The following is a 115343-nucleotide window of genomic DNA, read 5'->3' on the forward strand; positions in this document are numbered from 1 at the left end:
GCGGTCCTGATCGCCCTCTTCGGGGTCGCGGTCCGCGTCCGGCCCAGCCCCCCGCTCCGGCCCCGTATCGCCGTCGCCCTGGTGGCCGCGCTGGCGGCGCTGCTGCCCGCCGCGCCCGCGCTGGCGGAGACCGCCGCGTCCGCGCCCCCGCCGCCGCCCTCGGACGCCCGGCTGGCCGCCGAGCCGGCCCGGCACGACCTCACCCGGGAGCAGTTCTACTTCCTGCTGCCCGACCGGTTCGCCAACGGCGACCGGGCCAACGACCTCGGCGGGCTGGCCGGTTCGCGGCTCAGCACCGGCTACGACCCCACCGACAAGGGGTTCTACCAGGGCGGCGACCTCCGGGGGATCACCGAGCGGCTCGACTACATCAAGGGACTCGGCACCACCGCCATCTGGCTGGCGCCGGTCTTCAAGAACCAGCCGGTCCAGGGCACCGGGGCCGACGCGAGCGCCGGCTACCACGGTTACTGGATCACCGACTTCACCCAGGTCGACCCGCACTTCGGCAGCAACGCCGAGCTGACCCGGCTGATCGACAAGGCCCACGCCAAGGGGATGAAGGTCTTCTTCGACGTCATCACCAATCACACCGCCGACGTCATCGACCACCGGGACCCCGGCGGCGGGAAGACCACCGACTACCTCGCCAAGGGCGCCTTCCCCTATCTCGGCCGGGACGGCGTCCCGTTCGACGACGGCGACCACGCGCAACCCGGTTCCGGCTCACGGCCGTTCCCCCGGACCGGCCCCGGCGCCTTTCCCCGTATCCCCGTCGTACCGCCGGGCAGGGAGCACGCCAAGGTGCCCGACTGGCTCAACGACCCGGCGATGTACCACAACCGGGGCGACTCCACCTTCGCCGGGGAGTCCGCGACCCAGGGCGACTTCGCCGGACTGGACGACCTCTGGACCGAACGGCCCGAGGTGGTCGCCGGGATGGAGCGCGTCTACCAGCGGTGGGTGAAGGACTTCGCCGTCGACGGCTTCCGGATCGACACCGTCAAGCACGTCAACACCGAGTTCTGGACCCAGTGGGCCACCGCGCTCGACGCCTACGCGGCGAAGCGGGGCCGCCCCGACTTCTTCATGTTCGGCGAGGTGTACTCCGCCGACCCGGCCGTCACCGCGCCCTATGTCACCCGGGGCCGGCTCGACGCCACCCTGGACTTCCCCTTCCAGGACGCGGCCCGGTCGTACGCCTCCCGGGGCGGCCCGCCGGGGAAGCTGGCCGGGCTCTTCGCCCAGGACCACCGCTACACCACCGACAAGGCCAACGCCTATGAGTCGGTGACCTTCCTCGGCAACCACGACATGGGCCGCTTCGGCGCCTTTCTGCGCCAGGACAACCCGGGCGCGGACGAGGCCGAACTGCTGCGCCGCTACCGGCTCGCCAACGAGCTGATGTTTCTCGGCCGGGGCAATCCGGTGGTCTACTACGGCGACGAGCAGGGCTTCACCGGCGCGGGCGGCGACAAGGACGCCCGTCAGACCCTCTTCGCCTCGAAGACCGCCGACTACCTGGACGACGACCAGCTCGGCACCGACCGCACCCACGCCTCCGACGCGTACGACCCCGGCCACCCGCTCTACCGCTCGATCGCCGCCCTCTCCCGGCTGACCAGGACCCACCCCGCGCTCCGGGACGGTGTCCAGACCGAGCGGTACGCCGACCCCGGCGACGGACCGGGTGTCTACGCCTTCTCCCGTACCGGCCTCAGCGGCACCGACGCGCACCGGGAGTATCTGGTCGCGGTCAACAACGCGGCCGGGCCCCGGACCGTCCGGATCCCGGTCGCCACCCCGGACACCGGCTTCCGGGTGCTGTACGGCGCCGAGCCCCCCGCCCCGGCCGTGTCCCGTACGGGGTCCGCCGCCCCGGCCGTGTCCCGTACGGGCGTCCCGGGGGCCGGGGCCGGTCCGCGTGCCGGGGCCGTCGTCCGGGCCGGGGGCCGGGAGCTGACGGTCACCGTGCCGGCGCTCGCCTCGCTGGTCCTCCGGGCCGACCGGCCCGTGCCCGTCCCCGCCGCCGGGCCCGCCGTACGGCTCACCGCCCCGCCCGCCGGGGTGAGCGGCAGCGCCGAGGTGACGGCCCGGGTGGACGGCGACGGGCTCACCCGGGTGGTCTTCGCCGCCCAGGCGGGCGACGGCCCCTGGCGCACGCTCGGTTCGGCGGACCACGCCCCGTACCAGGTCACCCAGCACCTCCCGGCCGCACTCCCCGGCGGCACCCCGCTCCGCTACAAGGCCGTCGCGGTGGACGCGGCGGGCCGTACCGCGAGCGCCCTCGCCGCCACCACCGCAGGGCCCCCGCCGCCGAAGCCGGGGCCGCCGGGTGCGGTGGACCGGGAGTACGCCGTGGTCCACTACCGGCGCCCGGCCGGCGACTACGACGGCTGGGGGCTGCGTACCGGGACCGGGACCGGAGGCACCGGTACGGCCGGCACCACGGCGGCCTTCACCGGGCGGGACGCCTACGGGGCCTTCGCCTGGGTCCGGGTGCCGGACGGCGCCACCACCCTGACCTACACCGTGGAGCGGGGCGGCGCCCCGGGCGGCGCGGGCGCCACCGACGGCCCGGCCCGGACCGTGGACCTCGCCGCCACCGGCCGGGTCTGGATCGCCCAGGGCGACCCGGGCCAGCGGAACACCGCGCCCGAGGGCGCCTATCCGCCCCAGCCGGCCGGCACGGCGGTCATCCACTACCACCGGTCCGACGGGCGGTACGACGGCTGGGGGCTGCACACCTGGACCGGCGCCGCCACGCCCACCGACTGGGCCCGGCCGCTGGAGCCGGTCCGGGTGGACGCGTACGGAGCCGTCTTCGAGGTGCCGCTCGCGCCCGGTGCCACGTCGCTGAGTCATATCGTCCACCGGGGCGACGAGAAGGACGTCCCGGCCGACCGCTCGCTGGACTTCGGCACCCACGGCCGGGAGATCTGGCTGCTCACCGGCGAGACCGCCCCGCTCCTCCCGACCGGCCCCGCCGCCTCCGCGCCCGACCTCGGCAAGGCCGAGGCCCAGTGGATCGACGCCACCACCGTGGTCTGGAAGGCCCGGCCCGCCGGAGCCGCCAGCCGGCAGCTGATGTACGCGCCGCACGGCGGCATCTCGGCGGCCGACCCCACGGCCGGCGGCACCGCACGCTGGCTGCGGCTCCTCCCCGCCACCCTGAGCGCGGCCCAGCGGGCGGCCTACCCGCACCTCAAGGACTGGCCCGCGTACGTCATCGACCCCCGCGACCGGTCCCGTGTCCCGGAGGCCCTGCGCGGCCAGGTCGTCGCCGCCCAGCACGCCACCACCGGCGCTCTGCTCGCGGCGACCGGCGTCCAGCTCCCGGGTGTGCTGGACGACCTCTACGGCCGGAAGGCGGCCGGGGCCCGGCTCGGCCCGGTCTTCCACCACGGCCGGCCCACTCTCGCGGTCTGGGCGCCCACCGCCCGTACCGTCGCCCTCGAACTGGGCGGAAAAACCCGGGAGTCGGTCCCGATGCGGCGGGACGCGGCGACCGGGGTGTGGTCGGTCACCGGGCCGCCCGGCTGGCGCGACCGGCCCTACCGCTACGCCGTCACCGTCTGGGCACCCACCGCGGGCCGGACCGTCACCAACCGGGTCACCGACCCCTACTCCACCGCCCTCACCGCCGACTCGGCCCGCAGCCTGGTCACCGACCTGGCCGATCCGCGGCTGGCCCCGAAGGGCTGGCAGGGGCTGCGCAAACCCGCCGCCGTCCCGCTGCGGAACGCCCGCATCCAGGAGCTGCACCTGCGCGACTTCTCGGCGCACGATCCCACCTCCCGGCACCCCGGCGGCTATCTCGCCTTCACCGACACCGCCTCGGACGGAATGCGGCACCTGCGCGGGCTGGCCGCCGCCGGGACCTCCTACGTCCATCTGCTCCCCGTCTTCGACTTCGGCACCGTCCCGGAGCGCGAGTCCGGCCAGAGCGAGCCCGGTTGCGACCTCGCCTCGCTCCCGCCCGACGCGGCGGCCCAGCAGGAGTGCGTGGCCGCGACGGCCGCGAAGGACGCCTTCAACTGGGGGTACGACCCCCTGCACCACACCGTCCCGGAGGGCTCGTACGCCTCCGATCCGGACGGCACCGCCCGCACCGTCGAGTTCCGGCGGATGGTGCGGTCACTGAACGGCGCCGGGCTGCGCACGGTCATGGACGTGGTCTACAACCACACCGTGGCGAGCGGCCAGGACGAGCGGTCGGTGCTCGACCGGATCGTGCCCGGCTACTACCAGCGGCTGCTCGACGACGGCGCCGTGGCCACCTCCACCTGCTGCGCCAACACCGCGCCCGAACACACCATGATGGGCAAACTGGTGGTGGACTCGGTGGTCACCTGGGCCCGGGAGTACAAGGTGGACGGCTTCCGCTTCGACCTCATGGGCCACCACCCCAAGGCCAACATCCTCGCCGTCCGCGAGGCCCTGGACGCGCTGACCCCGGCCCGGGACGGGGTGGACGGCAAGCGGATCATCCTCTACGGCGAGGGCTGGAACTTCGGCGAGGTGGCGAACGACGCCCGCTTCGTCCAGGCCACCCAGAAGAACATGGCCGGGACCGGCGTCGCCACCTTCTCCGACCGGGCCCGGGACGCGGTGCGCGGCGGCGGCCCCTTCGACACCGACCCGCGCGTCCAGGGTTTCGCCTCCGGACTGTTCACCGACCCCAACGGCTCACCCGCCAACGGCACTCCGGCCGAGCAGCGGGCCCGGCTCCTGCACTACCAGGACCTCGTCAAGGTGGGGCTGACCGGCAACCTCGCGGACTACCCCTTCACCGACACCCTGGGCCGTGCCGTCACCGGGGCCGGGGTCGACTACAACGGCGCCCCGGCCGGATACGCCGCCGCCCCCGGTGACGCCCTCGCCTACGCCGACGCCCACGACAACGAAACCCTGTACGACGCCCTGGCGTTCAAGCTCCCGGCCGCCACCCGGCCCGCCGACCGGGCCAGGGCGCAGGTGGTGGCGCTGGCGACCGCCGTACTCTCGCAGGGCCCGGCGCTCTCCCAGGCCGGCAGCGAGCTGCTGCGCTCCAAGTCCCTGGACCGCAACTCCTACGACAGCGGCGACTGGTTCAACACCCCGCACTGGGACTGCCGGGCGGGCAACGGCTTCGGGCGCGGACTGCCGCCCGCCGCCGACAACCGGGACAAGTGGCCGTACGCCAAGCCCCTGTTGGCCGACCCGGCGCTGCGGATGGGCTGCCCGGAGATCACCGCCGCCTCGGCCGCCTACCGGGACCTGCTCACGATCCGGGCGACCGAGCCCGCGTTCGGCCTCGCCACCACCGAGCAGGTGCGGGAGGCGCTCTCCTTCCCGCTCTCCGGGCCGGAAGAGACCCCGGGCGTGATCACCATGCGCCTGGGCGACCTGGTGGTGGTCTTCAACGCCACTCCGGGTACCCGGACCCAGACCGTGCCCGCGCTCTCCGGTACGGCCTACCGGCCGCACCCGGTGCAGGCCCGGGGTGCCGACCCCGTGACCCGGACGGCGGCGTACGACCGGGGCTCCGGCACCTTCACCGTCCCGGCCCGTACGGTGGCCGTCTTCACCCGCCGCTGAGCGCCCGGGAGATCCCGCCGGGCCCCGGTGGCCCCGGTGGGCCGTGGGGACTCGCCCCGGCGGGATCTCCCGACGGGGCCCGCCATTCGGCGCCCGGTGACCGGGCGGGGTCCCGGGGGCCCCGCCGGTCGGCGCTCGGTGGGTCAGGAGGGCACCGGCTCTGGGTCCGCAGCCGCCAGCAGCGCCCCGAGCCGGCCGGCCAGGTCCCCGAGCGGACCACCGGCCGACGCACCGGCCAGCAGCCGCGCCGCCAGTGCCGCCAGCTCCTCGTCGTACGCGGCGCTCACCGCCACCATCGCCGCGAAGTCGCCCACCAGCCGGGCCTCCAGTTCGGCGCGGTCCACCCGCCGCCCGTCCAGCCAGAGCAGCGCCGTCGACTCCACGAGCGACACCCAGGAGCGCACCACCAGCTCCAGCCTGGCCGACGGCCCGGTCACCTCCAGATGCGCCAGGATCTGTTCGTACGCCGCCTGCCGCACCCCGTCCACCAGGGCCGAGGCGGTGGAGGAACCGGCCGCCGGGCCCCCGCGCAGCAGGGCCGAGAAGCCCGGGCCGTGGTCCTCCACGAAGTCGAAGACCCGTCCCATCACCCGCAGCAGCCGGGCCCCGACCGGCCCCTCCGGGGGCTCGGTGAGCCGGGCCGTCAGATCGTCGGCCGCCCGGCGCAGCGCCGCCTCGTAGAGGCTCAGCTTGCCGGGGAAGTAGTGGTAGACCAGCGGCCGGGAGATTCCCGCGGCGGCGGCGATCTCGTCGATCGCGACCTCCTCGGGCGAGCGGCGGCTGAACAACTCCAGCGCCACCCCGATCAGCTGCTGCCTGCGCTCCTCGACACCCATCCGTCGCCGCACCCCGGTCGTCATACGGACAGCGTAACCGGGGGTTTTCGAACGATGGGGTGTGCAGCTTCCGTTACGCTGCCGGACCATGACCGCCCCCGAATCCGCCCCCGGAACCAGCCCCGGTAGACCCCCCGCGCCCGCCCCGGATCCCGAGCCAGGCCCCGCGCCCGGGACCGAGTCCGGCCCGGAGCCGACAGCCGTCCCCGAGCCGGGACCCGATCCCGAGCCGATGGCCGGTCCGCGATCGGCACCCGGCCGGGAACCGGCGGCCGCTCCGGGCCCGGAGCCGATATCCGTCCGGGAGCCGGGGCCCGACCCCGCGCCCGGCTCCGCCCCCGTCCTCGCCCCCGATGCCGGGGCGCCGAGGCGGCTCACCCCGCGCCAGGCGCGGCGGCTGCGGGTCACCGCCGCCACCGTGCTGCTGGTGGCGCTGGCGGTGCTGCTGGTGCTCCGGCTCGCCGAGCGCACCTCGGTGCTGGTGGTCGGCGTCTACGGACTCGCCATGATCCTCTGCGGGGTGGTGATCGAGCTCAGCCGGAACGGCCGTACCCGGCTGGGGACCTGGCTGCTCACCGGGGGACTGCTCGCCGCGCTCGCCGCCGACTGGCTGCTGCTGCCCTGACCCGGGGACCGGCGGGACCGGCCCCGGACTCAGCGGCCCGGGATCAGTGCAGCGCCTCGGCCTCGGTGCCGTCCTCCAGGGTGCCGGTCAGCTTGGCGCGGGCCGCCGCCGCCCGGTCGGTCGCCACGGTGAGCAGCCGCATGTCCGACTCGCCCTCCACCCCGCCGGTCACGGTCAGCGACGCGACGCCCGCGCTGCCCGCCGCCACCAGGTACCAGTTCTTCCGCTCCGGCGACTGCCAGAGGACCCCGGCCAGCACCCGGGCCTCCCGCTCCCCGCAGGCGAGCGAGTCCACCGCCTTCGCCGCCACCGCGCCGGGCGCCCCCGGCTTGGCGCCCGGCGCCTGGAACTGGGCCACCACCGTGGTGCCCGCGCCGCGCCAGGTCTCCGCGCGGGTGCAGACCCAGGAGGCCCGGCCTCCCGACTCGGGCAGCTCCTGCTGGGCGAACCGCCAGGAGTTGACCGACCGTACGCCCTGGGCGCGGACGGCGGGCAGCAGACAGGCAGTCCGGGACCACTCCTTCCGCGCCGACGTGCCGGTCACGTCCGTCCGCTCGGCGGGTGGGCCCGAGGTCAGCCGGGCCGGGACGATCTCCCCGAGGTCGCTGAGCGTCCGGGTGGCCTCCTCGTCCCGCAGCTCCAGCGCGTCCCACCCCTTGCAGGTGCTCACCGCGACCGGGCTGACCAGCGCGTCGGTGACCCCCCGCGCGTCCCGGGGCAGCGGGCGCGGCCCGGCCGCCGGGTCCAGCAGATCGCGCACCGACGCCTCCCGCACCCAGGGGGCGGTCAGATAGCGGACATTGGCGTTGACGCGGCCGACCACCAGCGCCTCCGCACCGGCCATGTCCGCCCCGTCGGTCCGGGCGAAGTCCAGCGCCGCGCCCGCCGAACCGTCCTTGGGCTCGGCGTACCGCACCACCCGCAGTCCGTCGTGGAAGAGCACCACCCTGGCCCGGTCCACCACGCCCGCGAAGAGCAGCTGGGGCGGGCCCATCGGCGGCCCGGGCAGGGTGCCGGGGGTGGCCGACGCCTGCACCGAACCGCCCGGCCGCGCCCACACCGCCAGCGCCCGCCGCAACAGCTCCTGATCGCCCCGCGATTCACCGCGCGCGGGCCAGACGGTGAAGTCCGTACGCGGCGACTTCCGCCAGGCGCTCGCCGCCACCTTCCGTACGTTCGCCGGGTTGAGCGCCGCCTCCGACACCGGGTTGCGGGCGTACGGCGGGGCCGCAGCGCCGTCCGGGCCCCAGCCGCCCCCGCCCGGCAATCCGAGCAGCCCCGCGCACACCACGGCCGCCGCCAGCGCCGCCAGACCGGCCCGGGTGTGCTGTCTGCGGCGGCGCAGATCGGTGGGACGGGCCCGCAGCGAGCAGGGGTCGAACTCGGCCGACTCCAGCAGCCCGTGCGGCACCGCGACCCGGTTCGCCTCGGCCAGCGCCCGCTTGGGCTGCGCCACCCCGGCGGCGGCCAGCACCCGCAGCACCTCCGGATCGCCCTGCCGCTCCAGACCGCGCAGCACCACCACCGCCCGCGCCGCCCCGGAGAGCCCGCCGAGCCGCTGGTCGAGCGCCATCTCGTCGGTGCCGCCCGCGCGCGGGGCGAGCCGCAGCCCCCAGACCCGGGGCAGCAGCGGGGGCAGCTGCGCCCGCCGGGGCAGCCCGAGCCGGCCGCGCGGGCCGCCCGCCTCCAGTGCCTGGCGGAGCACCTGGGCGCGGAGGAAGGCGTACCCGGGGTCCCCCGCGTCCTCGGCCCGCCGGGCCCCGGGGACCCCGGCCGCGGCGTCCTTGCGGCGCGGCAGCGAGCGCTGCACCAGGGCATGGGCGGTCAGCACCCGGCGGCCGCGCTCCAGCGACGGCGGCAGCACCAGATAGGCGATGCGCACCAGCCGGGGATAGTGCTCGACCAGCGCTGCCTCGGCCCGGCCGAGGTCGACGGGGGAGGGTGCGACGAGATCCTGGGTGCTCACTTTGAGCAGAACGAGCGAATCCCGTCCCGGTTATGGGTGTGTCTCCGCATCAATGAACCAGGCCGCCGAGGCCCCCCAGGCCGCTGAAGACCGCCGTGCCCCGGGCGCCGGAGCCCCCGTGGGCGGCGGTCATGAACAGCCCCGCGTCGGCCGCCGGGGGGAGGCCGGGCGGCCGGACGGAGGCGACCGGGCGCCAGCTCGTACCGCCGTCGGTGGAGCAGGAACCGGTGACCTCCGGCCCGCTCCGGGCCAGCCGCAGCAGCACCGGGACGCGCACCCCGGCCAGCCGGAGCTGGGTGTCCGGCGCCCCGTCGCCGTCCGCGTCGTACGCCAGCACCACCCCGTTGGCCGGGGTCACCGCCAGGGTGAGGAAGCCGGGGGCGCCGGGCTCGGCGAGCCGGGCGCGCACCACCAGACCGGCCCGCGCCCAGGGCCCGGTGGTGTCCTGCTCGTCCACCCGGACGGTGAGCACCGCGCCGTCCGGCAGGCCGCCCGGCCGGAACAGGGCCCCGAACTCGGCGGTGGACCTCCACAGGTCCTGGCCGCCGCCGCCGATCCCGTACCGCGCGTCCGGACCGGTGCCGAGCTGCCCGAAGACCGCCTCATTGGTGGTGTGGACGGACCAGCCGGGCTCCAGCGGGCCGGCCAGCCACAGCCTGCCGGGGTGCACGGTGGTGACCGGGGGCTCGCCCCCGGGGCCGTACCGCGCGGAGAGTTCGTACGGCAGCGGCTCCACAGGACGGACCAGCGGCCGGTCCGGTACGGTGATCCGCCACTCGGCGGCGGCGCTCCCGGCCGCCGGGACGGGCCCCACCTCCCGGGGCGGCCGGGCGCCGGTCCCGGGGACGTCCAGTGCCAGCCGGACCGGGCCGGTGGCGCGCAGCCCGTTGAGGTTGCGGAAGACGGCGGTGACCCGGGCGGTGGCACCGGGCGCCAGGGCCCCGGGCTCACCGGTGACGGTCACCCCGCCCTGGTAGGGGGCGCGGGCGAGCACCGCGTGGACCCGCCGGGCGGTGCGGTACGGGTCCCCGGTCGGCCGGAGCGGATACGGCTCGGTGCGCCGGGTCCACGCCTCCTCGGCGGCGTACCAGTCGAACCGGCCCGCCGGCTCCGGCTCCCGGCCCGCCGGGTCCCGGTCCGACTCCCGGTCCCGGTCCCGGTCCCGGTCCAGCGCGTCGGCCAGCGCGCCCAAGTACGCGTCCCACTGCGGCAGATGGACATCCGCGATCAGCCCGGACCAGTCGCGGTTGGCGTAGTTGGCGAGGTGCCCGGCGTCGGCGGTCGGCCGGTCGGCCCAGGTGGTGATCAGCGCCCGGGCGGTGCGCTCCCGGCCCTCCCGCCGGGCGTCCGCCAGCCACGGCCCGAGCAGGAACGCCCGGTGGCAGCCGGCCATCTCGTCGCTGAGCCGCATCAGCCGCAGCCAGAGCCGGGACAGCGCCCGGAAGGCGTCGGCGTCCTTCCGTCCGTACGCCGCCCTGAGCTGCCCGATCAGCGTCCAGGAGCGGTTGGCGAGCGCCTGCCGGGCGAGGTCGGTGAGATCGTGCCGGTAGGCGTCCGAGCGGCGCAGTGGTTCCCGTACGGCGAGCAGGGCGGCGAACGCCCGGTCGAAGGCGGGCAGATCGTAGGCGGGGGAGTGGGTGGCGTAGTACGCCCCCGAGGCGGCGGTCAGGCTCGGCCGGGCGGCGAAGACCGAGTCGTGCGGCCGGCCGTCCCGGCTGGTGATCCGGTACGCGGTCTCCCGCAGCACCCCGAACGCCTCGGCAGCCGCCGGGTCCTGGCCGCCGTAGCGCAGCGCCGCGTACTCCGTGAACCAGCGCTCCCGGTCCACCGGCTCGTTTCGCCAGGCCAGTTCGGAGAACAGCTCGAAGGCGGCCGGGTCGCGCTCGGCCGCCTCGGGCATGTACGCCGTCCCGGCGAGCGCCGAGCCCGGCCGGTCGCGCCAGGCGGTGAACCGCGCGCTCCACTGGTGGGTGCGGGCGCCCAGGGTGGTGCGGCCACCGAAGTTGGGGATGCTCCCGAAGGCGTACGGGACGCCGCCCCAGTCCCGCTCCCGGTCGGTGACCGACTCCAGGTCGGAGAGGCCGTCCACCACCAGCGTCCGGTCCCGGTCGAGCGCGTCGAGCAGCTCCCGGCGCGGATTGGCCTGCCAGCCGAGCAGCACCCAGGTGGCGTCCGGCCGGGCGGCGCGCAACGCGCCCTGCACCGCCCGGGCGGCCTCCGGCACCGGTACGTCCCCTGCGGTGCCGCCCTCGTGGAGCAGGTCCATCTTGAACAGCCGGGCCGGACCGAAGAGTTCCTTCTGGTGGCGGTAGAAGGCGGCGGCCACCGCCCGGAACGCGGGGGTGCGCGGATCGAGCCAGTCGGGGCGCCGCAGCCCGGCCCAGACGCCCTGGGGCACGGTCCGGGCGCCCGGGTTCCGGGTGGTGAAGTCCTCCGGGACGGTGCCGAAGTATCCCGGCAGCACCGGCTCCATGCCCAGCTCGCGCAGCCGGTCGCAGATCCGGCGGCCCAGCTCGGTCCGGCGGCCCAGCAGTGCCGGATCCACCGGTCCGCCGTAGCCGCTCATGTTCTGGAGCAACCACCAGGGCTGGTGGGAGGGGGCGGGCAGCCAGGCGCGGGCCTCGGCGCCGGAGTAGCCGAACTCCTGGAGCAGCCGGTGGTACACCGCCTCCTGTCCGGCGGTGACCAGCACCTCGTTGCAGCCGTGCAGGGCCAGGACGTCGATCAGCCGCTCCCAGCGGGGCCAGTCGGCGTACGGGGCGGTGTAGCCGTCGTGGGTGTCGTTGAGCGCGAACCGGTGCGGCACGGTGGCCCGGCGCTCCAGCGGCCGGCCGGGCGCGGGAAGCCGGTCCGGCAGCTCCACCCGGCTGCCGGCCCAGGAGAGATGCGCCCCGGCGGCGTACTTGAGATACCAGTGGACACCGGTCAGCAGGGTGGCCGCCCCGGTGCCCGCCACCTCGACGCGGCCGGTGGTGCCGGCGACCCGGAACCGGTCGGGGCTCCCGGCGGCCTCCCCGGGCAGCGGGCGCAGCCGGAACTGCCCGGCGTGGTGCGGCAGCAGCCGCCGCAGCGCCGCCCGCGCGGCGGCGGTGGGATCGGCGCCTCCGGGGCCCGTACGCTCCGGGCCGTCCGCCCGGGCGGGAACCGCCGTACCGGCCGGCGTCGTACCGGATGCCGCCGCGGCGGGGGCCGTACCGGAGACCGGGAGGGCGGCGGCCGCACCGACCGCCCCGGCGCCGCTCAGCAGCGCGCGTCTCGACACTCGGGCCATGGCACCGTCCTCCTGAGCGTTTCTGACGGAGCGTCATTTGTGGAGGCTTCGCACGTTACTCGCCGTCCGGCCCCGGAGCGGGGACCCGGACCGGCAGGATGGCCGGATGCGTACGGAACGAACTCGTGTGGCAGTGGTGGCCGCCGTACTGGTGGCCCTGGGTCTCCCCGCCGTCGCGGCGTGCGGAACGGGCGGCGAGGAGCCCGACGGGCCCCCGAGGACCGCGACCGGCTCGCTGGAGGAACTGGCCGAGCGGGCGAAGTGCGTGCCGGACATGGGCACCCAGGCGCAGGAGCTGCGCCAGGCCAACTGCGCGACGGAGGACGGGAAGTACGTGCTGACCACCTTCGCCACCGACCGTGGCCAGCGGGAGTGGATCAACGAGGCCAATGACTACGGCGGCGCCTATCTGGTCGGCCGCAAGTGGGTGGCCGCCGGCGACCGGCCGGTGGTCGAGGCGGTACGCAACCGGCTGGGCGGCGAGCTGGAGGTGGCCGAGGGCCACCACGGCGGCGGATCCACCGGCGGCGGCGCCGCGCCCACGGGCTCCGGCCCGGACGACGGCTCCGGCCCGGACGACGGCTCCGGTTCGGACGACGGCTCCGGCTCGTCCTCCGGCTCCGGCTCGGGCGACGGGGAGCACGCCGACGGCCACGCGGGCGCGGGTCACCACGGAGGCTGAGCCCCCCGGTCGTGCCACGACGCCGGAGAGTCCCCCGCGTACCGTACGCGGGGGACTCTCGGGGTCAGGTCCCCGTCCCGGGGGCGGGGCGGGGTGGCGCGGTGCTCAGGCACACCGGCGGCCGGTGTTGACGCAGTTCACCACCTGACGCATCAGCCCGTTGCTGAACACATTGATGAAGTCCCCGTGGTCGGTGACCGGCTTGTGCAACTGCTCCGGGAACGAGTCCACGGCGAAGGTGGCTCCCGCCGGGACGTCGTAGACGATCCGCTGCACCAGCTGCGGGATGGCCCGGAAGCCGGCCGGGCAGCGGCCGTCGCGGCCGGCGAAGGCGACATGGGTGCGGTGGTTGGCGCTGTCGGTGTTCCGCCCGTCCCAGCAGCTCTGGAAGCTGAAACTGCGCACCACCTGGGAACCCTGCGGGCAGACCGGGTACTTCGCCTTCAGCTGCCGGTTCTCGAAACCGGTGCAGCTCCAGGAGGCGTTGGCGTTGGCATCGCCGTTGGTGAACGCCTTGGCGTCACCGGTGATGATCCGCAGGAACTTCGGCATGGCGGTGACCCGGGAGACCGGGCTGCCGACGAAGTTCAGAGTCACCTGGGAGGGGGTGAGGATCTCGCCCACGTTCTGGTCCCGCCCGCCGCCGTCGGCGTTGGCGTCCTGGTCGTTCCGGCCGTTCTGGAGCCGCAGCACGGGCCAGTAGTAGGTGGACCGGTCGCCCTGGTTGCGGCAGGTGGTCTCACCGCGCGCCAGGTCGTCGTCACTGGCGAAGGCGTCATTGGCCTGGTTGCCCACGTAGTCGTGCATATGGTGGGCGCCATTGCTGACCCCGGGCGCGACGATCACATTGTCCGGGTTGAACTTGCCGTTCTCGTTCCGGCCGCAACTGCTGGTGAAGGTGCCCCGGGAGGCGTTCTGGAGCTGCCTCGGCTTGCGCGCATTGGGCCGGACCGACCTGATGTCCGCGAAGTCCGAGGCGACCGGCCCGTTCCCCGCCTGCCCCGCCCCCCGGCCGCCGTTCCCGCCGTTCCCGTTCTGATTGTTGCCGTTGCCGTTGCCGTTGCCGTTGTCCCGGGTTCCGCCGCGGTTGTCGCCACCACCGTTGCCGCCGCCCGGGAAACCGTTCTGTCCGTTCCGGCCCTTGGTCTCCGCCGCCTCCGCGGTCTCGATGCCGTCGTCGTCGGCGCGCAGGGTGCAGGGGGCGAGGGACTCAAGACCCTGAGGCCGCCCGGCGTTCCGGCCGATGGCGACCGCGATGCGCTCGATGGCGGCCCGCCGCTTGTCCTTCAGCGGATCGAGGACGGCGCTCTCCGCGAACGCCCGGTCCCGCTGCACCTGCTCCCGCCGGTCCGCGAACCGCTGATACGCCTCGGTGATCTGGGTGTCCATCGCCGCCAGCTCCCGGTCCACCTCGGGGCGTGCCCCCTCGGGGACGTCGGGCAGCCCGTTGGCGACCTCCGGACAGTCGATCGTGGAGATCCGTGTCGCGGTGTTCACGGTCCGCTGCTCCTGGGGCCCGCCCCCGAACCGGCCCTCGCCCGCCGAGGCGTAGAAATTGGCGGCCAGCAGCCCGCCCCCGCCCAGTACCAGTGCGGCCGAGGCGGCGATCGCCCGGTTCGCCAGTTTCGACCGTTTACGTGTGCGTCCCATGGAGCTCCAATCCTGGGCGGGAATCCTGGGCGGGTGGGAAACCGCTCCGTTCCATACGGACGGGACGCGCGGGGCGTTCAGCGGCGCACGGGACCGGCCGGTCTCCGCACCGGACCGGCCGGAAACCGGCCCCGGGGCTCGTGCCCCGGCCCGTACCACCCGCCCCGTACCATCGGCCCCCGGCTCCTCGGGGCGCCAACCGGCAGGGAATCAGCCGCCGTTCAGCACCTCGGCCTCCTTCTCGGCCGGCAGTCCCATCGCCCGCCGCGCCGGCTCCGGCCCCGTACGGTCCGTGCCGTCCGCCGCGCGCAGCCATGCCCAGGTGTCCGCGACCGTCTCCGCCACCGGGCGGCAACGCAGCCCCGCCGCCCGCGCCTTGCCCGGATCCGAGCGGTGCATCGCCTCGTACGCCCCGTTCTCCCACCCCGGCGGACTCCAGACCGGCAGCTCGGTCCAAGGGGTGATCCCGGCGGCGAGGATCTTCTCCGGCTCGGTCCACCGCAGTTCCGCGTCGGCGCCGGTCACCCGGACGCAGGTGTCGAGCAGTTCGCCCATGGTGGTGTGGCCGGGCGGGCTCACCAGGTCGTACGCCCCCGAGAGCCCGGCCCCGGCCGCCGTCAGCAGCCAGCCGGCCAGGTCCCGCGCGTCGATGTACTGGAGCGGCAGCTCGCGCGGCCCGGGGGCGAGCACCGGTCCGCCCCGGGCGATCCGGCGCAGCCACCAGGGGAGCCGACCGATGTTCTCCCAGGGGCCCAGGATCAGCCCCGCCCGCGCCAGCAGGGTCCGGTCGGGACCGAAGGCGTCCAGCGCCGCCAGCTCGCCACCCCGCTTGGCCTCCGGGTACGGCACCCCGGTCTCGTCCGGCCCGGCCCCCGCCACCACCGGGGCGTCCTCGGCCGCGCCGGCCGGGGCGGGCCAGGTGTACACACTGCGGCTGGACACATACGCGTATCGCCCGGCCCGCTCCGCCAGCAGCCGCGCCGCGTCCCGGACGGGGCCCGGGTCGGCCGACCAGGTGTCCACGACCAGGTCCCACTCGCCGTCCGCCAGCGCGGCGAGCCCGTCCGGCGCGGTGCGGTCCCCGCGCAGTACCCGGACCCCGGCCGGCACCGGACGGCTGCCCCGATTGAAGACCGTCACCTCGCACGACCGGGCCACCGCCGCCTCGGTGACCGCCCGGCCCACGAACTCCGTACCACCCAGTATCAATAGCCTCATGGGCTCGACCCTGCCCGCTCGGGACCGGGCCGGACAGCGCTTCCGCCACCGGCTGAACGGCCGTCCGGTCCGCATGGCAGCATGAGCGGACCATGACGAATGCCCGGTCCCCGATGCGCGCGCTCCGTGCCGTGCTCTTCGCCGTGGTCTGCGTGACACTGGCCGCCGTGGGACACGCGTCGATGTCGATGTCGGCGCACGAGCTGCCGGGCGGAACGCTGCTCGCCGCCTTCGCCGGTACGGCCGGGCTCGCCTGGCTGGCGGGCGGCCGCCGCCGGGGCGCGACAAGCATCGGCGCGGGCCTGCTCGCCGTGCAGGGACTGCTGCACCTCACCTTCATGGGCGGCGCGGGCGGCCACGCCTCCATGGGCGGCGCGGGCGGCCGCCCGGGGCACGGCATGTCCCGTCCCGGCGCGGTGCCCCCCATGTCCTCCGGCACGACGCACCACGACATGGCGTCCCACTCCATGACCGCGCACGACATGACCGCGCATGACGTGGCGGCGCACGGCATGACCGCGCACGGCGGCGGGATGTCCGGCATGGCCGGCGGGCCCGGAGCGGCGCTCCACGGCTCCGGTACCTCCGGGTTTCCTGGTGCCTCCGGCATCTCCGGTGCCTCCGGTGGCGGCGACTCGGTGCTCGGCGCGGTCGCCGGGCTGCTCGGCCTCTCCACCGGCATGGTCGCCGTCCATCTGCTCGCCGCCGCCGTCTGCGCCCTCTGGCTGGCCCGGGGCGAGGCGGCCTTCTTCCGGCTCGCCCGGACCGCCGCCGTCCTGGCCTTCACCCCGCTGCGCCCGCTGTTCACCGCCGTTCCGGTGCCCGCGCCGGACCGGCCGGCCCGCCCTCGGAGCCGTACCGTCCCGCGTCTTCGCGGCGTCGTCCTCGCCCACAGCCTGTCCCGGCGCGGACCGCCCCGGGCGTCCGTACCCCGTGCCTCGACCCCCGGAGCCGTTCACGTCTGACCCGGGGGCCGCTTCCCCGCAGACGTCACACACCGACTCCTAGGACAGTCATGGCCATTGACGCCCCGGTACGCGACGGCGTACCCGACAGAACCCCGGGCGACGGCCCGCACGGCGGCGACACCCCCGCCCGCCCCACCCCCTCCGCCCGGGGTGCGCTGCGTCCGCTCCTCCTCCGCCTGCACTTCTACGCCGGCCTGCTGATATCCCCGCTGCTGCTCGTCGCGGCGGTGAGCGGACTGCTCTACGCGCTCTCCTTCCAGGCCGAGAAGATCGTCTACCGGCATGAGCTCACCGCCCCGGTCGGCGAGCGTGTGCTGCCGCTCGCCGAGCAGGTGGAGGCCGCCCGGAAGGCCCACCCCGACGCCACCGTGACCGCCGTCTGGCCCGCCGCCGAGGAGGACGCCACCACCCGGGTGCTGATGGCCGGACCCGAGGTGCCGGAGGACCGGTCGCTGGCCGTCTTCGTGGACCCGTACACCGCCGAGGTACGCGGTGCCCTGCCGAGCTACGGCAGCTCCGGCGCCCTGCCGCTGCGCACCTGGATCGACCAGCTGCACGCCAATCTGCTGCTGGGCGAGCCCGGGCGCGTCTACAGCGAGCTGGCCGCGAGCTGGCTGTGGGTCGTCGCGCTGGGCGGGGTGCTGCTCTGGCTCGGCCGCCGGCGCACCGCCCGGCGCGCGCTGGTGCTGCCCGAGAGCGGCCCGGCCTCCCGCCGCCGTACGCTCTCCTGGCACGGCTCGGTCGGCCTCTGGTCGGCGGCCGGTCTGGTGCTGCTCTCCGCGACCGGGCTGACCTGGTCCGCGTACGCGGGCGAGAACATCGGCGCGGTCAAGGACCGGCTCGGCGGCGCCACGCCCACCGTCGCCGCCACCCTGGACGGCGCGGCCCCGGCCGTCGGCGGCGGGCACGAGGGCCACGGCGCCGGACACGGTACGACCCCGCCGGCGGCTGCGCACGCGGGCGCCCCGGGCGCCGGGACCGACATCGGCATCGACCGGGCCGTCGAGGCGGCACGCGGGGTCGGCGTGGACGGGAAGATCTCGGTGACCGTGCCGGCCGAGGGCACCGGCTATGTGGTCAGGCAGACCGACACCCAGTTCCCGGTCCATCTGGACGCGGTCGCCCTCGACCCGGCCGACGGCACGGTCATGGACAGGCTCCGGTTCGCGGACCACCCGCTGCCGGCCAAGCTGACCCGGTTCGGCATCGACGCCCATATGGGGGTCTTCCTGGGCCTCGCCAACCAACTGGCCCTCGCCGCACTCGCCTTGGCGCTCATCGGACTGATCCTCTGGGGCTACCGGCTCTGGTGGCTGCGCCGTCCCACCCGGGACCGGGCGCTGGGCTTCGGCCGTCCGGTGCCGCGCGGCGCCTGGCGGAAGGTGCCGGTCACCCTGGTTCTCCCGCTGGCCGGGGCCACCGCGCTGGTCGGCTGGTTCGTGCCGCTGCTGGGACTGAGCCTGCTGGCCTTCCTGGCCGTGGACGTGCTGCTCGGGGCGCTGGCCAGGACCCGGCGCCCGGCTCGCGCCTCCTGAACCCACCTCCCGAGCGGTCCCAGGGGCCGGTCCCGGCACACCCGCCGGGCCCGGCCCCGTGGCGTACGGGGTCCGAGCCGGGTCCTTAACCGGGGCGGGGGCGGCGTGTGCCGTGCGGGGTCAAGTGCCGGAGCGGGCTCGGGCCGTGCGGGGTCAAGTGCCGGGGCGGGAGCGGCCCGTGCCGGGGTCGTACCGGGGCGGGGGCGGCGTGTGCCGTGCGGGGTGCGTGCCGGGGCGGGCACGGGCCGTGCGGGGTCAAGTGCAGGGGCGGGCGCGGGCTGTGCCGTGCGGGGTGCGTACCGGGGGCGTACCGGGGCGGGAGCGGTTGCGGCCCCATGCCGTGCGGGGTCGGCGCCGACCGGGCCGGCGGGTGGCGGCCGAGGTGGCCGGCCGCGCTCTCGCGCTGTGGCGGAAGCGGCCCGCCGCGCCCTTGTACCGCGGTTGTCGCGGTTGTCGTGACTGTCGTGGCCGGAGACGCCGCGCCGTCCCTGTGCCGCGGCCAAAGGGCCCGCTCCGCCCCTGTGTTGCGGCCGTGTGGCGAGTTGATGGCCACTGGGCCAAGGCGGTACGCCCCCGCCGCCGGCGGCCGTACCGTCGCGACACCGGCTCCGCCCGCTCCCTTTCCCCGGGCCCCCACCAGAGCCGGCGCCCCGCACCGAGACCGAGCCGGACAGCGCGAGAACGTACGAGGTCAGCATGAGCCAGCCGCCCATCGACGCCGTCACCGCCGGGCACCCGCCCGAGCCCACCGCGGCGCCCGCCGAACCCCCGGCCCCCGCCGCCTGGTCCTTCGAGACCCGGCAGATCCACGCCGGGGCCCAGCCCGACCCCACCACCGGGGCGCGGGCGGTGCCGATCTACCAGACCACGTCCTATGTCTTCGAGGACACCCAGCACGCCGCCGACCTCTTCTCCCTCGCCCGGCCCGGCAACATCTACACCCGGATCCACAACCCCACCCAGGACGTCCTGGAACAGCGGATCGCCGCCCTGGAGGGCGGGGTCGCGGCGGTGGCGCTCGCCTCCGGGCAGGCGGCCGAGACGCTGGCGCTGCTCACCCTGGCCCGGGCCGGCGACCACATCGTCTCCAGCGCCTCCCTCTACGGCGGCACCTACAACCTGTTCCGGCACACCCTGCCGAGGCTGGGCATCGAGGTGTCCTTCGTGGACGACCCGGACGACATCGGCGCCTGGGCGGCGGCCGTCCGTCCGGAGACCAAGGCGTTCTTCGCGGAGAGCCTGGGCAATCCGCGCGGCAACGTCCTGGACGTCCGGGCCGTCGCCGACGCGGCCCACGCGGCCGGGGTGCCGCTGATCGTGGACAACACCGTGCCCACCCCCTATCTGCTGCGCCCGCTGGAGCACGGTGCCGATGTCGTGGTCCACTCCGCGACCAAGTTCCTCGGCGGCCACGGCACCACCATCGGCGGTGTGGTGGTCGACGGCGGCACCTTCGACTTCGGCGCCCACCCCGAGCGGTTCCCCGACTTCACCGCGCCCGACCCCAGTTACCACGGGCTGCGCTACTGGCCCGACCTCGGGCCCGGCGCGTTCGCCGTCAAGCTCCGGGTCCAGCTGCTCCGCGACCTCGGCCCCGCGCTCTCCCCGCACTCCGCCTTCCTGCTGCTCCAGGGTGTGGAGACGCTCAGCCTGCGGGTCGAGCGGCACACCGCCAACGCCCTGGAGCTGGCCCGCTGGCTGGAGCGCCGGGACGAGGTCTCGGCCGTGCACTACCCGGGTCTGGAGTCCAGCCGCTGGCACGAGGCCGCCCGGCGCTATCTGCCGCGCGGCGCCGGGGCGGTGGTCTCCTTCGAGCTCGCGGACGGCGCGGAGGCGGGCAAGCGGTTCGTGGACGCGGTCGAGCTGTTCAGCCACCTCGCCAACATCGGAGACGTACGCAGCCTGATCATCCACCCCGCCTCCACCACCCACAGCCAGCTGGACGCCGAACAGCTGGCCGCCACCGGGGCGTCGCCCGGCTTCGTCCGGCTCTCGGTCGGGCTGGAGCACGTGGACGACCTCAAGGCCGACCTGGCGGCCGGCTTCCGCGCCGCCAAGGGCGCCGCCGACGGTGCCGCCGGGAACGCCGTAGCGAAGGGCACGGCCGACGGTGCCGCCGAGCCCACCGTCGCGAGGGGCACGGCCGACGGTGCCGCCGGGAGCGTGGCCGGGAACACCGCCGGGACGGCCGTCGCGCAGGGCGTCGCTCCCGGGCCGGACATCGAGGCCGGGGCAGCTGTGAAGGGCGTGCTCTGAGCGCGGTGACCACCGGTGCGCGCACCCTTCCGCCGGCCACCGGCGCCTGGCGGGAGGGGGACCCGCCGGGCCACCGGTCCTGGTGCGCGCTCGGCCGGCCGCTGCCGCTGGAGTCGGGCGAGTCGCTGCCGGGGGCCCGGCTGGCGTACGAGACCTGGGGGCGGCTCGCGCCCGACGCCTCCAACGCGGTGCTGGTGCTGCACGCGCTGACCGGTGACAGCCATGTCGCGGGCCCGGCCGGTCCGGGGCACCCGACACCGGGCTGGTGGGACGCGCTCGTCGGGCCCGGCCGGGCCCTGGACACCCGGCGCTGGTTCGTCGTCGCGCCCAATGTACTCGGCGGCTGCCAGGGCAGTACCGGGCCCGCCTCGCCGGGGCCCGGCGGCCGGCCCTGGGGCCCGGACTTCCCGGCGCTGACCCAGCGCGACCAGGTGGCGGCCGAACTCCGGCTCGCCGACGCCCTGGGCATCGGCCGCTGGGCCGCGGTGATCGGCGGCTCGATGGGCGGGATGCGGGCCCTGGAGTGGGCGGTGGGCCACCCGGAGCGCACCGGGGCGCTGCTGGCGCTGGCCTGTCCGGCCGCGGCCTCGGCGGAGCAGATCGCCTGGGCCTCGGTGCAGGCCGCCGCCATCCGCGCCGACGCCCGGTGGGCGGGTGGCCGTTACCATGACGCCCCGCCCGGTGGCGGCCCCCACCGGGGCCTCGGCATCGCCCGCCGGATCGCCCATGTCACGTACCGCAGCGAGCCCGAACTCGCCGCCCGGTTCGGCCGGTTGCCGCAGGCCCCCGGGGACCCGGCCGCCGGTCCGGGGGCGGGGCCGGGGCGGCGCGGCCGGTACCAGGTGGAGTCGTACCTGGACCACCACGCCGCCAAGCTGGCCGCCCGCTTCGACGCGGGCAGCTATCTGACGCTCACCGAGGCGATGAACGCCCATGACCTGGGGCGCGGCCGGGGCGGCACCCGGGCTGCGCTGCGCCGCGCGACGATGCCCGCGATCGTGGCGGGCGTCGACTCCGACCGGCTCTACCCGCTGTCCCAGCAGCGGGAGTTGGCCGCCGGGTTGCCGGGGGCCGACCGGGTGCGGGTGATCGCGTCGGCCAGTGGACACGACGGCTTCCTCATCGAGGCGGACCAGGTGGGAGCCCTCGTCCGCGAACTCCTCACCGCCGGCTGACCGGATGCCGTACGGACGGTACGCCCCCGCCGTGCCCACCGCGCCCGCCGTGCCGGTACGCCCCCGCCACCGCGCGCGCCGGAGCCGTACGGGCCTCCGGCGCGCGCGGCCCCGGCACACTCCCGGCGGGACGGGCGGCCCCGCGACAGAACAGGTCAACGGGTCAGCAGGTCAGCGGGTCGGTGGGCCAGGCAGCTCGGGCAGCTCAGGGCGTGTACTTGTAGCCGACCCGGCGCACGGTCTGAATGGTGTGGCGGTGCTCGGCGCCGAGCTTGCGCCGGAGCCGGGCCACATGGACGTCGACCGTGCGTCCGTCGCCCACGTGCCCGTAGCCCCAGACGGTGGTGACCAACTGGTCGCGGGTGTGCACCCGGTGGGGATGCGCGACCAGATGGGCCAGCAGCTCGAACTCCAGATACGTCAGATCCAGCGGCCGCCCGTCCACCAGGGCGGTCCGCCGGGCGCCGTCGATGGAGACCGGTCCCGGGGGCGGCTGCTCCTCCGCCGGGGCGGCCGCGGCCTGCTCGGCGGGGACCAGCACCAGGTAGCCGACCATCGGCGGCTGGCCCGGCAGCGCGGGCAGGGCGTTCGGCGGGGCGGGCAGCCAGGTGGTGCCGGGCGCCAGCAGCTCGGCGACGTCCAGGGCGGCGGGGGCGGCCGTCGCACCGGGCACGGCGGCGGCCGGCTGGGCCACCTCGTCCCGGCCGACGGCCCGGAGTCGGTGCCGTCCGGGCAGGGGGGCGGTGGCCGTGGTGGCGGAGAGGACAGAGGAGGATCGGGTGTTCGCCATGACAGGTCAGCTCTTTCGCGCGAAGGGACGGTAGACGTCAGCGCGACGGCCGAAGGCCCGGCGGGCGGATGCCGCGGAGGGGCTTTAGAGGGCCGGCGCGTTCATCGCGCGGCGACACGCACGGTCGAAGTCGTGGTGCTGGCGGGAAGGCCAGAACGGCTCAAGGTCATCGCGACCCGTAGCGGTGTTCCGGAGGCTGGCCATGCGCCCATTGAACCAGATGTAACGCCCCGGTTCCCAGGCGCTTTCCGCCAGATCTCCCGGACGGGCCTCCCGGCAGCCGTCCGCCCGGGCCCCGCCGAAGGCCCCCGGCCCCCGGCTTCCCCGCCCACCGGACGTCACCGGCCCCCGCCTCCCCGTGCGCCGAAGGCCCGCGGCCCCCGCCTCCCCGCACGCCGAAGACCACCGGCCGCCGGCCTCCCCGTACGCCGGAGGGCACCCGCCCCCCGTCCGGACGGAGGGCACCCGCCCCCGTCCGGACGGACGAAGGCGGGCGCCCTCCGGCGCCGTACGCACCACGCCCGGATCAGACCTGGCCGGCCTTCTCCAGCGCGGTGCAGCAGGTGTCCACGATCAGCCGGGTGACCGTGTACGGGTCCACATTGGCGTTCGGCCGGCGGTCCTCGATGTACCCCTCGCCGTCCCGCTCGACCTGCCACGGGATGCGCACCGAGGCACCCCGGTCGGAGACGCCGTACGAGTACTCGTTCCACGGCGCGGTCTCGTGCAGCCCGGTCAGCCGGTCGTCGATGCCCGCGCCGTAGTGCTTGACGTGGTCCATCGGCTTGGAGCCCTCGCCGAGCGCCTCGCAGGCGGTGATGATCGCGTCGTACCCCGTACGCATCGCCCTGGTGGAGAAGTTGGTGTGCGCGCCCGCGCCGTTCCAGTCGCCCTTCACCGGCTTGGGGTCGAGCGTCGCCGAGATGTCGAAGTCCTCGGCGGTGCGGTAGAGCAGCCAGCGGGCCACCCAGAGCTGGTCGGCCACCTCCAGCGGCGCCAGCGGGCCGACCTGGAACTCCCACTGGCCGGGCATCACTTCGGCGTTGATGCCGGAGATGCCGAGGCCGGCCTTGAGGCAGTTGTCCAGGTGCGCCTCGACGACCGCCCGGCCGAAGATCTCGTCCGAGCCCACGCCGCAGTAGTAGCCGCCCTGCGCCGCCGGGAAGCCGCCCTCGGGGAAGCCGAGCGGCCGGCTGCCCTTGAAGAACGTGTACTCCTGCTCGATGCCGAAGACCGGCTCCTGTGCGGCGAACCGTTCCGCCACCTCGGCCAGCGCGGCCCGGGTGTTGGAGGAGTGCGGCGTCATGCCGATGTCCAGGACCTCGCACAGCACCAGGATGTCCTCGCCGCCCCGGATCGGGTCCGGACAGGAGAAGACCGGCTTCAGCACGCGGTCCGAGGAGTGGCCCTCGGCCTGGTTGGTGCTGGATCCGTCGAAGCCCCACACGGGCAGCTCCGCCACGGCCCCCGGCGACCCGGTCACGATCTTCGTCTTGGAACGGAGCTTGGCGGTCGGCTCGGTGCCGTCGATCCAGATGTACTCGGCCTTGAAGGTCACGGGCTCTCATCCTCGGAGTGGTGCGCTCCCCTCCCCGGAGTCGTGCGGGCGGTGCGGGTGGCGCGGGTGATGCGCTGTCGTTGCGCGCTGTGTCCGGCAGTGTCGCGGGACACGCGCCGCAGCGTCGCAGGACGCGGTTTCCCGTCCGTTGCCCGGGTGTGAACCCCGTGTTACCCCACCGGCCCCGGGCGTCCCCCGGACGCCCCCACCCCTCTCCGGCGGCCTGATCGTACGACAGGCAGACTGGCGGGCATGAGCAAGCCACGCATCGGACTCCTCGGCACCGGCCCCTGGGCCGGCCGCACCCACGCCCCGGCCCTCGCCGCGCACCCCGGCGTCACCTTCAGCGGCGTCTGGGGCAGGCGCCCGGAGGCCGCCGCCGAGCTGGCCGCGGCCCACTCCACCCGGGCGTACGAGGACGTGGACGCGCTCTTCGCCGCCAGCGACGCGGTGGCCCTGGCCCTGCCGCCGGACGTCCAGGCCCCGCTGGCCGCCCGGGCCGCCGCGGCCGGCTGCCATCTGCTCCTCGACAAGCCGGTCGCCACCACCGTGGCCGGCGCCCGCGAGGTGGCCGGGGCGGCCGCCGGGGCGGGGGTGTCCTCCGTCGTCTTCTGCACCCTGCGGTTCGCCGCCGGCACCGCGCCCTGGGTGGCCGAACAGGCCGAGCGGGGCGGCTGGTTCCTGGCCCGGGCGCACTGGCTGGGCTCACTGTTCGCGGACGGGTCGACGAGCGCGTACGCCGCCTCGCCCTGGCGGCGCCAGAAGGGCGGCCTCTGGGACGTGGGCCCGCACCTTCTCTCGGTGCTGCTGCCGGTGCTGGGCGAGGTGACCGGGGTGGACGCGGTGGCCGGCCCCGGCGACACCACTCATCTGCTGCTCCGCCACGCGTCGGGTGCGGGCGCCACGGTCACCCTCAGCCTGAGCGCCCCGCCGGAGGCGGCCCACGCGGGCCTCGAACTCTTCGGCGAGCGGGGCCGGGCGGTCATGCCCTCCTGGGCCGACGCCGTCGCCTCCTTCGGCGCGGCCGTCGACGCCCTGCTCACCGCCGTACGCACCGGCGAGCCCCACCCCTGCGACGTCCGCTTCGGCCTGCGGCTCACCGAGATCCTGGCCACCGCCGAATCCCGCCTCGCTCCCGCCGCCCCCTGAAGCCGCCCCGCCCGGCGCCGCCCCGGCTCAGGAACGCCCCAGCGCCTCCCGTACCGCCTCGTCGGTGCGGGCGACCAGCGCCGTGCCGTCGTCGGCCGTGATGACGGGGCGCTGGATCAGCTTCGGGTGGGCGGCGAGCGCCGCGATCCAGCGCTCCCGGGCCTCCGCCGTACGCGGCCATTCCTTCAGGCCCAGCTCCTTGGCGGCGGCCTCCTGGGTGCGGGTGAGCTCCCACGGTTCGAGCCCCAGCCGGGCCAGTACGTCCCGGAGCTCGTCCGCCGTCGGTACGTCCTCCAGATAGCGCCGCACGGTGTAGTCGGCGCCCTCCTCCTCCAGCAGCCGGAGGGCGCCACGGCACTTGGAACACGCGGGATTGATCCAGATCTCCATGCCGTCACGGTACCCCCGCATACCGTCTGGCCAGGGACGATTGTCAGTGGTGGGCCGTAAAATGGAGGCAGTTGAGGGGGCCCGGGGGAGGGCTCCCGCACCATTGACCAGGAGGTCGCCGATGGCCGTCGCCGCGCTCACGACCCTGTCCCTCCAACCCTGGGAACCCGTCCGCAAGGAGCCCCTGCCGCCCGGCCGTCCGCGCGAGTGGTACGTCTCCCACAACCGCCGCCTCAAGGCCATGCGGCTGGCCATCGCCCTGCTGGACGCGGGTGTCCATCACCCCTCCCGGGCCGGTGACGAGACCATCCGCCAGGTGGCCGCCCAGATCGGGATACGCCGCCCCTCCGACACCACCTGCCGCATGGTCCGCGGCCTGATCCGCTACGGCCGCTGACCCCGTCCACCCCTGTTCCGCGCCCCCCGGTCCGTGTCCGGCCCGCCACCCGGCGGCCGGGCACGGACGGGCCCCGGGCGCGCGGCCCCTTCGCCACGTGCGCGGCCGGGCACACGAGCGGGGAGCACCCCCTGCGAGGTGCGCGGACGGTCCCGGGGCATGATCCCCGGCATGACCGCCGAGATCCTCTCCGTCCTGGCCCTGCTCGTGGTGCTGGTGTGCGCCGTGGTCCGGCCCCGGGGACTGCCCGAGGCGGTCTTCGCCGTGCCCGCCGCCACCCTGGTCGTCGTGGCCGGGGCCGTCGAACCCGGCCACGCGCTGGCGGAGGCGGAGCGGCTCGGCCCCGTCGTCGGCTTCCTGGCGGCCGTCCTGGTGCTGGCGAAACTCTGCGACGACGAGGGCCTCTTCCGGGCCTGCGGCGCCCGTACGGCCCGCTGGGCGGCGGGCCGGCCGCGCCGGCTGCTGGCGGGCGTCTTCCTGCTGGCCTCGGCCATCACCGCCGCGCTCAGCCTGGACGCGACCGTGGTCCTGCTGACCCCGGTGGTCTTCGCGACCGTCGCCCGGATGGGGGTCCGCCCGGCGCCCCACGTCTACGCCTGCGCCCACCTCTCCAACACGGCCTCCCTCCTCCTTCCGGTCTCCAATCTGACCAACCTGCTCGCCTTCACCGCCGCCGGGATCGGCTTCCTGCACTTCGCCGGCCTGATGGTGCTGCCCTGGCTGGTGGCGATCGCCGTGGAGTACGCCGTCTTCCGCCGCTTCTTCGCCGCCGACCTCGACACCCCGCCCGGCGCGGCCCCGGAGCCACCGGCCCCGGCCCCCTCCCCGGGCGAGCCCTTCCCCCTCTTCCCCCTGATCACCGTCGCCGCCACCCTGGCCGGCTTCGCCGTCGCCTCCGCGCTCGGCGTCGAACCCGCCTGGGTCGCCGCCGCCGGGGCCGCCGTCCTCGCCGTACGCGCCCTCGGCCGGGGACACACCACCCCGGTCGCCCTGGTGCGCTCCGCCGCCGTACCGTTCCTGGCCTTCGTCGTCGCGCTCGGCATCATCGTCCGGGCCGTCGTCGACCACGGCCTCGGTACGGCGCTGGCGCACGTCCTCCCCGCCGGCACCTCACTGCCCGCCCTGCTCGGCACGGCCGCCGTCGCCGCCGTCCTGGCCAACCTGATCAACAACCTGCCCGCCGTCCTGGCCCTGCTCCCGCTGGCCGCCCCCTCCGGCCCGGGCGCTCTGCTCGCCGTGCTCCTCGGCGTCAATCTCGGCCCCAACCTCACCTACACCGGCTCGCTGGCCACCCTCCTCTGGCGCCGGGTCGCCCACCGCCACGACCACACCGTCGACCTGGCCCGCTTCACCCGCCTCGGCCTCGCCACCACCCCGGCCGCCCTGCTCCTCTCCGTCCTCGCCCTCTGGTCCACCCTCACCCTCATCGGCCCCTGATCCCTTCGCACCGCCGATCCGGAGGCAGGGACCCACACCAGGCGGGAATGAAAAACCAGTCCAGACATCCACGACTGGCCCTTTGCCGCACCCCAATACCGGGTCCAGGCTCTCCCCACTCAAAGATTGGCATTCCCTAGGGGGGAGCCCACATGCCACTCAGCACCCTCACCGACCGCACGGAGCGAGAGATCCAGCGCCACCGCGAAGAACGCCTCGCGGACCCACTGCCCGTAGGCGCCTGGATCCGGGCGCTGCTCGCCACCCTCGGCCGCCGCCCGCGCGGCCGGCCGACCCGCGGCAGTCGTCACCCCGGGAGGCCCGGGTGACCGCCCCACCACCGGAACGCGGCCGGGTCGTGGTCGGCGTCAGCAGCTCGCTGGCCGGCCTCGCGGCGCTCCGGCGCGGCGCCCTGGAGGCCCGCCGGGACGGCCGGACCCTGGAGGCCGTACTGGCCTGGGAGCCCCCGGAGGGCGGGGCCCTCTACGTGAAGCGGCCCGATTCCGAGTGGGCCGCCCACTGGGCCCGGGAGGCCCGGCAACGGTTGCTCGGTGCCTTCGACGAGGCGCTCGGCGGCCTCCCCACGGACCTCCACCTCGTCTGCCGGGTGATCAGAAACGCCCCCGGCCCCGCCCTCTGCGCGGTCGCCCACCGCCCCGACGACCTGCTGGTTCTCGGGGCCGCCCCACCCGCCGGCCGCCTCCGTGCCCGCCTCCACCGCCGCCCCGTCGCCCGCTACGTCCTCGCCCACGCCGGCTGCCCCGTCCTCACCGTCCCCGGCCCCCGTCTCCTCCCCGGCGAAGCCCGCCTCCTCCGCCGCACCACCCCGCCCACCGACCCCGACCGGCACGAGACGGCGGCCTGAAGCGGCCCGAGCGGGGGCATGGCCCGCACCGGAATGCGCCGAGATGGTGATGCGGAACTTCCGGCTTGTAGTGCTGCATTCTATGCTGCATACTGTGCAGCATGACAGCTGTGACTCGGAAGAGCGTCTCGTTGGACGACCTGGTCAGGGAGACCGTGGACCGCGTGCGAGAGCCGGGTTCTCCCGAGAACCTGGCGCTCGGGCAGGTGACGGGCACCCAGGTGGACGCCGGTGCCTCGGAGGCCGAGGTGCTCCGTGTGCTCCTGAACGCCGGCCGCCTGGCTATACAGGAGAAGGTCATGGAAAACGGCTACGCCGCGCTCGCGGCATCCCACGATGAGGAAGACCGCGCTCACGAGGCGGCCATGCGCTCTCGTGGCACCCGTCGCCGGAGCCGCGTAGGGACGGGTGAATGACTGACATCGTTCCGGTCCGGGGGCGGGTCTACCGAGCGGACCTGGGCTCGGGGCTCAAGCCCTGGCTCGTCGTCTCCAACAACGCGCGCAACCGTGCTCTCCACGACGTACTCGTCGTCCGCGTCACCACGTCCCCGAAGCCGTCGCTCGCCAGCATCGTCGAGCTAGGACCGGACGACCCGCTGGTCGGACGGATCCTCTGTGACGATCTGGGGCCCCTGTACCGGGACGAGATCAAGGCTGATCTGGGTGCCCTCTCGGCGCCCACGATGATGCGGGTGGCCTCGGCCCTTCGTCACGTCCTCGCCTTGTAGGGCCCACGCGAGACGGCGGCCTGGGACAGCGCGAGCGGGGTTCGGTCCGGCATGACAGAGGCCGCCGACCGCGCCTCCCGATGCGGAAGGACACGGCCGGCGGCGGGGACGGCTCGGGCCGACGGAGATCCGCCTGGGCCCGGGGCGGTCCTAGAGGTCGAAGTGCAGCTACAGGAACGCTCTGACCTGCGTAGTCCGACCCCTAATGGCCCATGGGTGCACGTCGGGTGCACACTGCTGATGGGCTGTATGGTCTTCTGCCGCCCGTTGGATGCGCGGCAGCATCTGCCTGGGTGTCAGTGCCCCGTGCGACAGTCACCTCATGGATGAGGAGCGGTCTGCCGGCGAGGCCGGTTTGGAGAAGACCTTTCAGCAGATGAAGCGCTTCGCGCCCGACGGTGACTACTACGCGCTTACGCTCGGGGTTAACCGTCGAGGGCGACCTTTCTGGAGCGCGCAGACGCACTGGGTGGGGCAGTCGGAACGACATCCTGGCTGGGAGATTCGTGCCGCTAGCTTGATGGATCCGACAGGTATGACGCGCGCATGGACCGAGCTGGGGCAGGGCTGGGTAGCGGTGCATGACGACACCAGCTTGGCCATGTACCTGAGGATCGGTGGAAATGCACTCGTCGAGAAGGGGCTGGCCGACGTGCGCCTTCCCGAAGTTGTGGGGCCCAGCGAGTGCATGCACGACGGCGCGATAGAGGTTGGCGGGTTCGGTTTCTTCGGGACGGGCCATCTGCCCGACGAATCTGTGACTCGCCGGGCACCTACCCGAAAACTCCGGATGCAGGTACTCAAGCGGGACAGCTACCGCTGTGTTGTGTGTGGCCGCAAGGCGACTGACCACACTGATCTAGAGATCCACGTGCACCATCTCGTCCCGTGGCGTATGCACGGCCCCACGGCAGAGGAAAACTTGGTCACGCTCTGCGGCACGTGCCACAAGGGCTTGGATCCCGATTTCGAGCCGTCTCTGCGTGAACTCGCGGGGCTACCTGGTAAGTCGGAGCCTCTGGACATGGACAACTCTGAGTTCAATGCAGAGGTGGACCGCTACCGCGAGTTCGTAGCGCGCGCTATTTCGGAAGTGCCGCCGCCCACAACCGAAAGCCGGTAGGCGGCACGCACTTTCAGGCTGTCACCGGTAGCGCCGGCCGATCGCCTTGCGGGCCTTCTCGACCGCGCCCGTCACACGGTGGACGTACCGGCGAAGGGCGAACGCCTGATCTTCGTGCCCGAGGAGGCCGGCGAGGGTGTGAGTGAGGCCACCACCCCGACGGGAGTGGTGGCCTCACTGTTGCTGACGCTACGTCAGAGGATCAGCGGTGCGCACGCGGTGCGCAAGAGGGCGGAAAGCAAGCGGGAACAGCGAGTACTGCTGGGCAGCGTTTCCGCAGGTCAACGCTTGTTTCCAGGAACCCTCCCAGGTCGCCCGGACCTGATCTTTAGAGGTCGAAATACAGCTCGAACTCGTGGGGGTGGGGGCGGAGCTGGATGGGGGCGATCTCGTTGGTGCGCTTGTAGTCGATCCAGGTCTCGATCAGGTCGGGCGTGAAGACGCCGCCGGCCTGGAGGTACTCGTTGTCCGCCTCCAGGGCGTCGAGGACGGCCGGGAGGGAGGTCGGGACCTGGGCGACGTTGGCGTGCTCCTCGGGGGCCAGCTCGTAGAGGTCCTTGTCGATCGGCTCGGCCGGCTCGATCTTGTTCTTGATGCCGTCCAGGCCGGCCAGGAGCAGGGCGGAGAAGGCCAGGTACGGGTTGGAGGACGGGTCCGGGGCGCGGAACTCGACGCGCTTGGCCTTCGGGTTGGAGCCGGTGATCGGGATGCGCATCGCGGCGGAGCGGTTGCGCTGCGAGTAGACCAGGTTCACCGGGGCCTCGAAGCCGGGCACCAGGCGGTGGTAGGAGTTCACCGTCGGGTTGGTGAAGGCCAGCAGCGACGGGGCGTGCCGGAGGATGCCGCCGATGTAGTAGCGGGCGGTGTCGGAGAGGCCGGCGTACCCCTGCTCGTCGTAGAAGAGCGGGTCGCCGCCGGACCACAGCGACTGGTGGACGTGCATGCCCGAGCCGTTGTCGCCGAAGATCGGCTTCGGCATGAAGGTGGCGGTCTTGCCGTTGCGCCAGGCGACGTTCTTCACGATGTACTTGAAGAGCATCAGGTCGTCGGCGGCCGCGAGCAGGGTGTTGAACTTGTAGTTGATCTCGGCCTGGCCGGCGGTGCCGACCTCGTGGTGCTGGCGCTCGACCTCCAGGCCGGACCGCTCCAGCTCCAGGGAGATCTCGGCGCGCAGGTCCGCGAAGTGGTCGACCGGCGGGGCGGGGAAGTAGCCGCCCTTGTAGCGGACCTTGTACCCGCGGTTGTCCTCGACCGCGCCGGTGTTCCAGGCGCCCGCCTCGGAGTCGATGTGGTAGAAGCCCTCGTTGGCGGTGGTGGCGAAGCGCACCGAGTCGAAGACGTAGAACTCGGCCTCCGGGCCGAAGAACGCGGTGTCCGCGATGCCGGTGGAGGCGAGGTAGGCCTCGGCCTTCTTGGCGATGTTGCGCGGGTCGCGGCTGTACTGCTCGCCCGTGATCGGGTCGTGGATGAAGAAGTTGATGTTCAGCGTCTTGTCCCGGCGGAACGGGTCCACCCGGGCCGTCGACAGGTCGGGGCGGAGCGCCATGTCCGACTCGTGGATGGCCTGGAAGCCGCGGATCGACGAGCCGTCGAAGGCCAGCTCGTCGGCCGGGTCGAACGCCTTGGCCGGGATCGTGAAGTGCTGCATCACGCCCGGCAGGTCGCAGAACCGGACGTCGACGAACTTGACGTCCTCGTCCGCGATGAACTTCTTGACGTCATCGGCGTTCTGGAACATCCAACTCCTCCTACTCCCACCCGGGGGAGGGGCGGGGTTGCAGCTGTGTCGTGCGGCCAGTGCGGTGGCACACGCTGGAGCCGACCATAGGCACCGGCGGTTTCTCAAGCATGACCCATTTGTTTCGCCGAAGTTAACCGGACGCGGTGGCCGGAAACAGCCGGAGGGGGAGTCGGGAGCCCGGGGAGTCGTGCTGCCGTCTGCCGTCTGCCGTCTGCCGTCTGCCGTCTGCCGTCTGCCGTCTGCCGTCCGCCGTCCGCCGGTGGCCGGGGCACCCGGACGGCGGGGACGCGCGGGGAGCCCAGTACCGTGGTCGGGTGGACAACAGGGAAGCAATCGGATCGTGGCTCTCCGGGCCGCGCGCGGCCGCCGAGGAGATGGGCGCCGACTTCGGCTACCGGGGCGAACGGCTCGGTCTGCCGCAGGAGGGCCCCGGCTCCGTCGCCCCGCTCGGCCGCCGCTTCGGGGCCATCTTCATCGACTGGGCCCTCTGCCTGCTGATCGCATACGGGCTCATCGCGCGCGGTGACCAGACGGCCGCGGGCAACTGGGCGCCCGCCGTGCTGCTGGTGCTGAGTCTGCTCACCGTCGGCACCGTCGGCTCCACCCCCGGCAAGCGGCTCCTGGGACTGCGGGTGATCGGGGTGGACGGGCGCCGGCTCGGCTTCGGCCGGGTCGTGGTGCGCAGCGTGCTGCTCTGTCTGGCGATCCCCGCGCTGATCTGGGACCGGGACGGACGCGGGCTGCACGACCGGTTCTCCGGCGCCGTGCAGGTGCGGATCTGAACAGATCCAGACCGATCCGAACAAACGGATCTGGACGGATCTGAGGCGTACGGGCCCGGGGGCCGGAGATCCGGGGTTCTGGAGGTCCGGGAATCCGGGGGACCCCCGGTGGCCCCCGCCCGCGCTGCTCCTGTCCGTCCGGCTGGTCCCGTACCGCCGGTCCCGCGGGGCTGACCCTGCCGGGCGTACGGCGCGGGGCGTGACGAGTACGGCGTACGACGAAGGGCGCCCCGGTGATCGGATCACCGGGGCGCCCTCGCGTTCAGGGGCGGGTCAGCGCATCTTTCCGCCGCGCGGCATCCGCATGCCCTTGGGCATCGGGCCCTTCGGCAGCGGCATGTTGCTCATCATGTCCCCCATGGCCCGCAGCCGGTCGTTGGCGGCGGTGACCTGGGGGCCGCTGAGCACCCGGGGGTACTTCAGCATGGTCGTACGGACCTTCTTCAGCGGCACCTGGCCCTCGCCGTCGCCCACGACGATGTCGTGCACCGGCACGTCCACCACGATCCGGGCCATGCGCTTCTTCTCGGCCGCCAGCAGGGCCCTGACCCGGTTCGGGTTGCCCTCGGCGACCAGGACGACGCCGGCCTTGCCGACCGCGCGGTGCACCACGTCCTGGCTGCGGTTCATGGCCACCGCGGGGGTGGTCGTCCAGCCGCGGCCCACGTTCTGGAGCACGGCGGCCGCCGCGCCCGGCTGGCCCTCCATCTGGCCGAAGGCCGCCCGCTCGGCGCGGCGCCCGAAGACGATCGCCATCGCCAGGAAGGCCAGGACGAAGCCGAGGATGCCCAGATAGACCGGGTGCCCGATCAGAAATCCGATGCCGAGCAGCACGCCGAAGACGAGGATGCCCACGCCCGCGACGACAAGACCGACCTTCGGATCGGACCGCCGGGTCATCTTGTACGTCAGGGCGATCTGCTTGAGCCGCCCCGGGTTCGCAGCGGCGTCCCCGCTGTCTGTCTGTGCCTTCCTCGCCATGTCGTGAAGTTTACGTGGCCCGCGAGGCGCGGTCCGCCACGGCCTCCAGTACGTGCTGGGCCTCCACCCGGTCCCGGGCCCGGCGGCGGTCCTCCATGACGGAGGTCCAGGCGTTGCGCCGGGCGGTGCGCTGGCCGCCGCCCAGCAGCAGCGCCTCGACGGCGCGCAGGGCACCGGTGAAGGACGGGACGGGCTGGGCGTGTACCTGCTGCGGCGCGGCCTGCATGACGGGCTTCCTCCCCAGGAGCGGGTTCGTCGGGAGTGGGGGAGACCTGCGGGGCGGGGACGTACGCGGGGATGCGAAGGGGACGTACGGGGCGTACGAGACGTGCGGCGGGACCTGCGGGGGTGGTGCCGGGTGGCGCGGGTGCCGGGCGCGTACGGCACCGGTGGTCCGGAAGGCCGTGCGCGTTCGGTGAAACCAGCTTCACTCACTGGTGTTACCAGCGCGTGACCCACCGGTCAAACAGTGATGAAACCTTGACGCGCCGCCCGAAAACGTTGACGCGGCCCGTCCGCGCCCGCTAGCTGCGGGAACGGACGAGCCGCGTCCGGTCGGCCGCTACCGGCCAGTAATACCTTGTGAGCGGTTTCACACCGCCTGGGCGGCCGGAGCCGCCACGGCGGACTCGCGGGCCTCCATCGCCTGCTGGAAGAGCCGGCCGGCCCGGTACGACGAACGCACCAGCGGACCGGACATCACACCGGAGTAGCCGATCTCGTCGGCCTCGTCCTTCAGCTCCACGAACTCCATCGGCTTCACCCAGCGCTCCACCGGGTGGTGGCGCACCGAGGGCCGCAGGTACTGGGTGATGGTGATCAGCTCGCAGCCGGCCTCGTGCAGGTCCCGGAGCGCCTCGCTGACCTCCTCGCGGGTCTCGCCCATGCCGAGGATCAGGTTCGACTTGGTGACCAGCCCGGCCTCGCGCGCCCGGGTGATGACCTCCAGCGACCGCTCGTACCGGAAGCCGGGGCGGATCCGCTTGAAGATCCGGGGCACCGTCTCCACGTTGTGGGCCAGCACCTCGGGGCGCGAGGAGAACACCTCGGCCAGCTGCTCGGGGACGGCGTTGAAGTCCGGGATCAGCAGCTCGACCTTGGTGTGGCCGCCCTCCCGGTCCGCCGTCATGGCGTGGATCTGCCGCACGGTCTCCGCGTACAGCCAGGCGCCGCCGTCCTCCAGGTCGTCGCGGGCGACGCCGGTGATGGTGGCGTAGTTCAGGTCCATGGTGACGACCGACTCGCCCACCCGGCGCGGCTCGTCCCGGTCCAGCGCCTGCGGCTTGCCCGTGTCGATCTGGCAGAAGTCGCAGCGCCGGGTGCACTGGTCGCCGCCGATGAGGAAGGTCGCCTCCCGGTCCTCCCAGCACTCGAAGATGTTGGGACAGCCCGCCTCCTGGCAGACGGTGTGCAGGCCCTCGGTCTTCACGAGCTTCTGGAGCTGGTTGTACTCGGGGCCCATCTTCGCCCGGGTCTTGATCCACTCGGGCTTGCGCTCGATGGGGGTCTGGCTGTTCCGGACCTCCAGGCGCAGCATCTTGCGTCCGTCGGGTGCGACTGCGGACACGGCTGGCTCCTACGGCTTGGATTCCTCGGCGAACACCAGGGTACGCCCGTGAAAAATGTGGCCCTACGCCCCGGCCAACCGAGGGCCGGCGGAGAGCATTCCTCGTTCGGCCTATCGGGCGGCCTCGGCGGCCCCGGCGGGAGCGCCGCTGCCGGGCTCGGCAGCGGATCCGGCGGCCTCCGCCGGAATCCCGGCACCCGGCCCGAAGGCAGCCGCCGGAGTGCCGGCGCCCGGCCCGGGGGCTCCGGCGGCTTCGGCGACCCCGGGGCCGGGCGCCGTCGCGGACATGGCGGCCCCGGCGCCGGGAGACGCGACCGCTTCGGAACCGGTGGGCTCCACCCGCCGGGGCCGGAGGTCGGCGTTCTCCAGGACGTCCCGCAGATGGCGTTCGACGACCGGCAGCACCTCGGCGATGGTCACGTCCCGGCCCAGCTCGTTGGCGAGCGAGGTGACCCCGGCGTCCCGGATGCCGCACGGCACGATCCGGTCGAACCAGGTGTTGTCCGGGTTCACGTTCAGTGCGAAGCCGTGCATCGTGACGCCCTTGGCCACCCGGATGCCGATCGCCGCCAGCTTCCGGTCCTCGCGCCGCTGCCCGGCGTTGGAGGGGGCGTACTCGGGGCCGTTCAGCCGCGGGTCGAACTCCTCGTCCTGGAGGCGGGGGTCGAAGTCCAGCGAGAGCCCGCCCAGGGCCGGCCGCTCGGACACCGGGTCCCCCAGCACCCACACCCCGCTGCGCCCCTCGACCCGGGTGGTCTCCAGGCCGAAGTCGGCGGCGGTACGGATCAGCGCCTCCTCCAGCCGCCGGACATGGGCCACCACGTCCACCGGCCGGGGCAGCTTCAGGATCGGGTAGCCGACGAGCTGGCCCGGGCCGTGCCAGGTGATCTTGCCGCCCCGGTCCACGTCCACCACCGGGGTGCCGTCCAGCGGGCGCTCGCTCTCCAGGGTGCGGCGGCCGGCCGTGTAGACCGGCGGGTGCTCCAGGAGCAGACAGGTGTCCGGGACCTCGTCCGCGAACCGGGCCGCATGGACCTCGCGCTGCCGGTCCCAGGCCGCCCGGTAGTCGACGGCCTCCGCGCCGAAGCCCAGACGCACGAATCGCAGCTCACTCACGGCCTCACTCACGGCAATGCCTCCCTAGAACCCCGCGGGCGCCTGCCACTGTACGGCGGCGATCGCACTGGCGGTCGAGCAGGGCGGAGAGCGCCGCGCGAGAGCGAGGGGGGCGGGAGGGGGGAGGGGGGTGGAGGCGGGCGGTGCGGCGGCGTGGCAGGAAGCCCGGAGGGGTGACGCGGCGGCCGGGGAGAGGGAGCGGGAGGGGCGGCGGGACAGGGGCCGGGAGAAGGGGCGGGACGGGGCCGGGGGGAGGGTGAGGCAGCGGGTGGGGGAGGGGCGGAGGCGGGGCGTGCGGGGGCGGACGGGGGCGGTCGGCGGGCAGGCTCGCGCCTCCCGTCAGCGCCGCTCCAATCCTCACACGATCGGATGAATGTGGGGCGAAGGTGGCGGTACGGACGCCGACTCCGGCTAAGTTCGCGCCGATCCCAAGGGGCCGTTTCCCCGGCCCGGAGGGGGCCGCGCCCCGGTCCGGAAGGCAGGAGACCGCAGAGCAGATGACGGACCGACCCGCGCCGCGCAACCCCAACCGGAAGCTGGCGGCGCTCATCGCCGAGGCCGGGTTCTCCCACGCCGGGCTGGCCAGACGCGTCGACCAGCTCGGCCTGGAACACGGTCTGGACCTGCGGTACGACAAGACCTCCGTCACGCGCTGGCTGCGCGGACAGCAGCCGCGCGGCACCACCCCCGCGCTGATCGCGGAGGTCTTCACCCGGCGGCTCGGGCGGCGGCTGACCGCCCAGGACCTGGGGCTCGACGCCTGCGCCCCGGTCTACGCGGGGCTGGAGTTCGCGGCGACGCCGGAGGAGGCCGTGGACATCGTCAGCGGCCTCTGGCGCAAGGACTCCGGCAGCCATGCCGAGCTGCGCAAGATCGCCTTCACCCCGGCCGGTCTGGTGGTGCCCAGCCGCGACTGGCTGATCGGCCGCCCCGACGAGCGGGTGGCCCGGGGCGATACGCCGCCCGGCCCGCCCGGGTCCAGACCCTCCGCCGGCCCGCCCGGACCCAGGGCGCCGGGCGGCGGGCCCGAGTCCCGGGTCCCGGGCGCCCCGCCGGGGCCGCGGCTTCCGCCCGGCCTGCCCGTACCGCAGCTCCCGCCGGGCCCGTACGCGCCGCAGCTCCCGCCCGAGCCCCGGGTGCCGGTCCAGGGGCGCGGGCCGGCGACCCGGCACCGCGCCACGGAGCGGGGACCCGGCCAGCGGGTCTCCAGCGGCGACATCGCGGCCCTCCGCTCGGTCGGGGAGCTGTTCCGCTCCCTGGACCAGGCGTACGGCGGCGGCCACGCCCGGCAGGCGCTCGTCCGCTATCTGGAGCACGAGACCGAGCCCATGCTGCGCGGCAGCTACGGCGAGGCCACCGGGCGCCGGCTCTTCGCTGCCGCCGCCGACCTGACCCGGCTGGCCGGCTGGACCTCGTACGACATCGCGGCCCACGGGCTGGCCCAGCGGTACTTCGTCCAGGCGCTGCGGCTGGCCCAGGCGGCCGGCGACCGGGCGTACGGCTCCTATGTCCTGATCACCATGAGCCGCCAGGCCGTCTATCTGGGCCACGGCCGGGAGGCGGTCCAGCTGGCGCGGGTGGCCCAGCAGGGCGTCGGCTCCTCGGCGCCGCCCGTGGTGCAGGCGCTGCTGTACGCCGGGGAGGCCCGCGGCCACGCGGTGCTCGGCGAGGCCCGGGCCTGCGCCGCCGCCCTGACCCGGGCCGAGCGGGCCCTGGAGGCCGCCCGGCCGGGCGACGACGTGCCGTTCTGGGCGCGGCTCTTCGACGAGGCGCAGCTCGCGGACGAGTCCGGCCACTGCCACCGGGACCTCCAGCAGTACCGGGCCGCCGCCCAGCAGGCCGAGCGCTCGCTGCGACTGCACGCGCCCGGGAACGCCCGCAGCCGGCTCTTCTGCCGTGTCGTGCTGGCCTCCGCCCGGCTGGGGCTGGGCGAGCTGGACCAGGCGTGCGCACTGGGCGCCGAGGCCGCGCAGCAGGCGGCGGAGATGCGCTCGGCCCGTGCCGTGGAGTACGTACGGGACTTCGAGCGCCGCCTCGAACCGTACCGGGACGCGGCGGCCGTCCGTACCTACCGGGACCGGGTGGCGGTGCTGGGCTGAGGGGTCCGGCCGGGGGCCTCGCGGAGCCGGTGACGGAAGGACGACGGAAGAACGCGCGGCCACGCGTAGCCGCCGGAAAGCCGGGCATCCGGACGACCAGCCGCCCGGGAGCCGCCGGGCGGCCGGCACATCCGGGACGCGCCGAGCAGGCGCCGGGCACGAGGAGTTGCAGAGCGATGAGCGCAGACGTGTGGGGTTACCAGCCGACGGCCGGCCGGGCGGCGGGCAAGGACCTCATCGGGTACAAGGTCGAGGCCACCGACGGGTCCATCGGCAAGGTGGACAAGCACTCCGACGAGGTCGGCTCCGCCTACCTGGTCGTGGACACCGGACCGTGGATCTTCGGCAAGCACGTCCTGCTGCCCGCCGGGACGGTCGCCCGGATCGACGACACCGAGGAGCGGATCTACGTCGACCGGACGAAGGAGCAGATCAAGAACGCTCCCGAGTTCGACAAGGACCAGCACCTCGGCGACGAGGGCTACCACCAGCAGGTCGGTACGTACTACAGCGGCAACCCGCACATCTGAGACCCGGCACGCGCCGACCGCTCCGGAGCCGCCTGAGCGGCCGGGGCGGTCGGCCGTCGGGCGGAGTGGAGGCCGTGCTCCGGGCGGGCGATGCCCAGGCCCGGAGCACGGCCGTTCGTGTGCCCGGGGGCGGCGGCCCGGGGCCCCTGATCCGCTTTCCTGACCGGGGCCCTGTCCCTCCCGGCCCTCCGGGGCGCCCGGCCCCCGAGCCCTCGGGAGGACGGGTCCCGGGTGACCGGAAGTCCTGGGCCTCCGGCGTCCGTCCCCGGGCCTCCGGGGGGCCCGACCTCCGAGCCTCCGGGGAACGGGTCCCGGGCTTCCGGCGTCCGTTCCTGGGCTTCCGGGGCCCGGCCCTCCGAGCCATCGAGGCGCCCGCCCCCCGAGCCCTCCGGAGGACGGGTCCCGGGTGACCGGAAGTCCCGGGCCTCCGGCGGTCGGGCCCGGGCCCCCGGGACCTGGGTCCCGGACCTGCGGGGGCTCGGGTCTTCGGAGGCCTGGGCTTCCGGCGTCCGTCCCCGGGCCTCCGGGGGGCCCGACCTCCGAGCCTCCGGCGTCCGTCCCCGGGCCTCCGGGGGCCCGGCCCTCCGAGCCACCGGGGCGCCCGGCCCCCGAGCCACCGGGAGCCGGGTCCCGGACCTGCGGCGTCCGTTCCCGGGGTCTTCGGGAGCCCGACCTCCGAGCCGCCGGGGTCGGCCCCGGGGACCGACCTCGTCGGGAGGGGCGGGTCCCGGTCGCGGGGTTACGCGGCTGCCGTCTGGAGCTCGGCCGGGTGCTGGTCCGGCTGGATGCCGAGGTCCCGCAGCAGCGCCCGGGCCGCCCGGCGGCCGGAGCGCAGCCCGCCCTGGACGCCGCTGGTGTCCCGGTGGTCGCCGCACACGTACAGCCCCGCCAGCAGCCGCACCGGGCGCCTCGGGTCGTACGGCGGCGGCATCGCCGGAAGCGCCTCCGGGTCGTGGTGGACCGCCAGCAGCTCCCAGTCGGCGGTCGGCACCCCGTAGAGCGCGGCCAGCTGGCGCCGCACCCGGGCGTCCAGCCCGTCCGGACGGAGCGGGCCCAGCACCGTGGAGGTGATCAGCGCCCGGCCGCGCGGCGCCCGGGAGGGATCGACGCCGCTCATCACCGCCGTGTGCGCCACCGGCCCGGTCCGGTCGCCGTCCACCAGCAGCGCCGGATCGACCCCCGGGGCGGCCGGAGCGGCATGGTGCAGCACCGTCAGCGGGTGGAAGTCCGGCACCCGCAGCCCCGGCAGCAGCTCGGCGGCGACCCGGGCACCGGTGGCCACCACCACCGCCCGGCACCGGAACTCGCCGTGCCCGGCGGTGACCACCCGGTCGATGGAGGCGTCCGTCACCCGCACCCCGGTCCGTACCGTGCCCTCCGGCAGTCCGGCGGCCAGCCGCTCGGGGAGCGCGGACGCCCCGCCCGCCGGGACGCAGAGCCGGCCCCGGGCCAGGTCCCGCAGCGCCAGGTCAGCACAGCGGCTGGAGGTCGAGAGTCCGGCGTCGCCGAGCAGCGCCGACAGCAGCGGCCGCAGGAACGCCGGAGCGGTCCTGGCCGGCCGGTCGGGGCGGGCGAGCAGCCGGTCGGCCGGGGTGGCGGCGAGCCGGGAGAGCGTGGTCCCCAGCCGCGCCTGGCTCAGCGGTCCGCCCGGCCGCGCGGGGCCCAGCGGCCTGGGGGCGCTCGCGAGGGCGCGCGCCCTGATGAGTGCGCCCCGGGCGCTCCCCCCGTCTCCGGTCCGGTGCAGCCGGCCGTCGCTGTGAACCAGCACCCCGGGCCGGAACAACCGCAGCTCGGTGACGTCGATCCCGGTGTACGCGGTGTTCAGCGGCTGACCTGCCCGGTCGAGCCGGAAGCCGTCCACCCGGTCGGTGGTCAGCCGGCCGCCGACGCGCGGCGCGGCCTCCAGAACGATCACCGTCAGACCGGCGCCGACCAGCCGCTGAGCGGCCGACAGCCCGGCGACGCCGGCCCCGACGACAACGACGTCCGCGTGGTGAGCGGTACTGAGCACGGGTCCCTCCCCGAAGTGGCGGTGCGGTGCGTGGCGGGCTCATTCCCGCTGCCGGACTCCGGACCACCCGCTCCCGGTCCCGCACCGGAGCACGGGGTCGCACACCTGTCCGCAGGCCCCCGAACCGGATCGCGGACCGGGACGCGGGCGGCCTCCCGCCGGGTCCCGGGGCGGCCACCGGTGCCGCGGCGTGCCCCGGAGGACGGGTCCGTGCGCCGGAAGCCGGTTCCGTGCGCCCGGAGCGCCGGGCCCGGAGCCGTACACCTGGCCCCGGGTACCCCGTCCGGCTCAGCCGTCACCCCCGGATTCGTCCCCGGTACGCGGGCGCCGCCGGGCGGAGTTCATGGGCCGGTATGAGCGCATGAGCGGTACACGTACGAGGTGGTGGCGCGGCCGCCACGCTCACCACCTGACCGCCGCCACTGGGCTCCGACGTCTCCGCCCGCCGTCCGGGCACGACCGGAAGGCCCCTGGCCGGCCGCCCACCGGCCGGCGGTTCACCCGGCGCCCGCCCGCCGCCGCTCAGCCCGCGGTGCCGCCGCTCGGCCTCCGGCGCCGCCACGCACCGCCGCTCACCGCCTGGCCGCGCTCATCCACCGCCCCGGTGCCGCCGCCCACTGCCCCGGTGCCGCCGCTCGGTCTTCTGCCGCCCGGCGCCGTCGCTCGCGCCCCGGCCTCCCGGCGCTCCCGCTCGGCACCGGGGTGCCGCCGCTCGGCGCCGGGCGGGCACCGGACACCGCCCGGGCGCTCCGTGCCCCTTGCCGCGGCTCACCGCCCCAGCGCCGCCGCGATTGCGCTGTCGGCGGTCGGGAAGGCGAACCGGAAACCCGTCTCCAGCAGCCGGGACGGCACCACCCGCTGGCTGGCGAGCACATCCCCGGCGAACCGGCCGAGGGCCAGCCGCAGCGCCACCGCCGGGACGGGCAGCACCGCCGGGCGGTGCAGCACCCGGCCCATCGCCGCCGTCACCTCCCGGTTGGTGACCGGCTCCGGGGCGGTGAGGTTCACCGGACCGGCGAGCGCCTCGGTGTCCAGGATGTGCCGCAGCGCCGCCACCTCGTCGTGGAGCGCGATGAAGCTCCAGTACTGCCGTCCGGAGCCCAGCGGCCCGCCGAGCCCGGCCCGGAAGACGGGGAAGAGCCGCCCCCAGGCGCCGCCCTCCCGGGCCACCACCAGTCCGGTACGGGCGTACGCCACCCGCACCCCCGCCGCCCGGGCCGGTTCGGCCGCCGCCTCCCACTCCAGGCAGACCGACGGCAGGAACCCGTTCCCGGCGGGCCCCGACTCGTCCACCGCCCGGTCCCCGGTGTCGCCGTAGTAGCCGATGGCCGAGCCGCAGAGCAGCACCCGGGGCGGCTCGTCCAGCGCGGCCACCGCCGCCGCGATCGCGGCCGTGCCGCGCACCCGGCTCTCCCGGATCTCGCGCATGTACGCGTCCGTCCACCGCCGGTCGCCGACCCCGGCGCCCGCCAGGTGCACCACGGCCGCGCACCCCCGCAGCGCGGCCGGATCGACCCGGCCGCTCCCGGGGTCCCACTCGGCCTCGTCGGCCGAGCGCGGGGTCCGCCGCACCAGCCGCACCACCTCATGGCCGCCGGCCCGCAGCGAGCGGACCAGGGCCGAACCGATGAGCCCACCGGAACCGGTGACCGCGACACGGGAGGCGCTGGAAGAAGGAGTCATGGCCCCATCCTGCCCGGGTGCCCCGCGTGGCACAGTGGCGGGCATGCCCGTTTCCCCGCCCCCCGCCCGTCCGTCCGGCACACCGCCGCCCCCGGTCCGGATACGCCCGGCCCGGTTCACCGACGAGGCGCCCCTCGCGCGCCTCGACCAGGAGACCTGGTCGCCGCTGCACGCCGTCGTGCCACGTCCCCGGCCGCCGTACGACCCGTTCTTCGACGTGAACCACCGGCCGGCCGACTATCTGGTGGCCCTCGCCCCCGCGGACGGACCCGACGGCGAACCGGTCGGCTATCTGCGGCTGGTCCCGCCCACCCGGCTCGCCTGCAACGCGCACGTCCGGCAGATCCAGGGGCTGGCCGTAGCGGAGCGGGCGCGCGGCGGCGGGGTGGCCCGGGCCCTGCTGCGCGCGGCCTTCGCGGAGGCCCGGCGGCAGGGCGCCACCCGGATCACCCTGCGGGTGCTCAGCCACAACATGCCCGCCCGGCGGCTGTACGAGTCCGAGGGCTTCGCCGTCGAGGGCGTACTGCCCGGGGAGTTCCGGCTGGAGGGCCGGTACGTGGACGACGTCTTCATGGGCCGCGCCCTCACCGACGGGCCCCCGGCCCCGGGACGGCCGTAGCGCCGCCGGGACGGCTGTGACGTCCCCCGGGACGGTCGTGACGTCCCCCGGACGGTCGAATGGCCGGAGGGACGGCCGGGACCGCCCCCGGGCGCCGGAGCCGCCGGGACGGCTCCCGACGCCGGAACCGCCGGCCCGGCCCCCGAGGGACGCCCCGGGCTGAGGGGCCCTCAGGCGGCGAAGCGCTCCCAGAGCCGGGGGAACCGGTCCGCGAGAGCCGCCTCGTCCTCGAAGTCGACCGGGGTACCGGCCGGTTCGGGCGCCTGCGGCGGGATGCCCAGCTCCGGGGCGACGGCGCCGGTGAGCTGCTCGTACGCCTCGTCCGCCGCGTACCCCAGCTCCTCGCCGTCCCCGTCGATCTCCCCGTCGAAGTCGTCCAGCAGCTCCGCCAGCGCGTCCGCCCCGTGCAGCGCGCCCTCGAAGACCTCCCGCCCCTGGCCGATCAGCCAGCAGCGGAAGTAGTCGAAGGCGTCGTCGCCGGCGCCGTCCAGCAGCACCGCCGCGGCGCCCCACAGCTCCCAGGTGTAGGCCCGGTTGTAGCGGGCCTCGAAGTGCCGGGCGAAGTCCAGCACGGAGTCCGGGTCGAGCTGGAGCAGTCTCTCCACCAGCAGTTCGGCGTGGTCCTCGGGGTCGCCCTCGGCGCCTTCCCGGGTGCTGTCGATGATCTCCCAGAACTCCGTCTCGTCCATCACGCGTCCCAGCATCCCGGCTGCCGGGAAACGACGCACGCGGAGCGACCGAATCGCAACCGGACAGATGATGTCGGCGGCGAATCCGGACAGAGGATGTCGGGATTGGCTGCCAGGCTCGTGCCATGACGACGCACCAGCAGACGGGGCCGACGGGCCCGCGGAGTGGGATGACGGACGACCGGCCGGGGGCGGCGAACGGTCTCGCGGCGGAGCCGGCTGCCGGGCCGCTCGCCGGGCGGGTGGCCCTGGTCGCCGGGGCCACCCGGGGCGCGGGCCGGGCCATCGCGGTGGCGCTCGGCGCGGCCGGGGCCACCGTCTACGCGACCGGCCGCACCACACGCGACCGGGTGAGCGAGGTCGGCCGGCCGGGCGAGACCATCGAGGAGACCGCCGAACTGATCACGGCGGCCGGCGGCACCGGGGTCGCCGTCCGCACCGACCACCTGGTGCCGGACGAGGTACGGGAGCTGATCGCCCGGATCGACGCCGAGCGCGGGCGGCTGGACATCCTGGTCAACGACATCTGGGGCGGCGACCATCTGCTGGACTTCGACACCCGGATGTGGGAGATCGACCTGGACCGGGGCCTGCGGATGCTGGAGCTCGGCGTCCGCAGCCATGCCGTCACCAGCAGCTGCGCCCTGCCGCTGCTCATCCGGAACCCCGGCGGACTGGTGGTGGAGATGACCGACGGGACGGCCGAGTACAACCGGCGCTTCCGTGGCAACTTCTTCTACGACCTCGCCAAGAACGCCCCGATCCGGATGGCCTCCAACCTGGCCGAGGACCTCAGGGACCTCGGCTGCGCGGCGGTCGCGCTCACCCCCGGCTGGCTCCGCTCGGAACAGATGCTGGACCACTTCGGCGTACGGGAGGAGAACTGGCGGGACGGCTGCGCCAAGGACCCGCACTTCGCCATCTCCGAGTCGCCGGTCTACACCGGCCGGGCGGTCGCCGCGCTCGCCGCCGACCCGGACCGGCAGCGGTGGACCGGGCAGTCGCTCTCCAGTGGGCAGCTCGCCCGGGAATACGGCTTCACCGACGCGGACGGCTCCCGGCCGGACGCCTGGCGGTACCTCGCCGAGGTCGTCCACGGCGGGAAACCAACCCCGGCCGGGGAATACCGCTGACCCGGCGGAGGAGTACCGCTGACCTGGCCGGCGGACGGCGGACCCGTACCCCGGCGCCTGCTCCCCGCCGGGCTCAGCCCGGGTCCGGCGGCGGGTGCGGGGTGTCCGCCGTCTCCGGGGCCGGGTCACCGCTCACCCCGGTGCCCTCGATGTCACTGGTGCCACTGGTGCCAGTGATGTCTCCGGCTTCCTCGCTCTCCCCGGCGTACCGGGCACGCATCCGGGCGGCCGCGTCCCGGAAGCGGGCCCGGAGCGTGGCGGGGGCCAGCACCTCCGCCTCCGCGCCCAGCGCGAGCAGCTGCTCGAACGCCACCTCCTCCGACTCCACCGGCAGGGTGACCGTGACCAGACCCGCCGCGTCCGGGGGACCGGCCGCCGCCAGCGCCTCGGTGGCGGCGGCCCGGTCGGTGAGGTGCGGCAGCCGGGCGGCGCCCGCGTCCGTGAGCCGTACCACCGCCTCCGCGCGGAGCAGCGAGCGGTTGAACCGGGCGGCCCACTCGGCCCAGAACGCCGGCAGGTCGAAGTCCGGGTCCCGGCCGAACCGTTCGGCGCGCGGGGTCACCGCGGTGAACCGGTCCAGCCGGTAGACCCGGAGCGCCGCGCCGGCGGGCGCCCCGGCGACCCGGGCGCAGACGTACCAGACCCCCGCCTTCAGCACCAGGCCGTACGGCGCCAGCTCCCGCTCCACCACGGCGCCGCCCCGCCGGTAGCCGGCCCCGATCAGCCGGTCGTCCCACACCGCCTCCGCGACGGCGGGCAGCAGCGGGGGCGTCTCCGGCTCCCGGTACCAGCCGGGCGCGTCCAGATGGAAGCGCCGCGCCACCGAATCGGGCGCGTCCCGCAGGGCGGGCAGCAGCGCCGCCGAGACCTTCAGCCGGGCCGCCGAGGCCGCGTCCGCCAGCCCCAGGTCCCGCAGCGCGCCCGGCAGCCCGGAGAGGAACAGCGCCTCGGCCTCCTCCCGGTCCAGCCCGGTGAGCCGGGTCCGGTAGCCGCCGACCAGCCGGTAACCGCCCGCCCGGCCCCGGTCCGCGTACACCGGGATGCCCGCCTCGGAGAGCGCCAGCGCGTCCCGGGTGACCGTCCGCTCCGAGACCTCCAGCTCCCGGGCCAGCTCGGCGGCGGTCATGGCGGGACGGGACTGGAGCAGCAACACCATCTTGATCAGCCGGGCAGCACGCATGCCGCCATCATCCGGCAAGGCCGCCGTCGTCCGTCGGGCCCGCTGTCATCCGTCGGGCCCGCCGTCGTCCGGCAGCGGGCCCACCGGCCCCCTGGCTCCGGACGACCCCGCTGCGGTGTACCGAGGGAACGACGACGGGGCCCTTGGCCGTACAGCACGTACGACCAAGGGCCCCGCCCGGAACCGGAGTGTTACAGCCCGTACCGCTCGCGGGCTTCCTTCACCGCGGAGGCCGGGACCTCACCGCGCCGGGCGAGCTGCGCCAGCGCGGCGACGACGATCGACTCCGCGTCCACGCCGAAGTGCCGGCGGGCCGCCTCACGGGTGTCCGACAGACCGAAGCCGTCGGCGCCGAGCGAGCTGTAGTCCTGGTCCACCCACTGGGCGATCTGGTCCGGGACCTGGCGCATGTAGTCGCTGACCGCCAGCACCGGGCCGGTGGCGTCGGACAGCACCTGGCGGACGTACGGCACCCGCTCCTCGCCGCGCAGCAGCGCCGCGTCCGCGTCCAGCGCGTCCCGCCGCAGCTCGGACCAGGAGGTGGCCGACCAGACGTCGGCGGTGACGTGCCACTCCGCCGCCAGCATCTCCTGGGCCTTCAGCGCCCAGTGGATGGCGGTGCCGGAGGCCAGCAGCTGGATGCGCGGGTCGTCGGCGCCGCCCTGGCCCTCCTTGAAGCGGTAGAGGCCCTTGATGATGCCCTCGTCCACGCCCTCGGGCTTGGCCGGCTGCGGCATCGGCTCGTTGTAGACGGTCAGGTAGTAGAAGACGTCCGGGTCCTCGCCGGGCGCCGCCTCGCCGTACATCCGGCGCAGACCGTCCTTGACGATGGCCGCCACCTCGTAGGCGAAGGCCGGGTCGTAGGTGAGCGCCGCCGGGTTGGTGGCCGCGATGACGGGGGAGTGCCCGTCGGCGTGCTGGAGGCCCTCACCGGTCAGCGTGGTGCGGCCGGCGGTGGCACCCACCAGGAAGCCGCGGCCGAGCTGGTCACCGAGCTGCCACATCTGGTCGGCGGTCCGCTGCCAGCCGAACATCGAGTAGAAGATGTAGAACGGGATCATCTGCTCGCCGTGCGTCGCGTACGCGGTCGACGCGGCGATGAAGTCGGCCATCGAGCCGGCCTCGGTGATGCCCTCGTTGAGGATCTGGCCGTCCTTGGCCTCGCGGTAGTACATCAGCTGGTCGCGGTCGACCGGCTCGTACGTCTGCCCCTTCGGGGAGTAGATGCCGAGCGACGGGAAGAGCGACTCCATGCCGAAGGTGCGGGCCTCGTCCGGGACGATCGGCACCCAGCGTCGGCCGGTCTGCTTGTCCCGGATGAGGTCCTTCATCAGCCGGACGAAGGCCATCGTGGTCGCCACCGACTGGCTGCCGGAGCCCTTGTCGAAGGCGGCGAAGCTCTTGTCGGCCGGCGCGGGCAGCGGGGCCAGGGCGTGGCTGCGGCGGGCCGGGGCCGGGCCGCCGAGCGCCGCGCGGCGCTCCTGGAGGTAGCGCACCTCGGCCGAGTCGGCGCCGGGGTGGCCGTACGGCACCTGGCCGTCGGCGAAGGCGGAGTCCGGGATCGGCAGACCCAGCAGGTCCCGCATGTCCTTGAACTCGTCCACCGACAGCTTCTTCATCTGGTGGTTGGCGTTCTTGGACTCGAAGCCCTTGCCGAGGGTGAAGCCCTTCACCGTCTGGGCGAGGATCACGGTCGGCGCGCCCTGGTGGGACAGGGCCGCCTTGTACGCGGCGAAGACCTTCCGCGACTCGTGGCCGCCGCGCGACAGGTGGAAGCACTCCAGGATCTTGTCGTCGGAGAGCAGCTTGGCCAGCTCGACCAGGGCCGGCTCGGCGCCGAAGAAGTGCTCGCGGATGTACGCGGCGTCCCGGGTGGCGTACGTCTGGAACTGCGCGTCCGGCACCTCGCGCAGCCGGCGGACCAGCGCGCCCGTGGTGTCGAGCTGGAACAGCTCGTCCCAGGCGGTGCCCCAGAGCGACTTCACGACGTTCCAGCCGGCGCCCCGGAACTGGGCCTCCAGCTCCTGCACGATCTTGAAGTTGGCGCGGACCGGGCCGTCCAGGCGCTGGAGGTTGCAGTTGATGACGAAGGTCAGATTGTCCAGACCCTCGCGGGCGGCGAGCGCCAGGGCCGCCGTGGACTCCGGCTCGTCCATCTCGCCGTCGCCCAGGAAGGCCCAGACGTGCGAGTTCGAGACGTCCTTGATGCCCCGGTTGGTGAGGTACCGGTTGAACCGGGCCTGGTAGATCGCGGAGAGCGGGCCGAGGCCCATTGACACGGTCGGGAACTCCCACAGCCAGGGCAGCCGGCGCGGGTGCGGGTAGGACGGCAGGCCCTTGCCGCCGGCCTCCTGGCGGAAGTTGTCCAGGTGCTCCTCGGTCAGCCGGCCGTCGAGGAAGGCGCGGGCGTAGATACCGGGGGAGGCGTGGCCCTGGATGTAGAGCTGGTCGCCGGAGCCGTCCCCCTCCTTGCCGCGGAAGAAGTGGTTGAAGCCGGTCTCGTAGAGCCAGGCGGCGGAGGCGAAGGTCGCGATGTGGCCGCCGACCCCGTACTTGGAGCCCCGGGTGACCATGGCCGCCGCGTTCCAGCGGTTCCAGGCGGTGATCCGGGCTTCCAGCTCCTCGTCGCCGTCGAAGCCGTACGTGGCCTCGGCGGCGGTCGGGATGGTGTTGACGTAGTCGGATTCCAGCAGCTTGGGCAGCGCCAGACCGGCGCCCTCGGCCCGCTCCAGCGTGCGGCGCATCAGGTAGGCGGCGCGGTGCGGCCCGGCCGCGTCGGTGACGGCGTCGAGGGACGCCTGCCACTCGGCGGTCTCCTCGGGGTCCCGGTCCGGGAGCTGGTCGAGCTCGCTCGGCTGGATGCGGGTGGGGTCGGTCATGTGCGCCGCCTTCCGGAGTCGAAGGGGTGGGAGCCCTTGGTCTTGGCAGGACAGGGCGGCGGACCTCTGTTGAAGTCCGCCGATGACTGTACGACTCTGATCGATGATCGATCAAAGGGGGATGCCAAAAAACCTCTGTCACCGGGCAAAGTAGGCATTGAGTGCCATGGGCACAGGCACCCGGTGCCTTGTTTTCGCAGGTGGGGAGGGGGTGGGGCGGGATTCGGGCGCGCTTTTGAGCGGGGGGTGGGCGCGATGAGCGGGAGCCCGGACCCGGCGGGTGGGCAGAGCCGGATGGCCTGAGGCCGAGGGATGGCCTGAGGCCGACCGGGGGCCTGAACCGGGCCTGAGGCCGGCCGTGGCCGTGCGCGGCAGCTGGCCTGAGGCCGGCCGGTCACCCGAGTTTGGCAGATGGCCTGTGCCCGGCCCTGGGGCTGTGCCCGGCCGGGGGGTGTGCCCGGCCCTGGGGCCGTGCCTAGCCGGGGCGTGTCCCAGGCCTGCGCGGCGATGGGCCGGCGGGCCGACCCTGGCGGCCGAGGGGCCGGGGTCCGGCCGGTGGGCCGAGCCGGATGGGCCGAGGCCGGCAGCTGGCCTGTGCCTGGCCGGTGAACCGAGTCCGGCGGATGGCCTGTGCCCGGGTGGGGGCCGTGTCTGGCCGGGGCGTGTCCCAGGCCTGCGCGGCGACGGGCCGACCCTGGCGGCCGACGGGCCGGGGGCCGGCCGGTGGCCCGAGCCCGACGGATGGCCTGTGCCCGGCCGGGGCCGAGCCCGGCCCACGGGCCGCTGGCTCAGGCGCGGGGGGCGCAGCCCAGGACGTGTTCCTTCACCAGCACCCCGATCCTGGGGTCCCGCCTCCGGAAGGCCCGGACCAGGTCCTCGTGCTCCTCGGCGTACGACTTCTGCACCGTACCGAGCCAGCGGATCGACAGGGCCGTGAACACCTCGATCCCCAGCCCCTCCCAGGTGTGCAGCAGCACCGCGTTGTGCGCCGCCCGCACCAGCTCCCGGTGGAAGCCCACCGTGTGCCGCACCTGGGCCGTCCCGTCACCCCGGGCGTCCGCCTCGTACAGCGCCACCACATGCGGCTCCAGCGCCGAGCAGTCCTCCGCCAGCCGCCCGGCGGCCAGCTCCGCCGCGATCTGCTCCAGACCCGCCCGTACCGGGTAGCTCTCCTCCAGGTCCGCCGCGGTCAGATTCCGCACCCGGACCCCCTTGTTCGGCGCCGACTCGATCAACCGCAGGCTCTCCAGCTCCCGCAGCGCCTCCCGTACCGGCGTCTGGCTGACCTCCAGCTCCGTGGCGATGCGCCGCTCCACGATCCGCTCGCCCGGCTTCCAGCGACCACTGACGATCCCCTCCACGATGTGCTCGCGGATCTGGTCGCGCAGCGAAACGGACTGCATCATGCTGTTCCCTCTTTTTGGGGCTCGGTTCTCCCCCAGACTTCGTCCGGAGGGACCCCCACGGGGTCGGGTGGGCACCCACAGGGGGTGAGGCTGCTCGATTGGGTCGGGTGGGCACCCACGGGGGTGGGGCCGCTGGTCGGGTCGGGTCGGGTGAGTACGTACGGGGGACGGGGCTGCTGGTCGGGGTCGGGTGGGCACCCACAGGGGGTGAGGCTGCTCGATTGGGTCGGGTGGGCACCCACGGGGGTGGGGCCGCCGGTCGGGTCGGGTGGGTACGTACGGGGGACGGGGCTGCTGGTCGGGGTCGGGTGGGCACCCACAGGGGGTGAGGCTGCTCGATTGGGTCGGGTGGGCGCCCACGGGGGCACCCACCCGGGGTGGGCCGTCGGCCCTGGTCCGAAGCGAGTGGCCACCCACCGGGGGGCACCGGTCCAGGGTGGACCGCCGGCCCGGGATCGGGGCCACCGACCCGGGATCGGGGTCACCCACCCGGAACCACTGCCCCGGAACGGGGTCACCGGCCCGGAACCACCGGTCCGGGACCGGGGCGCCGGGGCGGCTCACCCGTTCACGGGGGCGGCGCTCTGGTTTACCACGGGGGTTCCGGCGGATCCGGTTCCGGTTCCGGTTCGGGACGGGGATCACATCGGGGGAGGACCGACGGGTTCCGGTCGGGTACCGGAAGTACAGGTTCCCCGGGGAGTGCCCCGCACGGCCATACGGCGGTGCCCCCGGCCGGAAGTCCTCCGGACGGGGGCACCGCCGTGCGCCGGCGACGGGCGCGGGGCCCGTCGGGCTCAGCGCCGCTCGGGGGCTCAGAGGCCGAGGTCCACCTCGAACTCGCCGGCCTCCAGGATCGCCTTGACGGCCGTCAGGTAGCGGGCCGCGTCGGCACCGTCCACCAGGCGGTGGTCGTAGGAGAGCGACAGGTAGGTCATATCGCGGATGGCGATGGTCTCGCCCAGGTCCGGGTGGTTCACGACCACCGGACGGCGGACGGTGGCGCCGATGCCCAGGATGGCGACCTGGTTCGGCGGCACGATGACCGTGTCGAACAGCGCACCGCGCGAGCCGGTGTTGCTGATGGTGAAGGTGGCACCGGACATGTCGTCCGGGGTGAGGCCGCCGCCCCGGGCCTTGCCCGCCAGCTCCGCGGTCTTCTTGGAGATGCCGGCGATGTTCAGGTCGCCCGCGCCCTTGATGACCGGGGTCATCAGACCCTTCTCGGCGTCCACGGCGATGCCGATGTTCTCCGAGTCGAAGTACGTGACCGTGCCCTCGTCCTCGTTGATCCGGGCGTTGATGACCGGGTGGGCCTTCAGCGCCTGGGCCGCCGCCTTCACGAAGAACGGCATCGGGGAGAGCTTGACGCCCTCGCGGGCGGCGAACGCGTCCTTGGCCCGGGCGCGCAGCTTCATCAGCCTGGTGATGTCGACCTCGACCACCGAGGTCAGCTGGGCCTGCGAGTGCAGGGCCTTCATCATGTTGTCGCCGATGACCTTGCGCATCCGGGTCATCTTGACCGTCTGGCCGCGCAGCGGGGACGCCTCCAGCGCCGGGGCCTTCGGCGCGGACGCGGCCGGAGCGGCGGCGGCCGGGGCCGGTGCGGCCTTGGCGGCCTCGGCGGCGGAGATCACGTCCTGCTTGCGGATACGGCCGCCGACGCCGGTGCCCTTGACCGAGCCCAGGTCGACGTCGTTCTCGGCCGCCAGCTTGCGGACCAGCGGGGTCACATAGGCGCCCTCGTCACCCTTGGGGGCGGCGGGAGCGGCCGGAGCGGCGGCGGGCGCCGGCTGGGCCGGGGCGGGAGCCGGAGCGGCCGGGGCGGGCTGCGCCGGAGCCGGGGCCTGGGCGGCGGGCTGCGCCGGGGCGGCCGGGGCCGGCTGGGGCGCCTCCTGCTTCGGGGCCTCCTGCTTCGGGGCCTCGGGCTGCGGGGCCTCCTGCTTGGGGGCCTCCTCCTGCTGGGGCGCCTCGGCCGGAGCGGCGGGGGCCTGGGCCGGGGCGGCACCGGGCGCGCCGATGACGGCCAGCTTGGCGCCGACCTCGGCGGTCTCGTCCTCGCCCACCACGATCTCCAGCAGCACACCGGCGGTGGGCGCGGGGATCTCGGTGTCGACCTTGTCGGTGGAGACCTCGAGCAGCGGCTCGTCGGCCTCGACCGAGTCACCGACCTCCTTGAGCCAGCGGGTGACGGTGCCCTCGGTGACCGACTCGCCCAGCGCGGGCAGCACCACGTCGGTGCCCTCGGCCGAGCCGCCGCCGGAGGCCGCCTCGGCGGTCGGGGCGGGGGCCGGGGTCTCGGTCTCGGTGGACGGGGCGGCCTGCGGGGCCTCCTGCGCCGGGGCGGACTCCTGCTGGGCGGGAGCCTCCTCCTGGGCCGGAGCCTGCTCCTGGGCGGGGGCCTCGGCCGCGCCGGAGCCGTCGTCGATGAGGGCCAGCTCGGCGCCGACCTCCACCGTCTCGTCCTCGGCGACCTTGATGGCGGACAGCACGCCGGAGGCCGGGGCGGGGATCTCGGTGTCGACCTTGTCGGTGGAGACCTCGAGCAGCGGCTCGTCGGCCTCCACGCGGTCGCCCTCGGCCTTCAGCCAGCGGGTGACGGTGCCCTCGGTGACGCTCTCACCGAGCGCGGGCAGGGTTACGGAAACCGGCATGGTTTCGGTTGCTCCTTACGAATTTCGGAAAGTGGTCGTCGCGCCCGGACTGGATCAGTCGTGGGAGTGGAGGGGCTTGCCGGCCAGCGCCAGGTGGGCCTCGCCGAGCGCCTCGTTCTGCGTCGGGTGGGCGTGGATGAGCTGCGCGACCTCGGCCGGCAGCGCCTCCCAGTTGTAGATCAGCTGCGCCTCACCGACCTGCTCGCCCATCCGGTCACCCACCATGTGGACGCCGACCACGGCACCGTCCTTCACCTGGACGAGCTTGATCTCGCCCGCGGTCTTCAGGATCTTGCTGCGGCCGTTGCCCGCCAGGTTGTACTTCAGTGCGACGACCTTGTCCGCGCCGTAGATCTCCTTGGCCTTCGCCTCGGTGATGCCGACGGAGGCGACCTCGGGGTGGCAGTACGTCACCCGGGGCACACCGTCGTAGTCGATCGGCACGGTCGCCAGACCGGCCAGCCGCTCCGCCACCAGCATGCCCTCCGCGAAGCCGACGTGCGCGAGCTGGAGGGTCGGGACGAGGTCGCCCACCGCCGAGATGGTCGGCACATTGGTGCGCATGTACTCGTCGACCAGGACATAGCCCCGGTCCGTCGCGACGCCCTGCTCCTCGTACCCGAGACCGGCGGAGACCGGGCCGCGGCCGATGGCGACCAGCAGCACCTCGGCCTCGAAGGTCTTTCCGTCCGCGAGGGTGACCTTGACGCCGTTGTCGGTGTACTCGGCGCCCTGGAAGAAGGTGCCGAGGTTGAACTTGATGCCGCGCTTGCGGAAGGCGCGCTCAAGAAGCTTCGAGCTGTTCTCGTCCTCGACCGGGACGAGGTGCTTCAGGCCCTCGATGACCGTCACATCGGTGCCGAAGGACTTCCACGCCGAGGCGAACTCGACGCCGATGACGCCGCCGCCCAGGATGATCGCGGACTCCGGGACGCGGTCCAGCGTCAGGGCGTGGTCCGAGGAGATGATCCGGTTGCCGTCGATCTCCAGGCCCGGCAGCGACTTCGGGACCGAACCGGTGGCGAGGAGGACATGGCGTCCCTCGACCCGCTGGCCGTTCACGTCCACCGAGGTGGGGGAGGAGAGCCGGCCCTCACCCTCGATGTAGGTCACCTTGCGGGAGGCGACCAGGCCCTGGAGGCCCTTGTAGAGGCCCGAGATCACGTCGTCCTTGTACTTGTGGACGGCCTTGATGTCGATGCCCTCGAAGGTGGCCTTGACACCGAACTGGTCGGCCTCGCGCGCCTGGTCCGCGATCTCGCCCGCGTGCAGCAGGGCCTTCGTCGGGATGCAGCCGTTGTGCAGGCAGGTGCCGCCGAGCTTGTTCTTCTCGATCAGTGCGACGTCCAGGCCCAGCTGCGCACCCCGCAGGGCCGCGGCGTAGCCGCCACTGCCACCGCCGAGGATCACTAGGTCGAAAACGGTGCTGGCGTCGTTCGCCACGTCACGTCCTCCATGCATGTGCGCCGGTCGCCGGTCCTCGATGACCGTCGGCGGCTGGTGTTCGGCCGCTGTCTCTTCGGCCCTGTGGTGGGGGCCCTGTCCTGCCGGGAACCCATCTTCGCACTTGTCGCGGCCGACCGGGGCACGGGGCCGTTCCCGCCCCGGCCCGTGACTTCCCCCACGTCGCCGCCCGGGCGCGCGCTTCTCACGTACGGTGCCCACCCGGCTCCCGTGGGTGGGCGCGGGACGCTGTCCCCGGACCCGGCCGCCGCTTCCCGCCCCCGGGCGCCCGACCGGCCGTCGGCCCGTCTGCCCCGGGACGGGTGGATCACGCCGAGAGGCGTGCCACCCCCGGGGCCGCCCCGGGGATGGCCGGCCGCCCCGGACGTCCACGCGGGCCGCCCCGGGGATGCCCGTCGCCTCGCCCCGCGCTCGGCCCGTCCCCACGCCTCCTGACGAGTGGCCTCGGAAGGACGGGCCCCCGCCCCCGCACCCCCCTGGCAGCCGGGCCTGGGGCGGGAGCGGGAGACCCCGCACTCCCCTGCTCGCCCGCCCCCTCCGGGCGAGCGAGCCGAAGGGGGCGCGTCGGTGTCGAAAGGAGGGGGCCCCGGACGGAGTCCGGGGGAGAGCGAGCCTCAGAGAGTCTCGGCCAGCTTCACCAGCGTCCGCACCGACGAGCCCGTGCCGCCCTTCGGGGTGTAGCCGTAGGGACCGCCCTCGTGGAAGGCGGGGCCGGCGATGTCGAGGTGGGCCCAGGTGATGCCCTCGCCGACGAACTCCTTGAGGAAGAGGCCCGCGACCAGGCCGCCGCCCATCCGCTCGCCCATGTTGGCGATGTCGGCGGTCGGGGAGTCCATGCCCTTGCGCAGGTCGGCCGGGAGCGGCATCGGCCAGGACTGCTCCCCGACCTGCTCGGCGATCTCGTGCAGCGAGGTGCGGAAGTCGTCGTCGTTGGCCATGACCGCGAAGGTGCGGTTGCCGAGCGCCAGCACCATGGCGCCGGTGAGGGTGGCCACGTCCACGATGGCGTCCGGGTTCTCCTCGGAGGCGCGGGTGAGCGCGTCGGCCAGCACCAGGCGGCCCTCGGCGTCGGTGTTCAGCACCTCGACGGTCTTGCCGCTGTACATGGTGAGCACGTCGCCGGGGCGGGTGGCCGAGCCGGACGGCATGTTCTCCGCGAGCGCCAGCCAGCCGGTGACATTGACCGGGAGCCCGATACGGGCGGCCGCGACGACGGCGGCGAAGACGGCGCCGGCGCCGGCCATGTCGCACTTCATCGTCTCGTTGTGGCCGGCCGGCTTCAGCGAGATGCCGCCCGAGTCGTAGGTGATGCCCTTGCCGACCAGGGCGAGGGTCTTCGACGCCTTCGGGTGGGTGTAGGCGATACGGACCAGCCGGGGCGGGTTGGCCGAGCCGGCGCCGACGCCCAGGATGCCGCCGTAGCCGCCCTTGGTGAGCGCCTTCTCGTCCAGCACCTGGACCTTGAGGCCGTGCTCCTTGCCGACGGCGGTGGCGGTGGCCGCGAAGGTCTCGGGGGTGAGGGCGTTGGGCGGGGTGTTGACCAGGTCGCGGCAGCGGTTGATCTCCTCGGCCAGCGCGACCGCGCGCTCGGCACCGGCCTTGTACGCCTTGTCCCGGGGCTTGGCGCCCAGCAGCGTCACCTCACCGAGCGGCGCCTTGCCGTTGCCCTTCCCGTCTCCCTTTCCGTTGCCCTCGGAGCGGAAGGCGGTGAAGGTGTACGCGCCGAGCAGGGCGCCCTCCCCGATGGCCTCGGCGTCCTCGACGGACTCCACCGGCAGGGCGAACCCGGCCTTCTTCGCGCCGGTCAGGACGCGGGCGGCCGAGCCGGCGGCGCGGCGCAGGGTCTCGGTGCCGTACGCCTCGTCCCGGTCGGGAGCGGTACCGAGGCCGACGGCGAGCACCACCGGGGTCTTCAGGCCGGAGGGGGCGGGCAGCTTGGTCACCTCACCCTCGGCACCCGAGGCGCCCAGGGTCTCCAGGACGCCGGCCAGCTTGCCGTCGAACGCCTTGTCCACGGCCTCGGCGCCCGGGGCCACGACGAGTCCCTTGCCGCCGGCCGGAGCCTTGGCGACGCCGACCACGAGGGCGTCCGCGCGGAGCGTCGCCGCCCCGCCGGTGCTGAGAGTGAGAGCAGTCACGGTGGTGATTTCTCGCTTCCGATATCGAGTAGTGAGGCGGTCGAAGGGGTGGGCCGACCGTGCCCGGCGCTCGGCGGGAAGCACTCCGCCGGACGGGGTACCGCACGGTCCGGCCCCTCGGGGCGCCGGGGACGAGCCTACGCGCGCCAGGGTTCCTCGCTCACAGGGGCGGCGTTTCACCCTTCCGTGACGCCCGCCCAGGGACGTCTGTGACGTCTGTCCGGGTCGTCCCGCTTGGCGAATGAGAGCTGCGTCACACTCCCTGCAATCGCATAAGGGAGGCGCGTACCCCTTTGCATCATCTCCACAGATCCTCCGTGCCCGAGCCGGCCGGAGGGACGCACGAGGGGGGTACTCACCCATGTCCGCTGAACTCCGCCGCGGGCGCCCGTCCGCCGGGCTCCGGCGCGGGCGCGCCGGCCGTGCGGCCGGGGCGCTGGCCGTAGCCGCGCTCATCGCCGCCACCGTCCCCGCCACCGAGGCGGCCGCCGCCGATCCCGTACCCCGTGTCGACCTGACCGTGCTGGTCGTGGACGACGGCGGGAGCTCGCTGGCGGCCGTCGCCGCCGAACTGAAGGGGTCCGGGGTGCCCTACCGGACCGTACGGCTGGACCAGCCGGGCCGGCCGGTGATCGACGCGGCCTTCCTGGCCGACACGGTCGACGGCCGGCCGCGCGCCAAGTTCCAGGGCGTCGTCCTGCCCAACGAGGCGCCCGGCGGACTCGCCGCCGCCGAGCTGACCGCGCTCGCGGCGTACGAGCAGAAGTACGCGATCCCGCAGGTCGACGCGTACACCTGGGCGCACCCCGGGGTGGGCCTCGACTACACCGATCAGGGCGGCCGCTCCGGGACCTTCGACGGGGTGGGGACCTCGGTCACCGCCGCCGGCCGGAGCGGGCCCTTCCGCTACCTGGACGGGCCGCTGACCTTCGAGGACAACGCCCCGGGCGTCTCCGAGAGCTACGGCTACGCCGGCCGCCCCCGCACCGGCTACACCAGCTATCTGGACGTCCCCGTGGACGGCGGCGGGCGGGCCAGCCTCCTCGGCGAGTACGCCCACGACGGCCGCCGGGAGCTGGTCGTCACCTTCGCGTACAACCAGAACCAGCGGCAGTTCCGGGCGCTGTCCCGGGGCATCGTGGAGTGGCTGACCCAGGGCGTCCACCTGGGTCAGAGCCGCAACTACTTCTCCGTCCACGTGGACGACGTCTTCGCGCCCGACGCCCGCTGGGACACCGAGCGCGACTGCACGCCCGGCGACATCGACTGCGCCGGGGGCGCCGGGGAGGAGACCCCGGAGATCCGGATGACCGCCGAGGACGCCCGGTACGCCGCCCAGTGGCAGCGCTCCAGCGGCTTCACCCTCGACATGGTGTACAACGCCGGCTCGGGCGAGGAGTGGAAGGCCGAGAACGGCGGCACCGACGCCCTCGCCACCCAGCTGCTCGCGGACCGGGCGCAGTACCGCTGGATCAACCACACCTACACCCACGCCTTCCTCGGCTGCGTCCAGGACGTGAGCGCGGTGCCCTGGCGGTGCGCCACCAACGCCAATGGCAGCACCCAGTACGTCAGCCGGAGCGAGATCTCCGCCCAGATCCGGGACAACCACGACTGGGCCGTCCGGAAGGGCATCGCGGTCGACCGCGCCGAGCTGGTCACCGGTGAGCACTCCGGCCTCAAGGTCCTCCCGCAGCAGCCGGCCGACAACCCGAATCTCGCCGGGGCGCTGGCCGACAACGGGGTGAAGTGGACGGCCAGTGACAATTCCCGGGAGCCCCAGCAGCGGGCGGTGGGCGCCGCGAAGACGGTCCCGCGCCACCCGATGAACGTCTACTACAACGTCGGCACCGCCGCCGAGATGACCGACGAGTACAACTGGATCTACACCTCCCGGGCCGACGGCGGCAGCGGCATCTGCGAGGACAACCCCGCCTCCACCTGCATGGCCGGCCCGCTCGACCCGGCCACCGGCTACGGCTCGTACATCGTCCCGCAGGAGGCCCGGATCGCGCTCAGTCACGTCGTGGCCAACGACCCCCGGCCGCACTACGTCCACCAGTCCAACCTGGCCGAGGAGCGGCTGCTCTACCCGGTCCTGGACAAGGTCCTCGCGGACTACCGGGGCCTGTTCGCGGACAACACCCCGCTGGTGACGCCCCGGCAGAGCGAGGCCGGTACGGAGCTGGCCCGCCGCGCCGACTGGGACAAGGCCCTCGCGGACGGCAAGGTCACCGCGTACCGCATCGGCAACACGGTGACCGTCAAGGCGCCGTCGGGCGTGACCGCGCCGGTCACCGCACCCGAGGGAACCCGCAAGCGGCTGCTGCTGGGCACCACCGCCTTCGGCACGGCCTACGCCGGCGCCCGGTCGGCCTGGACCTCGCCCGACCTGCTCCAGTCGGCGGTCACCCTCACCCTGCCGACGACCTGACGGGCCGACAGTTCGACGAGCCGACGAGCCGACGAGCCGACGGCCCGGCGGGTCCGGTGACGGGCGTCGCGGCGGTCCGACGCGCCGGACTGCCGCGACGCACCGACGATCCGCCGCACCCGCCAGTGCGGCGGATCCGACGGTCTGACCGGCCCGGCGGACCGGCCGGCCCCCTCACCCGGGGCCTGCCGGGACGTCGCGGGCGGCCCGCGCGTACCAGCTCGCACCCACCGGGCGCCCCGCCCGTATCCACCGACCGGCCCGCGCGCCCGGCCCCCCACCGGGCGGCCGTGCGCCTGGACCGAACCCACCGGGCGGCCCGCGCGCGCCGCCCGTACCCATGCGCCCCGCACCCGGCCATGGCACCGCACGTACCCACCTGGGGAGAACCACCCATGCCCAGCCCTGGCCGCCATGTCACCCTGCTCACCGAAGGCACCTATCCGCATGTCCACGGCGGCGTCAGCACCTGGTGCGACCAGCTCGTCCGGGGGATGCCCGAGGTCGAGTTCGAGGTCCTCGCGCTGACCGGCAGCGGCCGGGAGCCGGTGGTGTGGGAGCTGCCGGACAACCTCGTCCGGCACACCTCGTTCCCGCTCTGGGGGCCGCCGCCCCGCCGGGCCCGGCCGCTGTTCGGCCCGGCCCGCCGCCGGTTCACCGACGTCTACGAGCGGTTCCTGCTCGCGCTGCTCGACCCGTCCGCCGTCGGCTGCGACTTCGGCGAGGGGCTCTTCGCCCTCGCCGCGCTCGCCCGGGACGGACGGCTCTCCGCCGCCCTGCGCTCCGAGGCCGCGGTGCGCTCGCTGATGTGGATCTGGACCCAGCCGCATCTGGAGACCGCCGCCGCCCGGCCCACCGTCCATGACGCCCTCACCGCCACCGACCTGCTGGAACACGCCCTTCGCCCACTCGCCGCCCGGCTGCCCGCCACCACCGTCGCGCACGCCGTCTCCAGCGGGCTCGCCACCCTGCCCGCGCTGGTCGCCCAGCACACCGACGGCGTCCCCTTCCTCCTCACCGAGCACGGCATCTACCTCCGCGAGCGCTATCTCGGCTACCGCACCGAGGCCCAGCGCCGGCCGGTGAAGGCGCTGCTGCTCGGCTTCTACCGGGAGCTGAACACCCTGGGCTACCGGAAGGCCGGGCTGATCACCCCGTGCAACCAGTACAACCGGCGCTGGGAGGAGCGCGGCGGCGCGCCCGCCGACCGGATCCGTACCGTCTACAACGGCGTCGACCCGGGTGCCTTCCCGCTCGCCGGGCCCGAGCCCGAGGTGCCCACGCTCAGCTGGTGCGGCCGGATCGACCCCATCAAGGACCTGGAGACCCTGATCCGCGCCTACGCCCTCGCCCGCGCCGAACTCCCGGAGCTGCGGCTGCGGCTGTTCGGCCCGGTCCCGGCCGGGAACGAGGACTACCGCACCCGGCTGGAGAAGCTCGCCGCCGAACGGGGCGTCACCGACGGCGTCACCTTTGAGGGCCGGGTGGACGATGTGGCCCGCGCCTACGCGGCCGGCCATCTGGTGATGCTCTCCTCCATCAGCGAGGGCTTCCCCTTCTCGCTGATCGAGGCCATGTCCTGCGGCCGGGCCACCGTCTCCACCGATGTCGGCGGGGTGCGCGAGGCGGTCGGGGACACCGGCCTCGTCGTACCGCCCAGGGAACCCGCCGTGATGGCCGAGGCCGTGCTGTCCCTGCTCAGGGACGGTGAGCGGCGTGCCGCGCTGGGGCGCCGGGCCCGGCAGCGGGTGATCGACCGGTTCACCCTGCGCCGCTCCGTCGACGGCTTCCGCCGGATCTACCGGGAGCTGGCCGGGGCTCCCGGAGCGGCACCGGCCGAGTCGCCCGCGCCGCCCGAGCCGCACGAGTGGACCCTCCGGCTCCGGCTCACCGCCCCCTGGCCGGACGGACCCGGGGCGACGGCGACCGGTTCCGGGAAGGCCGGGCCCGGGGCGGCTCTCCCGTCCGCCCGGGAGGTGGCGTGATGAGCGGCGCCCTCTGGCTCAGGGAGCCGGCGGCGGACCGGTCCGCCACCCCGCTGCCCGCCCTGCCCCGGCCCAGGACCCGGCCGGGCTGGGCGGCCACCGACCCGGTCGACGAGCTGGCCGACCGGCTGGAAGAGGTGATAGCCACCGCCGTCCACCCCGACGAGATAGCCGCCGTGCTGGAGTCGGACGGCATGTCGGACGATCACATACGGCTCACCTACGGCCGGGAGGACTCCTTCGCGCTCGCCGAGGAGCTGTACGGGCGGGTGCCCCGCCGTTTCCCCGAGCCGGAGCCGCGCCCGGCCGGACCGCCGGGCACCGGACTGCTCGCCTGTCTGCTGCGCGGTCTGGTCTTCGCCCTGCCCGGCCTCGGCTATGTCCTGGGCGCCCCGCTGCTCGCCGCCCCGCCGGGTGCCTCGCCGGGCGCGGCCGGGGCGGCCGGTGCGGTCGCCGGAGCGGTCCCGCTGCTCGCGGGCGCGCTGGCCGGCTGGGTCTGGAACCAGGCCCTCTCGCACCGCGCCCACGCCTGGCTGAGCCTCGGTGACCGCCCCGCCGCCGCCCGCGCCCTGCGGCTCGGCGCCCCGGCCGGCGCCCTGTTCGGCGCGGCCGTGGCGGCGGGGGGAGCGGTGATGGTGCCGGGGCCCGCCGTGTGGGCCGGGGCCTGGTTCGCGGCCGGTCAGGCGGTGTATCTGGCCGCCGCCACCGTGCTGCTGGTGCTCGGCCGGGACCGGGCGCTGCTCGCCGCCCTGGCCCCGCCGGCCGCCGGGGCCGCCGTCGCCGCCGCGACCGGGCTGCCGGCCGCCGCCCGGATCGCCCTGCTGCTGGCCTCGGTGGCCGCCGCGACCGTACTGGCCGCCCGCGCGGTGCTGCCCGGCCCGGCCGGCCGGGCACCCGGTGCGGGCCGGTCCCGCCGGTCCGGGCGCCCCGGGAGCCCCGACCGGTCCGGCGGCCCCGGCCGGTCCGGCGGCCCCGGCCGGTCCGGCCGGTCGGCGCCCCGGCTCGCGGCCTCGGTGCCGTACGGGCTCTTCGGCCTGGGCACCGGCGCCCTGGTGCTCTGGGCGGCGGTCGGCGAGCCGCTCCCCGGCGGCTCCGGTACGGCCCTGGCCGCCCCCGCCGCCGTGGCGCTCACCCTCTCCATGGGCCCGGCCGAATGGCTGCTGCACCGCTTCCGGAGCGACAGCGGGGCCGGGCTGCGGGCGAGCACCAGCACCGGAGCCTTCCGCCGCGCCACCGCCGCCGCCCTGGTCCGCTGTCTCACCGGCTACCTGGGGCTGTTGCTGGGCCTGGCCGTCACCGGCTCCCTGCTCTGGCCCGGCGCCCCCGACCTCGACGGCCGCCGGCTCGGCGCCCTGCTGCTGCTCGGGACGGTGCTCTGGACCGGGCTGCTGCTCCAGTCCTTCGGGGCGGTGACCGCCGCCGCGCTGATCTGTGCGACGGCGGCCGGGGTACGGACGGCGGCGTACGCGACCGGGGCGGGCCACCCGGAGACGGTGGGACTGCTCACCACCGGGGCGGCGGCCCTGACCCTGGCCGTGCTGAGCTGTCTGCTGCTGGGCCGGGTGACCACCCACCGCCACTGAGCACCCGGCCCCGGGGCGGACCGAGCGCCCGCCCCGTCGTGCGCCCCGGCCCCGGGCCCCGGGGGCGACGGCACCGCCCGTCCGCGCCCGGGCCGACCCGTACGGAAGAATCGCGACAGCCCCCCGCCGACGACCGCCTGAGAGAACGACCGTGCACCCACCGGCGTCCCGCCATCTGCTCGTGCCCTACTACGAACACCCCGCCCTCCGTCCCGCCGAGTGGGACGCCCTGGTCGCCGCCGCGCCCCGGCTGTACGGGGTGGTGGTCAACCCCGCCAGTGGCGCGGGCGAGGCGCCCGACCCGGCGTTCGCCGAGGCGGCCCGGCGGCTGCGGGAGGCCGGGGTGCCGGTCCTCGGGTACGCCGACACCGACTACGGGCGCCGCCCGCACGCCGCCGTCGTCCGCGACCTGACCCGGCACCGGGACTGGTACGGCGCCGACGGGGCCTTCCTCGACCAGGTGCCGACCGGGCCCGAACACGCGCCGCACTACGAGCGGTTGCGGGTGGCCGCCCGGGCGGCCGGCGCCGGGACGCTGGTGCTCAACCACGGGGCGCCGCCGCATCCGGTGTACGACGCCCTGGGCGATCTGCTGGTCACCTTCGAAGGGCCCTGGTCCGTCTACCGGACCGCCCGCCCGCCGGCCGCCCGCCACCACTGCCACCTGGTGTACGACGCCCCGCCCGGCGCCCGGCCCGCCAGCCGGGTGCACTGCGCGGTGCCCGGCGGCGGCGCGCACCCCTGGGCCGCCCTGCCGCACGGTCTGGAGGCCGCCCGATGACCCGCCCCGGAGGCATCCGCCCGGCCGGCACCCGTCCCGGCCGCCGGTCCCGCCCGGCCGCCGCCCTGGTCCCGCTGCTCCTGCTTCTGCTGCTCGCCGGCTGCGCGCACGCCCCGGACGACCCGGCGCCCCACGCGGAACGCTGGCTGCCGAAGCCCGGGGTGGCCTGGCAGTGGCAGCTCAGCGGGCGGCTCGACCCGGCGGTGGATGTATCGGTGTACGACATCGACGGCTTCGACCAGTCCGCCGAGGCCGTCGCCGATCTGCACCGGCGCGGCCGCAAGGTGATCTGCTACCTCTCCACCGGCGCCTGGGAGGACTGGCGGCCGGACGCGGAGAAGTTCCCCCGGGAACTGATCGGCCGGGGCAACGGCTGGGACGGCGAGCAGTGGCTCGACATCCGCCGCACCGAGGAGCTGGAGCCCCTGATGGCCGCCCGGATCGACATGTGCCGGCAGAAGGGCTTCGACGCGGTGGAGCCCGACAACATGGACGGCTACAAGAACCGCACCGGCTTCCCGCTCACCGCCGCCGACCAGCTCCGCTACAACCGGCTGATCGCCCGGCTCGCCCATGACCGGGGCCTCTCGGTGGGCCTCAAGAACGACCTGGACCAGATCCCGGAGCTGGTGGGCGAGTACGACTTCGCCGTCAACGAGCAGTGCGCCGAGCACGACGAGTGCGCGGAGCTGACGCCCTTCGTCCGGGCCGGCAAGGCCGTCTTCCATGTCGAGTACGAGCTGGAGACGGCGGAGTTCTGCCCGGAGGCCCGGCGGCTGCGGCTCAGCTCCATGCTGAAGAAGTACGAGCTGGGCGCCTGGCGCCGCCCCTGCTGACCCGCCCATCCCCGCCGGACCCGGTCCCGGTCCGGCGGAAACGGGCGGGTGCCGCGCCCGTTCCGCGTGACCCGGCGTCCGCCGTCGTCCGCCGCCGTCAGTCCTCGGCCGTCGTCGGTCGGCGTCAGCCGTTGTCGGTCGATGCCGGTCGTCAGTTCAGCGGGGTGCGGACGGAGCCGTAGAACTGGATGGCCGGCCAGCCGCGCGAGACGGCCAGCTCGTTCAGCGCGTCCGCGATGTCCCGCTCGGTGATGGCGTGCCGGGCCGGGGTGTTGTCGGTCCTGACGGTGAAGCTCACCTGGAGGGCCGCGTCGATGTCACCGATGCTGGTCTGCCCCTCGAACGCGGTCCCGGGGGCGAATTCGACGGCCGGCCCGGCCGCCGCGCCCGCCCCTGCCGCGCTCGCCTCGGGCGTCCGCGCCTGGGTCGCCTCCGCCGCACCTCCGGACGCGAGCACCGCCCCGGCCGCCGCACTGCCCGAATATCCCAGCACGGCCCGCCTGGAAACGCTGGTCATGTTCCCCCTCCTTCACTGCGCACGGGCCTCCCCCCTGGAGACCCGCCGTGATCATACGATCACCTATCGCATCACGCCGTCGATATCCGGCCATGGTCCGGTGGGGCCCGGCCCGGCCATGAGCCGACCCGACATGGACCGGTGGTGGATGTCCCCGGACCGGGCTCACCCCCCGCCCAGCGCCGCCACCACCAGCGCCGCCGTGGCCGCCGTCTCGGCGAGGGCGCCGAAGACATCGCCGGTCACGCCGCCGAACCGCCGTACGCACCGCCGCAGCAGGGCCTCCGCCGCCGCCAGGGCCAGCAGCGCCGCCAGGGCGCCCCGCAGCCCCCCGGGCCACCCCGCCACTGTCGCGCCCGCCGCCGCGCACCCCGCCACCACCAGCGCGGCGACCACCAGTGCGGGCCGCGCCGGGACCGTACCGGCCACCACGGCGCCCAGGCCCTCGGGGCGGGCGGCCGGGACGGAGCGGCGGGCGGCCAGGGTGAGGGCCGTCCGGGCGACCGTGCCGGCGACGAGGGCCCCGGCCGCGCCGACCGCCCAGCCCGCCGCGTACAGCTCGGTCAGCGCCGCCACCTGGGCCAGCAGCACCAGCACCAGGGTGACCACGCCGAACGGGCCGATGTCCGACCGTTTCATGATCCGCAGGGCGTCCTCGGCGGGTTTTCCGCTGCCCAGGCCGTCCGCCGTGTCGGCCAGCCCGTCCAGGTGCAGACCCCGGGTGAGCACCGCGGGCACCGCCACCGAGGCCACGGCGGCGAGCGCGGGCCCCGAGCCGAGCAGCAGCGGGGCGCAGCCGGCCAGGGCCGCGCAGCCGCCGACCACCAGTCCGGCGAGCGGCGCGCAGAGCATCCCGGTCCGGGCGGTGTCCCGGTCCCAGCGGGTGACCCGGGCCGGCAGCACGGTCAGGGTGCCGAAGGCGAACCGCACCCCGTGGCGCAGCCGCCCGCCGTCGTTCGCGCCGTCGTGCTCGGCGTCGTGTGTGGCGGGGCCGGGAGCGGGGCCGGGGTCGGGGGAACCGGGGGAGTGCTCAGGGGTGGCGGGGGAAGTGCTCACCGCGCGCAGAGTAGTCGCTGACCCGGGCGCGGTACATTGCCCGGAACGGGGCATCGGCGGGCAAAACGGGAGCGGGTGGCATGGGTCACTGGTGGTACCGGAACATCGTCGAACCGGGCAAGCTCCCGCTCTTCCTCGCGCTGGCCTCCTTCGTCCTGACCTTCCTGGTCACCCGTACGGTCACCCGGCTGATCCGGGCCGGACGGGGGCCTTTCCGCGACATCAGCCCCGGCGGGCTGCACATCCACCATGTGGTGCCCGGGGTCGTGCTCACCCTGATCGGTGGTTTCGGCGCGGTGGCCGCCGGCCGGCACGGTGCCGCGCCGCTGGTCTGCGCCGTGATCCTCGGGGTGGGGGCCGGCCTGGTCCTGGACGAGTTCGCCCTCGTCCTCCATCTGGACGACGTCTACTGGACCGAACAGGGCAGGCAGAGCGTGGAGGTGGTGGTGCTCACCACCGCGCTGCTCCTGCTGGTGCTGCTCGGCTTCTCCCCGCTGGGGGTGGACGAGCTGACGCCGGACGAACGGGAGGACCGGTTCAGCTATCTGCTCACCACCGGGGTGAACTTTCTGTTCGTGCTGATCGCCCTGGTCAAGGGGAAGTTCCGGATGGCACTCCTGGGCGCCCTGATCCCGTTCGTCGCGATCGTCGGCGCCCTGCGGCTCGCCCGCCCCGGCTCCCCGTGGGCCCGCCGCCTCTACCAGCGCCGGCCCCGGGCGCGGGCCAGGGCGGGACTCCGCGCCTACCACCACGACCACCGCTGGGACCGGCTGCGGCGGCGCTTTCAGGACGTGATCGCCGGCGCCCCCGACCGTGTACCGCCGATGCTCCGCAGGGCGGCGGGGTCCTCGCCGCCCGACGGCGCCTCCGGCCGGTCCGGCGCCGGCACCTCCGGCACGGGCCGCCGCGCGGAGGGGACCCCGGCCGGCGGTACGCCGCCCGAGCGGGGCGCCACCACGGAGACCGGAACCACCGGAACCACCGGGACCGGCGCCCCCGAGGGCACTCCCCGGCGGCCGGACGACGATCCCCGCTGACCCGCCCCGGCTCCGGTCGCCGCCCCGAAGGCCCCGGCATTCCCGGAGACCCCGGCGCTCCGGCGCCGCCACCACACCCCGGTCGCGTACAGCGCCAGCACCGCCGCGATGGCGGCCAGGTGCTCCTTGCCGGCCAGGTTGTTCTTGACCAGCACCTCGATCACCATCGACACGATCACCGCGCCGCCGGTCCAGCGGGCCCCGTACCGCAGGCAGAAGTAGACCGCGAGGCCCACCACCGCCGCCGAGGGGCCGGTGTCCACGATCCTGGCGTCCCCGGCCGGCACCCCCAGGAAGCCCAGCGGCCCGCCGGTGCCCAGCGCCAGCCCGAGCCGGGCGTACAGCGTGCCGGCCACGGTCGCCGCGTACGCGACGAGCACCGCCCGGCCCCGGTTCAGGCACAGCTCCGCGATGCCGAAGACCAGCAGCACCTGGGCGAGCGCGCCCCACACCGGCAGATGCAGCGCCGGGACGAAGAGCGACAGCGGGGTACGGAGCAGCCCCAGCCACACGGGGTCCTCGGCCCGCACCGCGCCCAGGTTCTGCACCACCCGGTAGCCCCAGGACTGGTTCTGCACCAGCTGCGCCACCGCCGTCAGCGAGACCGCGGTCAGCGTCAGCGGCAGGGCCCGCCACCCCCGCGTGGCGAGCCGCTCCCGTACGGCTCCGAACAGCGCGCCCCACTCCCGGCGGGCGAAGTCCCGCGCCGCCGCCCCCCGGCGGGCGGGCGGTGTCATCGCCGTCCCCGCAGCTGCGGCGGGCGGCGCAGGACACGGGGCAGCCCGGGGACCTCCAGGAAGCCCTCGGCGCGGCCCGCGGCGACGCCGATGCGCGGCAGATGGGCGCTCTTCTCGAAGACCATGAAACGCGGCTCCCAGATCGGTCGGTACTTGGCGTTGGCGCGGTACAGCGACTCGATCTGCCACCAGCGGGAGAAGAAGCTGAGCAGGGAGCGCCACATCCGGAGCACGGGACCGGCCCCGAGCTTCGCACCACGTTCGAAGACCGACCGGAACATGGCGAAGTTGAGCGAGACCTGAGTGATCCCGATCTCTTCGGAGCGCCGCAGCAGGTCGATGACCATGAACTCCATCAGCCCGTTCTCGGCGTCCCGGTCCCGGCGCATCAGGTCCAGCGACAGTCCGCGTGGCCCCCACGGCACGAACGACAGCAGCGCGCGCGGGGTGCCGTCGGCGTCGGCGCACTCCAGCATCACGCACCGCCCGTCGGCCGGGTCGCCCAGCCGCCCGAGCGCCATCGAGAAGCCACGCTCGGTGGCGCCGTCCCGCCAGTCGTCGGCCAGCCGTACCAGTGCCGCCATCTCCTCGGCCGGGATGTCCTCGTGGCGGCGGATCCGGACCCGGTAGCCGGCCCGCAGCACCCGGTTGTACGCCTGCCGCACGGTCCGCATCGCCCGGCCGTCCAGGGTGAAGTCGGCGGTCTCCACGAGCGCCTCGTCGCCCATCTCCAGGGCGTCCATCCCGTGCCGGGCGTAGACCGTGCCCGCCTCCTCGCTCGCGCCCATCACGGCCGGGACCCAGCCGTGCTCGCGCGCCTCGGCCAGCCACGGGGCGATCGCGCCCGGCCAGGCCTCCGGGTCGCCGATCGGGTCCCCGGAGGCGAGCGACACCCCGCCCACCACCCGGTAGAGCACCGCCGCCTTGCCGCTCGGGGACCAGACCACGCTCTTCTCCCGGCGCAGCGCGAAGTAGCCCAGCGAGTCACGATCGCCGTACCGGTCCAGCAGGGCGCGCAGCCGTTCCTCGTCGTCCTCGGTGAGCGGATCGACCGCCCGGCGGGAGCGGAAGGCCGCGTACAGCACCGCGATCAGCAGCGCGGTGGACATGATGTTGATGCAGACGTCCACCCAGCCGGGCGGCCGGACCTCCGCCAGCCGGCCGCTGTCCGGCACCAGGGTGACCAGCCGGGCGGCGCCGTACCGCCAGTGGTCCAGGAACGAGGACCGGCCCTCCGGCGCCGTGTTGGTGGCGCCGACCAGCAGTCCGGCCAGCAGCGAGGCGGCCAGCAGCCCCACCGCCGCCACCGCGGTGGCCAGCCGGGGGTTGGCGCGGTCGCCCTTGGCGTAGAACTCCCGGCGCCCGGCCAGCAGCGCGGCGAAGAAGGCCGCGGTGAGCGCCAGCGACACCCAGTTCTGCGGGTGCTCGCGGATCTCCGGGAAGACCATGACCAGCGCGAAGAGCAGCAGGAACAGTCCGCAGAGCACCATATTGAGGATCCAGGCGGCGCGCTTGCGGCGGCGCATGGTCACCGCCAGGAAGAGCGTCCAGAGCCCGGAGGCGAATCCGGCGGTGAGCAGATACGGGGTGAAGAAGTCGTCGGTGTTGTGGCGCCGCAGATCCTGGCCGAGCGAGACCCAGACGGCGCTCAGGAAGTTGATGAAGGTGACCGCGCGCAGATACCAGACCGCGAACGCGGCCCCGCCCCGCGCCCACCGGCCCCCGCCGGGCTCCGGGGACCTGCCGGGCTCCGGGGACCTGCCGGGCTTGGGGGAGTCCTTCCGCTCCGCGACCGCGCCGGCCCCTCCGGGCACCGTGCTCCCCTGGTTGTTCCCGCTGGACTCAGGCAACCCGACCTCTCCCATGAACGCGATGATATGGGGCATTTCCCGCCAAGGCGGGCGCGTGAGCGAGGGCCCGCACCGGCCGCCCCGCGCACCCGCCGACCGGTCCGCCGACGGGGTCCGCCGACGGGTGGCGGCCGGCCCGCGCGAGGCCGGACCGGGCCCGTACGAGGCCGCGCCCGTACGGGACCGGGCCGTACCGGTGCCGGACCGGGCCGTACCGGTGCCGGACGGAGGGCGTCCGTCCGGCACCGGCCGGGCCGGGACGGGGACGCCTCCCGTCCCGTACCGGCCCCGCTCAGCGCGGGCCGGTGGCGCCCCCGGCGGTGGACCCGTCCACCCGGGGGCCGACCGTGGCGCCCGCGTCCGCGTCCGCGCTGTCCGCGCCCGCACCAGCGCCTCCGTCCGCCGCCGTACCGACCTCGGCGTCCGGGTCCGCGTCCGCGCCCTCCGCCGCCCCGGCCGGTCCATCGGGCCGGCCGGCGTGCCCGGGGCGCTCGGCGTGCTCGTCACGCTCGTCCCGCTCGGGCAGCTCCGCCGCGAAGGCGGCGGCGGCCCGGACGAGCGGCAGGGCGAGCAGCGCCCCGGTTCCTTCCCCTACGGAGACGCCCTGGTCGAGCAGTGGGTTGAGCACCATCCGGTCCAGCGCCTTGGCCTGGGCCGGCTCCCCGGTCAGCTGGCCCGCCAGCCACCAGTCCGGCGCCCGGAACGCGGCCCGCTGGCCCACCAGGGCACACGCCGCCGACACCACCCCGTCCAGGATCACCGGCATCCGGCGCACCGCGCTCTGGAGCAGGAAGCCGGTGATCGCCGCCAGATCCGCGCCGCCGACCGCGGCCAGCAGCTCCAGCTGGTCGCCCATGACCGAGCGGGCCCGGCGCAGCGCGTCCCGGATCGCCGCGCACTTGCGCATCCACGCCAGGTCGTCGATCCCGGCACCGCCCCGGCCGGTCACCACCGAGGCGTCCGTCCCGCAGAGCGCCGCGATCAGCGTCCCGGCCGCCGTGGTGCCGCCGACGCTCAGATCGCCCAGCACCACCAGATCGGTGCCCGAGTCGGCCTCCTCGTCCGCGATCGCCATGCCGAGCCGGACCGCCCGCTCCGCCTCCTCGGGCGTCAGCGCGTCCGCCACGTCGATCCGGCCGGAGCCGCGCCGCACCCGGTGGCGTACGACCTCCTCGGGCAGCAGCGCCGGATCGCAGTCCAGGCCCGCGTCGACCACCCGTACCGGCACGTCCAGCGTCCGCGCCAGCACCGCCACCGGACCGGTCCCGTCCAGCACCGCCCGCACCAGCTCGTGGGCGCTGCCCGCCGGCCGGCCCGAGACGTCCAGCGCGGCCACCCCGTGGTCACCGGCGAACAGCACCACCCGGGGCCGTTCCACCGGCCGCACCGGGACGGCCCCCTGCGCGGCGGCCAGCCACTCGCCCAGTTCGTCCAGGCGCCCCAGCGCGCCGGGCCGGACGGCGAGCCGTTCCCGGCGTTCCTCGGCGTCCCGCCGGACGGCGCTGTCGGGGCGCTCGATCAGATCGGAGAAGTCGTCCAGATTCAGCCTGCTCATCCGGGCACAGTACCGCCGCCGACCGGCCCGCAGGCACCCCGCCGGAATCCGCCGGCCGGCCCCCGGGGACCTCACGGGGAACCCGCCGAATGCCGCCGGACACCGCCCGTACGCCCCCGGCCCCCGGGCCCTCGCCCCCCCGGGCCGCTGCCTCCCGGGCCCTCCGTCTCCCGGGCCCTCCGCCCCCGGGGCCAAGCGCCCTTCGGGCCCACCGCCCCGGCCACGGCCCCCCCGGGCCCCCGGGGCTCGTCCTCCCGCCGGTTCAGTCCTTCAGCACCAGCGCCTGCCCCGCCACCACCAGCAGCACCTGCTCGCACTCCCCGGCGACGGCGGCGTTCAGCCGGCCCAGCTCGTCCCGGAACCGCCGGCTCCCCGCGTCGGCCGGTACGATCCCGGCGCCCACCTCGTTGGTCACCGCCACGACCGTACGGGGCGTGGCCCGGACCGCCGCCACCAGCTCGCCGACCCGCTCCCGCAGCTCCCGCTCGCCGCCCTTGGCCCAGCGCTCGTCGTCCCAGGCGGTCACCCGGTCCATGGCGTCCGTCAGCCAGAGCGACAGGCAGTCGATCAGCAGCGCCGGACCCGCGCCGCCGAGCAGTTCCACCAGCTCACAGGTCTCCTCGGTACGCCAGGAGGCCGGCCGGCGCTCCCGGTGCAGGCGGACCCGGCCCGCCCACTCGGCGTCCCCGGCGCGGGTGCCGCCGGTCGCCACGTACACCACCTCCGGGCAGGCCGCCAGCCGCCGCTCGGCCTCCAGCGACTTGCCGGACCGCGCCCCGCCGGTGACCAGGGTGCGCCGGGGCGCCGCCGGGGGTTCCCGGTACGCCCCCGCCGTCAGCGTCGTCCCGTCCGGCACCGCCCGCGCCCCGTACGCCGCCAGCCGCCGGTCCAGCTCCCGCGCCTGCGGCACGTCGTGGTCCAGGTGCGCGGCCACCACGTCGGTGCCGGGACCGACCGCCCCCACCGCCCGGAGCCGCGCCAGCCCGTCCGGGCGGTGGGTCACGTCCGCGACGACCGTGTCGTACGGGCGCGGCGGCCCGGACACCCCGGCGGGGGCGCCGCCCGGCGGCAGATAGAGCAGCCGCTCCCCGTCCGGCGAGGTCACCTCGTACCCGGTGCCGGGCGCGTCCATCGGCACCGCCCGCACCCGGTGGCCGCTGATCAGCGTCAGCTCCCGGCCGTCCGGCACCCGCCCGGCCGCCGGCAGGCCCGGTGGCAGCTCCACCGCCGGCCCGTCGTGCGGATGCGTCAGCAGCACCTGCCGTACGCCGCCCAGCGACCGCCCGGCCCGCGCGGCGGCCAGCGGGGCGCCGGGGGTGAGGTCGAGCAGCAGCGCACCGTCCACCAGTAGCGCGGTGGCGGCCCGGGCCGAGGCGCCGCGTGCGGTGGCACAGCCGGCGCAGGGGCAGTCGGGTCGGGGGAGCCCGGCGGGAGCGCCGGTGCCGAGCAGAGTCAGTTCCACCCGATGATCCTCCCGCGTCCCCGCGACCGGTGCGCGCCCGGCTACGCTGCGGGCAGCAAACCGATCATCCGGTGAACCCTGGGAGGCCCCGATGGTGTGGACGTGGCGGTTCGAGAAGTCCGACGGTACGGAGGTCCAGCCGGCGGTCCAGCCGGAGGAGTTCACGACCCAGGGGGACGCGGAGTCCTGGATCGGGGAGACCTGGCGGGAGCTGCTGGAGGGCGGCGCGGCCCAGGTCACCCTCTACGAGGACGGCGCGAAGATCTACGGCCCGATGAGCCTGGACGCCGAAGCCGCCCAGTAGCCCCGGCCACCGGTGGGCGGGGCCCGGCCCACCCGGGCCCGAGCCCCGCCCACTCCGCCGCGCCAGGTCCCGGTCCACGCGCCCGCCCTGGCTCTCCGGGCCCGGGGCCGCCCGCCCGGTCTCCGGTGCAGGTTCCCCCGAGCCGGGCCCACTCGTCCGCACCCGGGCTCGCGCCGGGCCCGAGGGCCGCCCCGGTCCACCCGGGCCCCGCCCGCTCCACGCGCCCCGGCCTTCCGGGCCTGGGACCACCCGCCCGGTCTCCGGCACAGGCTCCCCGGAGCCGGGCCCCGTCCACGCACCCGCCTTGACTCTCGGGGCCCGGGGGCCGCCCGCCCGGTCTCTCCGGCGCAGGCTCCCCGGAGCCGGGCCCACTCGTCCGGACTTCGGGCCCGGGCCCAATCGTCCGGACCCGGACCCGAAGGACACCCACGCCTCAGGAATCGCGCCCCGCAAGGCGCCCGGCCCGAAGACCGCCCCGCGCCCGCGAGGCTCCCGGTCCCCGGCAGGTCGCCGTCGCCTCCGTCCCGGACCCTTCGGAAGGCGTCTCGCCCGGGCGGCTCCGGCCGCCGGTTCCAGGACCGACGGGGGCTCCGGTACCGGCTGAGGCCCCTCGGGCACGGGTCTCGTCCGTGCGCGGGGCCGCGTCCCGCGCTACGGAGGGCGGGCGCCACCCGCCCCGGCCGCCGCCGTCGGGGGGCACCGGGCTCCGGAAGGGGCCCGGCCCCCGCACCGCCCCGGGCCCGGGCCCCGTCCTCACATCTCGCCCAGCGTCACCGTCACCGTGTGCTCCCGGTCGTCCCGGTCGTAGACCACGGCCACCCGCTCGTCGGGCTTGCGCGGGGCCAGGGCCTCCAGCAGGGAGGTGATGGTGGTGATCGGGGCGTCCCCGAGCCGCTTGATCACATCGCCGGACCGGAGCCCCGCCCGCGCCGCCGCCCCGCCGGACTCCGCCGCCACGATCGCGACGCCCTTCGGCTGGTAGTTCCGGCCCAGCACCGTGCGGCCCTCGATGTCCAGCGCCGCCCGGCCGGAGTCGGTCACCCGGCCGTGGCGCACGATCTGGCCGGCCACCGTACGGACCATGGAGGACGGGATGGCGAAGCCGATGCCCGGCGCCGCGCTGCCGAGACCCGGGTCGGCGGCCGCCAGGGTGGGGATGCCGATGACCTCGCCGGAGAGATTGACCAGCGCGCCCCCGCTGTTGCCCGGGTTGATCGCGGCCGAGGTCTGCACCATGTTCCCGAGCGTCGCGCCCCCGCCGCGCTCGGGACTCTCGCTCACGGTCCGGCCGGTGGCCGAGACGATGCCCTGGGTGACGCTGCTGGACAGCCCGAGCGGCGACCCCATGGCCAGCACGATCTGGCCCACCTCCACCTTCGAGGAGTCGCCCAGCGTCGCGGGCCGCAGCCCGGTGGCCGAGCCCTCCACCTTGATCACGGCCAGGTCCTGTTCCGGGTAGCTGGAGACCAGCCGGGCGGTGAGCGGCCGGCCGCCGGTCGCGGCGGTGACCCGGAACGTCCGCTCGCCCCCAACCACATGGGCGTTGGTCACCACATGGCCCCGGGAGTCGAACACCACCCCGGACCCCAGGCTCCGCCCCGCCTCGATCTGCACCACCGACGGCAGGACGTCCTTGATCACGGTCCGGTACGCGTTCTCCAGATCGGCCGCCGGACTCGGCGCGGCCGCCGCCCGGGTCGCGGCCGCCGCCGGGGCCCGGACCGGCGCCGCAGGCGACGAACAGCCGGCCGTCCCCGCCAGCAGGACCACCCAGGTCAGTACGGTCACGGCGGCCGGCACGACCGGCGGGACGGCGGCCCGGGTCACCCCGGCCGGCCGGAAGAGCACACGAAGGTCACCCATGCTCGGAGTATCCCGGCCACCGGCCGCACCGGCCCGTCCGGAGGGTCCGATCAGGTGCGGTCAGGTGCGATCGGCTCCGGCCGGAGCCGGCCGGCCAGGGCCCGACACTCGTCAGGGGCCAACCGGCCCCGGTCACGTCCGGCCGGGTCAGCCGGTCCCGGTCAGGGTCGCGTCCGGCCGGGTCGGGTCACGGGCTCAGCCCCGTACCCCGCAGAGATGGAGCAGCGCCGCCACCCGGCGGTACGGCTCGGTGCGCCCGGCGCGGTCCTCGGCGGCGAGCAGCCGCTCCAGGTCGACGGCGGCCGGGAGGCCCTGGTCGGGCGGGACGTTGTCGGTGAAGACCCGCACCCCGTACCAGGCGTGCAGCGGGGCGGCGATCCCGGCCAGCGTGGCCGTCAGGCTCTCCAGCCGGTCCGCCCGCACGGTCCCGCCCGGCCGGTCGGCGCGGGCACCGGTGTCGAACGCGGCCAGCGCGCCCGCCCAGTCCCCGGCGAGGCCCGGCCGCAGGGCCAGGGCGTCGGCGTTCCGTACCACCAGGGAGAGCAGGCCGCCCGGGGCCAGCATCCGGGCCAGCCCGGCGAGCAGCGGGTCCGGCTCCTCCACGTACATCAGCACCCCGTGGCAGAGCACCACGTCGAAACTGCCCGGCAGGAAGTGGACCCCGGTCTCCCGGCCGTCCCCCTCCACCAGCCGCACCCGCTCCCGGATGCCGGCCGGCTCACCGGCGAGCGCCTCCCGGGCCGCCTTGAGCAGCCCGGCGTCCGCCTCCATGCCGGTGATGGTGTGCCCGGCGCGGGCCAGCCGCAGCGCCTGCGCGCCCTGGCCCATGCCCACATCGAGTATCCGCAGCCGCTGGCCCACCGGATAGCGGCCGGCTATCTGCTCGTCGAGCTGGCGGGCGACGATCTCCTGGCGGACGGTGTCGCGCAGCCCGCCGGGCCACTCCAGCCACTCGTCGGCGGCCGGGTCCCGGGGCCCGCCGGCCCGGTCCCGGGCCGCGTCGTCCAGCGCACCCCGGAAACCCGCGGCGCCGTCCGCGTACGCGTCCGGCCCGGCGCCACCGCTCCCGGGGCCCGCCCATCCGGCGGAGTCGCCGGTCAGGGCCGCTCCCCGCGCTTGACCTTCGGCTTCGGCAGCCGCAGCCGCCGGATCTGGAGCGAACGCATCAGGCCGTACGCCACCGCGCCACGCTTGGGCGCGTCCGGGAAGCGCTCCCGCAACTGCTTCTTCAGCCGGAAGGCGACCCCGATCGAGTCGAGGACGATCAGCACGATCACCCCGAGCCAGAGCGTCAGCGCGATGTTCTGGAGCTGCGGCACCTTGATCATGGAGAGGACCAGGATCACCACGGCGAGCGGCAGGAAGAACTCCGCGACGCAGAAGCGGGAGTCGATGAAGTCGCGCACGAACCGGCGCACCGGGCCCTTGTCCCGGGCGGGCAGATAGCGCTCGTCACCGCTGGCCAGGGCCTCGCGCTGCTTGGACAGGTCCGCGCGGCGCGCCTCGCGCTGGCGGCGCATCGCCTCCTTGCGGTCCATCGGCGCCGACGAGGCGCGGCGGCGCTGGGTCTGGGCCTCACTCCGCTTCGGGGTCGGGCGGCCCTTCGGGGCCTGGGGGTCGCGGGGCTGCTTGGAGAGGTCCGCCGTCACCGATGCGGTGGGGGCCTTCTCATCCTTCGTACGGCTACGGAACACAAAGCCCAAGGGTACGGGGTCGCCCGTGGCGGCCCCAGCCCCTCCGGGAACGATCCGGCAACGGCCCGCGTCCCCCATACCAACTCCACCCCGGGGTCCTCTACTCCCTGGGCCGGACGCACGGCCGCGGCCAGTCGTTCTTGGGGAGGAGCGCATCCGTATCGGAACAGTGCGGTAATGGAGGCAGGGCCCGTACTGTGGGTCCTGTTGGAGTGCCGGAGCCGAGTCCGTCAGAAAAGGGGGCGCGCGAAGCCCATGAGCGGTGTGATGAAGCGTATGGGGATGATCTTCCGCGCGAAGGCAAACAAGGCCCTGGACCGGGCCGAGGATCCGCGCGAGACCCTCGACTACTCGTACCAGAAGCAGCTGGAACTGCTCCAGAAGGTCCGCCGGGGCGTCGCGGACGTGGCCACCTCCCGCAAGCGCCTCGAACTGCAGCTGAACCAGCTCCAGGGCCAGTCGGCCAAGCTGGAGGACCAGGGCCGCAAGGCGCTGGCGCTCGGCCGCGAGGACCTGGCCCGGGAGGCGCTCTCCCGCCGGGCCGCGCTCCAGCAGCAGGTCACCGACCTGGAGACCCAGCACCAGACGCTCCAGGGCGAGGAGGAGAAGCTGACCCTCGCCGCCCAGCGCCTCCAGGCCAAGGTCGACGCCTTCCGCACCAAGAAGGAGACGATCAAGGCCACCTACACCGCGGCCCAGGCGCAGACCCGGATCGCGGAGTCGTTCTCCGGCATCTCGGAGGAGATGAGCGACGTCGGTGTCGCCATCCAGCGCGCCGAGGACAAGACCGCCCAGCTCCAGGCGCGGGCCGGCGCCATCGACGAGCTGCTCGCCTCGGGTGCCCTGGACGACCAGTCGGGGCTGGCCAAGGACGACATCCAGGCCGAGCTGGACCGGCTCTCCGGCGGTACGGACGTCGAGCTGGAGCTCCAGCGGATGAAGGCCGAGCTGGCCGGCGGCTCCTCCCAGCAGGCCATCGAGGGCGGCGCGGCCTCGCCCCAGGCCCGCCCGCAGGACCAGTCCCAGCAGACCGGCCGCCCCCGGTTCGACAAGCAGTGACCGGTAGCCACCAGCAGTGATCGAGCAGTGACCGAGCGGTGCCGATGACCGGAAGGACGGCGTCATGATCGTACGGATCATGGGGGAGGGCCAGGTCGAGCTGACCGAGGCCCATGTCCGTGAGCTGGACGCGCTCGACGACGAGCTGCTGGCCGAGGTGGAGCGGGGGGACGGCGACGGCTTCCGCCGCACCCTGGCCGCTCTGCTCGACCGGGTCCGCGCGCTCGGCACCCCGCTGCCGGACGACTCCCTGGAGCCGTCCGGGCTGGTCCTCCCGGCCCCGGACGCCACCCTGGACGAGGTCCGGACGCTGCTCTCCGACGACGGCCTGATCCCGCCGCCCGCCTGACGGCCTTCCGCCGGCCGACGGTCCGTTCCGCCTCGGGCCTCCGTCCCGGGCCTGACGGCCTGCTCCGGCCTCCGGCCCGACGGCCTGCTCCTGCCCCGGACCCGGCCCGGTGGCCTCTCGGCAAACGGCCGCTCCCGGCCCTACCGGCGCTCCCGCCGTACGCCTCCACTCCGGACCACTCCGCGCCACTCCACATCCGCCGAGCCCCCGCCCCGCCCGGGACGGGGGCTCGGCGCTGCCGGTCGCCGGGCCTGGCGCCCCCGGGCCCGAGAGACATCCGGCCCCGGGCCCCGGCGCGTACCCGGGAGGCCTCCGCCCCCACCCGGTTCCGGCACCGGTGGGTCCGTCTGAGTCTGTCTGGGTCCTTCTGGGTCCGTCTGGGTCCGGCCACCCCGTACCGTTCTGGACGTGACCTCCCTCGGAACCGGCATGGCCCGCGGCCGGTGCTGGCTGCGCGGGCATCCGTTCGCCTTCGACGGTGCCCTGGCGGCCGTCGTGCTCGTCAGCATGGTCGCCGGCTCGTTCGCGGACCCGCACGGCGGCCCGGGCCGGGCCGCCTTCGGGGAACGGGCCCCGTCGCCGCTCGGAGTGGTGCTGATGGTGCTCGCCGCCGCGGCCCTGGTGGGCCGGCGGCGCGCCCCGCTGCCGGTGCTGGGGTTCACCGCCGCCGCCACCGTGGCCCAGCTGGTCACCGGCGACCGGCCGGTGCCCGTGACGACCGCCGCCGTGATCGCCCTCTACACCGTGGCCTCCCGCACCGACCGCCCCACCGCCTGGCGGGTCGGCCTGCTGACCATGGCCGTGCTCACCGCCGCCGCCATGCTCTTCGGCCCGGCGCCCTGGTACAGCCAGGAGAACTTCGGGGTCTTCGCCTGGTCCGGCATGGCCGCCGCCGCGGGCGACGCGGTACGCAGCCGCCGGGCCTTCGTGGACGCCATCCGGGAGCGCGCCGAACGGGCCGAGCGCACCCGTGAGGAGGAGGCGCGGCGGCGGGTGGCGGAGGAGCGGCTGCGCATCGCCCGGGACCTGCACGACGTGGTGGCCCATCACATCGCCCTGGTCAATGTGCAGGCCGGGGTGGCCGCCCATGTCATGGACCGCCGCCCCGACCAGGCCAAGGAGGCGCTGGCGCACGTCCGGCAGGCGAGCCGCTCGGCCCTGGACGAGCTGCGCGCCACGGTCGGGCTGCTCCGGCAGTCCGGTGACCCCGAGGCGCCCACCGAACCGGCGCCCGGCCTCGGGGTCCTGGACGAGTTGCTGAACACCTTCCGGCGGGCGGGCCTCCCGGTGGAGCTGGCCCGGACCGACCAGGGGCTGCGGCTGCCGGCCGCCGTGGATCTGGCGGCGTACCGGATCGTCCAGGAGGCGCTGACCAATGTCCGCAAGCACGCCGGGCCCGCCGCCCGGGCCGAGGTCAGCGTCGTACGGGCGGGCCGCACCATCGAGGTGACCGTGCTCGACGACGGCTCCCCGAAAGCCCCGCCGAGAGCCCCTGCGGCGGCCCGGGACAGCACCCCGAAGGCCCCGCCGGGAACCCCGGCGGCGGCCCGGGACGGCGGCGGGCACGGCCTGCTCGGCATGCGCGAACGGGTGGCGGCCCTCGGTGGCTCCCTCGCCACCGGCCCCCGGTACGGCGGCGGCTTCCGGGTGCAGGCGATACTTCCGGTCACCGACACGGCGGCCCCGGGGGACCCATGACAGACGCACCGCAGGCACCACCAACACCTCAGACACCTCAGACACCGGGAACACCCCAGACACCGGGAACACCCCCCATCCGGGTGCTGCTCGCCGACGACCAGGCGCTGCTGCGGAGCGCGTTCCGGGTGCTGGTCGACTCGGAGCCCGACATGGAGGTGGTGGGCGAGGCGGCGGACGGCGCCGAGGCCGTCGCCCTGACCCGCGCCACCCGCGCCGACGTGGTGCTGATGGACATCCGGATGCCGGGCACCGACGGCCTCGCCGCCACCCGGACGATCTGCGCCGACCCCGGTCTCGCCGGGGTACGGGTGGTCATGCTCACCACCTTCGAGGTGGACGAGTACGTGGTGGGCGCGCTGCGCGCCGGGGCCTCCGGTTTCCTCGGGAAGGGCGCCGAACCGGACGAACTGCTGGGCGCCATCCGGCTCGCCGCCGCCGGCGAGGCGCTGCTCTCGCCCGCCGCCACCAAGGGCCTGATCGCCCGGTTCCTGGCCCAGCCGGAGGCGGGCGCGGAGACCGGGGAGCGGTCGGCGGCGGCCGCCGCGTACGCCGAGCGGCTGGCGGCCCTGACCGGGCGGGAGCGCGAGGTGCTGGTCCTGGTCGGCGGCGGGCACTCCAACGACGAGATCGCCCGGCGACTGGCGGTCAGCCCGCTCACCGTCAAGACCCATGTGAACCGGGCCATGGCGAAGCTCGGCGCCCGCGACCGGGCGCAGCTCGTCGTCACGGCGTACGAATCCGGCCTGATCCGCCCCCGGACATGACGCCGCCCCCGGACACCCTCGGGGCAGTGCCCCCGGGGTGAAGCCCTAGGGGGGAGCCCCGTCGGGAACGACCGTGCGGGGACGGCGGAGGAGCCACGACTACTCCGTTCGCGGTATGCGGCCCACCCGGAAATGGGCCCGGGGACCGAGGGATCCGGCCTCCGCCATGGCCGAAGGTATAGGCGGGCACCAGCCGTCCGCCGACGACCGCCACCACCATCCCGTGGCCACCCCACCGCCGTACCGAGCCGGCCCGCGCCCGTCCGCCGTGCACACCATCAGAAGAGAGACCCCATGTCCTGGCTGTCCAGATTCAGCCTCGCGCAACGGGCCCTGATCGGGCTGATCTCGGTCGTCCTGATCGTCTTCGGGGCGATCGCCATCCCGCAGCTGAAGCAGCAGTTGCTGCCCTCCATCGAACTCCCCATGGTCTCGGTGCTCGCCCCCTACCAGGGCGCCTCCCCGGACGTGGTGGAGAAGCAGGTCGTCGAGCCGCTGGAGAACAGCATCAAGGCGGTCGACGGAATCAAGGGTGTCACCTCCACGGCGAGCGAGGGCAACGCCGTCATCATGGCCAGCTTCGACTACGGGGACGAGGGCACCAAGCAGCTCGTCGCCGACGTCCAGCAGGCCGTCAACCGGGCCCGCGCACAGCTGCCGCAGGACGTGGACCCGCAGGTGGTGGCCGGTTCGACCGACGACATGCCGACCGTCGTCCTCGCCGCCACCTCCGACAAGGACCAGCAGGCGCTCGCGGACGAGCTGGAGCGGACCGTGGTCCCCGCGCTCCAGGACATCGAGGGCGTCGGCCAGGTCTCGGTCGACGGCGTCCAGGACCTCCAGGTCTCGGTCACCCCCGACGACCGCAAGCTGGCGGCGGCCGGACTGACCACCATGGCGCTGGCCGACGCCCTCAAGGCGGGCGGCGCCACCATGCCGGCCGGCTCCTTCTCCGAGGCGGGCAAGAGCCGGACCGTCCAGGTCGGCGGCGGCTTCACCTCGCTCCAGCAGATCCAGGACCTCCGCGTCGCGCCCTCCGCGCCGGGCGCGGCGGGCACCCCGCCCGGCGCCGGTGAGGGAGCCGAGCCGAAGAAGGCCGTCCGGCTCGGCGATGTGGCCACCGTCAAGCAGACCGAGGCCACCCGGGCCTCGCTCACCCGCACCAACGGCAGGCCCAGCCTGGCCGTGATGGCCACCATGGACAAGGACGGCAGCGCCGTCGCCATCTCCGAGGCCGTCAAGGAGAAGCTGCCCGGCCTCCGCCGCGACCTCGGCGCGGGCGCCGAACTGACCGTCGTCTCCGACCAGGGACCTGCGGTCTCCAAGTCGATCTCCGGACTGACCACCGAGGGCGCCCTCGGTCTCGCCTTCGCGGTCGTGGTGATCCTCGTCTTCCTGGCCTCACTGCGCTCCACCCTGGTCACCGCGGTCTCCATCCCGCTCTCCGTGGTGCTGGCGCTGCTGGTGCTCTGGACCCGCGACCTGTCGCTGAACATGCTGACGCTCGGCGCGCTCACCATCGCCATCGGCCGGGTGGTGGACGACTCGATCGTGGTGCTGGAGAACATCAAGCGCCACCTCGGCTACGGCGAGGAGCGCCGGGAGGCCATCCTCACCGCCGTCCGTGAGGTGGCCGGCGCGGTCACCTCCTCCACCCTCACCACCGTCGCCGTCTTCCTGCCGATCGGCCTGGTCGGCGGCATGGTGGGCGAGCTGTTCGGTTCCTTCTCGCTGACCGTCACGGCGGCGCTGCTCGCCTCCCTGCTGGTCTCGCTGACCGTCGTCCCGGTCCTCTCGTACTGGTTCCTGCGCGCCCCCAAGGGCACCGAGGCCGACCCGGACCTGGCCCGGCGCGCGGCGGAGGAGAAGGAGAACCGCAGCCTCCTCCAGCGGGCGTACGTCCCGGTGCTCCGGTTCGCCACCCGGCGCCGGCTCACCAGCGTGGCCCTCGCCCTCGTGGTGCTGTTCGGCACCTTCGGCATGGCCCCGCTGCTGAAGACCAACTTCTTCGACCAGGGCGAGCAGGAGGTCCTGACGGTCAAGCAGAAGCTGGCGCCCGGCACCAGCCTGGAGGCGTCCGACGCCGCGGCCCGGAAGGTCGAGCAGGTCCTCGCCGCCACCGACGAGGTGAAGGACTACCAGGTCACCGTCGGCTCCTCCGGCTTCATGGCGGCCTTCGGCGGCGGCACCGGTGCCAACCAGGCGTCGTACCAGGTGACGCTGAAGGACTCGGCCTCGTACGAGAAGGCCCGCGACCACATCGACGCCGGGCTGGCCGGGCTCAAGGGCATCGGGGACACCACCATCGCGGCCGGTGACGGCTTCGGGAGCCAGGACCTGAGCGTCGTCGTCAAGGCCGCCGACGGGGCCACCCTCCGCAAGGCCGCCGACCAGGTCCGTACCGAGGTGGCCGAGCTCGACGGCGTCACCGACGTCCAGAGCGACCTGGCCCAGTCCGTGCCGAGGATCTCGGTACGCGCCAACGCCAGGGCCGCCGACGCGGGCTTCACCGACGCCACCCTCGGCATGGCGGTCACCCAGGCGGTCCGGGGCACCCCGGCCGGCACGGCGATCCTCGGCGACACCGAGCGGGACGTGGTCATCACCTCGGCCACCCCGGCCCGCACCCTGGACCAGCTCCGCGCGCTGCCGCTCGGCCCGGTGAAGCTGGGCGACGTGGCCGATGTCAGGCTGGTGCCCGGACCGGTCTCCATGACCCGGATCGACGGCTCCCGCGCCGCCACGATCACCGCCAAGCCGACCGGCGACAACACCGGCGCGGTCAGCTCGAAGCTCCAGACCCGGATCGCCGCCCTGGACCTGCCCGCCGGCGCCACCGCCTCCATCGGCGGTGTCTCGGAGGACCAGGAGGACGCCTTCGCCAAGCTGGGCCTGGCGATGCTGGCGGCCGTGGCGATCGTCTTCATGCTGCTGGTGGCCACCTTCCGGTCGCTGGTCCAGCCGCTGATCCTGCTGGTCTCCATCCCGTTCGCCGCCACCGGCGCCATCGGTCTGCTGGTCGTCACCGGCACCGCCATGGGCGTCCCGGCCCTGATCGGCATGCTGATGCTGATCGGCATCGTGGTCACCAACGCCATCGTGCTGATCGACCTGATCAACCAGTACCGGGCCCAGGGCCTGGGCGTGGTGGAGGCCGTGCTCGAAGGCGGCCGGCACCGGCTGCGCCCGATCCTGATGACCGCCCTGGCGACGATCTTCGCGCTGCTGCCGATGGCCCTGGGCATCACCGGCCAGGGCGGCTTCATCGCCCAGCCGCTGGCGGTGGTGGTGATCGGCGGTCTGATCACCTCCACGCTGCTCACCCTGCTGCTGGTGCCGACGCTGTACGCGATGGTCGAGCTTCGCAAGGAGCGCCGCCGCACCAGGCGCGCCGCCCGCCGCGAGGCCGGGCGGACCCCCGCCGAGCCCCGGGAGCCGGTGAAGGTCTGAGAAACCCCGAGGGGGCGCCCCGCTCAATGGCGGGGCGCCCCCTCGGGCGTACCGGCGGAGCCATGTACGGCAACGGCTCCACGAGGCCCTGCCACAGGGCAGGTGCGACAACAGGCCCGCAGGCCCTACGGCAGGGCGAGCATCCGCTCCAGGGCCAGCTTGGCGAAGCTCTCGGTCTCCCGGTCCACCTGGATCCGGTTGACCAGCTTGCCCTCGGCCAGCGACTCCAGCGCCCACACCAGGTGGGGCAGGTCGATCCGGTTCATGGTGGAGCAGAAGCAGACCGTCCGGTCCAGGAAGACGACCTCCTTGTCCGGGTGGGCGTTCGCCACCCGCCGGACCAGGTTCAGCTCGGTGCCGATGGCCCACTTGGAGCCGGCCGGGGCGGCCTCCAGGGTCTTGATGATGTACTCCGTGGAGCCCACGTGGTCCGCCGCCGCGACCACCTCGTGCTTGCACTCCGGGTGCACCAGCACGTTGACGCCGGGGATCCGGGCGCGTACGTCCTCCACCGACTCCAGCGAGAACCGGCCGTGCACCGAGCAGTGGCCGCGCCAGAGGATCATCTTCGCCGCCCGCAGCTGCTCGGCGGTGAGCCCGCCGTTCGGCTTGTGCGGGTTGTAGACGACGCAGTCCTCCAGCGACATGCCCATCTCTCGGACGGCGGTGTTCCGCCCCAGGTGCTGGTCCGGCAGGAAGAGCACCTTCTCGCCCTGCTCGAACGCCCAGTCCAGGGCGCGCTTGGCATTGGAGGAGGTGCAGATGGTGCCGCCGTGCTTCCCGGTGAACGCCTTGATGTCGGCGGAGGAGTTCATGTACGAGACCGGCACGGTCACGTCCGTGATGCCCGCGTCGGCCAGCACGTCCCAGCACTCCGCGACCTGCTCGGCGGTGGCCATGTCGGCCATCGAGCAGCCGGCGGCCAGGTCCGGGAGGACCACCTTCTGGTCGTCCGTGGTCAGGATGTCGGCGGACTCGGCCATGAAGTGCACACCGCAGAAGACGATGTACTCGGCCTCCGGCCGCGCCGCCGCGTCCCGGGCCAGCTTGAACGAGTCACCCGTCACGTCCGCGAACTGGATGACCTCGTCGCGCTGGTAGTGGTGACCGAGGACGAAGACCTTGTCCCCGAGCTTCTCCTTCGCCGCGCGGGCGCGCGCCACCAGGTCCGGGTCGGACGGCGAGGGCAGGTCGCCGGGGCACTCCACGCCGCGCTCGCTCCTGGGGTCGGCCTCGCGGCCGAGCAGCAGAAGGGCGAGCGGCGTCGGTTGCACATCCAGCGGTTGGGCGGTGGTCACGGCACGCACCCTTTCTTCTCAGACACCTTTTCGTCTATTTGACGCTATCTATCATAACCCGCTTCACGTCACTTTGACGATGCCCATAGCGTCGATGTGACGCGTTCGCCGGACGACCCCACGACCACCGGTCACCACCCACTCACGTACACGGGAGTGTCGGCCCAGGCCCGGCCCGCCCGGCCACCCACTCGCGGACAGGGGAGTGTCGGCCCAGGCCCGGGCCGCCCGGCCACCCCGTCACGGACGGATGAGTGACGGCCCGGGGTGGGGCCGTGCAGGGTCGCCCCCGCAGGAGACGGCGGTCATACCCGGCCCACTCATCCCGGTAACGGTTGTTCCGCCGGCTCCGAGGAGGTGAGCCCGGAGGGGCCACGCCCCCACCCCACCGGCAGCAAACAACCCGCACCGCGCAAAGAACCGCAACGCACCCCCCACGGAACCGCGACGCACCCCGGACCCGCACCGCGCACACAAGCGCAACGCCCCACCCACAGAACCGCGACCCACCCCGGACGCGCACCGCGCACACAACCGCAGCGCACCACCCACGGAAGCGCGACCCACCCCGGACGCGCACCACGCACGCAAGCGCAACGCACCGCCCACCAGGCACACCACCCACAGCGGCGCACCGCGCACAGAACCGCAACGCACCACCCACCGAGGCGCACCGGACCCCGCCGTGCCCCGCACGGCAAGGCGGGGCTGGGGCCGACTACGCCACATGTGCGAGCATGAAGAGGTAAGGCACGCGCTCGGCCCGGAATGAATCCGCGGCCCCGCCGGTTAGCACCGTCGGCAAGCAGTCTCCGTACAACCCGGGAGAGAAGCAGATGTCCGTATCGGACGAGAAGACCACTGTCAGCGACGGCATCCTTCTGTCGGACGCCGCCGCGGCCAAGGTCAAGGCCCTGCTCGACCAGGAAGGCCGTGACGACCTGGCCCTGCGCGTCGCCGTTCAGCCCGGCGGCTGCTCCGGCCTGCGGTATCAGCTCTTCTTCGACGAGCGCTCGCTCGACGGCGACGTGGTGAAGGACTTCGGCGGCGTCAAGGTCGTCACCGACCGGATGAGCGCCCCGTACCTGGGCGGCGCCTCCATCGACTTCGTCGACACCATCGAGAAGCAGGGCTTCACGATCGACAACCCGAATGCCACGGGTTCCTGCGCCTGCGGCGACTCCTTCAGCTAGACAGCCGAGTCGCGACCGCACCTCGCGAGGGCGGTGCCCCCGGACGCCGGGAGCACCGCCCTCGCGCATCCCGCCCGCCGGCGGCCGCCCGCCGGCAGCGAGCAACCAGCCACCGGCAGCCGGAAACGAGCAGGTCCCGGTCGATCCACCCCCTACAGTGATCACATGCCTTCCGCACTGATGATCGGTTACGACCCGCAGGCGATACCCGGCACGGACCCGGCCGCCTTCCAGGCCCGGCTGGACCAGGAACTGGCCCGCTTCGGCGAGCACAGGATCGACGCCGCCATGGCACTGGTCGTCCACGGCGAGGAGGCCGAACGGGCACTGGTGACCGCCCTCACCGAGCGCCCCTGGGACGTCGTGCTGGTCGGCGCGGGCATCCGCAAGACGGAACAACTGCTGCCGCTCTTCGAGCGGATCGTCAATCTCAGCCGCCGCCACGCCCCCGCCGCCGCGATCGCCTTCAACAGCGGCGTCGACGACAGCCTGGAGGCCGCCCTGCGCGCGCTGCGGACGGCCTCCTGACCCGTCACCTCCGCCCCGCCGGTACCCGCCCCGGCCGACCGGGTCAGGCCAGCGGCACCCGCTCACCGCTCGCCGCGTCCAGTACCGGACGGGCGCCCAGCGGGGCCTTCAGGGTGACGGTCGCGGTCTGCTCCTTGGCGATCATGACGCAGGCGCGCCCCGGTTCGGTCGGCTTCTCGACCACCGTCAGCCGGACCCGGGAGGCCGTCTCCTCCGCGGTCAGCGCGTACGTGGAGCACACCCCGCCCCAGAAGTGGGCCGTCAGCTTCCGGCCGTCCACCTGGTACGACTGGATCTGCCGCGCCGCCTGTCCGGGCGTCCCGACCTCCGAGGAGCCCGGGTCGCTCGGGCGCGGGGTCCGGCCCGGCGCGGGCGCCAGATGGTCGGGCGCGACCGCCGGATAGGTGATGGTGAACGGCCGCGCGGCACCCTTCGGGGCCACCTCGAACAGCCAGGACGGCACGAGCAACGGGCGCCCGTCGGTGAACGCCGCCGCGAGACCGAACCGCGCCCCGGTCACCGTCACCGTCTCCCGCGCCCCCGGGGCCTTCGGCTCGCAGGGCCTGGCCGGCGCGTCCTCGGTCACGGCCGACGAGTCCCCGGTCACCGCCGGCGCGTCCCCGGTCAGGGCCGGCGAGTCCTTGGTCAGCGGCGCCGGCGTGGCACACCCGGCGATGCCCGCCCCGCCGTCCCCCGGGTCGGCGTTCAGCAGCGCCAGCGCCTCCCTCGCCCCGATCACCGGGTACTCGGCGTCCTCCGCGGGGGCCTTCAGCCGGCCGCTGCCCCCGGTCACCGCGCCGTCCGGGCCGATCCGGAGCCCGGTCGACCAGCCGTACGTCGGCAGCCCGCCCACCACCGGGTCGGCGTTCACCACCCGCTCGGCGCCCATGACCTGGCTCGCGTCCAGTGCCGCGTCCTTCTGCCCGAGCGCCGCCAGCACCGGCGCGGCGGCCCGCTTCGCCGCCTCCTCGCCCACCGGGCCACCGGCACGTCCCGGCACCGCTCCGTCCCGGGCCCCCGGCACCCCGCCGCTGGGGCACTCCTTCCCCTTGAGGCAGTTGTCCCCGGTCGGCCCGGCGGCCGTCCCCGACAGCTGGTACGTCCAGGTGCCGGGCGCCTCCCGGCTCACCCGCAGGCTCGGTCCCGTACCGTCCTTCGCCGGGCCGACCTGCCAGTCCGCGCCCACCGACCGGGGCTCCCCGGTCAGCCCGAGCGCCCGCGCCAGCCGGGTCACGTCGGCGGCGGCCACCGTCCCGCGCGGCCGGTGGACACGGGCCGAGTCCGGGCCCTGGGGCAGCTCACCGGCCGCCCGGTACACCACCCCGCCCGGCGCCGGCTCCCCGGGCGCGATGCCCGGGCCGGGGCTCCCGGTGGAGCTTCCGGGGCTCGCCGCCTCCTCGGTGTGGCCGTCCAGCCGGAGCGGCGGCGGCGCCACCTCCCGCTCCGCGCCCGGCGCGGTCCGGCCGGACCCGTCGTCCGAGGCGGCCACCGCGAACCAGGTCCCGCCGCCCCCGGCCAGCAGGACCGCCGCCGCCACCGCGGCGACCGTGAACCGCGGCCGCCGCCCGCCCTCCCGGACGGAGGCGCCCCGGGGGACCGGCGCCCCGGACTTCTGACGACCCGCGCGCTCCTCGGGTTCAGTCGGCCCTGTCGGATCCGTGCTGCTGCTCACCGCATCGCTCCTTCTCGGCTCCTTCGCCGACCGGTAGGCGGCCGGGAACACCGATCGGACGCGCGACCCGGGCCGCCGGTTCCCCCGACCCGCCGGAACGGCCGGGTTTCAGCCTCCCGGACGAACCACGCGCCCCCGTCCACGGGAACGCGCGACCGCCACCGGAACGAAGATCCGGCCGGCACCACCCACCGCCACCGGTCCACCACAGCCCGGGACCGGCACCGCCCGCCGCCACCGGTCCACCACCGGCCCGAGGGCCGAGCCGAGAACCGGCTCCCCTCAGGCCCCGTATTCCGAGGCCGTCGAGGCGATCAGCCGGGCCGAGTCCGGCGGTACCACCACGCCATGGATACGGGAGGGCTCCACCGGAGCCGGCGCGTCCGCGGCCGGGACCACCCAGTGCGGAGCCATCCGGGCCCCCGCCCCGCGCAGCTCCGCCAGGCTCATCTCGGGCTCCCGCCGCTGGGGCCGCCGGCCGTGGACCGTCCCTTGACTCTCCCTGTAGTTCTCCATGCTCCGCACCGTATGCGCGGAGGCCCGAGCGAAATAGACCTACTATCGGGTAGTTTCGGCCCTTCAGCCGCGCCCCGCCGACCGGATAGCGTGAACCGTCAACGCCGCCTTACCCAGGAGCGCCCAGCCGTGCGAATCGCAGTCACCGGCTCCATCGCCACCGACCACCTGATGACCTTCCCCGGCCGCTTCGCCGACCAACTGGTCGCCGATCAGCTGCACACGGTCTCCCTCTCCTTCCTGGTCGACACCCTCGACGTCCGCCGGGGCGGCGTCGGCCCCAACATCTGCTTCGGCATGGGACAGCTCGGCATCCGGCCCGTCCTGGTCGGCGCGGCCGGCTCGGACTTCGACGAGTACCGGGCCTGGCTCGACCGCCACGGCGTGGACACCGACTCCGTACGGATCTCCGAAGTGCTGCACACCGCCCGCTTCGTCTGCACCACCGACGCCGACCACAACCAGATCGGCTCGTTCTACACCGGCGCCATGAGCGAGGCCCGGCAGATCGAGCTGAAGGCCGTGGCCGACCGGGTCGGCGGCCTCGACCTGGTCCTCATCGGCGCCGACGACCCCGAGGCGATGCTCCGGCACACCGAGGAGTGCAAGACCCGCTCCATCCCCTTCGCCGCCGACTTCTCCCAGCAGATCGCCCGGATGAGCGGCGACGAGATCCGCACCCTGCTGGACGGCGCCACCTACCTCTTCTCCAACGAGTACGAGAAGGGGCTCATCGAGTCCAAGACCGGCTGGTCCGACGAGGAGATCCTGGACCGGGTCGGCCACCGGGTCACCACCCTCGGCGCCCGGGGTGTCCGGATCGAGCGGGCCGGCGAGCCCGCCATCGAGGTCGGCACCCCGGACGAGGAGGCCAAGGTGGACCCGACCGGCGTCGGGGACGCCTTCCGGGCCGGCTTCCTCGCCGGCCTCTCCTGGGGCGTCGGCCTGGAGCGCGCCGCGCAGGTCGGCTGCATGCTGGCCACGCTCGTCATCGAGACCCTCGGCACCCAGGAGTACACCCTGCGCCGGGCCAACTTCATGGACCGGTTCACCAAGACCTACGGCGACGAGGCCGCCGCCGAGGTCCGCGAACACCTGATCTGACCCGCGCTCACCCGCCGGGCGCCGTTCCGGCCCGCCCCGGCCCGGTGTCAGGAGTCATGACGTCCGGCGGACCAGATACGCCGTCCCACGGTCCGCCGGACGCTCGCCCAGATACTCCTGTCCCCGCATCTCGCACCAGGCCGGCACGTCCAGCCGGGCCGCCTCGTCGTCGCTGAGCACCGTCACCGTGCCACCCACCGGTACGTCCCCGAACACCTTGGCCAGCTCGATCACCGGGATCGGACACCGCCGCCCCAGCGCGTCCACCACCACCGAATCCGCCCCTGCCGCCCCGGCTGCCTCGGCCGCCCCGGCCTCGGCGAACGGCGGCGCTCCCGCTCCTGTCGTCCCCGCTCCCGTCGTCCCCCCACTCGTCGTCCCCGCCCCCGCCGGTGCGCCGAACCGCTCCCGCACCCCGGAGACCAGCCCCGGCAGCACCGCCAGGAACCGGTCCACCTCCTCCTCCGGCGTCCCGGCCGGCAGCGACACCCGGACATTGCCCTCCGACAGCACCCCCATCGCCCGCAGCACATGACTCGGGGTCAGCGTGGAGCTGGTGCAGGAGGAACCGGACGACACCGAGAAGCCGGCCCGGTCCAGCTCGTGCAGCAGGGTCTCCCCGTCGACATAGAGACAGGAGAAGGTCACCAGATGGGGGAGGCGCCGCACCGGGTCGCCCACCACCTCGGCGTCCGCCACCAGCTCCGGCACCCGGGCCCGGACCCGGTCCACCAGCTCCCGCAGCCGCGCGCCCTCGGCCGCCGCCTCGGCCCGTACCGCCCGGAGCGAGGCGGCGGCGGCCAGTACCGCCGGGATGTTCTCGAACCCGGCCGCCCGGCCGGACTCCCGCTCGTCCGCCGGCCCCCGGACCGCGAACCGCACGCCCTTCCGTACCGCCAGCAGCCCCACCCCGGCGGGCCCGCCCCACTTGTGGGCGCTCGCCGCCAGCAGCGACCAGCCCGCCGGCACGGCGCCCCAGGGCAGTGACTGCGCCGCGTCCACCAGCAGCGGCACCCCGGCCGCCCGGCACGCCTCCGCCACCTCGGCCACCGGCTGTTCGGTGCCCACCTCGTGGTTGGCCGACTGGAGGCAGGCCAGCGCCGTGGCGCCGTCCAGCTCCGCCGCGTACGCCGCCGGATCCACCCGCCCGGTCCGGTCGACGCCGACCTCGGCCACCGTCCCGCCCTCCGCCGCGTGCGCCTCGGCGGCGTGCAGGACGGCCGAGTGCTCCACCGCCGACACCACCAGCCGCCGCCCGGCCCGCCGCCGCCCGGCCAGCGCCCCGGCAACCCCCGTGTGCACCGCCCGGGTACCCGAAGGGGTGAACGTCAGCTCGTCCGGACGGCACCCCACCGCATCCGCCGCCGTCTCCCGCGCCGCGTCCAGCAGCAGCCGCGCCCGCCGCCCCTCCCGGTACAGCCGCGCGGGATCGGCCCACCCCTCGTCCAGCGCGGCGACCAGCGCCTGCCGCGCGACAGGGTGAAGAGGAACGGAGGAGGCAGCGTCGAAGTAGACCACCCCCTCACGCTAGTCCTCCAGCACCCCCACCCCCAGGCCCACCTGACCCCGGACGAGTCACCCCCGGTCCCGCCTCCTCCGCACCACCCGGACTCCCCCTGTCCATCCACCCCGGTCCACCCCGGTGGGGGTCACCCGGACGAAGTCCGGGGGAGAAGAAGCCTCAAAAAGTTCAGTGCGGCGCGTTGGGCACCCTCCCCGCGCGACCCCAAATAGCGTCCAGTAGGGTTTGGTCCGCATAAACATCCAAACCCCTGCCCGCGCCAGGGCCGGCGACCGACCAGCGAGACGGCCGCAGCCGACCGCGCGGGCGAGACTCTCGGGAAGGCGCTACGTGAGTCCCAACGGCTCCGACCGCTCGTCGCGGCGCCCGATGCGGCGGAAGCTGCCGCAGGTGCTGACTGCGGGCCTGATCCTGGCTACCGCCTCGGGTTGCTCGTACAACTGGGAGAACTTCCCCCGCCTCGGCATGCCCACGCCGGTGACGGAAGAGGCCCCGCGGATCCTCTCCCTCTGGCAGGGCTCGTGGGCGGCCGCGCTCGCCACCGGCGTCCTGGTCTGGGGCCTGATCCTGTGGAGCGTCATCTTCCACCGGCGCAGCCGCACCAAGGTCGAGGTTCCCCCGCAGACCCGGTACAACATGCCGATCGAGGCGCTGTACACGGTCACCCCGCTCATCATCGTCTCGGTGCTGTTCTACTTCACCGCGCGGGACGAGTCGAAGCTCCTGGCCCTCTCGGACAAGCCCGCCCACACGGTCAACGTGGTCGGCTACCAGTGGAACTGGGGCTTCAACTACATCGAGGACGTCGACGGCAAGCCGAACACCTCGGAAACGAAGGCCAAGGAGTTCGACAGCATCCCGGACCGGTACAAGAAGGACTTCCCGGCCGGTGCCGAGGGTGTCTACGAGTACGGCGTCCCGGGTACCCGCAACCCGCAGAACGGCAATCCCGGTCCGACCCTGTGGCTGCCGAAGGGCGAGAAGGTCCGGTTCGTCCTGACCTCCCGTGACGTCATCCACTCCTTCTGGGTCCTGCCCTTCCTGATGAAGCAGGACGTCATCCCGGGCCACACCAATGTCTTCGAGGTGACTCCCACCCGGGAGGGCACCTTCAGGGGCAAGTGCGCCGAGCTCTGCGGCGTGGACCACGCCCGCATGCTCTTCAATGTCAAGGTGGTCTCTCCGGAGCGCTACCAGCAGCATCTGAAGGAGCTGGCGGAGAACGGGCAGACCGGCTTCATCCCGTCGGGCATCGAGCTGACCGACCCGGCCAGGAACTCGGAGACCAACCAACTGTGAGCATCCTCAACGAACCTCAGGGTGCCGCCGCGGCAGCCGACGGCTCGGGTGAGCCGTACGCCAACGAGCTGCCCGTACGGCGCAAGCAGCCCGGCAATGTCGTCGTGAAGTGGCTGACCACCACCGACCACAAGACGATCGGCACGCTCTACCTGGTCACCTCGTTCGCCTTCTTCTGCATCGGCGGTCTGCTGGCGCTCTTCATGCGCGCCGAGCTGGCCCGTCCGGGTACGCAGATCATGTCGAACGAGCAGTTCAACCAGGCGTTCACGATGCACGGCACGATCATGCTGCTGATGTTCGCGACGCCGCTGTTCGCCGGATTCGCGAACTGGATCATGCCGCTGCAGATCGGCGCGCCCGACGTGGCGTTCCCGCGGCTGAACATGTTCGCCTACTGGCTCTACCTCTTCGGCTCGCTGATCGCGGTGGCCGGCTTCATCACCCCGCAGGGTGCGGCCGACTTCGGCTGGTTCGCCTACTCCCCGCTGTCGGACGCCATCCGCTCGCCGGGTGTCGGCGCCGACATGTGGATCATGGGTCTGGCCTTCTCCGGCTTCGGCACGATCCTCGGCTCGGTCAACTTCATCACCACGATCATCTGCATGCGCGCCCCCGGCATGACGATGTTCCGGATGCCGATCTTCACCTGGAACGTGCTGCTGACCGGTGTGCTGGTCCTGCTCGCCTTCCCGGTGCTGGCGGCGGCGCTCTTTGCCCTGGAGGCGGACCGCAAGTTCGGTGCCCATGTCTTCGACGCGGCCAATGGCGGCGCGTTGCTCTGGCAACACCTCTTCTGGTTCTTCGGCCATCCAGAGGTGTACATCATCGCCTTGCCGTTCTTCGGCATCGTCTCCGAGATCATCCCGGTGTTCTCGCGCAAGCCGATGTTCGGCTACATCGGTCTGGTGGCCGCCACCATCGCCATCGCGGGTCTCTCCGTGACGGTGTGGGCGCACCACATGTATGTCACCGGCGGTGTGCTGCTGCCGTTCTTCTCCTTCATGACCTTCCTGATCGCGGTCCCGACCGGTGTGAAGTTCTTCAACTGGATCGGCACCATGTGGAAGGGGTCGCTCTCCTTCGAGACGCCCATGCTGTGGACGATCGGCTTCCTGGTCACCTTCACCTTCGGTGGTCTGACCGGCGTCATCCTGGCCTCGCCGCCGATGGACTTCCACGTCTCCGACTCGTACTTCGTGGTGGCGCACTTCCACTACGTGGTCTTCGGCACCGTGGTGTTCGCGATGTTCGCCGGCTTCCACTTCTGGTGGCCGAAGTTCACCGGCAAGATGCTGGACGAGCGGCTCGGCAAGATGACCTTCTGGACGCTGTTCTTCGGCTTCCACGGGACCTTCCTCGTCCAGCACTGGCTGGGCGCCGAGGGCATGCCCCGCCGGTACGCGGACTACCTCGCCGCGGACGGCTTCACCGCGCTGAACACCATCTCCACGATCAGCTCGTTCGTCCTGGGCCTGTCGATCCTGCCGTTCTTCTACAACATCTGGAAGACCGCCAAGTACGGCAAGAAGATCGAGGTCGACGACCCGTGGGGCTACGGCCGTTCGCTGGAGTGGGCGACCTCCTGCCCGCCGCCGCGGCACAACTTCCTCACGCTGCCGCGCATCCGGTCGGAGTCGCCCGCGTTCGACCTGCACCACCCTGAGATCGCCGCCCTGGGGCAGCTGGAGAACCACGGCCAGAAGGACACCGCGCTGTTCGGTGGCAAGGAGGTCGGCAAGTGAAGATCCAGGGAAAGATGTTCCTCTGGCTGAGCATCTTCATCCTCGCCATGGCCGTGGTCTACGGCCTCTGGTCGAAGGAGCCGGTCGGTACGACGGCGCTCTTCCTGGCCTTCGGTCTCGCGCTCATGATCGGCTACTACCTGGCCTTCACGGCCCGGCGGGTGGACGCCATGGCGCAGGACAACAAGGAAGCGGACGTCGCGGACGAGGCCGGTGAGGTCGGCTTCTTCTCGCCGCACAGCTGGCAGCCGCTCTCCCTGGCCATCGGTGGCGCCATGGCCTTCCTGGGTGTCGCCCTCGGCTGGTGGCTGCTGTACTTCTCGCTTCCGCTGCTGCTGGTCGGCCTCTTCGGCTGGGTCTTCGAGTACTACCGGGGCGAGAACCAGAACCAGTAGCTCCCGCCCTTCCGGCGCCGCGCCGGAAGCCGACCCGCGGCTCGCACGAAACGAGTGGCCCGGCAACCCCCGTACGAGGGTCGCCGGGCCACTCGTTTGGGCTCATCCCGCGTGCCGCTCCAGTCACACATTCCTACGGTGTGGTTATGAGCCAGACGCCGCGCATTCGCACCACGTTCTGCTGCACCGTTCTGGTCGTCGCCGCAGGCGCGAGCGCGACCGCGTGCGGGGGACCGGACGGTCATCCGCTGGCCATGAAGCCGTACGACGCCGCCCGGCAGGTGGCCTTCAACACCCCGGCGGACAACCGCAAGGCGGAGCTCGGCGCCCCGCTGGAGATCACCTCACGGGGCGGCGGCAGCCGGATCACGGACGTCAGCGCCGTCGACTCGGCCGGCCGCCATCTCGCCGGTGAGCTGTCCGCCGACGGCAGCCACTGGCGCTCCACCAGCCCGCTCGCCGCCTCCTCCCGGTACACCGTCCGGGTCGCCACCGAGGACGGCGACGGCCTCCCCGGCGCCCGCACAATGAGCTTCGAGACGGCCGCCGCCAAGAAGGCGCTGAAGGTCGAGTTCGGCCCGGACGGGGGCACCTACGGCGTCGGCCAGCCCCTCACGGCGACGCTCAGCGAGCCGGTCACCTCCAAGGAGGGCCGGGCCGCCGTCGAGGGCTCCCTCAAGGTCCGTTCCAAGCCCGCCGTCACGGGTGGCTGGCACTGGGTGGACGACAAGACCCTGCACTATCGCCCGAAGGAGTACTGGCCGGCGGGCGCCAAGGTGACGGCCTCCGGCAATCTGGCCGGGGTCAGGATCGCCGACGGCCTCTACGGCGGCGGCAACCCGGTGCTCAATCTCACCATCGGGGACCGGATGGAGGCCGTCACCGACGCGGCGGCCCACACCATGACGGTGAAGCGCAACGGCGAAGTGATCAACACCATTCCGGTCACCACCGGCAAGCCCGGCTTCTCCACCCGCAACGGCGTCAAGGTCGTGCTCGGCAAGGAGTACTACGTACGGATGCGCGGGACCACCGTCGGCATCGCGGAGGGCAGCTCCGACTCGTACGACCTGCCCGTCTACTACGCCACCCGGGTCACCTGGAGCGGCGAGTACGTGCACGCCGCCCCCTGGTCCTCGGGCTCGCACGGCGCCGCCAATGTCAGCCACGGCTGCACCGGCATGTCCACCAGCAACGCCGCCTGGTTCTTCGAGACCTTCAAGGTCGGCGACCTGGTGACCGTCGTCAACAGCGAGGGCGAGGACATGACCCCGTTCGGCAACGGCTTCGGCGACTGGAACCTGCCCTGGGACAAGTGGAACCAGGGCAGCGCCCTCGCCGCCGCCACCCGCGCGGCGACCGAGACCCCCCGCCTGCGGCCTGGTGCTTATTAGAGGCTCAGGCCTCCACGGAGAGCCGGGCCCGCAGCAGTTCCGCCAGGGCGTCGGGGAAGTCGACCGGGTCGACCGGGAGGGTGACGGCGGCGTCGGCGCGGCTCCAGGTGGCGAGCCAGGCGTCCTGGGGGCGGCCGATCAGCAGCAGCACGGGCGGGCACTCGAAGACCTCGTCCTTGATCTGCCGGCAGCCGCCCATGCCGCCCGCCGGCACCGCCTCGCCGTCCAGCACACAGGCGTCCACGCCGCCCTCCTCCAGCCGGGCCAGCACCGCCGGGAGGGTCGCGCACTCGGCGTACTCGACCGGCGGGAGGTCCGTCGCGGGCCTGCGCCCGGCCGCCAGCCTGACCTGCTCACGGGTGTTCGCGTCGTCGCTGTAGACCAGTACGGTGGCGCTCGACTGCATTGTTCCTCCGAGATCGTCGGCGGCATGAGGGCGGGAACCGATGCGCGGGATGCTACTCCTCCCGACCGTCCCTCAGCACCGGGTCGAACGGCCCCCGGATGGGCCGTTCGGGCAGGACGACCGGCATCAACACTCCGAACGGCACCCCCCGGAGTGAGGGCGGGATAAGCGACCGACATAATGTCGGTCGTGGCGACAGCAACGACAGTAGATACCGGGCACGCGCACCCGACGGTCAATCGGCCGAACCTCACCAGTGTCGGAACGATCATCTGGCTGAGTTCCGAGCTGATGTTCTTCGCGGCCCTCTTCGCGATGTACTTCACCCTGCGATCGGTGACCGGTCCCGAGTTCTGGGCGGAGAAGGCCAGTGCGCTGAACTTCCCCTTCTCGGCGACCAACACCACGATCCTGGTGCTCTCCTCCCTCACCTGCCAGCTCGGCGTGTTCGCCGCCGAGCGCGGGGACGTGAAGAAGCTCCGGACGTGGTTCATCATCACGTTCGTGATGGGTGCGATCTTCATCGGAGGCCAGGTCACGGAGTACACCGAGCTGGTCAAGCACGAGGGCCTCTCGCTCTCGTCCGACCCGTACGGCTCGGTGTTCTACCTGACCACCGGCTTCCACGGCCTGCACGTGACGGGCGGTCTCATCGCCTTCCTGCTGGTCCTCGGCCGGACCTACGCGGCCAAGCGATTCACGCACGAGCAGGCGACCGCCGCCATCGTCGTGTCCTACTACTGGCACTTCGTCGATGTCGTCTGGATCGGCCTCTTCGCCACGATCTACATGATCAAGTAGTCGGGTCCGGTACCCGACATCCAGCAAGCATCGACGCAGAAGATCCTGACACCGGGGTAATCCGTGAAAAAGCTCTCCGCACGACGACGCCATCCGCTGGCGGCGGTCGTCGTCCTACTCCTCGCGCTGGCGGCCACCGGGGGGCTGTACGCCGCGTTCGCGCCCGCGGACAAGGCGCAGGCCGATGAAACCGCCCAGTCCCTCGCCATCGAGGAGGGCAAGAAGCTCTACGCCGTCGGCTGCGCCAGCTGCCACGGCACCGGCGGTCAGGGCACCAGCGACGGCCCGAGCCTGGTCGGCGTCGGTTCCGCCGCCGTGGACTTCCAGGTCGGCACCGGCCGGATGCCGGCCCAGCAGCCGGGCGCCCAGGTGCCCCGGAAGAAGAACATCTACTCGCAGGCCCAGATCGACCAGCTCGCCGCGTACGTCGCTTCGCTCGGCGCCGGTCCGATCGCGCCGACCGAGAAGCAGTACAGCCCGGAAGGCGCCGACATCGCGCGTGGCGGTGACCTCTTCCGTACCAACTGCGCCCAGTGCCACAACTTCACCGGTGAGGGCGGTGCCCTGACCAAGGGCAAGTACGCCCCCAGCCTGGAGGGCGTGAGCGAGAAGCATCTCTACGAGGCCATGCAGACCGGCCCGCAGAACATGCCGTCCTTCCCCGACACGACGATGCCGGAGAAGGAGAAGAAGGACATCATCGCGTACATCAAGTCCGTGAACGGTGATGAGACGCCCACCCCCGGCGGCTTCGCGCTGGGCGGTCTCGGACCGGTCAGCGAGGGTCTGTTCGGCTGGATCTTCGGTCTGGGTGCCCTGATCGCTGTCGCCATCTGGGTCGCGGCCCACACCGCTAAGGCCAAGAAGTCATGAGTAGCCAAGAGATTTCAGAAGCAGAGAGCCTGCGCCACGAGCAGGACGCCCACGGCACCGAGGTCGCCGAGCACCCGTTCGCCGACCCCGGGCTGCCGCCCCACAAGCCGCGCAAGCAGGACATCGACGAGCGGGCCGCCCGGCGCTCCGAGCGTGCGGTCGCCCTGCTGTTCACGGTGTCGATGCTGGCCACGATCGGCTTCATCGCCTCGTTCGTGATCTTCCCGGTCGACAAGATCATCTATGTCTGGCCGCTGGGTCACGTCAGCGCGACCAACCTGTCGCTGGGCCTGACGCTCGGCATCGCCCTCTTCTGCATCGGCGCGGGCGCGGTCCACTGGGGCCGCACCCTGATGTCCGACGAGGAGATGGTCGACGAGCGCCACGCCGTCGCGGCCACCCCCGAGGTCAAGGCCAAGGTCATGGCCGACTTCGCGGACGGCGCCCGCGAGTCGGCGATCGGCCGCCGGCCGCTGATCCGCAACACCATGTTCGGCGCGCTGGCCATGGTGCCGCTCTCCGGCGTGGTGCTCCTCCGCGAGCTGGGCCCGCTGCCCGAGGACAAGCTGCGCAAGACGCTGTGGTCCAAGGGCAAGCAGCTCATCAACATGAACACCAACGAGCCGCTGCGTCCCGAGGACGTGGCCGTCGGCTCGCTGACCTTCGCCAAGCCCGAGGGCCTGGAGGAGCACGCCGAGGACTTCAACAACCAGATCGCCAAGGCCGCCCTGATGATCGTCCGCATCCAGCCGGACGACATCAAGGACAGGCGCCAGCTGGAGTGGTCGCACGACGGCATCGTGGCGTTCTCCAAGATCTGCACCCACGTGGGCTGCCCGATCTCCCTGTACGAGCAGCAGACCCACCACGTGCTGTGCCCGTGCCACCAGTCCACCTTCGACCTCTCCGACGGCGCCCGGGTCATCTTCGGTCCGGCCGGTCACCCCCTTCCGCAGCTGCGGATCGGTGTGAACGACAAGGGCTACCTGGAGGCGCTCGGCGACTTCGACGTGCCCGTCGGTCCTGCATTCTGGGAGCGCGGATGAGCACCACGACCGCAACCGAAACGAAGCGCAAGGCGCCCGCCGGCGAGCGGGTGGCCGACTGGGCGGACGGCCGGCTGGGGATCTACTCCCTGGCCAAGGCCAACATGCGCAAGATCTTCCCGGACCACTGGTCCTTCATGCTCGGTGAGATCTGCCTCTACAGCTTCCTGATCATCATCCTCACGGGTGTGTATCTGACGCTGTTCTTCCACCCGAGCATGAACGAGGTGGAGTACAGCGGCTCCTACGTGCCGATGCAGGGCATCCGCATGACGGAGGCGTACGCCTCGACGCTGGACATCAGCTTCGACGTCCGCGGTGGTCTGCTCATCCGGCAGATCCACCACTGGGCCGCGGTGATCTTCCTCGCCGGCATGTTCGTGCACATGATGCGCGTCTTCTTCACCGGCGCGTTCCGCAAGCCGCGCGAGATCAACTGGCTGTTCGGCTTCCTGCTGTTCGTCCTGGGCATGTTCACCGGTTTCACCGGCTACTCGCTCCCGGACGACCTGCTCTCCGGCACCGGTGTCCGCTTCACCCAGGGCGCCATCCTGTCCGTGCCGATCGTCGGCACGTACATCTCGATGTTCCTGTTCGGCGGGGAGTTCCCGGGCCACGACATCATCGCCCGGTTCTACTCGATCCACATCCTGCTGCTGCCGGGCATCATGCTCGGTCTCGTGGTGGCCCACCTGATCCTGGTCATCTACCACAAGCACACCCAGTTCGCGGGTCCCGGCCGCACCAACAAGAACGTGGTCGGCATGCCGCTGCTGCCGGTCTACATGGCCAAGGCCGGAGGCTTCTTCTTCCTGGTCTTCGGTGTCATCGCGGTGATCGCGGCGCTGTTCACGATCAACCCGATCTGGGCGCTCGGTCCGTACCGTCCGGACCAGGTGTCCACCGGCGCCCAGCCCGACTGGTACATGGGCTTCGCCGAGGGTCTGATCCGTGTCATGCCGGGCTGGGAGATCAACCTGTGGGGCCACACCCTGGTCCTCGGGGTGTTCATCCCGCTGGTGGTCTTCGGCCTGGTCCTCGCGGCCATCGCCCTCTACCCGTTCATCGAGTCCTGGATCACCGGCGACAAGCGCGAGCACCACATCCTGGACCGCCCGCGCAACGCGCCGACCCGGACCGCGCTGGGCGTCGCCTGGGTGACCTCGTACATGGTCATGCTGATCGGTGGTGGCAACGACATCTTCGCCACCCACTTCCATCTGTCGATCAACTCGATCACCTGGTTCGTCCGGATCTTCTACTTCCTGGGCCCGGTCCTCGCGTTCATCGTCACCAAGCGGATCTGCCTGGGGCTCCAGCGCCGCGACCGCGACAAGGTGCTGCACGGACGCGAGTCCGGCATCATCAAGCGGCTGCCGCACGGTGAGTTCGTGGAGGTCCACGAGCCGCTCAGCCAGGCCCAGCTGCACTCGCTCACCGCGCACGAGCAGTACAAGCCCGCCCACCTCGGTCCGGTGACGGACGAGAACGGCGTGAAGCGCAAGCTCACCCGGGGCGAGAAGCTCCGGGTGAAGCTGAGCAAGGGCTACTTCGCCGACGGCAACCAGATCCCCAAGGCGACCGCCGAGGAGTACAAGGAGATCTCGGAGGGCCACGGCCACCACTGATCCGCTGATCGCCTGATCCGGCCGCGCACCGCAGGCCGGAGGCCGCATCTCCGAGACCGAAGACCGGTACCGGTCCGCGGGTCGCCACGGCAGGAGCCCCGTCCATCCGATGGACGGGGCTCTTCGCCGTCCCCGGGGCTCCGTGTCCCCGGGGCTCGATAGGGTGGGTCCGAGGTGCCGGTACGGCCCCGGTACGGCCCCGGAGCGGAGCCCGCCGCGGCCCGTCACCGGTCGGCGTCCCGACCCGCGATCCGCCCGGGCGCCACCGGCCCGGCCCGTACGACCGACGACACGACAGACCACGAACACGACCAGGAGCGGCCATGAGCGCTGTGCACCCCGCTGGAGGCGACCACGCGGCGGGCCTTTCCTGGCCCGTCGTCCTCGACGAGCTGCTCGGCGGCCGGGACCTGCCCGCCGACGCCACCGCCTGGGCGATGGAGCGGATCCTGACCGGCGAGGCGACCGGCGCCCAGATCGCCGGGTTCGCGGTGGCGCTGCGGGCCAAGGGCGAGACGGTCGAGGAGATCACCGGCCTGGTCCGCACCATGTACGACCACGCCCGGGTGATCGATGTCCCCGGCCCCTCGGTGGACATCGTCGGCACCGGCGGCGACGGTGCCCGGACCGTCAACATCTCCACCATGTCCGCCGTGGTGGTGGCCGGCACCGGGGCCAAGGTGGTCAAGCACGGCAACCGGGCCGCCTCCTCCGCCTCCGGCGCCTCCGACGTGCTGGAGAAGCTGGGCGTCAATCTGGAGCTGACGCCGGCCCGGGTGGCGGAGGTGGCGGGCGAGGCGGGCATCACCTTCTGCTTCGCCGTCAAGTTCCACCCCGCGCTGCGCCATGTCGCCGCCGCCCGCCGGGAGCTGGGCATCCGCACCACCTTCAACTTCCTGGGCCCGCTCACCAACCCGGCCCGGGTGACCGCCCAGGCGACCGGAGTGGCCGACGCCCGGATGGCGCCGATCATCGCCGGGGTGCTCGCCGCCCGGGGCTCCTCGGCGCTGGTCTTCCGGGGCGACGACGGGCTGGACGAGCTGACCACCACCGCCACCTCCCGGGTCTGGGTGGTCCGGGACGGGACGGTGCGCGAGGAGCCGTTCGACCCCCGGGACGTGGGCATCGACCTGGTGCCGGTGGAGGCGCTGCGCGGGGCGGACGCCTCGTACAACGCCGAGGTGGCCCGCCGGCTGCTGGCCGGTGAGACCGGCCCGGTACGGGACGCGGTGCTGCTCAACTCGGCGGCGGCGCTGGCCGCGCTGGAGCCCTCCGGCGCCCCGCTGACGGAGCGGATCCGGGCCGGGATCGAGCGGGCGGCGGAGTCCGTCGACTCGGGCGCGGCCCGGGCGGCACTGGAGCGCTGGGTGACGGCCAGCCACCGCTGAGCCCGGCCATCGCCTGGTAAGTCCGGCCGCCGCGGAGTTCGGCCGTCGCCTGGTTCGGCCGCGGCCGGTGCGGCCACCGCCGGGTGCGGCCGTGGCCGAGCGGGGCCGGGGGAGCGATGGGCTACTCACCGGTAAGGGGCGGAGGCCGCCGCCGAGTGTGACGCAGGGCGCAGTCCGGATGACGGACCGCGCCCTTGCGTACCCCCGAACGTGTGGCAGGATGCTTGCACGGTCATGAGCGACAGCGACTACGGCCCCGGCCCGCTGTCCGGCAACCCTCCGTCCGTGGCGGGGTGCCCCGGGTGAAGACCTGGTCGTGGACAGAAAGTCCACGACAAGCGCGGACCCCTTGGCATCCCGCGATGCCGGCGGCCCGGGGTCCTGGTCCTTCGAGGGAGCAGCAGTCTCATGAGCAAACGAATGCGCTGAGGCGTCTACTTCACCCGGCTTCCGGCGAGATCCGGAAGTTCCCGGAAGCTCTGACGTCCGGCTGCCCCGGAGCTCCGGCGTCCTGAAGTCCTGACATCTCGACGTCCCGGGGCCCTGAGGTCCCGGCGTCTGGAAGTCCGGATGTCTCGACGTCCCGAAGCCCTGGCTTTCCGGCGTCCGACGTTCTGAAGCAGCGCCTTTCCTCCCCTCCGTACGGCCGCCCCGGTGTGCCGTGCGTCGAGGCGATTCCCGTGCCCCGGGCCTCCATCGGCGTGCCCGCACGGGTCCCGTACAGCCATTCCGCCCCGTTCCGCTGGGAGACACCGTCATGTCCGCACGCCCGAACGCCGCCGTCACGCCCGCCACGCCCGCCTTCACGAGCCCCGCCCCCGCCGTCGTCCCGGCCGCCGTCGCCCCCGCCGCCGATCCCGCCGCGACCGCCGCCGAGCCCGTCTGCGCCGGGCCGCTGCCGGTGCTGGGGCGGGATGTGACGGTGCCTCTGGTCACCGGCGGCGAGGTCAGCTACGCGGCGCTCGACTACGCGGCCAGCGCCCCGGCCCTCCAGCGGGTCTGGGACGACATCGCCGCCTACGCCCCCTACTACGGCAGCGTCCACCGGGGCGCGGGATACCTCTCGCAGCTCTCCACCGACCTCTTCGAGAACAGCCGGACCACGGTGGCCGAGTTCCTCGACTGCCGCCCGGACGACCAGGTGATCTTCACCCGGGCCACCACCGACTCGCTCAATCTGCTGGCCGGCGTGCTCCCCGCCGACTGCGAGGTGTTCGTCTTCGAGACCGAGCACCACGCCTCCCTGCTGCCCTGGCAGCGCCACCGGGTCACCTATCTGGACGCGCCCCGCACCCCCGCCCGGGCGGTCGAGACCCTGGAGCGCGCCCTGGCCGACCGGGAGCCCTACGGCCCCGCCCTGGTCTGCGTGACCGCCGCCTCCAATGTGACCGGTGAGCTCTGGCCGGTACGTGAACTGGCCGCCGCCGCCCATGCCCACGGCGCCCGGATCGTGGTGGACGCCGCCCAGTTCGTGCCGCATCTGCCGTTCTCGGTACGCGATCTGGACGTGGACTGGGTCGCCTTCTCGGGCCACAAGCTCTACGCGCCCTTCGGCTCCGGGGTGCTCGCGGGCCGCGCCGACTGGCTGCGGGCGGCGGAGCCGTACCTGGCGGGCGGCGGGGCCTCCCGGGCGGTGGCCCGGCGTCCCGACGGCGGGGTGGACGTGGAGTGGCACACCACCGCCGCCCGGCACGAGGCCGGCTCCCCGAACGTGATCGGTGCCTATGCCGTCGCCGCCGCCTGCAAGGCGCTCACCGAGGCCGGGTTCGACACCCTGGTCGCCCGGGAGCGGCTGCTCATCGAGAAGGTGCGGGCCGGTCTCGCGGAGGTGCCCGAGGTGACGGTGCTCTCGCTCTTCGGGGACGACGCCCCCCGGGTCGGGGTGCTCTCCTTCGTGGTGGAGGGGTGGAACAGCTCGCACTTCGCGGCGGCGCTCTCCGCCGAGTACGGGATCGGGGTCCGGGACGGCCTGTTCTGCGCCCATCCGCTGGTCCGCACGCTGCTGGGCGGCGACCCGGGGGAGGCGGGGGAGTGCGGCGCGCCCGAGGCCCGGCCGGGGGAGCGGTCGCTCAACGCCATCCGGGTCAGCTTCGGTGCCGGCACCCCGGACGAGCACGTGGAGCGGTTCGTCCGGGCGGTCGGGGAACTGGTGCGGGACGGCGCCCGGTGGAGCTACCGCACCGAGAACGGCCGCTGCGTGCCCGACCGGGGCTGAGCCGGCGGAACCGGGCCGGGACCGGGGCCCCCGGGGGAGGGGCTCCGGTCCCGCCCGGTGCCGGTGCCGGTGCCGGGCGCCGGGAGTGGCCCGCCGCCCGGGAGCTGCCCCCGCTCCCGTCCGGCGCGCGCGGTGGAGGTGCGGGCCCTACGATCCGGGGTAGCCGGGGCGGGCGGCCCCCCGGCAGGCAGGGACCCGGGCCGCCCGCCGCCGCCAGGACGGTCCGGCGCCCGGACCGCCGGCCGCCGCCGGGACCGGTGCCCGGACCGGCGTCCGCCGCCCGACGAAGGAGCCGCCATGACCGCCCCGCCCCGCCCCGCCGAGGTGCTGGTCGTCGGCGCCGGACTGGCCGGCCTCGCCTGTGCCGGGGATCTGCTCGCCGCCGGGGTGGACGTACGGCTGGTGGAGGCGTCCGACGGAGTGGGCGGCCGGATGCGTGCCGACCGCCACGAGGGCTTCACCATCGACCGCGGCTTCCAGGTGTTCAACACCTCCTATCCGCAGGTGAAGCGGCGGTTGAACCTCCGCGAGCTGCGGCTGCGGCCGTTCACCCCCGGGGTGCGGGTCCACACCGGCGGCCGGCCGCTGCGGGTGACCGACCCGACCCGGGACCCGCGCGGCGGCGCCGCGCTGCTGGCCTCCCGGGCGATCGGCCCCCGGGACTTGGCCGCCTTCGCCGCGCTCTCGGCCCGGGACGCGCTCGCTCCGGCCCGGCTGGTGAAGCGGTTCCCGGACGGGATCGGCGGCGAGGTGACCACCCGGACGGCGCTGGCCGTCGCCGGTTTCTCCGAGGAGTGGGTGGAACTGTTCTTCCGGCCGTTCCTCTCCGGGGTCTTCCTGGAGGACCGGCTGGAGACCTCCGGCCGGTTCTTCCACCTGGTCTGGCGGAGCATGCTGCGCGGCACCCTCTGTCTGCCCGCCGGTGGCATCGGGGCCGTACCCCGGCAGCTCGCGGCGGACCTGCCGGACGGGGTGCTGCGGCTGGAGACCCCGGTGGACCGGCTCACCGGTGACGGCGCGCTCCTGACCGACGGGACCGAACTCCCGGCCCGGGCCGTGGTGGTGGCGGCCGGTCCGGAGACCTCCGCCCGGCTGCTGCCGGGGCTCGCCGTTCCGGCGTACCGGACCGTCACCACCTACTACCACGCCGCCGGCCGGCCCCCGCTGGACGAGCCGGTCCTCGTCACCGACCACCGGCTGCGGTTCCTCAACAGCTGTGTGCTCAGCCGGGTGGTGCCCGGCTACGCCCCGGCCGGCCAGGCCCTGGTCGCCACCTCGGTGCTGGGCACGGACACCGCCGGCCGGGAGCCGGAGGTGCGGGCGGCGCTGGCGGAGGCGTACGGCACCGACACCGGCGGCTGGCAGGTGCTCACCGTACGGACGGTGGCCGGGGCACTGCCCGCGATGGAGCCGCCCCAGCCGCTGAGCCGCTCCACCCGGGTCGCGCCCGCCCGGTACGCCTGCGGGGACCACCGGGCGACCGGCTCGGTACAGGGCGCCCTGGCCTCCGGCGCCCGGGCCGCCCGTGAAGTGCTGCGGGACCTGAGGATGCCGGGCGCCCGGCCGGGGCACTAGCCTCCTTGAGCACCCCGGTCCGTGCCGCCCCGGGACGGACCGCACCCCGACCCCGCCATCCGCCTCCACCATCCCGCCCTCCCGTTCATCCAGCCCTCCCGTCGTACGAGAAGAGAAGCGGTACGTGTCGCTCGCCGGACCCTCCACGCCCGCCTGCCCGGCCCCGCGCGCCGGCGCCGCCCTGCTGCGCAGGATCCGCGGTGCCCTGCGCGCCACAGCGGTGTCGGTCTGGAACGACAATGTCGCCGACTGGGCCGCCGCGCTCACCTACTACGCGGTGCTCGCCCTCGTCCCGGCGCTGCTGGTCGCCGTCACGGCGATCGGGATGGCCGCCCCGGACGCCACCGGCCGGCTGATCGTGGAGCTCACCGCGTACGCCCCCGCCCAGTCCGCCGACGCGCTGCGCGGTGCCCTGCAGGGGATGACGGCGGCCGGATCCACCGCCTGGCTGCTGGTGGTGACCGGCTCGGTGAGCGCCGTCTGGTCGGCCTCCAGCTACCTCGCGGTCTTCCGCCGCGCCCTGCACGCCATGTACCGGGAGCCGGACACCCGGCCGGCGCTGCGCGCCGCCCACACCATCGTGCTCACCGCGCTGGTGCTGCTGGCGCTGCTGCTGACCGGTTCGGCGGCGATCGTCTTCTCCGGGCCGCTGGCCCACCGCACCGCCGGCGTGCTGCACCTCTCCGGGCTCGGCACCTGGAACGCGCTGCGCTGGCCGCTGATGCTGGTCGTGGTGACCGTGCTGGTGATGATCCTCTTCCGGACCGGTCCGCGCCGGGCCCGGGGCGTCCGCCGGGGGCTGCCGGGCGGGCTGCTCGCGGTGCTGCTCTGGTTCGCCGCTTCCACCGGGTTCGCGCTCTACACGGCCCATGTCGGCTCGTACAGCCGGCTCTACGGCTCCCTGGCCGGCGTGGTGGTCTTCCTGGTGTGGCTCTGGTTCACCAACCTGGCCCTGCTGGTCGGCGCCCAGTTCAATGTGGAGCTGAGCCGGAAGCGGGACGGCGCCTGACAGCCCCCGACCACCCCGGCCACTCCGCCCCCGCTCGGCACTCCGGCTGTCTCAGGCGTCGAGTCCGATGGCGAAGGCGGCTTCCAGATCGTGCTGGGAGTAGGTGCGGAAGGCGACATGGGTGTCGGTGCCCTCGACGCCCGGGATCTTGCTGATCCGGCCCGGGATGACGTCCGCCAGGTCGTCATGGCGGGCCACCCGCACCATGGCGATCAGGTCGTAGGTACCGGTCACCGAGAAGACCTCGCTGACGTTCTCCAGCGCGGCGATCGACTCCGCGATCTCGGGAATCCGGTCCACGCTGGTCTTGATGAGCACGATCGCGGTGATCACGGCTGTCCTTCTCCGTCGGGGGCCGCTGCCTGGCCCTTCACTCTAGCCTCCCGGCCGTAGCGCACCCAGGCGTAGAGGAAGCCCAGCGAGAACCCCACCAGATGGGCCAGGTACGCCACCCCCGGCCCGCTGCCCGCGTTCCCGGCCGCCAGCCACTGGAGGACGAACCAGAAGGCCAGCACCAGCCAGGCGGGGAAGCGCAGCGGCAGGAAGAACAGGAACGGGAAGAGGCTGGTCACCCGGGCCCTCGGGAAGAGGAAGAGAAACGCGCCCAGCACCCCCGAGATCGCCCCGGAGGCGCCCACCAGCGTCTGGTCCGACTCGGCGTGCGCCATCGCGTACCCGGCCAGCGCCAGACAGCCGCTGCCCAGATAGAAGAGGAGGTACTCGACATGGCCGAGCCGCTCCTCGGCCATCGCGCCGAAGACGAACAGAAACAGCATGTTGCCGAGCAGATGCAGCCAGTTCCCGCTGACGAAGAGCGCGGTCAGCGGCGAGAGCAGCGCGTCCGGCGAGCCGCTCATCAGCTCGGCGGGCACCACGCCCCAGCGCCGGAAGTAGGCGCCCTGGGCGGCCAGCAGGGTGTCACCGGTGCCGTACGAGGGATTCAGCCCGGAGACCGGACTGGCGAGGAAGACCAGGGCGCAGGCCCCGATCAGACCGTAGGTGACCGCCGGTCCGCGCCAAGGGAGCATGGGCAGATCATGACGGATCAGGACCGAGCGGGACAGGGTGCCTCGCCGCATGCCGGGGGTACCCGTGAGGCCGTAGGGTAAGGGGCCGGTCGGCCGCCACGGGCCCGGCCGGCCGGCGGCACGGCGGTTCGACGGCGCACCGCGCTCCCGTCCGGATCACGCCCGGGCCGGTCCGGAGCACACGGCCCGGCCGCGCTCCGGTCACGGCCCCGGCCCGGTCGCGGGGTCCGGTCCCGGCACCCGGCTCGGGCCCGGCGGATCCGGCCACCGGGCGTTCCGGGAGCCGGAAACCGGACACCTTACTTCCCGGACACCGGGATACTCGGAAAATCGGAAAAGAGGACGGCACGATGACGACGGTTCCCCTGCCGACCGCGAAGACCCGCTGGCGCTGCACGCTCTGCGGCAATCTGACGCGCTTCGACGTCACCCGTTCCTCGAAGGTCGTGGAGTACGTCCACCTCGACCTGGCCGGAGAGCCCAGCGTCGAGGAGCGGGACGTGGTCAGTGAGACGATCGAATCGGTCCGCTGCCGCTGGTGCAACGCGGTGGACCGGATCGAGCTGGTGGACCGGCCGGGGGCCGGGGCCCAGGACAGCACGGGTTCCTGACGGCCGGCGACGGGGGCGAGCGGGTACGGAGAAGCAGCACGCGGGGCGCGTGTACGGACGGGTGATGGGGTGACGGATCGTGGAGCGGTCAGGGAGCGGCGCGGAACCGGCCGGCGCGGCCGGTGATGCCGCCGAGGCGCTCGACCGGCCCCTGCCCGAGGGCGTACGGCGGCGGGTGGTCGCCCTGGTCTCGGACGCCTTCGGCGCCCTGACCGTCGGCGAGCTGCCCGCCCCGCTGCGGCAGTACGCGCGCTTCACCCCGAGCCGCCGCGCCCGGTTCGCGGGCAGCGCGATGGCGGCCGCGCTCGACAGCGATCCGCTCTTCCGGCAGCGGATCGGGGAGCGGCTGCGGGAGGGCCAGCCCGAGCTGGCCGCCGCCCTGGAGTCCGGGGCCCCGCCGGCCGCCGCCGACCCGGTGGACGTGGCCGCCGCGGCGTACGTGCTCCGCCCGGCCGGCTGGGCCAAGCTGGTCGCCGCCGCCGGCGAGGAGGCCCAGCGGGCGGACGCCGAGCGGGCCGACGAGGCCGGGCGCCAGGAGCTGGAGCGGCTGCGCGCGGAGCTGGCCGAGGCGCGGGAGCGGTCCCGTACGGAGACCGAGCGGCTGCGCGCCGAGCTGGAGGCGGCCCGCAAGGAGGCCGAGTCGCTCCAGCGCAAGCTGCGCGCCGCCCAGAGCGACGTCAAGCGCGGCGAGGCGGCGCTGCGCCGGACGCAGGGCGAGATCGACACCGCCCGGGCCGAGGCGGCCGCCCAGGTGTCGGCCGCGGAGAGCGAGACCCGCCGGGTGAAGGCCCGGCTGGGCGAGACCGAGGCGGCCCTGGAGGCCAGCCGCCGGGCCGCCCGCGAGGGGCGCTCGGTGGAGGACATGCGGCTGCGGCTGCTGCTGGACACCGTGCTGGAGTCGGCCCAAGGACTCCGCCGCGAACTGGCCCTGCCGCCGGTCTCGGTGCGCCCCGGCGACACGGTGGACGCCGTGGAACCCGGCCGGATGTCGCCGAAGGACATCGCCGCCCGGGCGCTCTCGGAGACCGACCCGGCCCTGCTGGACCAGCTGCTGGCGCTGCCCCAGGCGCATCTGGTGGTGGACGGCTACAACGTCACCAAGACCGGCTATCCGACCATGCCGCTGGAGAAGCAGCGGCTGCGGCTGCTCGGCGGGCTCTCCGCGCTCGCCGCCCGCTCCGGCGCCGAGGTCACCTGCGTCTTCGACGGCGCCGAACTGGCCGCCCCGGTGCTGCTGGCGCCGCCGCGCGGGGTGCGGGTGCTGTTCTCCAAACCGGGCGTCACCGCCGACGAGCTGATCCGCCAGCTGGTGCGGGCCGAACCGCCGGGCCGTCCGGTGGTGGTGGTCTCCACCGACCGCGAGGTGGCCGACGGCGTCGCCAAGTCGGGCGCCCGGCCGGTCGCCTCCGCCCTGCTGCTGAAGCGGCTCTCGCGCGCCTCCTGAACACCGGACGGCTCCGGACGCGCCGAACGCGCTTCGGCGGCGCCGTTGTCCCCGTGACCTCGGCGGCCTCCGTGTCCCCGGCATCCTCCGTGTCCCCGGTGGCTCCCTGGACCGGGTCTGCTCCATGCCCCCCGTGTTCCCTGTGACTCGGGTGCCCCCCTGGCCCCGGCGGTCTCCCGCCCCGGGAGCCACTGTGTCACCGGGCGCCCAGCTCCCCGGCACCCTCCGTGTCCCTGGCACCCTCCGCGTCCCCGGTGGTCCCAGAGGCGCGGGTGCGCCCCTGGCGCCCCGACGGCCTCCCGACCCGGTGGCCTCTCGCCCCGGGTGTCTCCATGTCACCGGGCGCCCCTGGGCTCCCCGGTGTTCCCTGAGACTCCGGTGTACCCCTGGTCCTGGCGGCCTCCCACCCCGGCAACCCCCGTGTCACCGGGCGCCCCAGGCCCCCCGGTGTCTCCCGCGTCACCGGCGTTCCGGATGACTCCGGTGCCTTTCCGGGCACTTCGGCGGTTTCCGGCTCCCGGGCTCCCGGGCTCCCTGGCCTTCGGGCTCCCGGGCGATGAGGCGTGCCTCCGGACAGCGGCGGCTGTCTCCTCGTGCGGGGGCGAGTGCCTCCGGGTGCTTCGGGTCTCGGGTCGCCCCGAGCGTGCGGCGGCCCGGGTGCGCGTCCGGACGCCCCGGGTGCCGTGTCCGCTTCCGGGTTCCTCGGTGGTTCTTGTCCGCTTCTGGGTTCGGCTGCCCGGCTCGCGGGCATTCATCGGGACGGACCGTCAGCCCCTCATGACAATGAGTAGACGACGCGTCAATAATCCCCTCGGCAGCCATCTTTTTTCTGATGAGGATTTGAACTGATCACAGTTGGGTCACTAGGGTCGGGCCACAAACCTTCGCGGAGGTGATCACCCAGCCGGGGTGGCAGCGAAGGAGCCGTCCAGTTCGGGCACTTCGCGCGATTTCGGCTCGTTTCACGGGGGAGCCGGACCCGGTGCGCGAGGCCGGGGTGCCGACCACCCGGAGCCCGGGGGGCGGTTCGAGGAAGAAGGAGCTCGTCCTTCGTGGCGTCCCACCGTCGTCCCAAGCGGCCGAGCCGCACCCGTGTGACCGTGCTCACCGCGACCGCCGCCGCAGCCGTCGCCCTGACGTCCCAGGCCGCCCAGGCCGACCCCAAGCCGACCAAGGGCGAGGTCAAGGCGAAGGTCGACAAGCTCTACCACGAGGCCGAGAAGGCCACCGAGGAGTACAACGGCGCCAAGGAGCAGCAGAGCAAGCTCCAGAAGGAGGCCGAGGCCCTCCAGGACCAGGTCGCCCGCGGTCAGGACGAGGTCAACGAGCTGCGGAACGCCATCGGTTCGGTGGCCACCGCCCAGTACCGCTCCGGCGGCATCGACCCCTCGCTCCAGCTCTTCCTCTCCTCCGACCCGGACGACTACCTCGACAAGGCGTCCGCCGCCGACCAGTTGAGCGTCAAGCAGGCCGACGCCCTGGAGACCATCCAGGCCAAGCAGCGCACCCTCGCCCAGCAGCGGGCCGAGGCCACCGCCAAGCTCGCGGACCTGGAGGACGTGCGCAAGGCGCTGGGCGAGAAGAAGCAGGCGTACCAGGGCAAGCTGGCCGAGGCGCAGAAGCTGCTCAACTCGCTGACCGCCGCCGAGCGCGCCAAGATGCAGCAGGAGGAGCAGCAGCGCGCCGAGAAGGCCGGCCGGGAGGCCGACCGGGCCAGCCGGGGCGGTGGCGGCGGCGAGAGCGGCCGGCCGGACCTCGGGAACGAGGTGCCCGCCTCGCAGCGCGGCGCCGCCGCCCTCAGCGCGGCCGCCACCCAGATCGGCAAGCCGTACGTCTCCGGCGAGGAGGGCCCCAACGCCTACGACTGCTCGGGCCTGACCCAGTGGTCGTACCGCCAGGCGGGCGTGAGCATCACCCGGACCACCTACACCCAGCAGAACGACGGGCCGAAGATCGGCCGCAGCCAGCTCAAGCCGGGCGACCTGGTCTTCTTCAACAACCTGGCGCACGTGGGCCTCTACGCGGGCAACAACACCGTGCTGCACGCCCCGCACCCGGGTGCCAGCGTCCGCTACGAGTCGATGGAGTACCTCGGCAGCTTCCAGTTCGGCGTGCGCATCTGACGCCCGCTCGGCCTCGCTCGCCGAGGCCGACTGCGCACGGGTACCCGGGTCCGCCGGAGGCAATCACCCCCCGGTGCCCGGGGGCCCGGCCGGCACCGGTCCCGGGGTACGAAGGCCAACCGCCTCCGGATCCCGGGGGGTCCTCGGCTGACGCGCCCGGACACCGCCCCCGAACGAGTGGTTCGCCGCCCCGCGTACTGACGCCCCGCCCCGCCGGTGACCTTGTGGTCTCCGGCGGGGCGGCGCTGTTCGAGCCCGCGTCGAACTCATCAGGCCATTGGCCGACCTGTAATCACCCGGCTACTGTCTGCCGCGCGACGGCCCGCCCGGCCCGTCGCCCGTCAGTCGTCCAGCAGCCGAAGGGAGCGCGGTCCGTGGCGTCCCACCGCCGGTCCACCTCACCGGGTCTCACCCGGAGCGCCAAGGCCACCGTCCTCTCCGCCGCCGCGGCGGCCACCGCCGCCGCCCTGGGGGCCGCGGGCCCGGCCGGCGCGGCACCGGGCGAGCCCGCGGGCCCCGGCCGCGCCGAGGCCACCCGGGCCCGGGTCGACGCCCTGCACGCCGAGGCCGAGCGGGCCACCGAGCTGTTCAACGCGGCGGACGAGCGCACCGACCGGCTCCGTGAACAGGTCGCCCGGATCCGGGACAGCGTGGCCCGGGGCCAGGAGCGGGCCAACCGGATGCGGGCCGCGCTCGGCGCGGTGGCCGGCGCCCAGTACCGCTCCGGCGGCATGGACCCGGCGCTGGCGCTGCTGCTCTCCGCCGACCCGGACAGCTATCTCGACCGGGCGGCCGTGCTCCAGCGGATGGGCGAGCGGCAGACCGCCGCGCTCGGCCAACTCCGTACCCTCCAGCGGAAGCTGGCCCGGGAGCGCGCCGAGGCCACCCGGGCGCTCGGCGAACTGGAGCAGGGCCGCGCCGAGGTGGCCCGGCAGAAGCGGGCCGTCGAGGCCAAGCTGTCGGCCGCCCGCGCCCTGCTCAACACGCTCACCGCCCGCGAGCGGGACGCCTACGCCCGCTCCGCCCGCTCCGACGAGCGCTCGCTGCCGCTCCCCGCCGATGCCACCGGCCGGGCGGCGGTCGCCGTGCGGGCCGCCCGCTCGGCGCTCGGCAGGCCCTATGTCTGGGGCGCCAACGGCCCCTCGGGCTTCGACTGTTCGGGACTGATGCAGTGGTCGTACGCCCAGGCCGGGGTGGGCCTGCCGCGCACCTCGCAGGCCCAGCGGAACGCCGGCCGCCAGGTCCCGCTCTCCCAGGCCCGCCCCGGCGACCTGGTCACCTACCGGGACGACGCCAGCCATGTCGGGATGTACGTGGGCGGCGGCCGGGTGGTGCACGCCCCCTACCCGGGTGCCAGCGTCCGCTACGACCCGGTCGGCATGATGCCGGTCTCCGCCGTCACCCGCCCCTGACCCCCGCCGGCCCGAAGCGCGCCGGCCGCCCCGCCCACCGCCGGGGCACCCCGCCCCGCCCCGGCGCCCCGGCCCGTACGATCGGCCGGGTGGCGGTGCGTGGGCGGGCGAGGGCGGCGGTGGCGGCGGTGCTGGGCCTCGCGCTGCTCTCCGGCGGCTGTACGGCGCCGGCCGCCTCCACCACCACGGCCGGCATCCGCGCCGCGCTGGACCGCCGGGCCGCCGTCGTCCGGGCCGGGCTCCCGCCCGAACTGCCGCTGGGCCCGCTGGCGTACCGCCCGCTCTCGGTGGACCGGCGCGGCGACCGGGCCACCGTGCGCGCCGAGCTGAGCTACCGGTTCACCGGTTACGACCCCGGCGCGGTGACCGCCGCCCGCACCCTGGAGCTGGCCGAACGGGACGGCCGCTGGCAGGTGGTGACCGACCGGCCCGCCGGGGGCGCCCCGCGCCAGCTCTGGGAGCAGGGCCGGATCGACGTGGTGCGCGGCGCCCGGAGCCTGGTGCTGGGCGTCGCCGGGGACCGCCCCCGGCTGCGCGGACTGGCGGCGGTGGCGGACAGGGCGGTGCCCGCCGTCTCGGCCGTCTGGCCCCGCCCCTGGGCCCGGCGGCTGGTGGTGCTGGCCCCGGCGACACTGCCGGACATGGCGGCGCTGCTGGGCGCCGAGGCGGCCGGGTACCGGGGCATCGCCGCCGTCACCACCGGAGAGACCGGCGGCCGGCCGGACGCCCCGGCTGACCGGGTGGTGGTCAACCCGGAGGCGTACGCGGTGCTGAGCGACACCGGCCGGGCGGTGGTGATCACCCATGAGGCGGTCCATGTGGCGACCCGCGCCGACACCTCGGCGGCCACCCCGCTCTGGCTCTCCGAGGGCCTCGCCGACTGGATGGCCTACCGGGACGCGGACGGCGCCGCCGGGCAGACCGGCCGGGAGCTGCGCGAGGCGGTACGGGCCGGCCGGCTCCCCGACGCCCTCCCGGACGACCGGGACTTCGCCTTCGACGCCGACCCGGAGGCGCTGGCCCGCGCCTACGAGGGCGGACGGCAGGCGTGCGAACTGATCGCGGAGGGCTGGGGCGAGAGCGACCTGGTCGCCTTCTACCGGGCGGTGGGCCGGCACGGCCGCCGGGCCGGCGCCGTCGAGGCCGCGCTGCGCGAGGTGCTGGGCGTCACCCCGGCGGAGTTCACCGCCCGGTGGCGGGCTCATCTGCGGGAGCGGCTGGGGTGAGG

85 protein-coding genes, 6 pseudogenes and 1 riboswitch (1 of these 92 running past the window's edge) are annotated in these 115343 nt (G+C 74.3%); of the genes and pseudogenes, 52 read left to right on the top strand and 39 right to left on the bottom strand.

Annotated elements, in window-relative coordinates; genetic code table 11:
• Positions 1-78 precede the first annotated feature (78 nt).
• Positions 79-5580 (top strand): pullulanase-type alpha-1,6-glucosidase, encoded by a 5502-nt coding sequence (gene pulA, locus NX801_RS11460; RefSeq protein WP_258787606.1) that lies wholly within the window; start codon positions 79-81, stop codon positions 5578-5580.
• 143 nt (positions 5581-5723) lie between these two features.
• Here the strand turns inward: pulA and NX801_RS11465 are convergent, their stop codons facing one another.
• Complete coding sequence (locus NX801_RS11465) at positions 5724-6440, bottom strand: TetR/AcrR family transcriptional regulator (RefSeq protein ID WP_258787315.1); 717 nt, start codon at positions 6438-6440, stop codon at positions 5724-5726.
• Between the two features lie 64 nt (positions 6441-6504).
• Here NX801_RS11465 and NX801_RS11470 point away from each other — a divergent pair, with 64 nt between their 5' ends.
• Entirely contained in the window at positions 6505-7041 is a 537-nt protein-coding gene (locus NX801_RS11470) for a hypothetical protein (protein WP_428986122.1), read from the top strand.
• Positions 7042-7084: 43 nt separating this feature from the next.
• Here the strand turns inward: NX801_RS11470 and NX801_RS11475 are convergent, their stop codons facing one another.
• Positions 7085-9007, bottom strand: coding sequence for a hypothetical protein (locus tag NX801_RS11475; RefSeq protein WP_258787317.1), 1923 nt, complete (start codon positions 9005-9007; stop codon positions 7085-7087).
• 49 nt (positions 9008-9056) lie between these two features.
• Positions 9057-12278: an alpha-N-acetylglucosaminidase gene (locus tag NX801_RS11480; RefSeq protein WP_258787318.1), complete on the bottom strand. Its 3222-nt coding sequence runs from the start codon at positions 12276-12278 to the stop codon at positions 9057-9059.
• A 106-nt stretch (positions 12279-12384) separates the two neighbouring features.
• Between NX801_RS11480 and NX801_RS11485 the strand changes: the two genes are divergently transcribed.
• Positions 12385-12960 carry a hypothetical protein gene (locus tag NX801_RS11485; RefSeq protein ID WP_258787319.1) on the top strand — a complete coding sequence of 192 codons (576 nt, stop codon included), beginning with the start codon at positions 12385-12387 and terminating at the stop codon, positions 12958-12960.
• A gap of 105 nt (positions 12961-13065) precedes the next feature.
• On the opposite strand, the gene NX801_RS11490 is transcribed toward NX801_RS11485, so the two are convergent.
• Both NX801_RS11490 and NX801_RS11495 read right to left on the bottom strand, forming a co-directional pair.
• The gene (locus NX801_RS11490) at positions 13066-14610 is read right to left on the bottom strand and encodes a DUF1996 domain-containing protein (RefSeq protein WP_258787320.1); all 1545 of its coding nucleotides are present in this window, start codon (positions 14608-14610) and stop codon (positions 13066-13068) included.
• Between the two features lie 210 nt (positions 14611-14820).
• Positions 14821-15828, bottom strand: a complete 1008-nt coding sequence (locus NX801_RS11495) for an NAD-dependent epimerase/dehydratase family protein (protein ID WP_258787323.1) — start codon at positions 15826-15828, stop codon at positions 14821-14823.
• Positions 15829-15920: 92 nt separating this feature from the next.
• Between NX801_RS11495 and NX801_RS11500 the strand changes: the two genes are divergently transcribed.
• From NX801_RS11500 to metX, 4 genes and pseudogenes are all read left to right on the top strand, one after another.
• Positions 15921-16793 carry a hypothetical protein gene (locus tag NX801_RS11500; protein ID WP_258787325.1) on the top strand — a complete coding sequence of 291 codons (873 nt, stop codon included), beginning with the start codon at positions 15921-15923 and terminating at the stop codon, positions 16791-16793.
• Positions 16794-16843: 50 nt separating this feature from the next.
• Entirely contained in the window at positions 16844-18331 is a 1488-nt protein-coding gene (locus NX801_RS11505; protein WP_258787326.1) for a PepSY-associated TM helix domain-containing protein, read from the top strand.
• Positions 18332-19027: 696 nt separating this feature from the next.
• Positions 19028-20398, top strand: a pseudogene (locus NX801_RS11510) (bifunctional o-acetylhomoserine/o-acetylserine sulfhydrylase); the annotation flags it as partial.
• 194 nt (positions 20399-20592) lie between these two features.
• Entirely contained in the window at positions 20593-21762 is a 1170-nt protein-coding gene (gene metX, locus NX801_RS11515) for a homoserine O-acetyltransferase MetX (protein WP_258787328.1), read from the top strand.
• A gap of 205 nt (positions 21763-21967) precedes the next feature.
• Here metX and NX801_RS11520 read toward each other — a convergent pair whose 3' ends face one another.
• Both NX801_RS11520 and glnII read right to left on the bottom strand, forming a co-directional pair.
• Positions 21968-22552, bottom strand: a complete 585-nt coding sequence (locus tag NX801_RS11520; RefSeq protein WP_258787329.1) for a winged helix-turn-helix domain-containing protein — start codon at positions 22550-22552, stop codon at positions 21968-21970.
• A gap of 526 nt (positions 22553-23078) precedes the next feature.
• On the bottom strand, positions 23079-24110 hold the full coding sequence (gene glnII / locus NX801_RS11525) for a glutamine synthetase (protein ID WP_258787336.1): 1032 nt from the start codon (positions 24108-24110) through the stop codon (positions 23079-23081).
• Between the two features lie 252 nt (positions 24111-24362).
• Between glnII and NX801_RS11530 the strand changes: the two genes are divergently transcribed.
• Positions 24363-25259 carry a Gfo/Idh/MocA family protein gene (locus NX801_RS11530; RefSeq protein ID WP_258787338.1) on the top strand — a complete coding sequence of 299 codons (897 nt, stop codon included), beginning with the start codon at positions 24363-24365 and terminating at the stop codon, positions 25257-25259.
• 27 nt (positions 25260-25286) lie between these two features.
• On the opposite strand, the gene NX801_RS11535 is transcribed toward NX801_RS11530, so the two are convergent.
• Positions 25287-25649, bottom strand: coding sequence for an arsenate reductase family protein (locus NX801_RS11535; RefSeq protein WP_258787339.1), 363 nt, complete (start codon positions 25647-25649; stop codon positions 25287-25289).
• A gap of 121 nt (positions 25650-25770) precedes the next feature.
• On the opposite strand from NX801_RS11535, the gene NX801_RS11540 reads away from it, so the two are divergent.
• The 7 genes from NX801_RS11540 to NX801_RS11570 all read left to right on the top strand — a co-directional run bounded on the left by NX801_RS11540 (position 25771) and on the right by NX801_RS11570 (position 30201).
• Positions 25771-26046: a hypothetical protein gene (locus NX801_RS11540; RefSeq protein ID WP_258787341.1), complete on the top strand. Its 276-nt coding sequence runs from the start codon at positions 25771-25773 to the stop codon at positions 26044-26046.
• A 171-nt stretch (positions 26047-26217) separates the two neighbouring features.
• Positions 26218-27483, top strand: a complete 1266-nt coding sequence (locus tag NX801_RS11545; protein ID WP_258787344.1) for an SLC13 family permease — start codon at positions 26218-26220, stop codon at positions 27481-27483.
• Between the two features lie 152 nt (positions 27484-27635).
• Positions 27636-27812: a hypothetical protein gene (locus NX801_RS11550; protein ID WP_258787347.1), complete on the top strand. Its 177-nt coding sequence runs from the start codon at positions 27636-27638 to the stop codon at positions 27810-27812.
• Positions 27809-28348, top strand: a complete 540-nt coding sequence (locus NX801_RS11555; RefSeq protein ID WP_258787348.1) for a universal stress protein — start codon at positions 27809-27811, stop codon at positions 28346-28348. The genes NX801_RS11550 and NX801_RS11555 overlap by 4 nt, the downstream gene beginning before the upstream one ends.
• A gap of 131 nt (positions 28349-28479) precedes the next feature.
• Complete coding sequence (locus NX801_RS11560) at positions 28480-28764, top strand: hypothetical protein (protein ID WP_258787350.1); 285 nt, start codon at positions 28480-28482, stop codon at positions 28762-28764.
• Complete coding sequence (locus NX801_RS11565; protein WP_258787352.1) at positions 28761-29078, top strand: type II toxin-antitoxin system PemK/MazF family toxin; 318 nt, start codon at positions 28761-28763, stop codon at positions 29076-29078. Before NX801_RS11560 ends, NX801_RS11565 begins: the two co-directional genes overlap by 4 nt.
• Positions 29079-29400: 322 nt before the next feature.
• Entirely contained in the window at positions 29401-30201 is an 801-nt protein-coding gene (locus NX801_RS11570; RefSeq protein ID WP_258787359.1) for an HNH endonuclease, read from the top strand.
• A 328-nt stretch (positions 30202-30529) separates the two neighbouring features.
• Here NX801_RS11570 and glnA read toward each other — a convergent pair whose 3' ends face one another.
• A complete protein-coding gene (glnA, locus tag NX801_RS11575) occupies positions 30530-31939 on the bottom strand; it encodes a type I glutamate--ammonia ligase (RefSeq protein WP_258787360.1) in 1410 nt (469 codons plus the stop codon).
• Positions 31940-32256: 317 nt separating this feature from the next.
• On the opposite strand from glnA, the gene NX801_RS11580 reads away from it, so the two are divergent.
• Complete coding sequence (locus NX801_RS11580) at positions 32257-32724, top strand: RDD family protein (RefSeq protein ID WP_258787361.1); 468 nt, start codon at positions 32257-32259, stop codon at positions 32722-32724.
• Between the two features lie 273 nt (positions 32725-32997).
• On the opposite strand, the gene NX801_RS11585 is transcribed toward NX801_RS11580, so the two are convergent.
• The 4 genes and pseudogenes from NX801_RS11585 to lipB form a co-directional block, all read right to left on the bottom strand.
• Positions 32998-33705, bottom strand: coding sequence for a DUF4191 domain-containing protein (locus tag NX801_RS11585; RefSeq protein WP_258787363.1), 708 nt, complete (start codon positions 33703-33705; stop codon positions 32998-33000).
• Between the two features lie 10 nt (positions 33706-33715).
• The gene (locus tag NX801_RS11590; RefSeq protein ID WP_258787365.1) at positions 33716-33931 is read right to left on the bottom strand and encodes an SCO2195 family GlnR-regulated protein; all 216 of its coding nucleotides are present in this window, start codon (positions 33929-33931) and stop codon (positions 33716-33718) included.
• Positions 33932-34297: 366 nt separating this feature from the next.
• The gene (gene lipA, locus NX801_RS11595) at positions 34298-35272 is read right to left on the bottom strand and encodes a lipoyl synthase (protein WP_258787367.1); all 975 of its coding nucleotides are present in this window, start codon (positions 35270-35272) and stop codon (positions 34298-34300) included.
• A gap of 309 nt (positions 35273-35581) precedes the next feature.
• A pseudogene (lipB, locus tag NX801_RS11600) lies at positions 35582-36388 on the bottom strand (lipoyl(octanoyl) transferase LipB); the annotation flags it as partial.
• 497 nt (positions 36389-36885) lie between these two features.
• Here lipB and NX801_RS11605 point away from each other — a divergent pair.
• On the top strand, positions 36886-38487 hold the full coding sequence (locus tag NX801_RS11605) for an NsdA family TPR-like regulatory protein (protein ID WP_258787369.1): 1602 nt from the start codon (positions 36886-36888) through the stop codon (positions 38485-38487).
• A gap of 176 nt (positions 38488-38663) precedes the next feature.
• Entirely contained in the window at positions 38664-39017 is a 354-nt protein-coding gene (locus tag NX801_RS11610; RefSeq protein WP_258787371.1) for a PRC-barrel domain-containing protein, read from the top strand.
• A gap of 739 nt (positions 39018-39756) precedes the next feature.
• Here the strand turns inward: NX801_RS11610 and NX801_RS11615 are convergent.
• Positions 39757-41043, bottom strand: a pseudogene (locus NX801_RS11615) (NAD(P)/FAD-dependent oxidoreductase); the annotation flags it as partial.
• A 753-nt stretch (positions 41044-41796) separates the two neighbouring features.
• Positions 41797-42711 (bottom strand): TIGR01777 family oxidoreductase, encoded by a 915-nt coding sequence (locus NX801_RS11620; RefSeq protein ID WP_258787379.1) that lies wholly within the window; start codon positions 42709-42711, stop codon positions 41797-41799.
• A 43-nt stretch (positions 42712-42754) separates the two neighbouring features.
• On the opposite strand from NX801_RS11620, the gene NX801_RS11625 reads away from it, so the two are divergent.
• A complete protein-coding gene (locus NX801_RS11625) occupies positions 42755-43330 on the top strand; it encodes a GNAT family N-acetyltransferase (RefSeq protein ID WP_258787380.1) in 576 nt (191 codons plus the stop codon).
• A gap of 170 nt (positions 43331-43500) precedes the next feature.
• Here the strand turns inward: NX801_RS11625 and NX801_RS11630 are convergent, their stop codons facing one another.
• On the bottom strand, positions 43501-44019 hold the full coding sequence (locus NX801_RS11630) for a DUF4240 domain-containing protein (protein ID WP_258787609.1): 519 nt from the start codon (positions 44017-44019) through the stop codon (positions 43501-43503).
• A 170-nt stretch (positions 44020-44189) separates the two neighbouring features.
• On the opposite strand from NX801_RS11630, the gene NX801_RS11635 reads away from it, so the two are divergent.
• A complete protein-coding gene (locus NX801_RS11635; protein WP_258787382.1) occupies positions 44190-45152 on the top strand; it encodes an SDR family oxidoreductase in 963 nt (320 codons plus the stop codon).
• Between the two features lie 73 nt (positions 45153-45225).
• On the opposite strand, the gene NX801_RS11640 is transcribed toward NX801_RS11635, so the two are convergent.
• The 6 genes from NX801_RS11640 to NX801_RS11665 form a co-directional block, all read right to left on the bottom strand.
• Positions 45226-46332: a helix-turn-helix transcriptional regulator gene (locus NX801_RS11640; RefSeq protein ID WP_258787383.1), complete on the bottom strand. Its 1107-nt coding sequence runs from the start codon at positions 46330-46332 to the stop codon at positions 45226-45228.
• A 191-nt stretch (positions 46333-46523) separates the two neighbouring features.
• On the bottom strand, positions 46524-49211 hold the full coding sequence (gene aceE, locus NX801_RS11645; protein ID WP_258787384.1) for a pyruvate dehydrogenase (acetyl-transferring), homodimeric type: 2688 nt from the start codon (positions 49209-49211) through the stop codon (positions 46524-46526).
• A gap of 788 nt (positions 49212-49999) precedes the next feature.
• Positions 50000-50617, bottom strand: coding sequence for a GntR family transcriptional regulator (locus tag NX801_RS11650; protein ID WP_258787385.1), 618 nt, complete (start codon positions 50615-50617; stop codon positions 50000-50002).
• Positions 50618-51432: 815 nt separating this feature from the next.
• The gene (gene sucB, locus NX801_RS11655; protein ID WP_258787386.1) at positions 51433-53271 is read right to left on the bottom strand and encodes a 2-oxoglutarate dehydrogenase, E2 component, dihydrolipoamide succinyltransferase; all 1839 of its coding nucleotides are present in this window, start codon (positions 53269-53271) and stop codon (positions 51433-51435) included.
• 54 nt (positions 53272-53325) lie between these two features.
• Positions 53326-54714 (bottom strand): dihydrolipoyl dehydrogenase, encoded by a 1389-nt coding sequence (gene lpdA / locus NX801_RS11660; RefSeq protein WP_258787387.1) that lies wholly within the window; start codon positions 54712-54714, stop codon positions 53326-53328.
• Positions 54715-55349: 635 nt separating this feature from the next.
• Complete coding sequence (locus tag NX801_RS11665; protein ID WP_258787388.1) at positions 55350-56873, bottom strand: leucyl aminopeptidase; 1524 nt, start codon at positions 56871-56873, stop codon at positions 55350-55352.
• 361 nt (positions 56874-57234) lie between these two features.
• Here NX801_RS11665 and NX801_RS11670 point away from each other — a divergent pair, with 361 nt between their 5' ends.
• The 5 genes from NX801_RS11670 (at position 57235) to NX801_RS11690 (ending at position 64492) form a co-directional block, all read left to right on the top strand.
• Entirely contained in the window at positions 57235-59307 is a 2073-nt protein-coding gene (locus NX801_RS11670; RefSeq protein WP_258787389.1) for a hypothetical protein, read from the top strand.
• 395 nt (positions 59308-59702) lie between these two features.
• On the top strand, positions 59703-61292 hold the full coding sequence (gene pelF / locus NX801_RS11675; RefSeq protein ID WP_258787390.1) for a GT4 family glycosyltransferase PelF: 1590 nt from the start codon (positions 59703-59705) through the stop codon (positions 61290-61292).
• Positions 61292-62875, top strand: coding sequence for a hypothetical protein (locus NX801_RS11680; RefSeq protein ID WP_258787391.1), 1584 nt, complete (start codon positions 61292-61294; stop codon positions 62873-62875). Before pelF ends, NX801_RS11680 begins: the two co-directional genes overlap by 1 nt.
• A 151-nt stretch (positions 62876-63026) precedes the next feature.
• Complete coding sequence (locus tag NX801_RS11685) at positions 63027-63656, top strand: spherulation-specific family 4 protein (RefSeq protein WP_258787392.1); 630 nt, start codon at positions 63027-63029, stop codon at positions 63654-63656.
• A complete protein-coding gene (locus NX801_RS11690; RefSeq protein WP_258787393.1) occupies positions 63653-64492 on the top strand; it encodes an endo alpha-1,4 polygalactosaminidase in 840 nt (279 codons plus the stop codon). The genes NX801_RS11685 and NX801_RS11690 overlap by 4 nt, the downstream gene beginning before the upstream one ends.
• A gap of 151 nt (positions 64493-64643) precedes the next feature.
• Here NX801_RS11690 and NX801_RS11695 read toward each other — a convergent pair whose 3' ends face one another.
• Complete coding sequence (locus NX801_RS11695; protein ID WP_258787394.1) at positions 64644-65009, bottom strand: hypothetical protein; 366 nt, start codon at positions 65007-65009, stop codon at positions 64644-64646.
• 165 nt (positions 65010-65174) lie between these two features.
• The gene (locus tag NX801_RS11700) at positions 65175-65951 is read right to left on the bottom strand and encodes an adenosylcobinamide-GDP ribazoletransferase (RefSeq protein WP_258787611.1); all 777 of its coding nucleotides are present in this window, start codon (positions 65949-65951) and stop codon (positions 65175-65177) included.
• A gap of 194 nt (positions 65952-66145) precedes the next feature.
• On the opposite strand from NX801_RS11700, the pseudogene NX801_RS11705 reads away from it, so the two are divergent.
• Positions 66146-66886, top strand: a pseudogene (locus tag NX801_RS11705) (hypothetical protein); the annotation flags it as partial.
• Positions 66887-67110: 224 nt separating this feature from the next.
• Here NX801_RS11705 and NX801_RS11710 read toward each other — a convergent pair.
• The 4 genes and pseudogenes from NX801_RS11710 to NX801_RS11725 form a co-directional block, all read right to left on the bottom strand.
• Positions 67111-67839, bottom strand: a pseudogene (locus NX801_RS11710) (hypothetical protein); the annotation flags it as partial.
• Positions 67836-69704 (bottom strand): phosphatidylglycerol lysyltransferase domain-containing protein, encoded by a 1869-nt coding sequence (locus NX801_RS11715; protein ID WP_258787395.1) that lies wholly within the window; start codon positions 69702-69704, stop codon positions 67836-67838. The gene NX801_RS11715 and the pseudogene NX801_RS11710, both read right to left, overlap by 4 nt.
• 499 nt (positions 69705-70203) lie before the next feature.
• Positions 70204-71235: pseudogene (gene cobT / locus NX801_RS11720) on the bottom strand (nicotinate-nucleotide--dimethylbenzimidazole phosphoribosyltransferase); the annotation flags it as partial.
• Between the two features lie 271 nt (positions 71236-71506).
• Complete coding sequence (locus tag NX801_RS11725; protein WP_258787396.1) at positions 71507-72706, bottom strand: bifunctional adenosylcobinamide kinase/adenosylcobinamide-phosphate guanylyltransferase; 1200 nt, start codon at positions 72704-72706, stop codon at positions 71507-71509.
• A 91-nt stretch (positions 72707-72797) separates the two neighbouring features.
• Here NX801_RS11725 and NX801_RS11730 point away from each other — a divergent pair, with 91 nt between their 5' ends.
• Positions 72798-73010 (top strand): hypothetical protein, encoded by a 213-nt coding sequence (locus NX801_RS11730; protein WP_258787397.1) that lies wholly within the window; start codon positions 72798-72800, stop codon positions 73008-73010.
• Positions 73011-73763: 753 nt separating this feature from the next.
• On the opposite strand, the gene NX801_RS11735 is transcribed toward NX801_RS11730, so the two are convergent.
• From NX801_RS11735 to NX801_RS11745, 3 genes are all read right to left on the bottom strand, one after another.
• Positions 73764-74873, bottom strand: coding sequence for a S1C family serine protease (locus tag NX801_RS11735; protein ID WP_258787398.1), 1110 nt, complete (start codon positions 74871-74873; stop codon positions 73764-73766).
• Between the two features lie 195 nt (positions 74874-75068).
• Positions 75069-75803, bottom strand: a complete 735-nt coding sequence (locus tag NX801_RS11740; protein WP_428986128.1) for a class I SAM-dependent methyltransferase — start codon at positions 75801-75803, stop codon at positions 75069-75071.
• Positions 75804-75970: 167 nt separating this feature from the next.
• On the bottom strand, positions 75971-76567 hold the full coding sequence (locus NX801_RS11745; protein ID WP_258787399.1) for a DUF3043 domain-containing protein: 597 nt from the start codon (positions 76565-76567) through the stop codon (positions 75971-75973).
• Positions 76568-76822: 255 nt separating this feature from the next.
• On the opposite strand from NX801_RS11745, the gene NX801_RS11750 reads away from it, so the two are divergent.
• From NX801_RS11750 to NX801_RS11770, 5 genes are all read left to right on the top strand, one after another.
• Positions 76823-77626, top strand: coding sequence for a PspA/IM30 family protein (locus NX801_RS11750; RefSeq protein ID WP_258787400.1), 804 nt, complete (start codon positions 76823-76825; stop codon positions 77624-77626).
• Between the two features lie 64 nt (positions 77627-77690).
• Positions 77691-77975, top strand: coding sequence for a PspA-associated protein PspAA (gene pspAA / locus NX801_RS11755; RefSeq protein ID WP_258787401.1), 285 nt, complete (start codon positions 77691-77693; stop codon positions 77973-77975).
• A 429-nt stretch (positions 77976-78404) separates the two neighbouring features.
• Entirely contained in the window at positions 78405-79673 is a 1269-nt protein-coding gene (locus NX801_RS11760; RefSeq protein WP_428986129.1) for a sensor histidine kinase, read from the top strand.
• Positions 79670-80440, top strand: coding sequence for a response regulator (locus NX801_RS11765; protein ID WP_428986123.1), 771 nt, complete (start codon positions 79670-79672; stop codon positions 80438-80440). Before NX801_RS11760 ends, NX801_RS11765 begins: the two co-directional genes overlap by 4 nt.
• A gap of 294 nt (positions 80441-80734) precedes the next feature.
• The gene (locus NX801_RS11770) at positions 80735-83890 is read left to right on the top strand and encodes an efflux RND transporter permease subunit (protein ID WP_258787404.1); all 3156 of its coding nucleotides are present in this window, start codon (positions 80735-80737) and stop codon (positions 83888-83890) included.
• A gap of 125 nt (positions 83891-84015) precedes the next feature.
• Here the strand turns inward: NX801_RS11770 and nadA are convergent, their stop codons facing one another.
• Positions 84016-85197, bottom strand: a complete 1182-nt coding sequence (gene nadA / locus NX801_RS11775; protein ID WP_258787406.1) for a quinolinate synthase NadA — start codon at positions 85195-85197, stop codon at positions 84016-84018.
• 827 nt (positions 85198-86024) lie between these two features.
• Here nadA and NX801_RS11780 point away from each other — a divergent pair.
• Complete coding sequence (locus NX801_RS11780; protein WP_019885637.1) at positions 86025-86381, top strand: iron-sulfur cluster assembly accessory protein; 357 nt, start codon at positions 86025-86027, stop codon at positions 86379-86381.
• A gap of 165 nt (positions 86382-86546) precedes the next feature.
• Positions 86547-86909 (top strand): hypothetical protein, encoded by a 363-nt coding sequence (locus NX801_RS11785; protein ID WP_258787410.1) that lies wholly within the window; start codon positions 86547-86549, stop codon positions 86907-86909.
• 43 nt (positions 86910-86952) lie between these two features.
• Here the strand turns inward: NX801_RS11785 and NX801_RS11790 are convergent, their stop codons facing one another.
• Positions 86953-88581: a hypothetical protein gene (locus tag NX801_RS11790; protein ID WP_309505822.1), complete on the bottom strand. Its 1629-nt coding sequence runs from the start codon at positions 88579-88581 to the stop codon at positions 86953-86955.
• 282 nt (positions 88582-88863) lie between these two features.
• Positions 88864-89097 (bottom strand): hypothetical protein, encoded by a 234-nt coding sequence (locus tag NX801_RS11795; protein ID WP_258787412.1) that lies wholly within the window; start codon positions 89095-89097, stop codon positions 88864-88866.
• A 129-nt stretch (positions 89098-89226) separates the two neighbouring features.
• Here NX801_RS11795 and NX801_RS11800 point away from each other — a divergent pair, with 129 nt between their 5' ends.
• Complete coding sequence (locus NX801_RS11800; protein WP_258787413.1) at positions 89227-90201, top strand: carbohydrate kinase family protein; 975 nt, start codon at positions 89227-89229, stop codon at positions 90199-90201.
• Positions 90202-90255: 54 nt separating this feature from the next.
• Here NX801_RS11800 and NX801_RS11805 read toward each other — a convergent pair whose 3' ends face one another.
• On the bottom strand, positions 90256-91719 hold the full coding sequence (locus NX801_RS11805; RefSeq protein ID WP_258787414.1) for a cysteine desulfurase/sulfurtransferase TusA family protein: 1464 nt from the start codon (positions 91717-91719) through the stop codon (positions 90256-90258).
• A gap of 334 nt (positions 91720-92053) precedes the next feature.
• On the opposite strand from NX801_RS11805, the gene ctaC reads away from it, so the two are divergent.
• The 4 genes from ctaC (at position 92054) to NX801_RS11825 (ending at position 96556) form a co-directional block, all read left to right on the top strand.
• Positions 92054-93022 carry an aa3-type cytochrome oxidase subunit II gene (gene ctaC / locus NX801_RS11810; RefSeq protein ID WP_258787416.1) on the top strand — a complete coding sequence of 323 codons (969 nt, stop codon included), beginning with the start codon at positions 92054-92056 and terminating at the stop codon, positions 93020-93022.
• A complete protein-coding gene (gene ctaD, locus NX801_RS11815) occupies positions 93019-94767 on the top strand; it encodes an aa3-type cytochrome oxidase subunit I (RefSeq protein WP_258787420.1) in 1749 nt (582 codons plus the stop codon). The genes ctaC and ctaD overlap by 4 nt, the downstream gene beginning before the upstream one ends.
• Positions 94764-95162 carry a cytochrome c oxidase subunit 4 gene (locus NX801_RS11820; RefSeq protein WP_258787421.1) on the top strand — a complete coding sequence of 133 codons (399 nt, stop codon included), beginning with the start codon at positions 94764-94766 and terminating at the stop codon, positions 95160-95162. The genes ctaD and NX801_RS11820 overlap by 4 nt, the downstream gene beginning before the upstream one ends.
• A gap of 146 nt (positions 95163-95308) precedes the next feature.
• Complete coding sequence (locus NX801_RS11825; protein ID WP_258787422.1) at positions 95309-96556, top strand: L,D-transpeptidase; 1248 nt, start codon at positions 95309-95311, stop codon at positions 96554-96556.
• A gap of 4 nt (positions 96557-96560) precedes the next feature.
• Here NX801_RS11825 and NX801_RS11830 read toward each other — a convergent pair whose 3' ends face one another.
• Complete coding sequence (locus NX801_RS11830; protein WP_258787424.1) at positions 96561-96962, bottom strand: hypothetical protein; 402 nt, start codon at positions 96960-96962, stop codon at positions 96561-96563.
• 180 nt (positions 96963-97142) lie between these two features.
• Between NX801_RS11830 and ctaE the strand changes: the two genes are divergently transcribed.
• From ctaE to NX801_RS11870, 8 genes are all read left to right on the top strand, one after another.
• Complete coding sequence (ctaE, locus tag NX801_RS11835; RefSeq protein WP_258787425.1) at positions 97143-97763, top strand: aa3-type cytochrome oxidase subunit III; 621 nt, start codon at positions 97143-97145, stop codon at positions 97761-97763.
• Between the two features lie 63 nt (positions 97764-97826).
• Entirely contained in the window at positions 97827-98636 is an 810-nt protein-coding gene (qcrC, locus tag NX801_RS11840) for a cytochrome bc1 complex diheme cytochrome c subunit (RefSeq protein ID WP_258787426.1), read from the top strand.
• Positions 98633-99682, top strand: a complete 1050-nt coding sequence (qcrA, locus tag NX801_RS11845) for a cytochrome bc1 complex Rieske iron-sulfur subunit (RefSeq protein WP_258787427.1) — start codon at positions 98633-98635, stop codon at positions 99680-99682. Before qcrC ends, qcrA begins: the two co-directional genes overlap by 4 nt.
• The gene (gene qcrB / locus NX801_RS11850) at positions 99679-101310 is read left to right on the top strand and encodes a cytochrome bc1 complex cytochrome b subunit (RefSeq protein ID WP_258787428.1); all 1632 of its coding nucleotides are present in this window, start codon (positions 99679-99681) and stop codon (positions 101308-101310) included. The genes qcrA and qcrB overlap by 4 nt, the downstream gene beginning before the upstream one ends.
• Positions 101311-101633: 323 nt before the next feature.
• Positions 101634-102698, top strand: a complete 1065-nt coding sequence (gene trpD, locus NX801_RS11855) for an anthranilate phosphoribosyltransferase (RefSeq protein ID WP_258787430.1) — start codon at positions 101634-101636, stop codon at positions 102696-102698.
• Positions 102699-102928: 230 nt separating this feature from the next.
• Positions 102929-103045: riboswitch (SAM riboswitch) on the top strand.
• A gap of 410 nt (positions 103046-103455) precedes the next feature.
• Positions 103456-104913, top strand: coding sequence for an aminotransferase class V-fold PLP-dependent enzyme (locus tag NX801_RS11860; RefSeq protein ID WP_258787432.1), 1458 nt, complete (start codon positions 103456-103458; stop codon positions 104911-104913).
• 297 nt (positions 104914-105210) lie between these two features.
• Complete coding sequence (locus NX801_RS11865) at positions 105211-106488, top strand: NAD(P)/FAD-dependent oxidoreductase (RefSeq protein ID WP_258787433.1); 1278 nt, start codon at positions 105211-105213, stop codon at positions 106486-106488.
• A 124-nt stretch (positions 106489-106612) separates the two neighbouring features.
• On the top strand, positions 106613-107497 hold the full coding sequence (locus tag NX801_RS11870) for a YihY/virulence factor BrkB family protein (RefSeq protein WP_258787434.1): 885 nt from the start codon (positions 106613-106615) through the stop codon (positions 107495-107497).
• A gap of 51 nt (positions 107498-107548) precedes the next feature.
• Here the strand turns inward: NX801_RS11870 and NX801_RS11875 are convergent, their stop codons facing one another.
• Both NX801_RS11875 and NX801_RS11880 read right to left on the bottom strand, forming a co-directional pair.
• Positions 107549-107830: an Lrp/AsnC family transcriptional regulator gene (locus tag NX801_RS11875; protein WP_258787435.1), complete on the bottom strand. Its 282-nt coding sequence runs from the start codon at positions 107828-107830 to the stop codon at positions 107549-107551.
• Positions 107827-108525, bottom strand: a complete 699-nt coding sequence (locus NX801_RS11880) for a rhomboid family intramembrane serine protease (protein WP_258787436.1) — start codon at positions 108523-108525, stop codon at positions 107827-107829. Before NX801_RS11880 ends, NX801_RS11875 begins: the two co-directional genes overlap by 4 nt.
• A gap of 350 nt (positions 108526-108875) precedes the next feature.
• On the opposite strand from NX801_RS11880, the gene NX801_RS11885 reads away from it, so the two are divergent.
• The 5 genes from NX801_RS11885 (at position 108876) to NX801_RS11905 (ending at position 115341) form a co-directional block, all read left to right on the top strand.
• Complete coding sequence (locus NX801_RS11885; RefSeq protein WP_258787438.1) at positions 108876-109136, top strand: hypothetical protein; 261 nt, start codon at positions 108876-108878, stop codon at positions 109134-109136.
• Positions 109137-109215: 79 nt separating this feature from the next.
• A complete protein-coding gene (locus NX801_RS11890; RefSeq protein ID WP_258787440.1) occupies positions 109216-110580 on the top strand; it encodes an NYN domain-containing protein in 1365 nt (454 codons plus the stop codon).
• Positions 110581-111632: 1052 nt separating this feature from the next.
• Complete coding sequence (locus NX801_RS11895; protein ID WP_258787442.1) at positions 111633-112703, top strand: C40 family peptidase; 1071 nt, start codon at positions 111633-111635, stop codon at positions 112701-112703.
• A 374-nt stretch (positions 112704-113077) separates the two neighbouring features.
• The gene (locus NX801_RS11900) at positions 113078-114115 is read left to right on the top strand and encodes a C40 family peptidase (protein WP_258787443.1); all 1038 of its coding nucleotides are present in this window, start codon (positions 113078-113080) and stop codon (positions 114113-114115) included.
• Positions 114116-114204: 89 nt separating this feature from the next.
• A complete protein-coding gene (locus tag NX801_RS11905; protein ID WP_258787446.1) occupies positions 114205-115341 on the top strand; it encodes a hypothetical protein in 1137 nt (378 codons plus the stop codon).
• On the opposite strand, the gene NX801_RS11910 is transcribed toward NX801_RS11905, so the two are convergent.
• On the bottom strand, positions 115298-115343 hold the 3' end of the coding sequence (locus tag NX801_RS11910; RefSeq protein ID WP_258787448.1) for a glycosyltransferase 87 family protein. Its footprint extends 1220 nt past the window's final position; only the last 46 of its 1266 coding nucleotides appear in the window; the start codon falls outside the window, past its right edge; the stop codon is at positions 115298-115300. The two genes, NX801_RS11905 and NX801_RS11910, sit on opposite strands and share 44 nt — an antisense overlap.

The sequence above is a fragment of the Streptomyces pyxinae genome, assembly GCF_024756275.1.
Lineage (GTDB): Bacteria > Actinomycetota > Actinomycetes > Streptomycetales > Streptomycetaceae > Streptomyces > Streptomyces pyxinae.

Coding starts and splice junctions, on each gene's coding strand:
- NX801_RS11530 (WP_258787338.1), top strand. CDS start 24,363: ATGAGCAAGCCACGCATCGGACTCCTCGGCACCGGCCCCTGGGCCGGC.
- pspAA (WP_258787401.1), top strand. CDS start 77,691: ATGATCGTACGGATCATGGGGGAGGGCCAGGTCGAGCTGACCGAGGCC.
- NX801_RS11605 (WP_258787369.1), top strand. CDS start 36,886: ATGACGGACCGACCCGCGCCGCGCAACCCCAACCGGAAGCTGGCGGCG.
- NX801_RS11505 (WP_258787326.1), top strand. CDS start 16,844: ATGGCCATTGACGCCCCGGTACGCGACGGCGTACCCGACAGAACCCCG.
- NX801_RS11570 (WP_258787359.1), top strand. CDS start 29,401: ATGGATGAGGAGCGGTCTGCCGGCGAGGCCGGTTTGGAGAAGACCTTT.
- NX801_RS11735 (WP_258787398.1), bottom strand. CDS start 74,873: ATGGGTGACCTTCGTGTGCTCTTCCGGCCGGCCGGGGTGACCCGGGCC.
- NX801_RS11630 (WP_258787609.1), bottom strand. CDS start 44,019: ATGGACGAGACGGAGTTCTGGGAGATCATCGACAGCACCCGGGAAGGC.
- NX801_RS11770 (WP_258787404.1), top strand. CDS start 80,735: ATGTCCTGGCTGTCCAGATTCAGCCTCGCGCAACGGGCCCTGATCGGG.
- NX801_RS11535 (WP_258787339.1), bottom strand. CDS start 25,649: ATGGAGATCTGGATCAATCCCGCGTGTTCCAAGTGCCGTGGCGCCCTC.
- NX801_RS11490 (WP_258787320.1), bottom strand. CDS start 14,610: ATGGGACGCACACGTAAACGGTCGAAACTGGCGAACCGGGCGATCGCC.
- NX801_RS11540 (WP_258787341.1), top strand. CDS start 25,771: ATGGCCGTCGCCGCGCTCACGACCCTGTCCCTCCAACCCTGGGAACCC.
- NX801_RS11610 (WP_258787371.1), top strand. CDS start 38,664: ATGAGCGCAGACGTGTGGGGTTACCAGCCGACGGCCGGCCGGGCGGCG.
- NX801_RS11715 (WP_258787395.1), bottom strand. CDS start 69,704: ATGGGAGAGGTCGGGTTGCCTGAGTCCAGCGGGAACAACCAGGGGAGC.
- NX801_RS11480 (WP_258787318.1), bottom strand. CDS start 12,278: ATGGCCCGAGTGTCGAGACGCGCGCTGCTGAGCGGCGCCGGGGCGGTC.
- NX801_RS11495 (WP_258787323.1), bottom strand. CDS start 15,828: ATGAGGCTATTGATACTGGGTGGTACGGAGTTCGTGGGCCGGGCGGTC.
- NX801_RS11550 (WP_258787347.1), top strand. CDS start 27,636: ATGCCACTCAGCACCCTCACCGACCGCACGGAGCGAGAGATCCAGCGC.
- NX801_RS11545 (WP_258787344.1), top strand. CDS start 26,218: ATGACCGCCGAGATCCTCTCCGTCCTGGCCCTGCTCGTGGTGCTGGTG.
- trpD (WP_258787430.1), top strand. CDS start 101,634: ATGAGCGCTGTGCACCCCGCTGGAGGCGACCACGCGGCGGGCCTTTCC.
- NX801_RS11590 (WP_258787365.1), bottom strand. CDS start 33,931: ATGCAGGCCGCGCCGCAGCAGGTACACGCCCAGCCCGTCCCGTCCTTC.
- NX801_RS11585 (WP_258787363.1), bottom strand. CDS start 33,705: ATGGCGAGGAAGGCACAGACAGACAGCGGGGACGCCGCTGCGAACCCG.
- NX801_RS11865 (WP_258787433.1), top strand. CDS start 105,211: ATGACCGCCCCGCCCCGCCCCGCCGAGGTGCTGGTCGTCGGCGCCGGA.
- NX801_RS11565 (WP_258787352.1), top strand. CDS start 28,761: ATGACTGACATCGTTCCGGTCCGGGGGCGGGTCTACCGAGCGGACCTG.
- NX801_RS11465 (WP_258787315.1), bottom strand. CDS start 6,440: ATGACGACCGGGGTGCGGCGACGGATGGGTGTCGAGGAGCGCAGGCAG.
- NX801_RS11690 (WP_258787393.1), top strand. CDS start 63,653: ATGACCCGCCCCGGAGGCATCCGCCCGGCCGGCACCCGTCCCGGCCGC.
- glnA (WP_258787360.1), bottom strand. CDS start 31,939: ATGTTCCAGAACGCCGATGACGTCAAGAAGTTCATCGCGGACGAGGAC.
- NX801_RS11640 (WP_258787383.1), bottom strand. CDS start 46,332: ATGCGTGCTGCCCGGCTGATCAAGATGGTGTTGCTGCTCCAGTCCCGT.
- NX801_RS11520 (WP_258787329.1), bottom strand. CDS start 22,552: ATGGCGAACACCCGATCCTCCTCTGTCCTCTCCGCCACCACGGCCACC.
- NX801_RS11860 (WP_258787432.1), top strand. CDS start 103,456: ATGTCCGCACGCCCGAACGCCGCCGTCACGCCCGCCACGCCCGCCTTC.
- NX801_RS11765 (WP_428986123.1), top strand. CDS start 79,670: ATGACAGACGCACCGCAGGCACCACCAACACCTCAGACACCTCAGACA.
- NX801_RS11780 (WP_019885637.1), top strand. CDS start 86,025: ATGTCCGTATCGGACGAGAAGACCACTGTCAGCGACGGCATCCTTCTG.
- NX801_RS11785 (WP_258787410.1), top strand. CDS start 86,547: ATGCCTTCCGCACTGATGATCGGTTACGACCCGCAGGCGATACCCGGC.
- NX801_RS11830 (WP_258787424.1), bottom strand. CDS start 96,962: ATGCAGTCGAGCGCCACCGTACTGGTCTACAGCGACGACGCGAACACC.
- NX801_RS11695 (WP_258787394.1), bottom strand. CDS start 65,009: ATGACCAGCGTTTCCAGGCGGGCCGTGCTGGGATATTCGGGCAGTGCG.
- NX801_RS11625 (WP_258787380.1), top strand. CDS start 42,755: ATGCCCGTTTCCCCGCCCCCCGCCCGTCCGTCCGGCACACCGCCGCCC.
- qcrA (WP_258787427.1), top strand. CDS start 98,633: ATGAGTAGCCAAGAGATTTCAGAAGCAGAGAGCCTGCGCCACGAGCAG.
- qcrB (WP_258787428.1), top strand. CDS start 99,679: ATGAGCACCACGACCGCAACCGAAACGAAGCGCAAGGCGCCCGCCGGC.
- NX801_RS11730 (WP_258787397.1), top strand. CDS start 72,798: ATGGTGTGGACGTGGCGGTTCGAGAAGTCCGACGGTACGGAGGTCCAG.
- NX801_RS11470 (WP_428986122.1), top strand. CDS start 6,505: ATGACCGCCCCCGAATCCGCCCCCGGAACCAGCCCCGGTAGACCCCCC.
- NX801_RS11620 (WP_258787379.1), bottom strand. CDS start 42,711: ATGACTCCTTCTTCCAGCGCCTCCCGTGTCGCGGTCACCGGTTCCGGT.
- NX801_RS11750 (WP_258787400.1), top strand. CDS start 76,823: ATGAGCGGTGTGATGAAGCGTATGGGGATGATCTTCCGCGCGAAGGCA.
- aceE (WP_258787384.1), bottom strand. CDS start 49,211: ATGACCGACCCCACCCGCATCCAGCCGAGCGAGCTCGACCAGCTCCCG.
- NX801_RS11680 (WP_258787391.1), top strand. CDS start 61,292: ATGAGCGGCGCCCTCTGGCTCAGGGAGCCGGCGGCGGACCGGTCCGCC.
- sucB (WP_258787386.1), bottom strand. CDS start 53,271: ATGCCGGTTTCCGTAACCCTGCCCGCGCTCGGTGAGAGCGTCACCGAG.
- NX801_RS11795 (WP_258787412.1), bottom strand. CDS start 89,097: ATGGAGAACTACAGGGAGAGTCAAGGGACGGTCCACGGCCGGCGGCCC.
- NX801_RS11885 (WP_258787438.1), top strand. CDS start 108,876: ATGACGACGGTTCCCCTGCCGACCGCGAAGACCCGCTGGCGCTGCACG.
- NX801_RS11825 (WP_258787422.1), top strand. CDS start 95,309: ATGAGCCAGACGCCGCGCATTCGCACCACGTTCTGCTGCACCGTTCTG.
- NX801_RS11485 (WP_258787319.1), top strand. CDS start 12,385: ATGCGTACGGAACGAACTCGTGTGGCAGTGGTGGCCGCCGTACTGGTG.
- NX801_RS11880 (WP_258787436.1), bottom strand. CDS start 108,525: ATGCTCCCTTGGCGCGGACCGGCGGTCACCTACGGTCTGATCGGGGCC.
- ctaE (WP_258787425.1), top strand. CDS start 97,143: ATGTCGGTCGTGGCGACAGCAACGACAGTAGATACCGGGCACGCGCAC.
- NX801_RS11635 (WP_258787382.1), top strand. CDS start 44,190: ATGACGGACGACCGGCCGGGGGCGGCGAACGGTCTCGCGGCGGAGCCG.
- NX801_RS11760 (WP_428986129.1), top strand. CDS start 78,405: ATGGCCCGCGGCCGGTGCTGGCTGCGCGGGCATCCGTTCGCCTTCGAC.
- pelF (WP_258787390.1), top strand. CDS start 59,703: ATGCCCAGCCCTGGCCGCCATGTCACCCTGCTCACCGAAGGCACCTAT.
- NX801_RS11650 (WP_258787385.1), bottom strand. CDS start 50,617: ATGATGCAGTCCGTTTCGCTGCGCGACCAGATCCGCGAGCACATCGTG.
- NX801_RS11670 (WP_258787389.1), top strand. CDS start 57,235: ATGTCCGCTGAACTCCGCCGCGGGCGCCCGTCCGCCGGGCTCCGGCGC.
- NX801_RS11500 (WP_258787325.1), top strand. CDS start 15,921: ATGACGAATGCCCGGTCCCCGATGCGCGCGCTCCGTGCCGTGCTCTTC.